This window comes from Streptosporangium sp. NPDC002607, assembly GCF_053592655.1.
Map to the genome: position 1 here is coordinate 46,264 of NZ_JBSFWD010000001.1, position 114,175 is coordinate 160,438.

Sequence of the window (114,175 nt, forward strand, 5' to 3'; positions counted from 1 at the left end):
CACAGCGACACCGTCCTCACCCCGGGCCTGTCCACCAACCACAGCGACACCGTCCTCACCCCGGGCCTGTCCACCAACCACAGCGACACCGTCCTCTAAGACGGCGAGGCACAGAGGCGTCGTTCCTCGCCGGAAACGCCCCGGCGAGGAACGGCAGGTTCAGGAAGGCCGCCAACGGCATTGAACGGTCCTTCTGAAACCACGGATCACCGCAGACGACAAGCAGGATAGGTGAAGCAGATGCCGGTGCGTGGATTAGTGCCACGTCTTCCACGACAGACCTGGCTCATTCTCAGCGGCGATGCCGTGTCCGCGCTCGGCACGGGGATGACACTGCCCTTCTTCCTCGTCTACCTACACCGCATGCGGGATATCGACCTTGCCCTGGCAGGGCCGATCTTCTCGATGATCGCGGTCGCGGGACTCATCGGAAACCCTCTCGGCGGTCTGCTCTCGGATCGCTTCGGCGCGCGGCAGACCAGCGTGGCGGGCCTTGTCACCGTCGCCGCGGGAACCACGGGCCTGGCGGTCATCCAGTCGGCCTGGCAGGGATTTCTCGCGGCCGGGGTGTACGGGCTCGGCATCGCGATCACGGCACCGGCCTTCCAGTCGCTTCTCGGCGGCTCGGTGCCCGCGGAGTTGCGGGCGCAGGCCTTCGCGGTCCGGCAGGCCACCGTCAACGTCGGCCACAGCGCCGGAGGGCTGGTGGCGGCGTTCGTGGTGAGCTTCTCGTCGTTGCGGAGCTTCGTGATCCTCTACCTGTTGGACGCGGTGACGTTCCTGATCTTCGCCATGCTGATCGCCCGGTTCACGCATAATCCTCCACAGATCCAGAAAACGCCGATCACCTCCGTCGCGGGCGGTTATCGCGAGGTGGTTTCGAACCGGACGCTGCGGAGGATCTGGGTTCTGGTGGTGGCCGTGGTCGTGTGCGGGTTCGCGGCCTACTACACCGCCTATCCGATCTACGCCACCGAGGTCGGCGGGCTCGACGCCGGAGGCCTGCGCTTCACCTTCATCGTGCAGACCTGCATGATCGTGGTCGCCCAGCTCTTCGTGCTCCGTCTCATGACCGGCCGGCGCCGAACTCGCGGGTTCGCGCTCTGCGCCGTGCTGATGGCCGCGGCGTGGGCGACGGTACTGGTCACCCCGCTACTGGGAGACGGCGGGATCGCCCTGACCGGATTCACGATCGCGCTGACGCTGTTCGCCATCGGGGATGCCTTCCTCGCCCCGACCATCCCGCCGATCATCAACGATCTCGCCGACGACTCGAACAGGGGACGGTACAACGGGGCGTACACCCTCGCATGGACCAGTGGTTACGTCATCGGCCCCGGATTGGCGGGTATGGCGCTCGGCGCCGGCTACGGTTCGGTGCTCTTCATGGTGCTGGTGGGGGTGCTCGTCCTGGTGGCCGGCCAGGCGATCCGGCTGGAGCGGTTCCTTCCCCCGTCGGTGAACGGGGTCTCCGCCGAAACGACTCCCACCGAGGCGATCGAGGTGGCACAGGGGGGCGGCTCGCATGACGGCTGAAGAGACACCCGCCATGACGGACCTCGACCTCTCCCGTGAGCACGAGCGGGCAGGCCGCTATGCGGAGGCGTACGACGGCGTCATGGTCGCCGTCCACGATCTCACCGGCGGCGCCCGCGCGGGCCACCCGGACGCCGGTGGCGATCTCGCCGACGCCCTGATGCTCGCGAGCCAGCTGTGCCTGCGCCTCGGACGCCACGATGAGGCCGAACGCCACCTCGAACGCGCGGCCGAGGTCACCCGGACGGGCGATCCGGAGATCCGGCTACGGGTGACCGTGGACCGCGCCGACCTGCTGCGGGCCAGGGGGCGCTACGGCGACGCCGACGTAATGCTCAGGAACGCGCTGGTCCTGGCGGAGGAATCCTGCGGCCCTGACTCCCTCGCCGTCGTCCGGGTCTGCAACAGCCTGGGCGTACTTCACAAGTACACCGGTCGGTTCGACGAGTCCGAGCGGTCGTACCAGCGCGCTCTGAAGATCGTCGAAGCCCTGCACGGCGCGGACCATCCCTACCTCGCCGACATCAATCACAACCTCGGCGGGCTGAACCACGCACGCGGCACCCACGCGCTCGGCGAGCCCTTCGCCCGCCGCGCGGTGGAGATCCGGCGGCTGGTACACGGTCCCGCCCATCCTGAGGTCTCCGGCGACCAGGTGGCGCTCGCCGCGATCCTGCGCGAGCTCGGCGAGGAGGAGGAGGCCGAGCGGCTGCTGCGCGAGGCCCTCGCCGTCTTCGAGGAGCACTTCGGGCCCGAGCACTACGAGGTCGCGTCGACTCTGAACAACCTCGCCGCGTTCCAGTACACCAGGGGGGATCTGGAAGCGGCTGAGGCGACCTATCGCAAGGTGCTCACGATCAAGGAAGAGCTTCTGGGCGAGAACCATCCCGAGCTGGCCGTGGCCCTGAACAACCTCGCGGCGACCCTGCGCGGGAGCGGCCGGCCAAAGGAGGCCGTGACGTTCCTGGAGCGGGCGCTGAACCTGCTGGACGGCGTGGTGGAGCGGGACCAACCCGTCCGGCTGGCCTGCCTCGGCAACCTCGACGCCTGTCGGCGGTTGATGAGCTCACCGGAAGCCCGGTAAATCAGCGGGCGCGCGTCCGGGACCGCGGCGTGTACCGTGCCCCCTCGACGAACCGCAGGGATGGAGCTGACCGGCCTGTCGACACTGTTCGGCGGGCCGACCCCGTACGGGCCGCCTCCCCGCACCGGTTCGGCGACGCCTTCGCGGCGTACGGGGTCGCCCCGCCGCGTCCCCGAGCCACGGGCCGGCCGAGGAGCCGACGGCGGATCCGGACCAGCGGCCGTTCGCCTTCTTCGGCCACAGGGGTACGGCACCAGGTCCTCAGGCGCGTGCGTCGCGCCGGCAGCGGCGCGCACAGCGCCGAAAGGGGGCCTTGACGGGAGAGTCAGGCAGGTGGTCGAGACCACTGCCAGGGTTTGCAGTGGATTCCAAGCTCTCCTCAAGGGGGATCGGTGATTGTGATTGCGTTCAAACCGCTCGGTTCCGCAGTCCAGAACCAAGCCGCCCCCATAGGAAGACGCCCATGTCACGCCAGCCCGCACGCGGCTGTTCATCCACTACGACAAGCCAACTCTCCGCGGAGCCTCTCCACGATGATGTGATGGGGCGGTCACGCGGGTTAGTGATCGATGTTTTCGGCGGATGCGTGTCCTCGTGACGACGCCGCGCCCGCAGTCGGTACTGAATCATTCCTTCTCCCCCTCACGCACCGCGCATGGGCGCCGACCCCGGCATGGTCGGCCTGGTCCTCCCGATGACCGCGGTCGTGGGATCCGTCGGAAATCCCGTTGCCGGTCCGCCCGCGAGTCGTCCTGATTCGCGGAAGACCGGCGTGGGCACGCTTGCGCGGCAGGCTGCGGCATCGCCATGTCCGAACTCCGGAAGTGGCACGTGCCAGGTCCAGGCCTGCCGACGCTCGATGCTGAGTGGGCACTAATGGTGGCATTTCGGGTTCTTGGAGCGTTCGAAGTAATCGGCGCCGGAAGGCCGGTGAACCTCGGGGCACCACGACAGCGTTCGGTTCTCGGGCGATTATTGGTCGCCCGCGGCCAAGTCGTGCCGATCACACGCATGATCGACGACCTGTGGGGCGGCCACCCGCCGGGAAGCGCCGTCACCTCGGTGCACGCCTACGTCTCCAACCTACGGCGCGTCCTGGAATCGGACCGCGCGGCGGGCACCCCGCCCCAGGTGCTGGTCACGGTCTCTCCTGGCTATGCCATACGGAGCAAGGAGGCGGACGCCTGGCGGTTCGAGGACATGGCTCGGCGGGGAGCCGCGTTCCTGGGCGCAGGAGACGCCCGCGCGGCTCTGCGCGAGCTCGACGCGGCAATCGAGATCTGGCGGGGACCGGCGTACGCCGAGTTCGCCACGGCCGACTGGGCGCTGTCCGAGATCGCCCGCCTGGACGAGCTGCACACCATGGCCGTCGAGCACCGCGCGACCGCGGCAATCGCGCTCGACTCGCCGGGCACCGTGATCGCCGACCTGCGCGCCCACCTCGCCGAGCACCCGCTACGGGAGGAGGGATGGCGGCTGCTCGCGATCGCCCTCTACCACCAGGGCAGGCAGGGGGACGCGCTCGTCGCACTCAGACAGGCCCGCCACACCATCGCCGAGGAACTCGGCGTCGACCCGAGTCCGGCACTGCAACGGCTGGAAGCCGACATTCTCTCGCAATCTCCCGAGATCGCGCGGCCGGTCGCCGCGAACAAGCCCTTGGAGCACATGACCTCCTCCACAACGTTGTCCTCGCCGGAGAGACTCCGCCGGGTAAGGGCCGAGGCGGGTCCGGAGACCCTCGACCCGATATTCGGCAGGAAGAGGGAACTGGCCCTGCTCGCCGGGATGTCCCGGGGCATCGCGCTGATCAGCGGTGAGGCGGGCATAGGAAAGTCCGCCCTGGTGAAAGCGGTTGTCGCCGGACACTCGCGCTCTGGTCGGCAGGCCGCCATCAGCCGCTGCCCGGAGACCGGCGGAGCTCCGGCCGGATGGGCGTGGGTGGAGATTCTGCGTACTCTCACGGCTCGCGTGGCCCCCGCCAAGGCGGTGGCCGCGCGGATCCGGCGGCTGCTCGCCGATCCGGATGCCCCGTACCCCGTCCACGGTGACGCGAACCTCACCGCCGAACGGTTCCGGTTCCGCCGCGACCTGGCGGCGTATTTGGCGGAGGTGGCCCGGGTCTCCCCGCTACTGCTCGTCCTCGACGACTTGCACCGGGCCGACGATGAGACGCTGGCCATCTTCGTGGACCTGGTTTCCGAGCTGAGGGACGCCGAGGTCCTCATCGTCGGCACTTTCCGCGAGGAGGAGGCGAACGGACTCGCGGAGACACTGGCCACGCTGGCCCGCCACGAGCCGCTCCGCATCGTCCTGGACGGGCTCGACCAGGACACGGCGGAGCGGCTCGTGGCCTCCGTCTCGGGCAGGGCGGTGACGCCTGGCGTGCTTGCCGCCGTAACCGACCGCACCGGCGGCAACCCCTTCTTCCTGCGCGAGACCGCCCGCCTGATCGCCACGGAGGGCGAGGACGCCGCCCTGTCGACCGTGCCCGCGGGGATACGCGACGTGCTCCGGCGCAGGTTCGCCCGCCTGCCCGCGTCCATCCGGGGCGTGCTGAGCGAGGCGGCGGTCATCGGCAGGGACTTCGACATCGACGTGCTGATCGATGTGAACGGCAACGGGGAGGAAGTCGTCGTGGAAGCGGTCGAGGCGGCCCTGACAGCCGGGTTGCTCGTCGAGCCCGAGGGTGGTGGGCTCCGCTTCACCCATGCCCTCACCCGGGACGCGCTCTACGGTGAGATGTCCCGCCTGCGGCAGATCCGCACCCACGGCAGGATCGCCGCGTCTCTCGAACGGCTCCGCCCGCGCGAGGCCGCCGCCGTGGCCCACCACTTCGCCGCGAGCGGGAAGCCCTCAGCCGCCGCTCGCCACTGCGTGCTCGCCACCGAGCGAGCCAAAGGACGCTCGGCGTACCGCGAGGCGGCTTCCCTCTGGGGACGGGCGATCGAATTCGCGGACGAGGAGGATCTGGAACTGCTCGTGCGATGGGTCACCGCTCTGGCGCTCTGCGACAAGCTGGACGACGCCAGGGAGCTGTGGAAGCGGGCGATCCAGCTGGCCCTTCCGCACGCCGACCCCGAGCTGACCGCACGGGTCGTCGGCGTACTGGACAAGCCGGCGGTATACGGCACCGGGGGTGGCGACAAGGGCTTCCAAGAGGTCGTCCAGGTCATCGAGGAGGCGCTCTCCCTGCTGCCCGCGGGCGACCGCGCGGCACGCTGCCTGCTGCTCACCTCACTCGCCTTCGAGGTCGCGGGTTTCGGAGGCGAGGAGGCGACCCGGTTCACCGAGGCGGCAGACGAGGCGCAGGCCACGACCAGGCAGCCGAAGGGCCCGGAGGCGGTGGATCGCGACCCGTGCCGTGCACCTCCGTACAGGCAGGCTCTGTTCATGAGCCGCCGGTTTCGCGGGTGACGGGGAAGGGCACCGCGGCCACCACCGACCGGCCATTCGCGCGTGCCGTGGTCAGGCCCGGTACGGCGACCTGTACCGATCGGCGGTCAACCCTCGGCTCCAGTCGACCGCGTCGAGCGGCGTGGCCGTCTCGACGGGGACTATCAGCCCCGACTTGCCCGGGACCCCGTCACGCTCATTCCCGCCGTCGGCGGACAGCAGGACGCGGACGTGCTCCCCGAACACCTGCGTCGGCACGTCGTAGAGCGAGAGGGTGCGGCCGGGATCACCGGGGTCGGCGGCTTCCGCGACGAGCTTCAGCCCCGCGGCGGCGACGTAGCGGTACCAACCGAGGGATTCGATGGCGCACCTGCGGATCTCCTCGTTCCCCTCGGCCAGGATGGCCTCGGGGGTGGGATCGGTGATGACCCACTCGGGGACCCGGATGCCGTGCCAGGCGTGGAGCGCGTACCCGTCGGGCCAGGAAAGGGCGGGGCCGGTTTCGCAGTGAAGCCGATGGTCGTCGTCCCGGAGGATGGCGATGGGACGTTCGGACAGGACCACCGCCCCGTTCAGCGGGATCCACCAGCCGAGGTGCCGGCTCGCCTCCGCCAGCGTCTCCAGACGCTCGCCGGGCTCCAGCCCGGCTATCCGGAAAGCGCAGGTGTACAGTGCGATCCAATAGGCCTCGCGCCAGATGTCGAGGATCCCCCACACGTATGTGCAGGTCTCGGACCGGAACTGCTCCCACAGCCGGCCGAGGAGCTGGCCTCCAAGCTGGGCTCTGAGCTGCCGCCAGAGCTGCTCCCAGAGCCGTTCCTTGAGCTGGCTCCGCAACCGGTCCCAGAGCTGGTTGCCCAGCCGGGCCCTCAGCCGGTCGTGCATCTGGTCCTTGAGCCGGTCTTTGAGCTCCTCCTTGACCTGGCTCCTGCTGGAAACCCGCAGGTCGTCGCCGAGCCCGCTCCGGCGGACCTCCACGGACCGCTCCCACGAGGGGTTCGCGGGGGGAAGCCGGTCGAAGGCCGTGACGGTCGACAGACATTCCATCGGGGAGTCGGCCCATATCACGAGAGAGGGGGCGTCCAGCCCGGCGGCGCCGTACGCGTGGCGCACGGCCCATTCCGCCCTGTCCTTGTCGACGGCCACGGTGGACAGTCCGTGGTCCATCCACTCGCGGAGCACGGCGTCAATGATTTCCTCGTGTTCAGAGGTGAGATCACCCCCGAAGGCGGATGGACACATGGTGCTCAAGTGTTCTCTCCATTCGCACGTCAGATACGGACAGGACTGATGGATCTCCTGTCACGTAACGAGGTCCGAGCCGGACTGTCGGGCACCAGCTTCGCCTGCCGTTCTTGGTGGATGCTTGGCGCCCAGCGCACCCCCACCTTGACTCACGGGGTCGACGTCGCGAATCGGCCGTCGCACGCTCCCGGATGCGGCCTCTGCCGACGCGGCCCGCCGAGTCGCGCTGTCTCATGGCGGGGCCGCGGGCGCGCTCCGCCCTGTGCGCGAGGCTCGAACGCATGGCAAGGCCCTCGGGGGACGGCCCTCGCCCCGGCCGAACGCGGGGCGGCCGTCATCTTGAGGTCAGCGAGGAACGAGCCGACGGGTGAGAGCGCGGGTCAGCTCCTCGATGTCACTTCCCGGCTCGGGCTGGATGTTGCCCTCCACGAACAGGTTGGCAAGACCGTGCATGAGCGCCCACGCCGCCAGGGCGACGGTCCAGTCGGCCGAACCGGGATGCCTCGCCGTGCCGCGCAGCAGCTGGTGCCCGGTTCGCTCGCGAGCGGCCACGAATTCGGGGTCCCTGGTGTCGAGCAGGTCGGTGGCGCGCATGACCGCGAAATACGCCCGGTTACCGGTGGCGAAGAGCACGTAGGCGACGCCGAGCTCGACGAGCCCGCCAACCGCCCGCGCTCGCTCCAACTCATCGGCCAGCTGATGGTAACCCTCCACGGCTATCGCGGTGAGAAGGCCCGTCTTGTTGCGGAAGTGATGGGTTGGCGCGGCGTGTGAGACGTCCACATGGCGGGCCACGTCGCGCAGGCTGAGCGCGGCGGGTCCGTCCTTCGCGATGGCCTCCATGGCGGCGTCCAGCAAAGCTCGTCGCAGGTCACCGTGATGATAAGGATATTTTTGATCACTCCTGCTCACGCGGGCCATACTAACCGGATCCGTGTCCCGGGCAGGAGGACCACCCGTCACGGCCGGGGCACGGCGGTTCCGGGCTCCTCACCGGAATGATCTGCGGCTCCGGCACCGCTCGGGGACGAGCGGCCGACACGATCCGGTACGCCCTCCATTCTTTTCAGGTCGTCCGGCGTCTCTTTCCACAGGCGCGCGTCCGCGCAGATGCGGATCTCGACGACCTCGCTGATGTGCCGTCCTCCGCACCGGTCTCCGGGCACCACCAGGTGCGGCCCGCGCGCGTCCAGGTCGTCGTCGTCCATCCGGACGCCCACCAGCACCGGGACATCGCCGAACTCCGGGTCGATCTCCCCCCACGACAGCACCGCGTGATGGCCGTCGCGCCCCAGCACCGACACCAGGAACCGCAGCCGATCCTTGCGCTCGGAGGCGTCGAAGACCGGCCCGGCCGCGCGGGCCACATCCAGGAGCAGGGGGCCGGTGAAGCGGTGGTGCCGGGTTCCCGAGGTACGGCAGGCGAAGCCGACCTCCACCGTCCGCTGCGGCAAGGCACGCAGATCGGCCATGCTCAACAGTCCGGGAAGGGACAGGTCGCCCGACAGGCGCAGCCGCCCGCCGGCGCGGACACGATCGGGGACGTCGATCGACATGGGCCTCAGCCCTCCCTCGCCCGTGATCAGGTCATGGACATGGACCTTTACCGCAATATTCCCGCCCCGCGTCTCGATCACACGCATATGCGAGGGTAAAGGCACATAACTATGGCAGGCACGAGAGCCGGTCGAGATTTCTTCTCGCATCCGCATCCTGCGGGAGAGCGAACGCATCAATTTTTCGGCGTGATCCCTCGCTCCGAGTCCTTCCCCGGCCTCTCCCGCAGAGGGGCTGCTCCCCTCCTTCAGAGGCGGGGAGCGAGGGTGATCGCGTCGAGGAGGCGGGGGGCGAGGGCGGCGGCCTGGGCGCGGATCTCCGCGATCGCGGTGCTCTCGTACAGGCTTCCGCGCAGCAGCGGGCCCAGGGCGAAGATCCGGCCGTCCGGCCGTCCGGCCGCGTCCAGGACCACGCCGCCGGGGCCGGCCTCCAGGCCGAGCCCCAGACGGTCGGGCCGGGCCGTGCCGGTGGCGAGGAGAGCGGCCAGGAAGGGGTCGCGGGCGATGTCGGCGCCGGGACCGGTGGCGTTGACCAGCCAGCCGACGTCGAGTTCCCTGACCGCGCCACCGCCGGTGTCCAGGTGGACGCGAAGCCCGCCGGGGCCGGTCACGGCCCGGACCAGTTGCCCGCGCAGCACGTGGAGGCGGCCCGCGGCCCGCAGGGCGGCGATCCGGGCGGCGGTGGCGGGCGGGATCCGATGGCGGTGGACCTCCCAGTAGCGGGCGGCCAGGTCCAGGAACCGCCGCTGGTCATCGAGGGAGAGCCGGGCCCACAGGCTCTGGGTCTGCGGCCGCAGGCCGTCGACCACGCCGCACCAGTCGCCCCCGTTGTCCCTGACCGCGACGCGCACGGCGCGCAGCAGGGTGGCGATCCCCAGCGGCCCGTCCGGGAACGGCATCGCCACCGGGGGCGGCACGGGATCGGGGTGCGGCCGCGGCAGCAGGGCGTGCCGGGACACCGCGTACACCACCGCATCCGGGTGCGCCCCGGTCACGGTGACCGCCACATCCACCATCGTCAGCCCGGTCCCCAGCACGAGCGCCGGCGCGCCGTCGCCGACGCGGGCCAGCGCCTCCGGCGCCCACGGGTCGGCGACGTATCGGGGACTCCCTGCCTCCACGACGCGCGGCCGGGCCGCCGGGGCGCGATTGCCCAGCGCCAGGACGACGGCGCCGGCCTCGACGTGCCCGCCGCCGGACAGATGCACCCGCAAGCCCGGATCGCCGGTCAAAGCCTCGGCCGTACCGGTCACCCTGCGCACCCCCCGGACGGGCCACTCCTCGGCGCCGTCCAGCAGCGCGCGCAGGTAACGCCCGTAGATCCGCCGGGGCAGGTAATCGGAGCCGCAAACCGCCAACCCCGCATCACGGGCCCAGCCCAGCAGGTGGCCGGCGTCGCCCTCCAGCCCGCTCATCTTGTCGGCGCCGGCGTTGAGAAGGTGGTGGGGATCGACGGTGGAATAGGCCTGCCCCAGCCCGTGCCGCCCGTACCGGTCGATCATCACGACCTCCAGCGGCACGGCGCGCACCCGCGCCTCGCGCAGGAGGTGGACCGCGGCCAGGGTGCCGCTCGCGCCGCCACCCACGACGGCGACCACTTGAGAACCCGACATGCCACTCACAATAACCCACTAAACATGTAGGTTATGCACCTAATTGCGTTGCGAACCGGCCCATCCCCGCTGTTCCGAGAGCTCATCAGTGGCCACAGCGGGGTGAACCGAGGATGCCGGCGATCTCAACCGACCACGTCCGCGCCCGCCGGACTCCCCAACCCCACCCGGCCGACCGGCGATGTCCACCTCGCGCGCACCTGCATTGCGCCGACCTCACCGGAGAGCGGCCGGCCGACCCCCTCGTTGCGGTTGGCAACGTGCCCGTCGAGCGACTCCCGGCCCGCCATGACGGCGGCTTCCACCCCGGCGCGTGAACGTTCTTTCTCCCCATCTGAAAATGATGTTTTCAGCTGAAACAAAAGCGAGCACCGGACTGCGGTCCCCTCGGCCGCCTCCGGACGGCGCCGGACTTCACGGGATCGACGGCCGCGATCCATCCCAGGTGTTCGGAAGGGGGGCGGGCGGCGATACCGGCCCCGCGGGGACTCTTCAAGATCGAAATCACACCGCCGACGTCGATCCCGTGAAGTCCGGAACGCGCGAGGAATCCATTGACACCAAAGCCGGGACAATGCATCTTTACATCGACAAGTTCAATGCGGCAGAGATGACGGACGTCTGGGATTTCCAGCTGTTCAGGCTCTGTTGAGGCTGACTTACCGAGAAGCCCCGCCGTCGGACAATCGCATCATGATCATCCTACGGATGACAAACCAGGGAGACTTCCTTTGAGCACGGTCATGGACGAGTACGAAGGATCACTACAGGCCAGCCGTCGGCGTTTCCTCGAAGACGCGGCCGTTTCCGAGATTTCCTCCGCCGACGCCGACGAAAGGCTGTTCGCCCGTTGGATGCTGCGTTTCAACGCACACGGCGTCCACATGACGCATGACGTGGAGCACTGGATCTCCAGTGCCGGCGTACGCTGCGGCGAGCTGGGCATGGAGAAGCTGGAGAAGGCGCTGAAAGCGCACGCCAGGGCGGAGGCCGGGCACGACCGGATGATGGTCACCGACGCGAAGGCCATCGCCGACTGGTGGCAGGAGAGGTTCGGCGAGCCGCTCGACACCGAGCTCCTGCTGGCCGCTCCCCCGCTGGCCAGCACGAACTTCTACGCCAAGCTCCACGAAAAGGTGATCTCGGGGCCGAGGCCGTTCCTCCAGCTCGCCATCGAGTACGAGATCGAAAGACTGTCGATCACGATCGGCCCCACCCTGCTCGTCAACTGCCAGCGGGTCTTCGGCTCGGACCCGGCGTGCTACAGCTTCCTGGCCGAGCACGTGGAACTCGACGCCGGCCGCACCGCCTTCAACCAGCGGCAGCTCGGAGAGCTCCTCAAGCAGTTCCCCGACGCGCTGGACCTGATGGTGGAGACAGGCAAGACCGCGCTGACGTGGTACGCGGCCTTCATGGCCGAGTGCCTCGATCTCGCGAAGGCCGACCTGGAATCGGACAAGGTCGGCGTGTGAGCGCTCAGCCGACCGAGCAGGAGCTGCGCTTCCCGATCCCCGAGACCAGGTTGTGGCGCGAGGCGGGTTCCGTGGACACCAGGGAAGGCCTGATGGTCGACCTTCGGGTTCACCGGCAGTCACCCTTCGAGCAGCCGGCGGAGTGGCTGGAGGCGGTCCGCCGGTTCCGTGCGTGGGTCCTGTACGACAACGGCAGCAGACCGAGCTTCCGGGTCGCCGACACCGACTACGTCGACGCGCAGAGTCTCGACCTGGGCTCCTACCATCTCATCGCCTATCTGGAGGGCAGTGCGGAGATCGTCGGCTGCGTCCGCCTGGCGCCCCCGAAGCTGGCGCCCCGTTTCCAGACTCGGCGCCACCTCGGCGACCGGGAGTACGCCGACATGCTCGCGAACATGCAGGTTCCCGCCTTGTCGGTGTTCGAAGCCGGTTGGCTGGCCACGGCTCCCGAACTGCAGGGCCAGGGATTGGGCAGCTGGATGGTGAACGCGGTCGTCGCGGCCGGCCACGCCCTGGGTGCCTCCCTGTTGCTCAGCACGTTCGGCACCGGCCAGGGCCAGCACCTGCTGTTCGGCCACCTCGGCTGGCAGGCGTTCCCGGACACGGACAAGTTCTCCGCCCACTACCAGGACACCGTACGCGTGATCGCACACCGGCTCAGCCTCGGACCCACCGCGGCGGAACTGCGGCGGCACATGAACAACCTCTCGGCCGAGGGCACCGCCCACATCCAGGGGGTGCGCCCCTGACCCCGCTCCGCCTTCGGTGCACGACCTCAGCCCGCGGGAACTCGGTGCTCCCCGCGGGCGAGAGGCCGCTCGATCCGGAGTTCGCCGGGCTGGGGATCCCCGCACCGGCTCCCCGCCCGCGGGCGTTCCGGAGCCGGGACGCCCGCAGGAAGGCTCACGGTCAGCCGGCCGTCTTCTCGGGGGAGCCGATCGAGCGGAGGACCGCGTCGGGGATGACGAGATCGGCGCGAGAGCGGGTGGTGGCGACGAGGTCCGCGTTGCGCTGGTCGGTGCCCAGCACCCAGGCGACCGCGTCGTCGCGATCCTTGCCGAAGTACTCGTGGCGGGAGACAAGGCGGCGCACCCGCTCGTCGGGGCCGAGGTCGCAGTACCAGACCTCGTGGAGCCGCGGCCGTACGCGTGACCAGTCGCCCTGGTCGAGCAGCAGGTAGTTCCCCTCGGTGACGACGAGCCTGGCGGCCCGGGTGACCGGGATGCTGCCGGCGACCGGCTGCTCCAGGTCGCGCTCGAAGGCGGGCGCGTAGACCACGTCATCCTCGTCCTCGCGCAGGCGGCGGAGGAGTGCCGCGTAGCCGGCGGCGTCGAAGGTGTCGGGCGCCCCCTTGCGGTCGCGACGCCCGAGCCTGTCGAGCTCGACGTCGGCGAGGTGGAAGCCGTCCATCGGCACGTACGCCACCCACTCCCGCGCCGGCAGCCCCTCGGGAGGCGCCGGGCGCAGCATCTCGACCAGGTGCTCGGCGAGGGTGGTCTTGCCGGCCCCCGGACCGCCGGTGATGCCCAGCAGCGCGCGGTGCCCCTCCCGTACGAGAGAGCGGGCCCGAGCGGCGAGTTCGTCGAGGGAGGTCATCTCCCCGAACCTAGCCGAGCCGCCCCCCGTCCTCCAGCCCGGGTCGTACGCCTGCCGGAACACGATGCACCACTTTTCCCCCTTTTCGCCGTCTAGGTCGTGACGATGAGGAGCAGTGGCTCTGGCAGGAGCTGGCCGCGATCAAGTGAGCGGCTCGGGGCGCGCGGGGGGCGGCCCCGGGACCCGGCCTCCGGCTGACCCTGCGGGGTCAGCCGGAGTCGGCGTTGAAGGAGAGTTCCGAGGTCACCCGGTAGCGGTCGCCCCGGTAGATCGAGCGGGTGAACTCGACGATCCGGCCGCCGACGTCGCGGGTGGTGCGCTCGAAGAGCAGGGCCGGGGCGTGCTGGGGGACGTGCAGCAACTTGGCCTCGGTCTCGTCGGTGACCGTGGGCTCTATCGTCTGCACCGCGGTGCGGACGTCGACATTGAAACGTTCCCGGAGGAATCGGTAGAACGACCCCGACTCCATGTCGGCCGGGACGAGGCCGTCGACCAGGGCGTGCGGCAGATGGATGCGCTCGATCGCCATGGGCTCGTCGTCGACGACGCGTAGCCGGACGACCCTCAGGACGGGGTCGGCGGGAGAGAGCTGGAGCCGGGAGGCGAGCCGCGCGCCCGCGGGGGCGGAGCCGAACTCCAGGATGCGGCTGAGCCAGTTGCCCTCGGCGGGTGGCGCGTAGAACGAGTTGCCCGTCGTCGACGCCAGCGCCTGGGTGACCCGGTGCGGCCCGGTGAAGGTGCCGCGCCCCCGCTCGCGGACGAGCAGCCCCGACCTGACCAGATCGTCGATCGCCGCGCGCACCGTGGGCCGGGAGACTCCGAGCTCCCTGCAGAGATCCCGCTCCGAGGGGATCGCCTCGCCCGGTTTCATGTCGGCGATGAAGTCGAGCAGGACATCGCGCACCCGGTCGCGCTTGAGCCCGGACCTCATGTTTAGCGTCACGCCCCCACCTTACCTAGACCTTACCTATTTGTTACCAGTCGTCCGAGAAAAAACAAGCCTTGACGACGGAACTGGTAAGAGCCACCCTATGCGGAGCAGGCCAATTACTTACCAATACATGACCTCTGGGAGTACCGATGGGGCATCGCCTCCGCGCCACCGCGGCAGTGCTGACACTCGCCGCCGGCCTCACCGCATGCGGCTCCGCCGAGCCGTCACCCTCCGCGGACTCGCCCGGCTCGGCCGGCACCGGGAAGGGCGCCACGAACCTGACCGTGTGGGTCATGCGGGACAGCTTCTCCGACGCCCTGCTCGACCGCTTCCGCACCGACTACCTGGCGGCCCATCCGGGTGTCACCCTGGACATCCAGGTCCAGGAGTGGGACGGCATCGGGCAGAAGGTGACCAGCGCCCTGGCCAGCAATGACGCCCCGGACGTCATCGAGGTCGGAAACACCCAGGTCGCCGAGTACGCCGCCAGCGGCGGGGTGAAGGACCTCACCGACAAGGTCGCCGACCTGGGCGGCGGCGACTGGCTGCCCGGCCTGGCCGAACCGGGCAGGATCGACGGGCGCCAGTACGGCATCCCGTGGTACGCCGCCAACCGGGTGGTGATCTACAACAAGGACCTGTTCGCCAAGGCGTCCATCACCGCCCCGCCGAAGACGAGGCAGGAGTGGCTGGAGATCACGGCCAACCTCAACAAGGGCGGCGACCAGGGCATCTACCTGCCCGGCCAGAACTGGTACACCCTGGCGGGATTCATCTGGGACGAGGGCGGCGACCTCGCGGTCAACGAGGGCGGCACCTGGAAGGGCGGCCTCGGCACCCCCCAGGCGCTGGCCGGCATCGAGTTCTACCGGACCCTCCAGGCGCTGGGCAAGGGCCCCAAGGACTCCGACGAGGCCAAGCCGCCGCAGGCCGACGTCTTCGCCAAGGGCGACGTCGCCCAGCTCATCTCCGCGCCCGGTGGCGCGGTGGCGATCGAGAAGGCCAATCCGGAACTGAAGGGCAAGCTCGGGTTCTTCCCGATCCCGGGCAAGACCGCCGACAGGCCGGGCGCGGTGTTCACCGGCGGCTCCGACCTGGTCATCCCCGAGGCCTCGAAGAACCACGAGGCGGCCTACCAGGTGGTCAAGGCACTGGCGGGCGAGAAGTTCCAGGTCGACATGGCCAAGGAGATGAGCTACGTGCCCAACCGCGTCTCCCTCGCGGGCGCGCTGAGCGGCAACGAGGCGACGGCCGCGATGGCGGCGGGCGCCGCAGGCGGACACGCCACCCCCAACTCCCCCAACTGGGCCGCGGTCGAGGCCAAGAACCTGATCAAGGAGTATCTGACCAGGGTGCTCACCGGGGGTAACGCCGCCACCGAGGCCGCCAAGGTGGACCAGAACATCGCCGAGATCCTCAACACCAAGTCCTGACACCCGACCGGCAGGCCGGCCACCCGGCTTCCCCGCACCATCCGCACAACCCGTGCCGGTCCGCGCAAGCCTCACACCGCCCCCCGTACCGTCCGCTCCGAGGAGTGCCATGCCCGCTGCCTCCCAGGCCCCGCCCCGGCGGCGTGCCCGTGACCGGGACGCCACCGCACCCGCGCCGCCCGCGCCGCGACCCGGCGCGCGGCCGTCCCGGCTGAACGGCCTCTGGCCCTACCTGCTGATCGCGCCCACCCTGGCGGGCACCGCCTACCTGCTGCTCTACCCGCTGGTCCGCAGCGTCGTCATCTCCTTCCAGCACTTCAGGACCGGCGAGTTGATCCGCGGCGGGGCGGCGTTCGTCGGCCTGGACAACTACACGCGGGTGCTCGGGGGGGCGGAGTTCTGGGCCGTGGTGCGCAGGACCCTGCTCTGGACCGCCGTCAACGTCGTCCTCATCATGGTCGTCTCCACCGCGGTGGCACTGATGATCGCCCGGCTGGGCCGCAGGATGCGGCTGGCCGTGATGGGCGGCCTGGTGCTCACCTGGGCGACCCCCGTCCTCGCCGCCACCACGATCTTCCAGTGGCTCTTCCAGTCACGGCTGGGGGTGGTCAACTGGCTGCTGGTCACCTTGGGGTTCGAGTCCTTCAGGGACTACACCTGGTTCGCCCACGGCACCTCCACCTTCGCCATCCTGGTCGCCCTGGTCGTCTGGCAGTCCGTGCCGTTCGCCGCGCTCACCCTGTACGCGGGCCTGACCACCATCCCCGCCGAGCTGTACGAGGCCGCGCGGATCGACGGCGCGAGCGGGCGGCAGGTCTTCACCACCGTCACCTTCCCCATCCTGCGGCCGCTCTTCGGCCTGATCACCTCGCTGGAGGTGATCTGGGTGTTCAAGTGCTTCGCCCAGATCTGGGCGATCAGCAAGGGCGGCCCGGAGGAGGCCACCACCACCCTGCCCGTCTACGCGTTCCAGGTCGCACAGTCACTGCACAGGTACGACCTCGGCTCGGCGATCTCCAGCCTGACCGTGCTGATCCTGGTCGCCCTCCTGATCACCCATCTCCGGCGGATGCTCAAGCACGAGGGAGAGCACCTGTGACCGTCCCGCTGCGTCGCGTACCGCTGAACCTCGCGGCCCTGACCGTGCTGGCCGTCTCGGTCTTCCCCGTCTACTGGATGGTGCTGACCGCGTTCAAACCCACCAGGGACATCCAGTCGCAGACCCCGACCTTCTGGCCCGCCCACCCCACCCTGGAGCACTTCGCGACCGCGGTGAGCGCCGACGGTTTCTGGACGTTCTGGGGTAACAGTCTCACCGTCACCGCGAGCGCGGTGCTGCTGGCGCTGGTGGTCGCGCTGCTCGCCGCGTTCGCGGTGGCCCGGATGCGCTGGCGCGGGCGCAGGGCGTTCGTCCTGATGGTCTTCATCGCCCAGATGGCCCCCTGGGAGGCGCTGCTGGTGTCGATGTTCATCATCGCCCGCGACACCGGGATGCTCGACAGGCTGTCGATGCTCACCCTGATCTATTTCATGACGACGCTGCCGTTCACCATCGTGACCCTGCGCGGGTTCCTCGCCTCGATCCCTCCCGAACTGGAGGAGGCGGCGCTGATGGACGGGTGCGGCAGGATGGCCGCCTTCCGCCGGGTGGTCCTGCCGCTGCTCGCCCCCGGCCTGATGTCCACCTCCCTGTTCGGCTTCATCACCGCGTGGAACGAGTTCGCCTTCGCCAACGCGCTGATCATCAAGAACCAGGACGACCGGACGCTGCCCGTCTGGCTCTCCTCCTTCAGCAACGTCTTCGGCACCGACTGGGGCGCCACCATGGCCGCCTCGACCCTCTTCATGCTGCCGGTGCTGCTGATCTTCCTCGTCCTGCAGCGCAGGGTCACCTCAGGGATGATCGCCGGCGCCGTCAAGGGATAGGTCCCACCGTCCGTCCACAGGCGCGCCCTTCCGGGGCGCCGTGAAGGGAAGACCAACGTGATCATTCCGAGGCCACGGGAAGTGGTCGTCGACGGGGGCTCCGTCGCGTTCCGGCGGGACCTGCTGCGGCTCATGCCCGACGATCCGTCCCTCGACGAGGAGGGCTACCGCCTCGACGTCTCCCCCTCGGGCGTCGAGCTCACCGCCGGCGGCCCGGCCGGCCGCTTCTACGGCTCGCGGACCCTCGCCCAGCTGGGGCCCGAGGTGCCGTACGGGACGATCGAGGACCGGCCGAGGTTCGCCTGGCGCGGGGTGATGCTGGACGTCGCCCGGCACTTCATGCCCAAGGCGTTCGTCCTGCGCCTCGTCGACCTGCTCGCCGAGCACAAGCTCAACGTGCTGCACCTGCACCTGACCGACGACCAGGGGTGGCGGCTGGAGGTCGAGCGCCATCCCAGGCTCACCGAGGTCGGCGCCCGGCGCGGGGGGTTCTACACGCGACAGGACATCCGGGAGATCGTCGCCTACGCGGCGGAGCGCTTCGTCACGGTGGTGCCCGAGATCGAGATGCCCGGCCACGCCCAGGCCGCCATCGCCGCCTACCCCCACCTGGGCAACGACCCGTCCCGCCAGGTGGAGGTCTGGTCGGAGTGGGGGATCAGCGAGCACGTCCTCAACCTGGAGGAGTCCACGGTCCGCTTCTGCCAGGACGTGCTCGACGAGGTCTGCGACCTCTTCCCCAGCACCTACGTGCACGTCGGCGGGGACGAGTGCCCCACCACCGAGTGGGAGCGCAGTCCGGCGGCGCGGCGGCGGCTGGCCGAGCTGGGGCTGGCCGGACCGCGGGACGCGTGTGCCTGGTTCATCGGCCGGATGGCCGCCCACCTGGAGAAACACTCGCGCAGGCTGGTCTGCTGGGACGAGCCCGACCGCGCGCCGACGCCCGGCACGACGGTCATGGTCTGGCGGGACGAGCAGGCCGACCGTGGTGACAACGAGATCATCCTGGCGCCGCACACCCGGACGTACTTCGACTACCGCCCCTCGGCCGCCCCCTTCGACGAGCAGCCGGCCGGGTCGGACTCACCGACGGTCCAGGAGCGCGTCCTCACCCTGGCCGACACCTACGCGTTCGCACCCGACCCGGCCGCGCGGGGCGTGCAGTGCCAGTTGTGGACCGAGTACATGCCCACACCCGAGCGGGTCGAGTTCATGGCCCTGCCCAGGATGTGCGCCTTCGCCGAGGTCGCCTGGGGTTCGCCCGGCGACTACCCCGACTTCCTCCGGCGGCTCGGCCCGCACCTCGCCCGGCTCAGCGCCCAGGGCGTCCGTGGTGGGCCGCTCATTCCCTAGCACAACCCAGGAAAGGAAAGCACGTGCGCAGAAAGCTGTTACTCGGCGGGCTCGTGTCCGCCATGCTGCTCGCCCTGGTGGGCGTCGCGGCGAACCCGGCCAGCGCCCAGCAGTCCCTCAGGCTCCAGTACAAGACGAGCGCCACCGGCGCGACCGCCGACCAGGTCGAGCCGTGGTTCAACCTGGTCAACAGCGGCACCTCGGCCGTGCCGCTGAGCGGTGTGAAGATCCGCTACTACTTCAAGGCGGACTCCGGGGCGACGCAGTACCGCTTCGCGTGCTCGTGGGCCGTGGTCTCCTGCTCCACGGTCACCGGGGCCTTCGGCACGCTCTCGCCCGGGACGGCCACCGCCGACCGCTACCTGGAGGTGGGCTTCACCTCGGGGAACCTCGCGGCCGGGGCGCAGACCGGTGACCTGCAGCTGCGCTTCTACCGGTCCGACTGGCAGCGGATCACCCAGAGCGACGACTACTCCTTCGGCCCGGCCCGCACGACCTACGGCGACTGGACCAAGGTCACCGTCTACCAGAACGGCGCCCTGGTCTGGGGCACCTCTCCCGTGGGTGGCGACCCGTCCCCGTCGCCGACCCCGTCGGTCCCGCCCACCAACCCCGGGGGCAGCGGGGTGGTGTTCGACGACTTCTCGTACGGCAACGCCGACGACCCCAACCTCACCGCGCACAACTGGACGGTGCGCACCAACAGCGGCGGCCCCGGTGTGCCCGGCGCGAGCTGGCCCAAGCAGAACGTGACCTTCCCCACGGTCTCCGGCACGAACAAGGCGCTGCAGCTCAAGGCGGTCACCGACGGCACCGGTGCGGGCACCCAGCAGTCGGAGGTACTGCACCAGCGCAAGTTCCTCGAAGGCACCTACGCGGCCCGGGTGAAGTTCTCCGACGCCCCGGTCAGCGGCCCCGACGGTGACCACGTCGTGCAGACCTTCTTCACGATCACCCCCCTGGCCTTCGACATGGACCCCGACTACAGCGAGCAGGACTTCGAGTACCTGCCCAACGGCGGCTGGGGCGAGCCCGGCAACATCATGTACACCACGTCGTGGGAGACGTACCGCAACGAGCCCTGGGAGGCGGTGAACGTCCACACCGAGGTCAGGCAGAGCTACGCGGGCTGGCACGACCTGGTCCTCCAGGTCTCCGGCGGCCAGATCAGGTACTACATCGACGGTGCCCTCTTCGCCGAGCACGGCGGCATCTACTACCCGGAGACGGTGCAGTCGGTCAACTTCAACCTCTGGTTCATCAGCGGCGGCCTGGTCGGCAGCTCCACCCCGCGCGACTACGTCCAGCAGGTCGACTGGTTCTACCACTCCAAGAACGAGGTGGTCGCCCCCGCCGAGGTCCTGAACCGGGTCAACGGCTACCGCTCCGCCGCCACCTCCTGGGTCGACACCGTCCCCAACCCCTGAGATCCCTGTCCGCACGACCAGGACGCACGGCCCGCGCCCGCCTATGGCGCGGGCCGTGCCCTTTTCTCTTTCCCAGGCGCCGACGCTTCCATGGCCCTTCGGGCCGGGCGACCGACCGCGCCCGGCGAGCGTCGAGGCGCGACGTCCGTCCGCTCAGCCGGCCCTGGTGTAGCTCAGTACCTGGTCCTCGTACTCCTTGTCGTCGGTGCTGGCGGCGAGCACCCGCTTCACCTTGCCCTTGAAGTCGACCACCAACGCCTCGTAGCCGGCGCTCTGCCTCCGCCAGGCCACGATGTGCCGGTCGTCGTACCAGCCGAGGATCCGACCGGTCGCGAACGGGATCCGAGCCTTCAGCTTCGCGTCGGCGTCGGCGGACCAAAGGCAGATCTCCGCGGTCTCCTCGCAGTACGTGACCATCAGCGTGCCGGACGGGTTGAGGTGGTCGCCCTCGACCCAGATCGGATCGCCCACGTCCAGCAGGGTCTGCAGTACGGTGCCCCGCAGGTCGTAGAAGCGGATGCGCTTGGTGTCCTTGGTGACCGCCCAGGCGCCGACCGCCCGGCTGTCATTCCGCCAGAAGTAGCTCCAGTCCCCGATGTCCTTCTCCTTCACCCGGACGACCGAGGCCTTCTTCGTGGCGATGTCGATGATCGCGTAACCGTAGACGCGCGGGTTCTCCTTGATCGTCTCGAACAGGGTGACCAGCCCCTTGGTGCCGTCCGGCGACCAACGCGGGTAGAGCGAGATGGTCGGCTTCTTGGCGATCTCTATTTCGCTCTTCGTCCCCGTCTTGTGGTCGACGATCGAGACGACCTCGTAGTTGTCCGAGCTGTAGTAGCGGTTCACGGCGAGAGCATGGGTGCCGGCGGGGTTCAGCCTGTAGTAGGCGTGCGATTCGTCCTTGACGAACGCGTTGGTACCGGCCTTGCGGATGTAGGAGTGGCGGACGTCTCCCTTCCACACGTTGTAGGAGGTGAGCTTGATCGGGTCCTTGTCGCTCTCGTGGATCGTGATGGAGGTGGCCGGCAGTTTGATTTTCTGGTCCGCGGGCGGAATCGAGGAGACGGCCTGGGTGGGAGTGGTGGTGGGAGTGATGGCCGCCCGCGAGCCGGTGCCCGTTCCGGGGATGGTTCCGTTCTGGACCACCACTGTGATCGTCACCGCGACGAGCGTGAGCGCGAGCCCGGCGCCGGACACGACCCAGACCCGGCGCACGCGCCTTTTCCGGCCGAGGGACGGCTGCGCCCCCGGCGCGGCCGAAGGCGTGGCCCGGTACGGCGGCGAGTACCCGCCCGGCCCTGCCTGGTGAGCCGCGTACCCGCCCGGTCCAGTCGGGTGGGACGAGTACCCCCCCGGACCGGTTTGGTGCGGCGGATACCCACCTGAATCAACCTGATGCGAATACCCACCCGGACTGGCCCAGTGCGGCGCGTACCCGCCCGGTCCGGCCTGGTGGGGTGGGTTGCTTTCGGGGCCTGTCCGGTACGGCGCCCCGGTCTGTGGACCGCCCGGGTAGGGGTGATGGTCGGGATCGGTCCGCTGGGTCGCGGCGGCCACGCCCTCGGCGAGCATGCCCCGGGCCGAGGCGAAAGGCGACGCGTCCAGACCGCCCAGACCGTCCTGCGCGCCCGGACCGGCGTGGCCCAGCAGGCGCATCAGCGCCTCACCCGCCGTCGGACGCAGGCTCTCGTCCTTGGCCAGACACCGCCCCACCAGGTCACGCAGCGCCGGATCGGCGATCCCCGACAGATCCGGCTCGGCGTTGAGAATCCGGTTGAAGATCGCGGGCAGGCTGTCGGCACCGAACGGCGGCTGCCCGGTGGCCGCGAAGACCATCGTGCCCGCCCAGGCGAACATGTCGGCGGCCGGACCCGCGGCCCGCCCCGCGAGCTGCTCGGGAGTCATGTAGGGGGGTGTGCCGATCGCCGTCGAGGTCAGGGACGAGGTGCGATCCAGGGCCTTGGCGATGCCGAAGTCGATCACCCGGGGGCCGTCGGCGGCCAGCAGCACGTTGGCCGGCTTGAAGTCACGATGCACGATCTCGGCCTGATGGATCGCCACCAGCGCGGTTACCGTACCGATCGCCAGCCGGTGCAAGGACGCGCCCTCACGGGGACCCTCGGCACCGACGACATGTTCGAGCGTCGGCCCCTCGATGTACTCACTGACGATGTAAGGCCGCTGCTCCTCCGTCCCGGTCTCGATCACCGCGGCGGTACAGAACGTCGCCACCCGCCGGGCCGTGTCGACCTCACGCACGAAACGCTCCAGCGCCTCCCTGTCCTGGGCCAGATCACCACGCAGCAGCTTGACCGCGACCCGAGCCCCCGCGGGGGCGACGCCCAGATACACAGTCCCTTGACCACCCTCGCCCAGGCGCGCGGTGAGCCGGTACTCCCGCACCTTCTCGGGGTCCCCGGGCCGCAGAGGCGCAAGGTCCGGCATGACGACATCCTCCTTCACGTCATGAGCACCCACGTGAGACCTCGTACGGGCTCAGCGCCAAAAGTTCAGGATCATAGGGCCCACTTGTACCTCACTTGGAAGGCGGCGGAAACACCTGGCCACGAGGGGGATGTCGGCCGGCAGGGCACAGACCGTACGGCTACCGGACCGCCTCCTCCGCCTTCTCTCTCCTAGGCGCACCCTGAATTGGTAACCGAGATTCATGTTTGTTACGGTCCTAGCGTGCGGTTGACGAAGTTCACGGATCTGGCGCTCCGGGTGACCATGCGGCTGGCGGTCGCCGAACCCGGCACGGTCCTCACCACCAGACAGGTGGCCGACGCCATGGCCATCCCCTACACGCACACGGCCAAGGCCATCGCGCGCCTGCGGCATCTGGGGGTGGTGGACGCCCGCCGGGGGCGCGGCGGCGGCCTGGAGGTGACCGGCTTCGGCCGTAAGGCCTCGCTGGGATGGCTGGTCCGCGAACTGGAGGGCGAGGAGGAGGTGGTCGCCTGCGAGGGCGACACCCCGTGTCCGCTGCGGGCCGCCTGTCGCCTGCGCGGCGCGCTGCGCGACGCCCAGCGGGCCTTCTACGCGGCGCTCGACCCGCTCACCGTGGACGATCTGGTCACCTCGCCGACCGGCCCGGTGCTGATCAATCTTTCCTGAGACCCGCCCCACCCCCTTCGTCACGCATTTTAATATGAAGATCATATACCAATTAAAGGAGAAGGCATGCTCTCTCTTGAATCGGCGGCGACGGTCCGGACCACCCTGCCCACCGTCCAGCGGGCCCTGGAGGAGATCACCGGGCGGTTCTACACGACGATGTTCGCCGACAACCCGGACCTGCTGAGGAACCTCTTCAACCGGGGCAACCAGGCCGACGGGACGCAGCGCCAGGCACTGGCCGGGTCGATCGCCGCCTTCGCCACCCTCCTGCTCGACCGGCCGGACGAGCGGCCCGACGCGCTGCTCTCCCGCATCGCGCACAAGCACGCCTCGCTCGGGGTCACCCCCGACCAGTACCAGATCGTGCACAAGTACCTCCTCGCCGCCATCTCCGACGTGCTCGGCGACGCCGTCACCCCCGAGGTCGCGGCGGCCTGGGACGAGGTCTACTGGCTGATGGCCAACGCGCTGATCGCGCTGGAGGCGCGACTGCTGCGCGAGCCCGGCGACCCCTGGCTGCGCGCCACGGTCCTGGAGCGGCGACGCCAGACACCGGACACCGTCTCCTTCACCCTCGCCCCGTCGATCCCGCTCGCCTTCACCCCCGGGCAGTACGTCAGCGTCGGGGTCACCCTGCCCGACGGGGCACGGCAGATCCGGCAGTACAGCCTGTCGTGCGCCCCCGAGCGCGGTGACTGGCGGATCACCGTCAGGTGGGCCCGCGGGTCAGGACCCGACGGCGAGGTCTCCGGGTGGCTGCACGCCAACGTCCAGGCCGGGGACGAGCTCACCATCTCGGCGCCGTACGGCGACCTGACCCTGGCCCCGGGTGACGCCCCGCTGCTGCTCGCCTCCGCCGGGATCGGGATCACCCCCATGCTGTCGATGCTCGACCACCTCGCGGCCACCGGCTCCACCCGCCAGGTGATCGTCGTCCACGCCGACCGGAGCCCCGCCGACCACGCCCACCGCGAGGAGCTCGTCCGGCTGGTCGCCGAGCTGCCCGGCGCGACCCTGCACCGCTGGTACGAGGAGGCGGGCGCGTGCTCCTGCGACCCCGCGCCCCACGTCGGGTACGCCGACCTCGGCGCGATCGACCTGCCCGACGGCCTCGTCGCCTACCTGTGCGGCCCGCTGCCGTTCATGCGCGGCGTGCGCGCGGACCTGCTCCGCCACGGGGTCCCCGCCCGCGACGTCCACTACGAGGTCTTCGGCCCCGACCTCTGGCTCGGTCAGGACTGAGCACGCTCCCGGCCGACGGGGACGCTCGGCGCCGGCGGTCGACACGGCACGCCGGCGCGGCGGCCACCGGGACACCGCGGATCGAATTCGCGGCCTTTTCTGCCGCCGCCTTTCCAGGCGTCGTCGTCTCATATATCGGCAACAGAATCGGGGCTCAAAGTTGGCATCGACTTAAGAATGTCTTGGCATCCTCCGGTCAAGCCCAGAGGGGAAGGAACCGGTGTTAACGGCCCCGCCGCGGCATAGGCCATATTCGACGTCGAGGGATTGACACAAAGGCAGCACAGGGTGAGATGATGCGTCTCGCCGCTCCGGCCGGAGCAGCGGATATTCCCTCCGGCAGCCCCGACGAACAAACTCCTCGCACCCCCCAAAGCCGACCGGCCGAAGTCCGCTCAGGACACCGTCGACCATTTCCGGTTAATCGGCACGGTTTCATATCGAGCATTCGCCTTAAAAATCCCGTACCGCACGACCGTAGAGAAAAGGCCCGGCAGGATGACCACACCCCCTGTTTTCACACCGGACTTCTTCCAGAATCCTTATCCCACCTACAGATGGCTCAGAGAGAACCATCCCGTTTTCCGGACGACCATTCCGTTCACCGATGTCGGCGTGTGGCTGATCAGCAGGTACGAGGATGTCAGGGAGGGTTTCGCGGACGCCCGCCTCAGCAGCGACTACCGAAACGCGTCCCCCGCTTTCACCGAAGCCTCGCTGGCCTTCGGCTCAGGGACGATCGCGGAACGCTCCATGGTCAATCTGGACCCGCCGGACCACACGAGGCTGCGGAAGCCGGCGACCGCGGCCTTCAGCGGCCGGAGAGTCGCCCAGTGGGAAGCGGCCATCGAGAAGATGACGGATGCCCTCCTGGGCGCCGTGCCGACGGGCGAGCCCGTGGACGTCATGAACCACCTCGCCACCCCGCTCTCGGTCGGGCTGATCTGCGACGTCGTGGGCGCCCCGCCCGGCGACCGCGCGAGGCTGCGGGAATGGGGAGACCTGATGTTCACGGCCGACCCGGCCGAGCGTCACCTGGCGCACGGCGCCATCGAGTCCATGCTCGCGTATACCGGCGACCTCATTCTTCGGAAGAAAGACGACCTGGGCGCCGACCTGCTGTCCGATCTGATACGAGCGAGCCAGACCCCCGGGGCGCTCGACGAGGACGAGCTTCTCACCACGGTGTTCGGAATCATCGTGGCCGGATACGAAACGTCCATACGCCTGGTCGGAAGCACCTTCCTGGCCCTGCTGGACCACCCGGAACAGCGTTCACTGCTACGTCGGGATCCCACGCTCATCGATTCCGCGATCGAGGAGGTGCTCAGGTACGACGGCCCCACCGCATCGCCCATGTGGCGTTTTCCCACCACGGACGTGGAAATCGCGGGAGTCACGATACCGGCGCACGAGCCGATCCTGCTGCTGGTCGGATCGGCGCACCGGGACTCCGCCCACTATCCGGCTCCCGACAGTTTCGACATATCGCGGGAAGACAAGCGCCACCTGGCGTTCGGGCATGGAATTCATCGCTGCGTGGGAGCACAGCTGGCACGCCTGGAAGCGAAGATCGTCATCGGCAGGACGCTGGGCCGGTTTTCGAGGATGTCGCTGGCCGTTCCCCGGGACGATGTCGTGTTCGCACCGTCTTTGATCATGCGTGGCCCGGCGCACCTGCCGCTGATCTTCGGGAACTGATCGCCTTCGCGGACCTCGGAGAAGCGGGCCTTCTGGAGCGCGGGCCCGCCGCGCCCCGAACCGGGAGAAGGAGGCTCAGTAGGAAGGCGGCGCGGCGGCGCGGAGGCCGTTCAGGGTGAACTCGGTGGCCTGGCGGCCGGCTTCCAGCATCTCCTCGGGGGAGGCGCCGTGCCGCATGCTGACGAAGGCGGCGAGCTTGGCCCCGCCGATCACCGCGCCCACGGCCGCCGACGCCTCGGCCAGGTTCAGCTCGTCGGGACAGGCCCGGTGCAGGGCCTCGGCGAGTTCCTGCTGGCTGTCGAAGAGGAGCAGCAGGCCGCGTGCCCTGAGCGAGGGGACGGTCATGATGAGGTGGTTGATGGGCGCTATCTCACGGGTGAGCTGGTCGTCGACGGCGAGCGCGGCGAACCCCGAGGTGATGGCGCGGCTCAGCAGGTCGACCGCCCGGTCTCCGGGACCGCGCTCGGCGATCACCCGCAGGGCGCGGTCGATGCCGTCTCGCGAGTTGTGGAAGACCACGTCCTCCTTGCTCGCGAAGTAGCTGAAGAAGGTGCGGGTCGAGACGTCGGCCGCTGCGGCGATCTCCGAGACGGTCGTCTGCTCGTAGCCCTTCTCGACGAAGAGCTCGATCGCCGCGGCGATGAGAGCGTGCCGGGTGCGCAGCTTCTTGCGCTCACGCAGTCCCAGAACCTCACTCATGCGGACATCTTAATGCATAGCACCATACTCTGCATCTATTGTAACTTTGCATTTGATGTAGTTTTCTGGATGGAGACCAGCTGCATCTCTGCATAGGAGCGACGATGACAGAGTCCCACGCGGAGGCGATCACCTTCCCCTTCGGACGCCCCGACCCCTTCACTCCACCCGAGCGCCTGGCCTCGCTGCGCGAGGAGCGGCCCGTCACCCGGATGACCTACCCCGACGGCCGGGTCGGCTGGCTCGTGACCTCCTACCCCGCGGTGCGGTCGATCCTGGCCGATCCCCGGTTCAGCTCCCGGCGCGAGCTGCTGAACGTCCCGGTGCCCTTCCCGCTGATGCAGGAGATGCGCCGCCCGGCCGACCCCGGCATGTTCATCCGGATGGACCCACCCGACCACACCCGCTACCGGAAGCTGCTCACCGCGCAGTTCACCGTGCGGCGGATGAAGCAGCTGGAGCCCAGGATCCACGAGATCACCGAGGAGCGGCTGGACGCGATGGAGAAGGCCGGGCCTCCCCAGGACCTGGTCAGGGAGTTCGCACTGCCCATCCCCTCGCTGGTGATCTGCGAGCTGCTCGGTGTCCCGTACTCCGACCGCGAGGAGTTCCAGCAGGCCACCGCGGTGCTGCTGAACCTGGAGTCCGCCGTCGAGGACATCCGCGCGGCGGTCGCCCGCGTCGCCGCGTTCTTCGCCCGGCTCATCGAGTTCAAGCGGGCCGAGCCGGCCGACGACCTGCTCAGCGGGCTCGTCACCGGCGGTGAGCTGACCGACGAGGAACTGGGCAACATCGGGTTCCTGCTGCTCGCCGCCGGGCACGAGACCACCGCCAACATGCTCGGGCTCGGCACGTTCGCCCTGCTACAGCACCCCGACCAGCTCGCCGCGCTGCGCGCCGACCCCTCGCTGATCGACAACACGGTCGAGGAGTTGCTGCGCTATCTCAGCATCATCCACATCGGCCCGATCCGCGCCGCCCTGGAGGACGTCGAGGTGGGCGGGGAGCTCATCAGGGCGGGTGAGGTGGTGACCCTCTCGATCCAGGCCGCCAACCGCGATCCCTCGCGCTTCACCGACCCCGACCGTCTGGACATCACCCACCCCGCGAGTGGGCATCTGACATTCGGGCACGGGTTGCACCAGTGTCTCGGCCAGCAGCTCGCCCGCGTGGAGATGCGCACCGCGTTTCCCATGCTGTTCGATCGGTTCCCCGATCTACGACTCGCCGTACCGGCGCAGGAGGTCCGCATGCGCGACACCATGTCCATCTACGGCGTACGGGAGCTGCCGGTCAGATGGTAGAGAACGCACTGAAGGTGACCACGGACACGTCGCGGTGCATCGGAGCGGGCATGTGCGTGCTCACCGCGCCGGAGGTGTTCGACCAGAGCGAGGATGACGGCACCGTCGTGCTCCTCGACGAGTCACCGCCGCCCGAGTCGCACGCCGACGTCCGCCGGGCCGAGCGGCTCTGCCCCTCGGGCGCCATCTCGGTGCAGGAGGATCCCGGCACCGCCTGACGTACCGGAGACGCCGGGATCCCGCACGTCAGGGAACGCGGGATTCCGGCACTTCCCGATGTACGGCGGGGGCCGAGGCTCCGGCCCCCGCCGGTCACCGGCGCGAGCGGGCGACGGCCAGCACGGCGGTGAGGATGGCCTGCGCGTTGGCGGGTACCGGGACGTTCTGGACGAGGACCGTCGGCGTGGCGCTCACTCCGCGCTCGATGGCCGTCTCCGTCACGTGGGCGGCCCAGTCGAGGTAGACGCCCTCGCGCACGCATCCGCCGAACCCCGGATCGGTGATCCCCGCGAGGCGGCCGACCTCGACCAGTTCGTCGTCGGTGAGCCCCGGGCCTCCCTCCGGGGGCTGGTCGGCGAAGAGCGCATGGACGTACTCGACGAACCTTCCCCGGTCCGAGGCGCAACCAGAGGAGGCGGACGCGCGGGAGGAGTAGTGGTCGGTGGAGAGCTCGTCCAGGAAGCCCATGGGATGGTAGACGAGGCTGACCGCCCCGTCCGCCACCAGCCTTACCAGCGCCGGTCCCGCCGCCTCCTCGAACGCCTTGCAGAACGGGCAGAGGAAGTCGATGTAGGCGTCCACGATGACCGGACCAGAGCCCACGGCGATACCGTCTCCCGCCGTGGAGGCGTCGGCGGGCACCCTGGCCGGCCGTGTGGGCCGATGCGGTCGAGCTGTCATGTGTTCCTCCCCGCGACGCGGAAGAGGGTCGCGGCCCCCCGCGGGTCCACCCCCTTTCGTGCTCTACCCCGTGGCGGACCACCAGAGCCCATGAACCACCAAAATTCGGACAAACCGCACCCGCTCAGACTCGCGGTCCCGGAGCGCGGCGGAAGGAGAAGGGCTGGCTCTCACGGCCGGGGATCACGAACCAGCACTCGCCGGTGCCCTCGCTGTCGAGCAGCCGGACGAACGTCTCGACGACCGCCGAGACCTCCAGGATCGGGAAGCCGAGTTGCTGGAGCGTCTCCCTGCCCTCGCCGAGGATCGCGGTGTCGGCGAACGAGGGGCAGAGCCCCTGCACCCTGATCCCCCGCGGCTGGAGATCCTGGCCGAGCGAGCGGACCAGCCCGACGACGGCGTGCTTGTTGGCGGCGTAGATGGGATCCGAGGGGATGCCGACGATACCCGCCATGCTGGCGGTCGCCACGATCGTGCCGCCGCCCGCCGCCAGCAGCGCCGGGATCGCGGCGTGCGCCCCGAAGACGACACCGTCGAGGTTGACTCCCATCGCCAGGCGGTAGCGGCGGATGTCGAAGTCCTCGCCCAGCCCGCAGCCCGAGGTGATGCCCGCGTTGAGGAAGGCGAGGTCGAGCCTGCCGTACCGCTCGACCGCGGTCGCCACCGCCGCCTCGTTGTCCTCCAGCCGGGACACGTCGCAGTGGACATAGGTCGCGTCCAGCTCGTCGGCGAGCTTCTCGCCCGCGGCGTCGTCGACGTCGGCGAGAACGAGGCGGGCCCCGCCCTCGGCCAGCCGCCGGGCCACGCCCGCGCCGATGCCGTTGCCGCCGCCGGTGACCAGGGCGACCCTGCCCTCCAGCCGGTCACTGCGGACCACGTTGAACGCCTCGGCCGGGCTCTCGGTCCCCAGCCCGCTGAGCAGCCCGCCCCCGCCGCCGGCGGACCAGCCGCCGGTACCCGTCTTCTCCGTGGTCAAAGTGGCAGCCCTCCGGTCGCGGCGTTGGTCGAACCCGTGCTCTGGTACGCCGCGATCGTACGCTCGGCGATGCGCATCTGGTGGATCTCGTCGGCACCGTCCGCGAAGCGGGCCCAGCGGGCGTGCTGGAGCATGTTGGCCAGCGGGGTGTCGGTCGAGTAGCCGAGCGCGCCGTGCACCTGGATCGCCCGGTCGACGATCCGGTTGAGGCTGTTGGCCACGAAGTGCTTCGCCATCGAGACCTCGGTGCGGAAGTCCTCGCCCTTGTCGATCTTCGAAGCGGCGTGCAGGACCATCAGCTTGCACTGGTAGAGCTCCATCGCCGAGTCGGCGATCAGCCACTGGATGCCCTGCTTCTCGGCCAGCAGCGATCCGTGGCTGTAGCGGTTGAGCGCGCGGTCGACCATCATGTCCAGCGCCGTCTCGGCCTGGGAGATCCAGCGCATGCAGTGCGCCAGCCGCGCCGGGCCCAGGCGGTACTGGCCGAGCCGGTGGCCGTTGCCGCGCCCGCCGAGGATCTGGCCGTCGTGCACCCGCAGGTCGGTGATGACGATCTCGCTGTGGCCGGTGGAGCCGTGCATCGTCTCGACCTCGCGGACGTCGTTCCACCCCTGCTGCGGGAGGTCGATGAGGAAGGCCGTGTTGCCGCCGCGCGAGCCCTCGGGCACGTCGAGCTCGGTCTTGGCGATGAGGATGGCGAAGCTCGAACGGCGGGCGTTGGAGATGAACCACTTGTGGCCGTTGATGACCCACTCGTCGCCGTCCCTGACGGCGTGGGTGCGGATGAGCGTGGGGTCGGAACCGGCCACCTCCGGCTCGGTCATCGCGAAGCATGACATCTTGTGGCCCTTGAGCAGTGGTTTGAGGTACTTCTCCTTCTGCTCGTCGGTCGCCCAGTGCAGCAGCGTGTGCATGTTGCCCTCGTCGGGCGCCGCGCAGTTGAGGACCCAGGGCCCGAGCCGGGTCTTGGCGGCCTCGGACTGCACCATGGCGAGTTCGACGTGGCCGAGGCCCATGCCGCCCCACTCCTTGGGCATGTGCGGCAGCCACAGCCCCTCGGCCCGCGCCTTCTCGCGCAGCTCGAAGATGACCCGGATGTACTCGTCGCGGGTGGTCACCTTCTCCTCGTCGTCGAAGCCGCTGACGGCCGGGATGATGGTCTCCTGGACGAAGGCCCGTACCCGGCGACGGATCTCCTCGTGCTCGGGGGCGAGGGTGAAATCAATGGCCATGGGGTCCTCCCCTTACCGGTGACCGGCAGGTCAGAAGGGAACGCCTTCTATCCTTGCCGTGTGTCGCCGCTTTGAGGCGACTGCTTGATGATTTCAGACAGATGCATTATTACCTTAACGATCGACAGATCCACCGGCAAGGCAGGAGCGCGCATGCCCCCTAACCCGGAAGCGACCGGCAGGCGCCTGGTGGCGGCGGCCGAGCGGCTGTTCGCCGAGCGGGGAATCGACGGCGTGTCACTCCGCGAGATCAACAATGCCGCCGGGCAACGCAACTCGACGGCGCTCCAGTACCACTTCGGGGATCGGACGGGACTGCTGAACGCGGTGCTCGCCAAGCACCATCCCGAGATCGAGGCCCGCCGCCACCAGCTGCTCGACGAGTACGAGTCCAGGGGGAGCCTTCCGGAGGCCGAGGCCCGCCGCGCCCTCGCCGCCGCGCTGGTGCGGCCGATGGCCGCCAAGCTGGCCGACCCCGACGGCGGCCGGTCATATCTACGGATCATGGAGCAGCTCGTCCAGCGCGGCGACCTCCCCGCCCTGCGGAGCATGCAGGCCGATCCTCAGCAGAGCATCAACCGGTGGCGCGAGCTGGTGGCCCCGCTGCTCTCCGAGGTCGCGCTGCGCCGGCTGCACCAGCGTTTCATGGCCATCCGGGTGACCTACGTGGAGCTCGCCCGCCGCGCCGCGGGCCCCGAGGGCAAGGACGACCGGCTCTTCACCAGCCACCTGATCGACGTCGTGTCGGCCGTGCTGGCCACCGAGGTCTCCGCAGAGACCGCTCGCCTGCTGGGAGAACGCGACAGGCTGCGGGGCGCGGAGCGCCGTGAACCGGACCCCGGCCGCCTCGAAGGCGAACGGTGACCGTCAGGCGCCCGCGTGAGCCGCCTGGAAGGCGCCTCCCGCCGAGTAGGTGACCAGCGTGGTCAGCACCTCCTTGACCGACTCGCGCCTGCGCACGTCACAGAGGATGATCGGGGCCACCCCGTCCAGCCCCAGCGCCCTCCGTATCTTGATCGGGTCGTGCCGCCGCGCGCCGTCGAAGCAGTTGACCGCCACCACGAACGGAAGCCCGCGCTGCTCGAAGTAGTCCACGGCGGGGAAGCAGTCCTGCAGACGACGGGTGTCGGCGAGCACGACCGCGCCGAGCGCGCCGACGGAGAGCTCGTCCCACATGAACCAGAACCTGTCCTGGCCCGGAGTGCCGAACAGGTAGAGCCAGAGCCCGTCACGGATGGTGATCCGGCCGAAGTCCAGCGCCACGGTCGTGGTGATCTTCGACTCGACACCCGCGACGTCGTCCACGCCGACACCGCGCTCGCTCAGCAGTTCCTCGGTGTGCAGGGGCCTGATCTCGCTGATCGTACCGACCATGGTCGTCTTGCCGACCCCGAAACCACCGGCGACAAGGATCTTGATGGCCATCGCCGGGCTGTCGACCGGGCTCATGCCCGGCTCAGAGGCCGCGTATTCCATGCAGCACTTCCCTGTAGATGCGTTCGTCGATCGTCTTCCCCATCGGCCGGGGCTTGTCGATGGTGACCAGGCCCTCGCGGCGCAGTTCGCTGAGGAGTACGCGGGTGATGTTGAGCGGCAGCTTGAGGTGCGCCGCCACGTCCGCCACGGGGGTGGGCCGGCGGCACGCCGACAGCACGTCGAGATGCTCGGGCATCAACCCGACCGGCTCGAAGGGTATGTCGACGGTCGTGACGATGGCCACCAGGTCGAAGCTCTCCCCGATCGGGCGCGCCCGACCGCCGGTCACCCCGAAGAGCCTGACCAAGGGCCCGGGATCCTCTCCCGTCACGATCTCGCACCGTTCCAGGCGGGCGCCGGGGCAGCTCCCCTCGGCTGTGAGGACAGGTGCTCGCCGACGCGCTTGACCAACAGCGCCATCTCGTAGGTCACCATGCCGAGTTCGGCATCGCCCGCGGCCAGCACGGCCAACCGGGCTCCCTGCCCCGCCGCGGTGACGAACAGGAAGCCCCCCTCCATCTCGATGATGGTCTGCCGCACACCGCCGAGGCCGAAGTGCCGCCCGGTGCCCAGCGCGAGGCTGTGACTCCCGGCGGAGATGGCGGACAGGTGCTCGGCGTCCTCCCGGGTCAGCTCCCGGGAGCCGCCCATCGCCAGGCCGTCGGCGGACAGCACGATCGCGTGCCGGATACCGGGGACCCGCTGGGTCAGGTCGTCGAGCAGCCAGCTCAGTTCAGATCTGGGGTCGGGCATCGGAGTGGCCATCCTTTCGCTTCCACACGTCCTGGTCCTGCTCGGTCTGGCTGCGACCCTGCTGCCAGCCTCGTTGCATGGACGACATGAGGTTTGAGAGCTCCTCGGGAGTACGCGCGGGAACGTCGCGCCGCGCCGGTGAGCGCGTCTGGCGGAGCTGGGGGGCCAGGCTGGCCTGCCGCACCCGCACCGGCAACCCGTCCAGGTCCTCGTCGATGTCCGGTACGGACACCGCCCGCCGCACGGGCATCGAGGGGGCCGGGGTCTCCTGCCGCTGCTGTGGCGCGGGGAACCAACCCGGCGAGGGCTCGGGAGTGCGCGCCACCGGCAGGTCCTGCGAACTGTAGAACGCCCCGGGCAGCACCTCAGGGGCCGCGGCCAGCGCCCGCACCGGCCCGCCCGGATGGGAGCCCACCCGGTGTACCCGGGGGACGTCCTCGGCGGTCAGTGCCTCGCAGGTGGCGAGGAGACTCTGCGGCAGCAGCACGATCGCGGTGGTGCCGTCGTACGGCGAGGGCCGCAGCACGACCTTGATCCCGTGCCGGGCCGCGAGCCTGGCGACGACGAACAGGCCGAGCCGGTCGCTGTCGGCCAGGTCGAACTCCGGCGGGTCGGCGAGCTTGGCGTTGAGCTCGTCGAGGGTGGCCTGGTTCAGCCCCAGACCCCGGTCCTCGACCTCCAGCGCGAAGCCGTTGGCCGCCACCATGCTCCGTACGTGGACCACCGTGTTCGGCGGCGAGAAGACCGTGGCGTTCTCCACCAGCTCGGCGATCAGGTGGATCACGTCGGTGACCGCGGCGCCCACCAGCAGCGGCGCCTGCGGCATGGGCAGGACCGTGACGCGGGTGTAGTCCTCGACCTCGAGCACGGCGCTGCGCACCACGTCGAAGATCGGCACCGGGTCGCGCCATCTGCGGGCGGGGGCCGCCTCGGACAGGATGATCAGGTTCTCCGCGTGCCGCCGCATGCGGGTGGTCAGGTGGTCGAGCTTGAAGAGATCCTCCAGGGTCTCCGGCTCCTCGACGCGGCGCTCCATCGTGTCCAGGAGCGTGAGCTGGCGGTGGAGCAGCGCCTGGTTGCGCCAGGCGAGGTTCAGGAAGACCTGGCTGACGCCCTTGCGGAGGGTGGCCTGGCCGACCGCGGCCTCCACCGCGGTGCGCTGCACCGCGGAGAACGCGTGCACGACCCGGTCGACCTCGGCGGTGTTGGCGCGATCCAATTCGGGAGCCTCGGTCGCCGGGTCCACGTCCTCGCCCCTGCGCAGCCGCTCGACCAGTCGCGGCAGCCGCTCTTCCGCCAGCTCCACGGCCGAGGCCTGCAGTCGCTTCAGCTCATCGACCAGGGAGCGGCCGAACCGGTAGGAGAACACGATCGAGACGATGATCGCGAGCAGGCCCAGGCCCAGGACCAGCCCGATGCGCAGGAACGCCGAACTCCTGAGTTCGTCGCCCTTGATCGTGGCGCGGACCAGTTCCTCCTGGGTTTGCTGGATGACCGTGTTCAGCACCGTCCCGGAGTCCCGCTTCCACTCGGCGGCGTCCAGCGGCGGCTTCCCCGTGAGGTCCCACGCGAAGATCTTGTTCTCGGCGGCCAGCAGCCGCTGGTGGACGGCGTCCCCGGCGACCTGCCGGTAGCGTGCCTGCAGTTCGGGACCCATGTCCGCCTCGGCGTTGGCCAGGAAGTTCCTTCGGCTGATCGCCGCCGAGACGAAGGCCACCTGCTCGGCGTGCGTCATCCCGCCGCGCTTCAGCACCGGGGCGAGTACGGCCTGTTCCCTGCCCAGGTACTCGGCGGTGGTGCTGTAGGCGGTCATGCCGCGGAGGACGCGGAAGGACGACACGTCGGCGAGCGCCGTCGAGTCGCCGAACTGCTTGTTGGCGGCGTTGATGAACGCGTTGTAGGCGTCGGTCACCTGGATCGGGGTCATCGAGCCGTTGTCGGCGGAGGCGCGCACCAGGACGAGGCCGTCCATGGCCGACTGCAGGATCCGCATGTCGGTCGGGGCGTTCTCCGGCTCGTAGCCCTGGGCGGACGAGATCGCCCGGCGTACCTGGTCCACCGTCACGTTGGTGGCCCGCCGTTGCTCGGCGAGCGGCTTGCTCTGTGCGGTGGCCTCGGCCGCGTCCGCGGAGAGCTGACGCTCCCGCTGGATCTCGACGATCATGTCCCGGATCGGTACCCCGGTCACCTCCCAGCGGGTCTTCGTCTGGGAGATACCGGCGATCTGTGAGACCGCCGTGTAGGCGATGACCCCCCAGAGGGCGATCAGCGAGAGCACAGGAATGACGAGAATCTTGAGGATCTTCGAGCGGATCGGAGGAGGGGAACTCATTCTTCTTGTCCAATCCGCGGTTCCTGCGCATGGCCGACAGCCGCCGGGCTCGAAAGAGCCCCGCGGTCGCACGCCGCGACTGGTGCGTGTGTGATTCGAAACACTATGCCCATGGGACATATGTAGCTTCAAGCCGCAGAGCGAAGATTGAATCTCAATGTTCGCGGCAGGTCACGAGACTGCTCAGCTGCGAGGGCCGGGGCTCCAGACGATCATGCAGCTCAGCGTGGGTGCGGGCGCGCGAAACCGCCGTCTCCGCCGCCACGGATCGAGAGCATTCCGTTACCGCCCGCCGACGCCCGAGCACCCGGTGGCAGGGCATCGCCCCCGACGCCCGGTCACCGAGCGTGACGTCGGTGAACACCCGAAAATCAGACGGCCGGATCCCGCGTGCCGAGGTGCCCGGCGCCTTGCGGGCCGTCGTGGGGAGTGGCCGGAGCCGGCTCCGGGGAATCATCCGCCCGGCTCCGCGGGGCGTCCGGCGAGAAGCCCTCACGCGCCGCCTCGGAGCGGGCGCGGCGGGCGGCCAGGTCGACCACGGTGCCCGTGGTGCCGGTGGCGGTGAGCGCCGCCGCGAAGAGGATCAGCTGGTTGAGGATCTTGAGGAAGACCAGCATCCCGACGGCTCCGGCGACCACCTGGTAGGCGGGGTTGCCCACCGTCAGCTCCAGATAGAACTGCCCCAGGGACTTGAGTGCCTCCAGGCCGGCGGTGATGAGCAGCGCGGGCCCGAGAACCCGGCTCGGCGGCAGTCTCAGCCGAGGCGGGCCGCAGAGCAGGGCGACCGCCAGCAGGGTGTTGACGGCCAGGCCGAGCACGAACGCGGCGGCCGACAGCAGCCATCGCGACAGCGTGTCGTCGACGCCCACCGTGTGCAGGAACATCCAGTTCAGCACCGTCTCCGCGACGAAGGCCACCGCGAGCGAGGCCGACAGCAGCAGCCCGAGGCCCGCCATCACTCCCAGGTCGATGATCTGGCGCACCACGAGGCGGCCCGGATACTCCTCGATCCGCCAGGTGGCCCTGATCGCCGAGCGCAGGGCGTCCATCCAGAACAGGCCGGTGATGGGCAGGCCGACGAAGGCGATCGCGCCGGCCGTGCTCCTGGCGTCCTGCAGCGCCTGCACGTCCAGCCGGGGGAAGTTCTCCGAGAGGTAGCCCTGCACCGTGTGCACCACCTCCGGGTCGTCGAGGACCTGGCCGATGATGGCGAACCCGAGCAGCCCCAGCGCGAACACGGCGAAGAACGAGTAGTAGGTGAGCGCCGCCGACAGCCGTCCGGCGTCCACCTCGTCGTAGCGCACCCCGGCGCGCACCAGGTGATCCAGCCAGCCATGGCGGTGGCGGGCACGCTTCCACGCCTCGGAGATCCGCGCGGTGAAGCCCGTGACCGTCATGCCACGGCCTCTACCCCCGGCCCGCCCGCCTAGCCCTCTCCCGATCATGTCATCTCCGGGCCCACCTCCCGGATCCTCCTTTCCGGGAACCGGTCTCGTCCTGCCGGGCCGAGGGCGGTTCTCCGGCTCGGCAGGACGCGCCCGTCTCGCCCTCAGCCGTCGCAGGCCCTGCGGGCGAGGATCGAGTGGATCTCGAAGGAGGGCGCGCTGAACCCCGGGGCCGACATGACCTCGCGGACCTCCCGGAGTTGCCGTGCGGTCATCCCCGCCTCCACCAGGCGCTCCTCCAGGTGGTGACTGTTGCTGATCAGGAGACCGAGCCCGGCGGAGCCGCGCTCCCACACCTCGGTCCAGCGCACCGGGTCGACATCGACCAGGCCCGCCCCGGCCATCTCCCGCGCGGCGGAACCACCCCAGGTCGGATCGCTGCCCGCGGCGCCCAGCACCCGGGTCATCGCGGCGATGTAGGCCCCGTACAGCTCTCCCTCCCGCCCGCCGGGGGTGGGCGGCGCCACCCAGCGGGTGATGTCGATCTCGTCGATCTGCAGCCAGCCGCCGGGCCGCAGCGCGGTGCGCAGGCGCCGCAGCACCTGGCGGCGCTGGGGCAGGTGGCTGAGCACGAGCCGGGCGTGGATCAGGTCGAACGCGTCCACCGGCAGCGGGTCGGCGACGACGTCGTGGCGGACGACGGTCAGCCCCGGCCTGGACGGGATCAGGCCGGGTTTGATGTCGGTCGCCAGCACGCGCCCGTCGGGCGCCACCCGCTCGGCCAGCCAGAGCGCCACGCTGCCCCCGCCGGCCCCGACCTCCAGGCAGTTCCAGCCGGCTCCGACGCCGGTCAGGGCGAGGCGCTCGAAGGTCAGCGGGTCAAGGAGCTGGGCGAGGTAGCGGTGCTGGTCGGACGAGTGATCCCCGTCGTTGTCGAACACGTAGTCAGACGCGGTCGCGGAGTTCTGCCCGGTCATGTAGAGCCTTCCGAGAGTGGGTGACCTCCGTCGCATGGTAAGCGGCGCACCACGGAAAGTGACAGGCTTTCGGCGGGACGTATCCCCTCTCCCTAAAGAACGTATCCCCCACGCCACATCATGTCCGAACATAAGCCTTTTGCTCGGTAAGCAAACAGCGGTCCCGCCGCCGAGCGACACACCGTGCGGCCGGTCGAACGCCTCCCCGGGGAGTGACGCGGCGAAATGCGGTGAGGTACACCGGTGACGCCATACACGAGGGGGCACCATGGCGACCGTCGCCGAGCAGTTCATCGAGGTTCTCCGCCAGGCCGGGGTGGAAAGGATCTACGGGGTGGTGGGCGACAGCCTGAACCCGGTGGTCGACGCGGTCAGGAAGTCCGGCCACATCGAGTGGGTCCACGTACGCAACGAGGAGGCGGGGGCGTTCGCCGCCGCGGCCGAGGCGCAGATCACCGGGCGCCTGGCGGCCTGCGCGGGCAGCTGCGGCCCCGGCAACACCCACCTGATCCAGGGGCTCTACGACGCCCACCGAAGCGGCGCCCCCGTGCTCGCGCTGGCCTCGCACATCCCCTCCACTCAGATCGGCACCGGCTTCTTCCAGGAGACCCATCCGGGGCGTCTCTTCGTGGAGTGCAGCCACTTCTGCGACATGGTCGGCACGCCCGAGCAGATGCCCCGGGTGCTGCGCATCGCGGTACAGCAGGCGATCGGCCTCGGCGGCGTCTCGGTGGTGGTGCTCCCCGGTGACGTGGCGAGCATGTCCACCGCCCGCGCCACCGGTGAGCACGACTTCCTGACCCGGACCGGCACCGTCGTGCCGCCCGCCGACCAGGTGGCCGAGCTGGCCGAGGCGCTGAACCGCGCCGAGAAGGTGATGCTGTTCTGCGGCGCCGGGACGCGCCACGCCCGCGAGGAGGTCATGGGGCTGGCCGGGCGCACCCTGGCACCGGTCGGGCACGCGCTGCGCGGCAAGGAATGGATCCAGTACGACAACCCCTACGACGTGGGGATGAGCGGGCTGCTCGGCTACGGCGCCTGCTACGACGCGATGCGCGAGGCGGACCTGGTGGTACTGGCGGGGACCGACTTCCCCTACGACGACTTCCTGCCGGGGGCGCGCACGGTCCAGATCGACCACGACCCGGCACGGCTGGGCCGCAGGACCCCGCTGGAGCTGGCCGTACACGGCGATGTCGGCGCGACGATCCGCGCGGTGCTGCCGCACGTCACGCAGAAGACGGACCGCCGCCAGCTCGACAGGATGCTGGCCAGGCATCTGAAGGCGCTGGAGAACGTGGTGGCGGCGTACACGCGCGACATCGAGCACCACCGCCCGATCCACCCCGAGTACGTCGCGAACCTGATGGACGAGCTCGCCGACGACGACGCGGTGTTCACGGTGGACACCGGGATGTGCAACGTCTGGGCCGCCCGCTATCTCAGTCCCAACGGCCGCCGCCGCATCATCGGCTCGTTCGCGCACGGGAGCATGGCCAACGCGCTCCCGCACGCCATCGGCGCCCAGTTCACCGACCGCCGGCGGCAGGTCGTCTCGCTGTCGGGGGACGGCGGGCTCGGCATGCTCCTCGGGGAGCTGCTCACGGTCCGGCTGCACGACCTGCCGGTGAAGACGGTGGTGTTCAACAACTCCTCGCTCGGCATGGTGAAGCTGGAGATGATGGTGGACGGGTTGCCCGACTTCGGCACCGACCACGCTCCCGTCGACTACGCGGCGATCGCCGCCGCGGCCGGCATCGAATCGTTGCGGGTGGAGAACCCCGCGGACGTACGGGAGGCCCTGGCCCGCGCCTTCGCGACCCCCGGGCCCTTCCTGCTGGACGTGGTCACCGACCCCGACGTGCTGGCCATGCCACCGCGCATCACCCCCGAGCAGGTGAAGGGGTTCGCCCTGGCCGCGGGCAAGATCGTGCTCACCGGCGGGGTCGGGCGCATGGTCGACATGGCGAAGGCGAATCTGCGGAGCATCCCGCGCCCCTGAGCCGGACGGTGCCCGCCCTGTGGACCGAGCGGCCTCTGGCACCCGAGCCGGCCCGTGTCGACTCTGCTCAGCCGGCTCTGGTCAGGGGGCGTCCCCCGGCCGGGCGGCGAGGACCCGGCCGAGAAGGTCCGTGAGGTTCTCGCGCTCATCGGCCCGCAGACAGGAGAACCACTCCTGTTCCCTGCTCGTCTGCTCGGCGAAGATCTCACGGACCGCCGCCTCGCCCGCCGGGGTGAGGCCGACCACCACGGCCCGCCTGTCCTCGGGGAGCGGGCGGCGCTCGACCAGGCCGTCCCGCTCAAGGGTGTTGACCGCGTTGGTCACCGCGGAGCGGGACGTGGCGGAGATCTCCGCGAGCCTGGCGGGCTGGGTGGGGCCGAGCAGCCAGAGTTTGAACATCAGGCGGAAGCCGGGAAGGGTCCAGCCTCGCGGGCGGTGGATGCGCGTCTCCAGGTCCGTGACGAGCAGGTAGGCCAGCTGGAGCAGGTTGTAGGCCAGCGCGAAGGCCTCGGCGTCGGCCGGGGGCGGCATGGCCGCCAGGCGCTCACGCGCGTAGGCGGCGTACCGGAGGTCTGCTCTGTCCATCGGTCAAGTCTTGCGCAACGAGAGGTCCGTCGTGAATATTGTTACGGCCATAACAATCTACGGGAGGCGCCTGTGCGGGTGGTCATCGCCGGAGGCGGCATCGGCGGGCTGGCGACAGCGCTCAGCCTGCACGCCGCCGGCTTCGAGGACGTGGTCGTGTGCGAGGCCGCCGGGGAGATCCGCCCGCTGGGCGTGGGCATCAACCTGCTGCCGCACGCCGTGCGCGAGCTCACCGAGCTCGGCCTCGCGGAGCGGCTGGCCGAGCTCGGGGTGGCCACCGGGGAGCTGGCCTACTTCAACCGGTACGGCACGCCGATCTGGTCGGAGCCCAGGGGCCTGGGCGCGGGATACGGCTGGCCGCAGTACTCGATCCACCGCGGACGTCTGCAGATGCTCCTGCTGGAGGCCGTGATCGAGCGCCTCGGCGCGCAGGCCGTGCGGACCGGCAGCCGCGTCGTCTCCACCGGCCCGCACCCCGGGTCCGGCGCGGACGGCCTGCGGATCGGGACGGGCGACCTGCGGATCGAGGCGGACGACCTGCTGGTCGGAGCGGACGGCATCCACTCGGCGGTCCGGGCGCACCTGTTCCCCGGCGAGGGACCACCGCCCTGGAACGGGCTGGTCCTGTGGCGCGGCACGACCTACGGCGAGCCGTTCCTGACCGGGCGATCCATGATCATGGCCGGGGACGGCACGCGGAAGTTCGTGGCCTATCCGATCGAGACGGGCGAACGGACACTGATCAACTGGATCGCCGAACGCCCGCTGGACGGCGAGGCCCCGGCCCGGGGCGACTGGAACCGCCCGGCGGATCCCCAGCGGATCGTCGAGCACTTCGCGGACTGGCGGTTCGACTGGCTGGACGTGCCCGGGATCATCTCCGGTGCCGAGGCGGCGTACGAGTACCCGATGGTCGACCGCGACCCGCTGCCGTACTGGACGTCGGGCAACGTGACCCTGCTGGGCGACGCCGCCCACGCCATGTACCCGATCGGCTCCAACGGCGCCTCCCAGGCGATCATCGATGCCCGGGTGCTCGCCCACTCCCTCGCGCACGGCGACCTCGCCGCCTACGAGGCGGCCCGCCGCCCGGTGACCACCGCGCTGCAGCTGTCCAACCGGCAGATGGGCCCCGAGGTGGTGATGAGGCTCGCCCACGAGCGTGCCCCGGACGGGTTCGACGACATCGAGCGGGTCGTCCCCCTCGCCGAGCGGACCGAGATCGCCGCGTCGTACAAGCGCACGGCGGGCTTCGACCCGGTGTCACTGAACGAGCGCCCGTCCTGGAGCGTGACGCGGTGAACCTCGAACCGCTCGCCGTGTTTCACGTGGAACTCGACCCGATCCTCGACCTCGGCGACTCCCAGTGGGGCAGGCGCCGGGTGATCAACATCGTGGGCGGGTCGTTCGAGGGGCCGCGCCTCTCCGGGACCGTGCTGCCCGGCGGCGCCGACTGGCAGGTCCTGCACGCCGACGGCATGGCCAGCATCGACACCCGCTACACGCTGCGCACCCACGACGGCGCGCACCTGTTCATCTCCACCAGCGGGGTGCGGCACGGCCCTCCCCCCGTCCTGGAGCGCCTGTCTCGGGGCGAGCCCGTCGACCCTGGCGAGTACTACTTCCGGCTGTTCTGCCGCTTCGAGACCGGCGACGAACGTTACCTGTGGCTCAACCGCACCCTGGCCGTGGCCTCGGCGTCCCGCACCGCCGATGCCGTCCGCTACGACGCCTACACCCTGACCTGAGGAGCCCCCATGGCGAAACTCGACCGCGCAGCGCTCCCCCTCGCCGCCGAGCACGACACCCCCGTCCCCATGCGCGACGGCACGATCCTGCGCGGCGACGTCTACCGCCCCGCCTCCGGCGGGCCGTTCCCGACCATGCTGGTCCGCTCCCCGTACGGCGAGGGCTCGTTCCGGATGACGCCGACGATCCCCGCGCTGGAGGCCGGGTTCGCGGTGGTGCTCCAGCACTGCCGGGGGCGCGGCAGCAGTGACGGCACGTTCCGGCCCTGGCTGGACGAGGGGACGGACGGCTACGACACCATCGAGTGGATCACCGCCCAGCCGTGGTCGAACGGCGAGGTCGTGGCGTCCGGGATGTCGTACCTCGCCGGATGCGCGCTCCAGGCCGCGGCGACGCGCCCGCCGGGGCTGAAGGCCGTGGTCGCGTCCATGACGCCGCACGACTTCTACGACGGGCTGAAGTACCACGGCGGGGCGTTCGCCCTGGGTTCGGCGCTGAACTGGGGATCGATGCAGTCGATGCTCGACCTGATGCACAGGATGGCGGCGGGCGAGGACGTGGGGGCCGGGTTCGGCGCGCTGCGGCCCGTCATCGGCGATCCCGCGCGGGCCGCGCGGACACTCCCGCTCCGCGACATACCGGCCATCCCGTGGTGGCAGGAGTGGACCTCGCACCCGAGGCGGGACGCCTACTGGGAGGGCCTGGCCGAGACGCTGCGGCACGACCGGATCGAGGTGCCGGTCATGCACACGGCCGGCTGGTTCGACCTGTTCCTCGCCGGCACCCTGGAGAACCACCGCCGCCTGGGTGGTCCGCTGATCATCGGGCCCTGGTCACACGGTCCCGGCACGGCGGGCACCGGTGCCCTCGACTTCGGCTTCGCCGCCTCGGCGGCGGCGGCCCGGCTGGAGAGCCGGCAGCTGGAGTTCCTGCGCGGCGTGGACCACGGTCCGGCCGTGCGAATCTTCGTGATGGGTGACAACGTGTGGCGGGACGAGGAGGCCTGGCCGCCGGCCCGCGCCGTCGACACCCGCTACCACCTGCGCTCCGACGGCAGCCTGTCGACCGACGCCCCCGCGAGGACCGCCCCCGCCACGTTCGTGTTCGATCCCCGTGATCCGGTTCCCACCGTGGGAGGCCCGCTACTGCTCGCCGACGCCACCAATGTCGGTCCGCAGGACCAGCGCGAGGTGGAGCTCCGGCACGACGTGCTCTGCTTCACCACCGACGTCCTCGAATCGGACATCGAGGTGACCGGCCCGCTCCAGGTCACGCTGCGGGCGGCGACCTCGGCGGTCAGCACCGACTGGACGGCCAAGCTGGTCGACGTCCACCCCGACGGCCGCGCGATGAGCGTGATCGACGGCATCCTCAGGGCCCGCACCGAGCCGGACAGCCCCGCCGAGTTCGTGATCAGCCTGGTGGCCACCAGCCAGGTCTTCAAAGCCGGGCACCGCATCCGCGTGGAGATCTCCAGCTCCAACTTCCCGCGGTTCGACCTCAACCCCGGCAACGGCCGCACCTCCGCGGAATCGGCGCTGGACGAGTTCGTCGTCCAGCACCAGACCGTCTTCCCCGACTCCTTCATCACCTTGCCGATCGTTCCCCGCTGAGGCCCGTCACGAAGGCGCCGGGAAACGGGAGCGCGGAAAAACGGGGCGGCACTCGGGCGGGCGGCATGGACGCCTTTTCACTCGTTCTTTCCCTGTTCGGTGGGGTGGGGGTCGGCGTGGCACCGTGTGGCGGCGAATCCCGGCTGTAAGCATCGTCACTGTCGCGCTGAGTGGTTCCATATAACGGCAGAGGCCACATTCCGACCAGCGGATCGATCGTGGATCGCGTGTGGAAGGGAGTGAGGTCTCCGTGTCCACCCCCGAACCTCAAACAAACCCGATGGTTCCACGCAACCGGCACAAGGGACGTCGGTCGATGAAAGGGACGGCCGTATTGTCCTTGGCCGGTTCCCTCTCCGTGGCCCTCGCCGTCACCGTTTCCACACCCGCGGCCGCGTCCGCGCCCAACGTCCCACCCCCCGCCCCGACCTCGCCCACCTCCCCGCCCGCCGCCTCGACCAGCACCTCGACCAGCACCTCGACCAGCACCTCGGCCGACGCTGAGCCCTCTTCGATCACCACCTCGTCCACCATCTCGTCCGCGCTCGTCGAGCCGCCGCCCAACCCGACCTCACCCATCGCCTCGGTCAGCACCGAGCCCCTCGCCACCGCCGGTTCCGGCAACTCCCGCCCTTCGCTCGCGGAACAGGCACGCAGGAAGTGCAGGCCGAGGTCCTTCTTCAGATTCCATTCCTTCAGGCCAAAGAATTTCTTCATTCCCCGTACCCGATTCATCGACGGTCCCGGCGGCACAATGGCGGCGTCGGTCACCCGGCAACACCGCGTGTACGCCGAGATGGAACTAGAAAGAGAAAAGATCAGCGAGATCGAAACAGGCAAACTGATCCGCCAGCTGCGAAACTTTGTGAGCCCGCTGCTCGCGGACGAGTACATCATCGAGACCGGACACGAATACACGCGGGAAATCAGCGACGGCATGTACGGAAACCTGTGGTACCGCGTCTTCGGATACCGGGTGAGTTTCACGGCGTGGCGCCGGGTCTACAACTGCCGCGTACGCAAGGTCACCGCCGGCATGGCCAACATCCCCGCACGGGTGGAGGGCTGGAGATACTGGGAGACCAGGCGCCCGATGTTCAGGGGACGCAAGCCGGGCAACCGCTGAGCATCCCCCCGCCGAGGGGCGGCTGCTCAGGTGACGGCGAGGCGCCCGCTGTAGCGGTCGTCGCGCCAGCTCTCCTTCTCCAGCACCTCGGCCAGGGTCACGGCCGCGTCGTGGACGTCCACGAAACGGATGTAGAGCGGCGCGAAGCCGAACCTGAGGACGTCGGGGGCGCGGAAGTCACCGTGGACGCCGCGGTCGATCAGGGCACGCATGACCGGATAGCCGTCCGGGTGGCTGAAACTGACCTGGCTGCCCCGCCGCTCCGGATCCCTGGGCGAGAGGAGCCTCAGCCCGTACGGCGCGCAGAACTCCTCGACGAGCTCGATGAAGAGCGAGGTCAGTGCCACACTCTTGGCCCGCACGGCGGCCAGGTCGACGCGCTCCCAGATGTCGAGCGAGGCGTTGAGCGGGGCGTAGGACACCACGTGCGGGGTGCTCACGGTGAAGCGCCGGATGCCGTCGGCGGGACGGAAGTCCGGCTCGAACGCGAACGGCTCCGCGTGACTGTGCCAGCCGGTCAGCATGTGCCGCCCCGCTGCCTGGTGGTCCGGGTGGACGTAGACGAAGGCCGGGGACCCCGGACCGCCGTTCAGGTACTTGTAGGTGCAGCCGACCGCGAAGTCGGCCGCCGAGACGTCCACCTGGTACGCGCCGGCGCTGTGGCACAGGTCCCAGATCATCAGCGCGCCCGCCGCCTGGACCAGCGCGGTGACCGCCGCCGTGTCGTGACGGGCACCGGTCCGGTAGTCCACCTCCGACAGCAGCACGCACGCGACGTCCTCGGAGAGAGCGCCGGAGAGGTCGTCAAGGCCGGTGACGTCGCGGATCTCGTAGCCGCCCAGCGCCTCCGCCAGCCCCTGGACCACGTAACGGTCGGTGGGGAAGTTGGCCAGGTCCGAGACGACGACCCGGCGCTCCGGCCGCAGGCCCAGAGCGGCGGACACGGCCTTGACGATGGCGATCGAGGTGCTCTCGCCCACCGCCACCTGGCCGGGGCCCGCGCCGATCAGCGGGGCGATCCTGTCACCGGTGGTCAGCGGCAGGTCGTACCAGCCGGAGACGTTCCAGGCGCCGACCAGCCGGCCGCCCCACTCCTGCTCCACGGTCCGCGTGACCGCGGCCGCGGCGGCCTTCGGCGGAGCGCCGAGCGAGTTGCCGACCAGGTAGATCGTCCCGTCGGGCAGGACGAACTCGTCCCTGATCCGCTTGAGGGGATCGGCGGCGTCGAGCGCGACGCACTCCGCACGGCTGATGGCCACGAGTCATCTCCGGGGTAGGTGCTGGCAACCCTTCCATCATGCCGTCACAGCGGATCAGGTGGCACCCCGGGCGTGGCGGGACCGAGACCGGTCCCGCCACACCCGGGCTCCCCGGCTCGCCGCCGGGTCAGCGGCCCAGGAACCGGGTGGCGTTGCCGCCGAGCAGCTTGGCGCGGGCGTCCTCGGAGAGGAACCCCGCCCCTCGGATCAGCGAGCCCACCGGCGACTCGCCCAGCGGGTAGGGGAAGTCGGAGCCGAGCATGACCCGGTCCTCTCCCATCGTGTCGACCAGCAGCCGCAGCGCCCGCTCGTCGAAGACCACCGAGTCCACGCTGAACCGGTCGAGGTAGTGCGACGGCGGGAACTCGGAGACCCCGACGAGGTCACCCCGGCGGTGCCAGGCGTTCTCGAACCGGCCGAGCCAGAAGGCGAACGAGCCGCCGCCGTGCGCGAAGCAGAGGCGCAGCGTGTCCGGCACCCGATCGAGGACACCGCCCAGGATCAGGGCGAGCACCGACAGGTGCGTCTCCGCGGGCATGCCGACCAGCCACTGCGCCATCCAGCGCTCCAGCCGGGGCCCACCCGCCATGTCCCAGGGGTGCACGAAGACGGGCGCGCCCACGGCGGCGCAGTGCTGGAGGAACTGGACGACTCCCTCGTCGTCGAGGTCACGGTCACCGACGTGGTTGCCGATCTCGACGCCCGCGTGCCCGGCGGCCATGCACCGGTCCAACTCGGCACAGGCCAGGTCGGGGTCCTGGAGCGGCACCTGGCAGAACGGCACCAGCCGTTCGGAGGCGCAGATCTCCAGCGCCAGGTCGTTGAAGATCTTCGCGACCCGTACCGCCTCCGCCGCCGGGCGCTCGTAGCAGAAGAAGACCGGCGTCGGCGAGACGACCTGGACGTCCACCCCGTCGGCGTCCATCCGCTCCAGGCGGACCGAGGGGTTCCAGCAGTCGTCGGCGATCCGGCGGAACTCCCGGTCCCCGAGCAGGATCACGGCCTCCCGCTCGGAGTCGACCCGGAGCCGTGGCGCCCCCGGCCAGCCGAGATCCGGCCAGCCCCTGGGGACGTGGTGGGTGTGCACATCAATGATCAACGGCTATCCCTTGCCGGGGTGGACGGCGCCGCAGTTCCCGCAGGTGCGCGCCTTCTCGTCGGCGTAGAACGCCTGGAAGATCGGCGGCAGGTCGGTCACGATGTCGCGGACCTGAAGCTCCACCTCGTGGACCACGGCGCTGCACTCCGGGCAGTACCAGAGGAACCTCTCCAGCACGCCCTCCGGCCTGATCCGCTCCACCACCAGGCCGACGGAACCCTCCTCGGGGCGCTGCGGCGAGTGCGGCGTGTTCGGCGGGAGCAGCCACATCTGCCCCTCGCGCACGTGCACGGTCTGCGGTCCTTCGGGGGTCATGAGGTTGACGTGCATGTTGCCGCGGATCTGGTAGAAGAGCTCCTCGTACGGGTCGATGTGGAAATCGGTCCGCGCGTTCGGCCCGCCGACGACCATGACGATGAAGTCACTGGAGCCCTCGAAGACCATCTTGTTGCCCACCGGCGGCTTGAGCAGGTGGGCGTGCTCGTCGATCCACTTGGTGAAGTCGATGGGTGGGATCACGGGCGCCCCTCCGGTCGGTAGGCCACGGCCTGAATTTCGATGAGCAGATGCGGATGCGGCAACTGGTGAACGGCCACTGTAGTGCGGGTCGGTCCGGCCTCGTCGAAGTACTCCGCGTAGACCGCGTTGTACCCGCCGAAGTCGTTGATGTTCACCAGGTAGGTGGTGACCTGCACGAGATCGCGCAGATCGGCTCCGGCCGCCCGGAGGATGTCTTTGATGTTCTCTATCACCGCCCGGGTCTGCTCGGCGATGTCGAGCGTGACCGTGCCGAACTCGTCGGCCTCGGCGCCGACGATCGTGTTGTCCGGCCTGCGCGAACTGGTCCCGGACACGTACAGGAAGTCACCCGCCCGCTTGACGTGCGGAAACCTTCCCCTGGGGGTGGCCTTCCCGGTGACGACGAGCCCGTCACTCATGCTCTCTCCTCTCCCGCGGGCGCCGACGACATCCCGGCGCCCCTTCAGGACTTCTCTTCGGGCGCGGACGCGGTGAACGACACCGATCCCAGGTGCTGGATCTCGGCCCGCACCCGCGCGCCCGGCGCGAGCGGCTCGGCGGGGGTGGCGGCACCGGCGAGCAGGATCCACCCCGGCTCCAGGACCATCCCGATCTGTCCGGCCAGGCGTGCGGCCTCCGCGAGGGCCCGGCGCGGGTCGCCCAGGATGGCGCCGGTCGACCCGACCTGGACCACGCGCCCGTCGATCTCCAGCACGACGCCCAGGTTCCACCGGGACGGGTCGTAGGGCTGCCACTGGCCGACGGCGTATCCGGCGGCCGAGGTGTTGTCGGCGATCACGTCGGGCAGCGAGAACCTGAAGTCCTCGTAGCGCGAGTCGATGACCTCGATACCGGGGGCGACGGCCGCGACGGCGTCCGGTGCGAACGCGTCGGCCGGCGACGCGATGCGCCGCCCGATGAGGTAGACGACCTCCGGCTCCGCCCTCGGGTGGATGTAGCCGGACACGTCCGCGTACGAGCCGTCACCGATGACCGACGACTCCGGCACCCGGCCGAAGATGATGTCGTGCACGCCCATCTGGCGGCGCTTGCCCTCGCTGGTGAAGCCCAGTTTCACCCCGGCCAGCCGGTCCCCCCGCGAAAGACGGAGCCGGATCAGCTCCTCCTGCACCCGGTAGGCGTCGGCCACGCCGTAGTCCTGCTCGGGCCTGGGCACCGCGCGACCGGTACGGATGGCCTCGTCCAGGACCGCGGCGAGCTTGTGGATGTCGGTCATGACTGCTCTCCCGAACGTGCGAGGTCCAGCGCGATGTCCACGATCATGTCCTCCTGACCGCCCACCATCCGGCGGCGACCCACCTCGGTCAGGATGGTCCGGGTGTCGACCCCGTACCGCGCCGAGGCCGCCTCGGCGTGCCGCAGGAAACTGGAGTAGACACCGGCGTAGCCAAGCGTCAACGTCTCCCTGTCCACCCGGACCGGCCGGTCCTGCAGCGGCCTGACCAGGTTGTCCGCCGCGTCCATCAGGGCGTTCAGGTCACAGCCGTGGTCCCAGCCCATCAGGTCGGCCACCGCGACGAACACCTCGATCGGGCAGTTGCCCGCACCCGCGCCCATCCCGGCCAGGGAGGCGTCCACCCGGTAGGTGCCGTTCTCCACCGCGACCACCGAGTTGGCCACGCCCAGCCCCAGGTTGTGGTGGGCGTGGATGCCGATCTCGGTGCCCTCGTCGAGCACCGAGCGGTAGGCCCGGATCCGCTCCCTGACCCCGTCCATGGTCAACCGGCCACCGGAGTCGGTCACGTAGACGCACTGCGCGCCGTACGACTCCATGAGCTTGGCCTGCCTGGCCAGCTCCTCGGTCTCCGCCATATGCGACATCATCAAAAATCCGGACACGTCCATGCCGAGCTCGCGCGCGGTGGCGATGTGCTGGGCGGAGATGTCGGCCTCGGTGCAGTGGGTGGCGACCCTGACCGAGGTGACGCCGAGCGCGTGGGCGCGCTTGAGGTCGTCGATGGTGCCGATGCCGGGCAGCAGCAGGGTGGTCAGCCTCGCCCGGCTCACGGCCCCGGCGACCGCCTCGATCCACTCGTCGTCGGTGTGCGCGCCCACGCCGTAGTTGAAGCTGCCCCCGGAGAGGCCGTCGCCGTGCGCGATCTCGATCGCCGCCACCCCGGCGGCGTCGAGGGCCGCGGCGATCTCGGCGGCCTGGGCGACGGTGTAACGGTGCCGGATGGCGTGCATGCCGTCCCGCAGCGTCACGTCCTGAACGTACAGTTTCACGCCTTCACCTCCGCGCGCGCGCCTTCGTCGTCGGTACGGTCCTCGGCCAGGCGCTCGGCCGTGCGCAGCGCGGCGGAGGTCATGATGTCGAGGTTGCCCGCGTAGGCGGGCAGGTAGTGGGCGGCGCCCTCCACCTCCAGAAAGACGGTCACCTTGACGCCGCCGTCACGGGTGCCGTCGGGGAGCGGCTCCCCGGCCGGGATCTTCTCGAACTGCACGTCCTGCTTGAGCCGGTAGCCGGGCACGTAGTCGCGGACCCGCTCCACCATGGCCCGCACGGCCTCCACCACCGCCGGCTCGTCACACTCGTCCACCAGGCAGTAGACCGTGTCACGCATGATCAGCGGTGGCTCCGCCGGGTTGAGGACGATGATCGCCTTGCCCTTGGCCGCCCCACCGACCTGCTCGATCGCCCGGGAGGTCGTCTCGGTGAACTCGTCGATGTTGGCCCGGGTGCCGGGTCCCGCCGACCGGGAGGCGATCGAGGCGACGATCTCCGCGTACCGGACGGGCACCTGCGAGGCGACGGCCGCGACGATCGGGATCGTGGCCTGCCCGCCGCAGGTGACCATGTTGAGGTTCGGCTCGGTGAGGTGCGCCTCCAGGTTGACCGGGGGCACCACGTAGGGGCCGAGGGCGGCGGGGGTCAGGTCGATGACCCGCTTGCCGTGCGCCCGCAGCACCTTGTCGTTGTGCCGGTGCGCGCCGGCCGAGGTCGCGTCGAGGACAACGTCCACGTCGGCGAACCCGGGCAGCGCGACCAGGCCCTCGACGCCCTCGTGGGTGGTGGCGACCCCGCGACGGCGGGCGCGGGCCAGGCCGTCGGAGTCGGGGTCGATGCCCGCCATCGCGAAGACCTCGACCTTCTTCGACAGCAGTGCCTTGAACATCAGGTCGGTGCCGATGTTCCCCGAACCGATGATCGCTATCTTCATGAGAACACCGCCCTGACCGAGCCGAGGCCCTCGATGTGTGCTTCGAAAACATCGCCGGACTCGACGCCGACCATCGGGCCGAGCGCGCCGGTGAGCACGACGTCCCCCGCGCGCAGCGGGAAGTCCGTGCGGCCCAGCGCGTCGGCCAGCCAGACCGCGGCGTTGAGCGGGTGTCCGAGGCAGGCCGCGCCCGCGCCGGTGGAGACCTCCAGGCCGTTCTTGCTCATGGTCATCCCGGCCAGGCGCAGGTCCAGGCCGCGCAGCTCGACCGGGGTGTTGCCGAGGACGAACGCGCCGCTGGAGGCGTTGTCGGCGACCGTGTCGACGAGCGTGATGTCCCACTCCGCGACTCGGCTGTCCACGATCTCGATCGCGGGCAGCACGAAGTCGACCGCCCGGATCACGTCGGCGACCGTGAAGGGGCCGCCCTCCAGGTCGGCGCCGAGGACCAGTGCCACCTCCGCCTCGGCCCTGGGCTGCAGGAAGCGGTCGGTCGGGACGGGCAGGCCGTCGAGGTAGGCCATGTCGGCGAAGAGCATCCCGAAGTCCGGCCGGTCCACGCCGAGCTGGCGCTGGACCGCGGGGGAGGTCAGTCCGATCTTCCTGCCGACCAGCCGCCGCCCCTCCGCCAGCGCCCGCCTGGTGTTGATCTCCTGTACGGCGTAGCCGGTCTCGGCGCTCCGGTCGGGCAACGTCTCACGCACCGGGGCGCACGGCTTGCCGCTCCGCGCCGCCTCCAGCAACCGGTCGGCCGCATCCCGGTGCACGTCGACGGCCTCGCTCCACTCAGTCATTTCCCGGCTCCAGCCTGATGGTGATCGTGGTGGGTTCGGAGTAGAAGTCCAGCGAGCGCGTGCCGCCCTCGCGTCCGATGCCGGACAGCTTCACTCCTCCGAAGGGGGTTCGCAGGTCACGCAGGTACCAGGTGTTGACCCAGACCAGCCCGGCCTCCAACGACTGCGCCACCCGGTGGGCCCTGCTCAGGTTGGCGGTCCAGACCGTCGCCGCCAGGCCGTACTCGCTGTCGTTGGCCAGTCCGACCGCCTCGGCCTCGGTGTCGAACGGGGCGACGTGGCAGACCGGGCCGAAGATCTCCTCCCGGTTCACCCTGGAGTCGTGCGGCAGGCCGGTCAGCACCGTCGGCTCGACGTAGTAGCCACCGTCGCGGTCGTCGCCGAAACGCGGCACGCCGCCGCCGGCGCGGATCTCGGCGCCCTCGCTCTTGGCCAGCTCGTAGTAGGAGAGCACCTTGTCCCGGTGCTCGGCGGAGATCATCGGCATCATCGTGGTGTCCTGGTCGGCAGGGCGGCCGAACCGCAGCTCCCCCGCGCGCCTGGCCAGCCGCGCGGTGAACTCCTCGAAGACGGGCCGTTCCACGTACAGCCGCTCGGTGCACAGGCAGACCTGGCCGCCGTTGGTGAAGACCGACCGCACGCTCCCCTCGACCGCCGCGTCGAGGTCCGCGTCGGCGAAGACCAGCCCCGCGTTCTTGCCGCCCAGCTCGAACGAGACGGGCTTGACCCGGTCCGCCACCGCTTTCATGATCGTCGAACCGGTGCGGCTCTCACCGGTGAAGGTGACCGCGTCCACACCCGGGTGCTCCACCAGGAACTGACCGGTGGAGCCGCCGCCGAAGCCGTGCACGACGTTGAGGACGCCGGGGGGAAGGCCGATCGAGGCGGCGATCTCCGCGAGCACCGCGACCGAGCCGGGCGTGTGCTCCGAGGGCTTGACCACCACCGTGTTGCCCGCGACGAGCGCGGGGCCGAGCTTCCAGGTCGCCAGCAGGAAGGGCAGGTTCCACGGCACGATCACCGCGACCACCCCGAGGGGCTTGCGCACCGTGTAGCTCAGCACGTCCGTCAGGTGGAACGCGTTCTCCGGGTGCTGGGCCGCGATCTCGGCGAACGACCTGAAGTTGGCGGCGCCGCGCGGGATGTCCAGGGTCCGGGTCTGGGTGACCGACTTGCCGGTGTCGGCGATCTCCGCGGCCACCAGATCCTCGAACCGCTCCTCGATCGCGTCGGCGAGGCGGCGCATCCAGGCGGCCCGCTCGGCCACCGGCAGCGCCGCCCACGCGGGCAGGGCCGAGCGGGCGGCGGCCACCGCTCTGTCGACGATGGACCGGTCCGCCTCGCGGACCTCACGCACCACAAGCCCGGTCACCGGGTCGTACGTGGCGAACGTCGCGCCCTCGGCGACCGGCACCCCACCGATGAAGTGGTTCACCTGGTCAGACAAGACTTCTCCTCGGGGATGTACTTCGCTGGGTCACTCCATACGGGTATAGGGCCCAGGTAGTTCATAAGCAAGAATGAGTTCCGTGAAACGGAACCCCGACCGGTTGTCCGTGCTGGAGAAATCCTGGCTCGTGCTTGACGCGTTCCGCCCCACGGGCGGGCCGTTGCGCCTGATCGACGTCGCCGAGCGCTGCCATCTGCCCAAGACCACGGCTTTCCGGCTGCTCACCGAGCTGACCTCGATCGGCGCGGTCACCCGCCGCCCCGACGGCTACTATCTCGGCCGCCGCCTCTTCGAGCTCGGCAGCATCGTGCCCGGAGAGCGCGACCTGAGACACGCGGCACTGCCCTTCATGCACGACCTCTACGAGGCCACCCACGAGACCGTCCACCTGGGCGTGCGCGACGGCCTCGACGTCGTCTACGTCGAGAAGATCCGTGGCCAGACGGCCTTCGCGCTGCCCTCGCACGTCGGCGGGCGCCTCCCGCTGACCTGCACCGGGATCGGCAAGGCCCTGCTGGCCTACTCAGGACCCGACCTGATCGACGAGGTCCTCGGCCGACCGCTCCGCCGGCTGACCCCGCACTCGATAGTCGACCCCCGGCGCCTGGAGGAGGTGCTCGGCCAGATCCAGGCCGCGGGGCTGGCCTACGAACGGGAGGAGGCCCAGCTGGGCGGCGCCTGCATCGCGGCCCCGGTGTTCGGCGACGGGGTGGCCGTGGCCGCGCTGTCCATCTCGGTCCCGCTGGCCCGCTTCCAGCCCACCCGGCTGGCCCCTGCCGTCAAGGCCGCCGCCCTGGGCATCTCCCGCGCCCTGACCAGAACCATCTGATCCCGGGTCGGCCGCGACCGCTCGCCTCGACTCCGGCCACTGCTCGGCCCGAGGTTCCGGTTCCCGGAATTCCCCGGCCCACGCCGGGCCTGACGCGCCGGCTCCCGCGCCGTACCGATCCACTCCGGTCCGGCGCCCCCGAACGCCCCTTGCCTGAAGGTCACCTTCTCGTAACCTCACAGGACCGCCGGCCGGGCTTCGCGCACCGGCATCATTGCCTCATGCACCAGGCATGGCAGCTATGGGGAAATATCGTTATAGCGACTTTCCTCGCGGTCCCGGTGGCCGTTGTCGCCATCCACGTGCTGGCCCGCCACCGCGCCCGCAAGGGTCACCCCTGCCCCGTCCGCACCGCCCTGGCCGACGTGGTCGCGGTGACCGGGACCGCCCCCTGGATCTGGATGATCCTCACTCCTCGGGCGGGCGACTCCGACGTCAGTCTGCTCCCCCTGGTGGACCTGTGGGCGACCCTCCGCGGGCCGGCACAGGCGGCGTTCGTGCAGGTCGGCGGGAACCTTCTGGTCTTCGCCGCGCTCGGCGCCATGCTCCCGGTGCGCTCGGCGCGCCTCGCCTCGCTCGCCCGGATCGCGGCCGTGGCGGCGGGCTCCTCACTCACCGTGGAGATCCTCCAGTACGTCCTGCGCCTGGGGCGGGTGAGCTCCGTCGACGACGTGATCGTCAACACGGCGGGTGCCGTGCTGGCCGCGACCGTGACGCGCCGGTGGTGGGCCGACCGAATAGCGGCTGGGATCGTTCCACGGTAACGGACCGGAGAAACTCCTTAAGCTCGCCACACTGGCACGATACCTCCCAAAAGAAACAGGTTACCAACCCCTGTATCTGTGCGATCGTGGACAAGACGGGGCAAGTTCTCTGGAGACGCCAAACCCGGTTGGTGACAGAGGGTGATCGAACGTGCAGCAGTCCCCGGTACCTCCCGAGCCCCCGATCTATCGGCGCATCGCCGACGGGCTTCGCGAAGCGATCCTGTCCGGCGATCTCCGAGACGGGGATCGGCTTCCGGGCGAGAACGCCCTGATGGCACGGCACGGCATAGCCCGCGCCACCGCCAGACAGGCCCTTTCCGTGTTAATCAACGAAGGACTGGCCGTCCCCAAGCGCGGCTCGGGGGTGTATGTCAGGCAGTTCCGCCCGATCAGGCGACACGGCTCCCGGCGGCTCTCTCGTGACAGATGGGGGCGCGGCGCGGCCATCTGGGACTCCGACACCGAGGGCCGCCCCTACACCGTGGACGAGGTGGACATCGACCGGGAGCGGGCCGAGGACTCCGTGGCACGAGTGCTGGACAGCCCCGAGGTGTGGGTCCGCAGGCGGCGCTACTCGGTGAACGGGCGGCCGGTGCAACTGTCGGTCTCCCACTTCCCCGCCGAACTGGTGGAGGGGACCGCGATCACAAGGGAGGACACCGGACCGGGGGGCGTCTACGCGCGCCTCGGCGAGCTCGGCCACGCCCCGGCGCACTTCACCGAGGAGATCCGCGCCCGCATGCCCCATCCCCACGAGACCGTCCAGCTCGACCTGCCCGCCGGTACCCCGGTCATCGTGATCGCCCGGGTCGCCCGCACCACCGACGGCGTCGCCGTCGAGGTCAACGAGATGGTCCTGGACGCCGCCTCTTACGTACTTCAGTACGACTTCGACTCATAGTTCAAGACCATCCGTCAACCGATAGGTTGACCTGTCCTTCACGATCATTGATTTCTCTAGAGAAGTGCCTCACCGTCAGAGGTGGAACGTCGCAAAGACGGGCCTGGGCGCGGGGAAGGTGCACGGATGTCTTTCGACCGACATCTAGCGGAAATCGCCCGGGAGTTCCCCGACTGGACGATCTGGCGGAGCGACGCGGGCAGGTGGTGGGCAACCCGCCACCACCCGCTGACCTCCGCCCAGCGTGATGTCGGCTGCGCGATGACCATCGACGCGGACGGCCCTGAGGAACTGCGTGAGCAACTACACGCCCAGCGGGAACGTTCCGGCGAGGCGGAGCCGGAAACGGGCACTTGAAGACCGCCCGGTGCCGGGGTGAGCGGATCCGATGCGGTCCCGGCGCCGGGCCCCCAATCGCGGAAGCCCTCGACCCTATCGGGGGCGGGGGCTTCCGCTTGACCTCCGGACGGCTCCGGGCTCCGACCACGCCGCGGACCCACGATCACGCGCCGGTCTCCAGAACCACGCGGGCCCGCTCATGATCTCCGCGGCACCGCTGAGATCCACGGTCACGCGCGCCGATAACCGTTCACGCGCTTCGGTGCGAGGGGACCTCATTGGTGGGGAGCGGCGTACCTCCCCCCGTTCTTTCCCGCGGCCCGGGCGAGGTCGACGTCGGTGTCGTCGTACACCTCAAGCTCCTCGGCAGAACGGTCACCGGCGTCCTCGCGGGGGGCGTCGTCTTCCACGATCACCCGTACGGACTCCAGGTCGGGTGCGGCGTCATCGGGCTCGGCGCCTCGCGCACCCTCGGATCCGGTGTGCTCCGCGTACCCCGCCGGCGCCTCGGTGCCGTCCGACGCGGCGCCCGGCGTCTCGTCGGGGGCCCCCGAGACCCCGGAGACATCGTTGGTGGCCTCGACCGGGGCGGGAGCCGTCAGCGCGGGCTGGACACGGGCCGGGGGCAGCACCGCGTCCTCGTCGACCAGCGGACCCGCACTGCTCTCCCGGTGCAGCAGGTCGCCCAGGACGGCACCCATCTCGTGCAGGCGGCGCATGACCTCGTGGTGGGTGTCGGTGAGGTAGACGACCCGGCGGCCGGTGGTCTCGTCCAGGGCGCTGGCCCGCTGCTGGGCCGACGACAGCGTGGAGTGCGCCTCGGTGTTGGCGGCGATGACCGTCGCCCGTGCCTCCGAGTGGGCCGCGTTCAGCGTGGACTCGGCCTCGGCGCGGGCGTGCTCGACGGTCTGCTCCGCCTCCCTCCTCGCCGAGGTGACCATCCGGTCGGCCTCGGCACGGGCGCTGCGCAGGGTCTCCTCGGACTCGGCACGGGCCGCGTTGACCGTCTCCTCCGCCTCGTTTCCGGCGTGGGCGAGCCTCTGCTCGGCGGTGGCGGTGGCCTCGGCCACCCGGCGCTCGGCCTCCTGCTGCGCGGCGTTCAGGATGCTCTCCGCCCGGTCCTGCGCGGAGGTGATCAGCCGCTCGGACTCGGTGGCCGCGTCGTCGCGGAGCTTGACCGCCTCCGCCTCCGCGACCTGCCTCTTGGAGGCGGCCTCCTCCTCTCCCAGCTTCAGTATCTGGCTGAGCCGCTCGCCGAGCTCGTCGTAGTCCTGCGGGGCGTCCGAGAGCCTCCTGCGTGCCTCGGACAGCTCGATCCGGCCCTGCTCGGCCTGGTCGATCGCGCGCGCGAGCCGCTCCTCCAGGTCGCGAATCTGGTGGCGGTGGCGGTCCATGTAGTCGTGAACCTGTCGGCGGCTGTAACCGCGCATGACGACCTCGAACGAGTCCTCATGCATCAGGTCGGGAAAGCTCTCGTGCTGGTTTGTCATGGCACTGCCCGTGGAGGTTGTGTGGCGGGAAAGGTGACGTCAGGAGACGACTTTCCTGCTTACTGCCCAAGTCCGCAACCTGAACACGCCACCTGCTTGCCGAAATACCGGACAGAACGCCCCCCTCTAACATCGTCTCCATGAACGCCACGCCATACATCGCCGCCCTCGACGGCGACGCGATTCCGCGGATTCATCCGGACGCCTACATCGCCCCGGGAGCCGTGGTCGTCGGAAGGGTCCGGCTGGGCCGCGCCGCGAACGTCTGGTACGGCTCGGTCCTCCGCGGGGACGACGAGGACATCGAGGTCGCCGAGGAGTGCAACATCCAGGACCTGTGCTGCCTGCACTCCGACCCGGGCGAGCCGGCCGTGCTGGAGCCCCGGGTGAGCCTCGGGCACAAGGCCATGGTGCACGGGGCCCATGTGGAGACCGGCGCGCTCATCGGCATCGGCGCGATCGTGCTGGGCGGCGCCAGGATCGGCGCGGGGTCGCTGATCGCAGCCGGCGCCCTGGTGGCACCGGGGAAGCGGATCCCGGCGGGGGTACTCGTCGCGGGTGTCCCCGGGAAGATCGTCCGAGAGCTCACGGACGACGACCGCGACTCCTTCGCCCGTACCTCGGCCGGCTACGTCGCCAGGGCCGCCCGCCATCGGGCCGCGACCGTGTCGTCGCCGGTCTGAACGGCACGCCCGCCGGCCTGAACGCCCGCCTGCCGGAGCAGCCGGGAGAGCCTTACGATCGTGCGAGGCCCGCTTGGCGATCGCGGCGCCGGACACCACCTTGACCGAAGGGAGGCAGGGGCATCCCGCCCGTGGCGAAGGCCAGGGGCCCTCGCCCCGGAATGCCGATGACCGGCATGTGGCAGTGGGATGGGTTCGACGCCATCGAGCGCGACGTGCGGACCATGGTCGCCGACCACCGGTGGACGGGTCTCCCGCCGCTCGCGCGGGCCCAGGCCATCGCCCAGCGCACACTGGCCACCCCGGACGGCGGGCGCTGGCTGTTCGGTGCCCACGCCCGGTGGTACCGCCAGGATCCCGCCGACGGCCGCTGGTACCTGACCGCACCTCCCGCCGACCGGGGTTTCCGCGCCGCGGCGCAGGTCATCCAGGTCACCTCGATGGTCCTGCCGCATCTGATCCCGACCGGCCCCGACTTCGCCGTCGACCGTGGGTCGATCCAGGGGTTCGTCGGCCCCGACGTGCCCTACGAGATCACCGAGCGGGTCCGCGAGCTGGTCATCGCCCAGCGGGGCAGGCGCAGGGAGGACTTCCCGCTCACCGGGCCGTTCACCCGGCTCTTCGCCGGGGAGGTGGCCAGCCCGGTCGCCGCGATCTGGGGCACGCTCATGTGGTGCGCCTACGCCCCCGCCTTCGACGGCAACGAGGTACTGCTGTCGATGTTCGGGGAGTTCCTCGCCCGCCCGCTGCCCGGCGACGAGTGGGTCCGCTGGCTGCCGCCCACCTCGCTGGGCGAGCTGGTCGCGCTGTACGGCGAGCGGGTCAGGGCGGGGCACCCCGAGGCGGGCCTGCGGCTGGTCGCGCTGATGGCCGACACCGCCGCCGTGGTACGCGGCGACCCGAGATTCGGGCCGCGTGCCGACGCCCTGCTGGCCATGATCGAACCGCTGCTCCGCCGGGCCTGCCAGGATCCCGTCATCGCCCACCAGGGTGACGAGGTGGTGCGCCACGCGTGGCTCTCGCGCTGCCCGGCCCACATGACGCTGCCCGACGCCTCACCCGGCGACCACTTCCAGCACATGGTCTACGACCTGGTCCAGGCACTGGGCTTCCTCGCCCCGATGGGTGCCGATCCACGGGCGGTGGCCGCCTCGCTGCTCGCCGCCGACCTGGCGGCCTTCGCGCCGAGGGTGGCCGACGGGCTCTACCCGTGGCTGGATCCCGAGCTGCGGCACATCCTCCACGTGGTGCTCACCGACGCCGCGCACCCGCTGCGGGGCTGCTGGCCGCGCTCGGGCGAGCTGCCCTCCGCGCTCCACCCGCCGGACCGGGCCTCGGCCGCGGCCCTGCTCGGCGCCGCCTACGCCACCGGGCTCGCGTGGTGCCGTCTCACCGGGACCGAGGTACCCGAGCGCGGTTTCACGACGGCCTCGGCTGTCGTGCACCGGCTGACACACGAGCGGGACGACCCCGTCCCGGGAGTATCGGGGACCTATCCACGTCACTTCTGACACACGCCAGTATGCTTAAACCACAAATAGAGTTATTTCATCCTTACTCTCCCTATATCCTTCTAGGCCCCTACGCATCAGACAATTAGCTGAATTGTGATCTCGTAATCGGGAAATGATCCTCCTTGAGGACGTGCCGGGCGGGGCGAGGAATGGTCCCGATGGGCCATGGGCACCGATGACCGCCCGCCGTAACCTCGAAGTGGGTGTGGGCTGCGGAAGGAAGGACGACGCGGTGGGGCACGACGACCTGGACTCTAGAGTCCACGACCGTGTCGCGTTGGACGAGATCGCGCTCTATGCCGAGGTGCTGTCCGCCGTCGCCATCAGCGAACGGCCCCTCACCTTGGTGGAGCTCGACAACGCGCTCGGGTTGAGTGCTTCGGCTGTCTGCTGAAGCCACCGGAAGAACCGTTTTCAAGACCCGGTCCCGGACCCTGTAACGGGGTCCGGGACGTGGTCGGAAAAAATAGTCATGTGACTAGTCACGAACGGACGAGACGGGCGATCGCGGCCGACGCCTCCTTGACCTTCTCCTGCGCCTCCGGGCCCCCGGTGTTGATGGCGTCGGCGACGCAGTGACCGATGTGATCCTCAAGCAGGCCGAGCGCCACCGCCTGGAGCGCCCGCGTGGCGGCGGACACCTGGGTCAGCACGTCGATGCAGTAGGCATCCTCTTCGACCATCCGCTGCAGACCTCTGATCTGCCCCTCGATCCGCCGTAACCGGGTCAGATAAGCCTGCTTGTCACCGCTGTACCCATGCATGTCCCAACGGTACCCGCGTCAGGCACAGCGAGATGTAGCCGCGATCAGTTTCTCCCAGCGGTCCGCCACCGCGCCCGCGCCGTAAACCGCCGCGGCCTCCAGTGCCCCCGCCGCGAGCTCCCGCCGCCGCCGCTCGTCGTCGATGAGCGCGAGCAGCGCGGACGCGTACGCCTCGATCTCGCCCTCCCCCTCGGCGACCAGGACCCCGCTCCGCCCGTCGGCCACGAACTCGCCCGCTCCCCGCGGGCTGTCGAACGCGATCACCGGCACCCCGCTGGCCATCGCCTCGATCACGGTCATCCCGAGCACCTCCGTCCTGGAGGTGGTCGCCACGATCGAGGCCTTGGCGAACTCGCCGGTCAGGTCGGAGGTGGTGCCCATGAAGTAGACGTGGTTGTGCAGGTCGAGGGCACCGACGAGGGCCCGCAGGCGCTTCTCCTCGGGCCCCCCGCCGTACAGGCGCAGCCGCCAGTCGGGACGCTTGCCCGCGACGGCGGCGAACGCGCGGATCAACCGGTCGTGGGCCTTCGCCGGCACCAGGCGCCCGCCCGCGGCGACGATGCGGTTGTCCATCCGCGAGCGTGGCCACGGCCCGGCGGGCAGCGCGTCCGGGATCGTGCCGACCGTGACGTTCCCGTCCAGCAGACGGTCCCACTCCTGCCTGCTCGACTCGGTTGCGACGGCGACCGCGTCCAGGCGCGGGTAGAACTTCCTGATCGGCCCCGGCACCGGCGGGCGGCCCCACTCACGGGCGACCCGCACGACGTCACGCGGCGCGTGCCTGGCCACCTGGACGCTCAGGCCGGGGCGGGTGCTGATGAGCACGTCGGCCTTCAGGCTGCGCAACCGCCGCCAGAGAGCGACCTCGGTGCGCATCTGGCCGCGCGGGAGCAGGTGCCGCACCCCCGGCTGGGCGTCGACCACCCAGGACAGCTTCACACCGGACGCCACGGGGAAGAACGGCCTCTCCCGCTGGCGGCGGACGCTGATGATCTCGACGTCGTGACGTTCTGCCAGCTCTCCCGCGAGGTTGACCACCGAGCGGGTATCACCACGCATGCCGTAGACGGATGGGACGAGCAGGCAGATCCTCACCCGCCGACCTCGATCCTGAGCTCGTCGTCCGCCGTGTAGCAGGGCCGGATCGGCACCCCGTCGATCTGGGCGGCGGGATAGTGCAGGCGGCGGCGCTTGCCGTCGACGTCGTCCAGCCGGGAGCCCAGCCGGAGCGGTGTGTCCACGCCGCGCACCCGCAGCGAGGGTTCCCAGGTGCCGGTCTGGTCGGGAGCCGCGGCGAGCACGTCGCAGAGTGAGAGCGCGGCGTGGAAGCGCACGCCCTGGACCGTTGCAACAGAGGTCAGCTCGGCGTCGGGCCGGCTGCGGCGCAGAGCGAGCCGCGCCTCGTGCCGGGCCTCGTCGTCGTCGAGGCCGGTGAAGGCCAGCAGCCCGGTGACCTCGAAGCGACCCTCCCTGAACCAGACGGAGCGGACCTCGGCCGCCGGCCGGGCGTCGTCGATCTTCAGGGCCAGGAAGCCGTTACGGGTCCGGTAGGCGCGGTAGGCCAGCGTGCGGCGGCTCAGCGCGTACGCGTCCAGGTGGTCGAGGGAGAACCCGGGGTCGACGCTGCGCAGCCGGGTGCGCGACGCGCCCTGCTGCAGGTAGGTGTCCCAGCGGCCGGGCCCCAGCTCCAGCGGCGCGAGCGAGACCGCCAGCGCCGCCTCGCGCGTCTGGACGCCCGGCGCCCCCAGCGGCACCCGGCTCTCGACCGCGGTGGCCCGGTTGCGCAGGACCAGTTCGGTGCCGTCGGCCAGCGGTTCGTCGACGGCCAGCCGAAGTGAGAGAACATCGGCCAGGGTAACCTCGGCATCGCTGACGACGACAGGCATCGTCAAGCCCCCTCCCCGTTGAATGAGCTACGCGACGTTGAGGTTACCGTGATTTGACCGTTATGTGAAAGGAAGGTTTTCGGACCTTACGTCCTTTTCATGGGAACTTGACCGCAGGTCAGGTGTGGCATGCGAAAAAATGCCGCACCTGACGTTTGGTCATCGGGCCTCAGGACGCCTCGACGGGCTGGCCCTTGATCGACTTGATCAGCAGCTGGGAGACGTCGACGACTTCCAGCGTCTCCCTGGCCTCGCCCGCGTTCTTCTTCTCGTTGATCGAGTCACCGAGCATGACCAGGCAGAACGGGCAGGCCGTGGAGATGGTGTCCGGGTCCGTGGTCAGCGCCTCGTCCACCCGCTCGGTGTTGATGCGCTTTCCGAGCCGCTCCTCCATCCACATCCGCGCGCCGCCCGCGCCGCAGCAGAAGCCGCGGTCCTTGTGGCGGTGCATCTCCTGGGTCTGCACACCGGGGACCTTGGCCATGATGTCGCGGGGCTGGGAGTAGACCTTGTTGTGGCGCCCGAGGAAGCACGGGTCGTGGTAGGTGATCTTCTCCTCGATCGGCGTGACCGGGATCAGCTTGCCCTCGTCCACCAGCTTGGCCAGCAGCTGGGTGTGGTGCACCACCTCGTAGGTACCGCCCAGCTGCGGGTATTCGTTGGCGAGGGTGTTGAAGCAGTGCGGGCAGGTCGCGACGATCTTCTTGACCCCGGCCTCGTTCAGCGTCTCGATGTTCTGCTTGGCCAGCATGTCGAAGAGGAACTCCATGCCCAGGCGGCGGGCCGGGTCACCGGTGCACGCCTCCATCGGGCCGAGCACCGCGAACTTCACACCCGCGACGTGCAGCAGCTCCGCGACCGCCTTGGTGGTCTTCTTGGCCCGGTCCTCCAGCGCCCCTGCGCAGCCGACCCAGAACAGGTACTCGGTGTCCTCCGGCATCTTGTCGTCGATGAGCTGGACCTCGATGGGGTCGACCTCGCGGCCGGCGAGCTCCTCGATCCAGTCGGCCCGCTTCATCTCGGACATCCCCCACGGGTTGCCCTTGTTCTCCAGGTTCTTGACCATGACGCCGGCCTCGGAGGGGAAGTTGGACTCCACCATCACCTGGTAGCGGCGCATGTCGAGGATGTGGTCGATGTGCTCGATGTCCACCGGGCACTGCTCGACGCAGGCACCACAGTTGGTGCAGGACCACAGCACGTCGGGGTGGATGACGCCGTCCTCGCCGACCAGCGGCTTCTCCAGCAGGGCCAGCACGTCCTCGTGCAGGTCGGCGCGCTGCTCCTGGGTGGCCATCAGATACGGCGCCACCTTGAAGGCGTGGTCGCGCTGGTCCAGGATCAGCATCTTCGGCGACAGCGGCTTGTCGGTGTTCCAGGCCGGGCACTGCGACTGGCAGCGGCCGCACTCGGTACAGGTGTAGAAGTCGAGGAAGCCCTTCCAGGTGGTGTCCTCGATCTTGCCCCGGCCGAGCCGGTCACCGTCGAGGTCCTCGTCCTCGAAGTCGACGATCTTGCCGTCGATCCGCATCGGCTGGGCCGCGCCGTTGCCGTCCGGGCGACGGGAGAAGGCCACGTTCATCGGCGCGGTGAAGATGTGCAGGTGCTTGGAGTTCACCACGATCACCAGGAACACCAGCATGACGCCGATGTGCAGGAGCAGGCCGACGTGCTCGAGCGCCTCGTTGGCCGCCTCGCCCAGCGGCCGCAGCAGCGCGGCCGTCGCGTCGGAGGCGAACGCCCCCGAGGCGTAGGGCAGGTTGCCGGTGTTGGCCGCGGCGCCGCGGAAGAGGAACATCGTCCAGATCACATTGAAGATCATGAAGAGGACCAGCCAGGCACCGCCGAGATGCGACCCGGAGAAGCGGGACTTGCGGCCCAGCTTCTTCGGAGCGTTCTTGATCCTGATGGTCGCGAAGGCGATGAGTCCGAGCAGGGCCGCGACCGCGATGAAGTCCTGCAGGAAACCCAGGATCGGCCACGTCCCGACAAGGGGAATGTGGAAGTCGGGGGTTCCGGTGACGGCCCCCTGGATCAGCGCGCCGTACGCCTCAAGGTAGACGGTCGCCAAGATGAAGAACGCCCACATGACAAAGAAGTGCGCGACGCCGGACGCCGTCCACTTCAGCAGCTTCCGCTGCCCGAAAACCTCGACCAGTTGGGCCTTGAGCTCCTCACCGAGGTTGTTCTTCGCGTACTCGACGCGCTCGGGCGCGCCCGGCCCGATGGTGGCAAGCTTGTACAGGAACAACACGCGGCGCGCGGCAAGCGCGAGCGCCACGATTGTCATGACCAGCCCGATAATCGCTACCCAGAGCACGGGTCCTCCCACAGACGACGTTGGCTGACAGCGTACGACTGCCTGTCATCCACGCTGACGACGGGTCTCCATAAATACTACTGATCGGTAACTTAACTTCAAAGCGAGGCCGACTGCGACCGTGGCCACCTTACGGTCAACACCGTTCCCAGAACAATGCTCTACATGCCGCCGAGATGGCCGCCGAGGCTAGGAAGGCGCGTCGAGATAGCGCTGGACCGTGGGGGCGAGCAGCTCGACCAGCTCCTCGATGTCCACCGAGGCCAGCGGCTCCAGCTTGAGCACGTAGCGCACCAGGACCACGCCGAACAGCTGTGCGAAGGCCGCCTCCATCCGGATCGGCGGGACTCCCAGTATCTCCGCGACCCGGACCAGGAGCGCCTGCGTCATGAACTCGCGGATCATGACGACCATCTGGTCGTTGGTCATCGCGGTGCGGACCAGCGCCAGCAGCGGCTGGCGGGCCCCGGCATCCGAGGTGACGGTCAGGATGAACCGGGCCAGCCGCTCGCCGACCTCCTCGCGCGGCCCCGCCAGGATCGCCGAGACGACGCTCTCGGGGGTGAACGGCAGCTCCATGGCCTCGACGAACATCCCCTCCTTGCCGGCGAAGTAGTGGTGGACCAGCGCCGGATCCACCCCCGCCTGCCGGGCGATGCCCCGGATGGTCGCCCGGTCGAACCCCTTCTCCGCGAAGGTCTCACGCGCCGCCGCGAGAATCTGCCCGCGGGTGTCAGCCGACCCCGGCCTGCGCCCCGGGCGCCTTCTGACCGCTCCGGCCCCGTCCTGGGCGGAGCCGTTCGCGGACGGCGTGCTCACGACGGGCTCGCTCATACGTTGGTGGACGCGGCGAGATGCAGCCGGGCGAAGGCCAGCGCCTCGGCGAGATCGTCGATCCGCTCGGTACGGCTGGCGGCCTTGCGCGTGTTGATCTCCAGCACGACCAGCCCCGAGTAGCCGTTGCCCGCCATCCGCTCCAGGATCGGCGCGCACGGCTGGTTGCCCCGCCCGGGAACCAGGTGCTCGTCCTTGTTCGACACCCCCACGCCATCGGCCAGGTGCAGGTGGGCCAGCCTGTCGCCGAGCTTGGTGAACATCTCCATGGCGTCGGACCCGGACACCGCCGTGTGCGACAGATCCAGCGTGACCTGCGGGAAGTCGTAGTCGACCGGATTCCAGTCGGGTGAGTAGGGGACCACCTCGTTGCCCCTGGCCTTCAGCGGGAACATGTTCTCCACCGCGAAGACCACGTCGGTCTCGTCACGCATCCTGGCAAGGCCGAGCTCGAAGTCGCGCGCGTAGTCGCGCTGCCAGCGGAACGGCGGGTGCACCACGACGGTCCTGGCACCGACCCGCTCGGCGGCGCGCTGCGCGCGCTGGAGCTTGGCCCACGGGTCCTTGCCCCACACCCGCTGCGTCACCAGCAGACACGGCGCGTGAATGGCCAGGATCGGCAGCTGGTAGTGGTCCGACAGGCGCTCCAGGACGTCGATGTCCTGGCTCACGGGGTCGGCGCCCACCATGATCTCCACACCGTCGTATCCCAGACGCGCGGCCAACTCGAAGGCGTCGGGGGTGCGTTCGGGATACACCGACGCGCTGGACAGCGCGATCTTCGCGCTGGATACACGGACGCTCATACCGCTTCCTCGTCTCCGGCTCGGAGCACACCCTGGCGAACACCGCTGGGCATACCGGCCCGCTCGCTCATGTCGCTCACCTTTGCCAGCCTAAGCGGGTCCGGCGAGCAGTGCTGTCCGCCACCACCGACGCGACCGAGATCACATCATCGGGTTCGGCGAGGAGACCGCCGGGCGTTCGAAACGATCAGGGCCCGCCTCCGCCGGTGGGGTGAGAAGCCGCTCTCCTCACCGAGACGGAGGAGTCATTACGGTAAGGGCATGCCGAGGTTCGCCAGGGGTGCCATCCCCAGCCCCAACATCTGGAACACCCCCCAGACCTACGAGTTGGAGAACCGGGCGGTGGATCCCGAGGGGCGTGCCGAGGCCGCGATGGCGGCCGTCAGGTCGTGGACCGGGGCGACGGTCCTCGACATCGGCTGCGGCACCGGCTATCACCTGCCGGCCATGGCCGCCACCGCCGCCCGCGTGATCGGCGTCGAACCCCACGAGGACCTCGTACGGCTGGCCAGGCGCCGCTGCCATGCCCTGCGGAACGTCGAGATCCACGCCGCCACCGCCCAGGCCCTCCCGATGCCCGACGCCTCCGTGGACGTGGCCGTCGCCCGCTGGGCCTACTTCTTCGGCCCCGGCTGCGAGCCCGGCCTGGCCGAACTCTCCCGGGTGATGCGGCGCGGCGGCGCGGCCTTCGTGATCGACATCGACACCACCCGCGGCGCCTTCGGCCGCTGGTTCAGCCAGTCCATCCCCGCGTACTCGGCCAGGGCCGTCGAGAGCTTCTGGAACCGCCAGGGCTGGCAGGTGGAGAAACTCGACCTGCGCATGTGCTTCGAACGCCGTGCCGATCTGGAGGCGGTGCTCCGCATCGAGTTCACCCCCGCGGTCGCCGACCTCGCCATCGCCGAGACCCCCGGCCTGGAGATCGCCTACCCCAACCTGCTGCGCTGGAGGCGGTTCTGAACCTGTCCCGCGGCTGCCCGCCGGCCTGCCGGGCGCGGCGGGGGAACAACGGGACACCGGCTTGACCTTGACGTTGATGTCAAGGTTTATCGTCGGGTCATGAGGAGGGCCGGATGCGGATCGGCGAGCTGGCACGGCGGGCGGGTGTCAGTACCCGGGCACTGCGCTACTACGAGCAGCAGGGACTGATCACGGCCCGGCGCTCGGCCAACGGCTACCGGGAGTACGGGGAGACCGATCTGCGGCTCGTCTCCGAGATCCGGTCGCTGCTCGCCGTCGGCTTCACCCTGGAGGACGCCCGCCCGTTCGTGGCCTGCCTGCGGGCCGGGCATGCCCTGGGGGGATCGTGCCCGGAGTCCGTGGCCGTCTACCAGCGCAAGCTGGCGGAGATCGACGACGAGATCCGCACGCTTCTCACCCGGAGGGCGGAGGTGGCGGCGCAGCTGACCACCGCCTGCCCAGGATGCGTACTGAGGAAAGCGGGAAAGCCATGATCACACTGACCAGTGACAACTTCGACGAGCAGGTGCTACGGAGCGACAAGCCGGTCCTGGTCGACTTCTGGGCCGAGTGGTGCGGGCCGTGCAAGATGATCGCGCCGGTCCTGGCGGAGATCGAGGCCGAGTACGGCGACCGCCTCACGATCGCCAAGCTCAACGCCGACGACTACCCCGAGATCTCCGCCAGGTACGGCGTCCTCGGCCTGCCGACGCTCAACCTCTACAAGGACGGCGAGGTGGTCCGGCAGATCAAGGGCGCCAAGCCCAAGCGCCTGCTCCTGGCCGACCTCGAAGGCCACATCTGACGCCTCTCCCGATGGCTTTCATCCGGTACGGCGCCCCCACCGGGTGAAAGTTGTCGGGTCCTACGGGTAACGTGCGGCCATGGCGAAGAAGGCTGGTGGCTACCGCTGTGCCGAGTGCGGGTGGCAGACGGCCAAGTGGGTGGGGCGCTGCGGCGAGTGCCAGGCCTGGGGCACGGTCGAGGAGGAGACGGCGCCCGCGGGTGCGCGGGTGGCCTCCGCCGGAGCGGTGTCGGCACCGGCGGTTCCGATCGGCCAGGTCAAGGCCGAGGTGGCGCACGCGCGCGGCACCGGGGTGCCCGAGCTCGACCGGGTCCTCGGCGGCGGTCTGGTGCCCGGAGCCGTCGTGCTGCTGGCCGGCGAGCCCGGCATCGGCAAGTCCACTCTCCTGCTGGAGGCGGCGGCCAAGATCGCCCGGCAGCAGACCGTCCTCTACATCACGGGCGAGGAGTCGGCCGCCCAGGTGCGGATCAGGGCCGACCGGATCGGCGCGATCCAGGACCGTCTCTACCTGGCCGCGGAGACCGAGCTGGGCGCGCTGGTCTCGCACGTCGAGAAGGTCCAGCCCGACCTGCTCATCGTCGACTCGGTGCAGACGATCGGCTCGGCCCAGGCGACCGGCGTGCCCGGTGGGGTGACCCAGGTCAGGGAGGTCGCGGGAAACCTGGTGCGGCTGGCCAAGGAGCGTGGCATGGCCACCGTGCTGGTCGGCCACGTCACCAAGGAGGGCTCGATCGCCGGCCCCCGCACGCTGGAGCACCTCGTCGACGTGGTGCTCCACTTCGAGGGCGATCGGCACTCCCGGCTCCGCCTGGTCCGCGCGATCAAAAACCGGTACGGCCCGGTCGACGAGGTCGGCTGCTTCGACCTGCACGAGAGCGGCATCGAGGGCATCACCGACGCCAGCGGCCTGTTCGTCTCGCACCGCACCGACCCGGTGCCCGGCACGTGCGTCACGGTCACCCTGGAGGGCACCCGGCCGCTGCCGGCCGAGGTCCAGGCGCTGGTCGCCAGGACCGAGGCCCAGCAGCCACGCCGCTCCTCCTCGGGGCTCGACACCTACCGGGTGACGATGGTGCTGGCCGTGCTGGAACGGCGGCTCAACGCCAAGCTGGGCGGGTGCGACGTCTTCACCGCGACCGTCGGCGGGATCAAGCTCAGCGATCCCGCGGTCGACCTGTCCGTGATGCTGGCGGTCGCCAGCGCGGCCGGCGACAAGGCGCTCCCCGCCGGCCTGGTGGTGCTCGGCGAGGTGGGCCTGGCAGGGGAGCTGCGCCCGGTGCGCGACGTGCGGCGCCGACTGTCGGAGGCCGCGCGGCTGGGTTTCACCCGGGCACTGGTCCCGGCGGGCTCCCTGGAGGTGGGCAAGAGACGCAACGGCGACAACTCCCTGGTCCGGGTGGCCGGGCGTGGCGCGTCCTTCGCGCCCGGTTTCGACGTCGTCGAGGCGGAGAACGTCTGGGACGCCCTCACCCACGTCACCTGAGGCGCCACGCCCCACGGACCTCGCGCGGCCCATGGTCATCAGATGATTCCGGACCGTGCGGGGCCTTCGCCGGTAAGCTGAGCGTTATACGCAGACCACGGGGGTCATGTGGCAGCAACGTACAAAGGGCTCGACGACCGCCGCAGGGACGTCCTCGCCGCCGTCGCACCGGGTACCGCCCTGCGCGACGGCCTGGAGCGCATCCTGCGAGGACACACCGGCGGCCTGATCGTGCTGGGATACGACAGCACCGTCGAGGAGATCTGCAGCGGCGGGTTCGAGCTGGACGTCGAGTTCTCCGCGACACGGCTGCGCGAGCTGGCCAAGATGGACGGCGCCATCGTCCTCAACTCCGGCGACCTGCGGATCGTGCGCGCGGCCGTGCACCTGATGCCTGATCCGTCCCTGCCCACCGACGAGTCGGGCACCCGGCACCGCACCGCCCAGCGGGTGGCCCTTCAGACATCCTTTCCGGTCATCTCCCTCAGCAAGTCCATGCGGATCATCGCCCTCTACCTCGACGGCATCCGCTACGTGGTGGAGGAGTCGTCGGTCATCCTGTCCAAGTCCAACCAGGCCCTGGCCACGCTGGAGCGCTACAAACTCCGCCTGGACGAGGTCTCCGGCACGCTCTCGGCGCTGGAGATCGAGGATCTGGTGACGGTCCGCGACATCGCGGTGGTCGCCCAGCGGCTGGAGATGGTCAGGCGCATCTCCGAGGAGATCGCGGGCTACGTGGTGGAGCTCGGCACTGACGGCCGCCTGCTCTCCCTGCAGCTGGATGAGCTCGTGGCCGGCACGGAGAGCGACCTCGAACTGATCGTGCGCGACTACCTGCCCGTGACGGGCCGCCGCCCGCGCAAGTTCGCCGAGGCGTTGCACGAGCTCGACCAGCTCTCCTCCGCCGACCTGCTCGACCTCTCGGTCGTCGCCCAGATCCTCGGCCATTCGGGCAACGACGCCCTGGAGACACCGGTGAGCCCCAGGGGCTACCGCCTGCTGGCCAAGGTTCCGCGCCTGCCGGGCACGGTGGTCGAGCGCCTCGTCGACCAGTTCGCCAGCCTGCAGAAGCTCCTGGCCGCCAGCATCGGCGACCTTCAGGAGGTGGGCGGGGTGGGCGAGGCCAGGGCCCGCCACATCCGCGAGGGTCTGTCCCGGCTGGCCGAGTCGTCCATCCTGGAACGCTACGTGTAAGAGATCCCCCGGCCGAGCGCGGAGGCTCACCGGGTCCTTCCGGCACGCCTCGCCCGGCGGCCTGGACGGTCGACGGCCGCCGACCCGGCGAAGGTCTTCACGGCGCCGGTGCGGTGACCGTGAACTTCGGCCGGTTTTCCGGCCGTCGTCTCGCGAAAGCGGCCCTTCGGTGCCCCGGGGCACGCGGACGGACATCGCTAGCGAAGGTGGAAGACGGCCTTGCGGCTCCTCAGACCGGGGGCGTGGACCACCGCGACATAGGTACCGGGACGCGCGGCGACGCGGTCGACGGTGCAGTCGTTCCCGGACCTGCGGCGGTCCCACACCAGCTCCCGGACATAGGGGATGCCCCGGTCGAGCTTGCGGATGTTCTCGGTCTCACCGCTGACGCAGTCGGAGGAGGACCACACGCGGTCGTCACCGGAGGTGATGCGCACCTCCATGTTGCGCGGCCCCACGTCCGTGGTGCACATCACCTTGCCGACATTGACGAGGGTGAGGATGAACCGGGGCCGGATGCCCGGCGGGTAGACCGTCCCCTGGCCCTCCATGCTCAGTACGAGCTGCGGGGAGGCGCAGGCCTCACCAGGTCGCCGGGGCCTGGGGGCCGCCTTGCTCTCCCTCGGCTCCGGGGTCGGGCTCGCGGACGGGCTCGCAGGCGGTGAGGGGATGACCGTCACGGTCGGCAGGATGGCCAGCAGCGGGTCCGGCGCGTCCTTCTTGGCGGCCGAGGTGCTTTTCTCCCGGGCGTCCTGCGGCCCGCTCGTCGACGAGCAGGCCCACGCCACGACGGCGACCACCACGAGCACACCGACGAGCGCGGCCATCCGGCGCCGCCAGTAGATGTCGGCTCCGATATCGCTACGGAACGTGTCGGGGTCCATACCAACAGTATGGTTAGTGCTCGCGGGCCACAGGGGGAGACCCGCCGCTACCGTCCCCGTTTCGGCCACCGATCATCGGCAGAAGGCGGATGAAGGCAGGTGAAGGAGGGGCAAGGGGGCCTGATCCCGCACTATCGTCAAAAGGTGCCCGAGTCGAACCGCTTACTCGAACCCGTCCTCGACTGGTACGCCGGCAATGCCCGCGACCTTCCCTGGCGGGCGCCCGGCGCCTCGCCCTGGTCGATCCTGGTCAGCGAGATCATGCTGCAGCAGACACCGGTGGTCAGGGTGCTGCCCGTCTGGACCGAGTGGATGGAGCGCTGGCCCACGCCCGCCTCCCTCGCCGCCGAGCCCCCCGGTGAGGCCGTACGCCACTGGGGCCGTCTCGGCTACCCCCGCCGGGCGCTGAACCTGCACGCGTGCGCCCGCGCGATCACCGACCGGCACGGCGGCGAGGTCCCCTCGGAGCACGACGCCCTGCTGGCGCTGCCCGGCGTCGGCGAGTACACCGCGGCCGCGGTCGCCAGCTTCGCCTTCGGGGGCCGGCACGCGGTTCTCGACACCAACGTGCGGCGGGTCCTGGCGCGGGCCGTCAGCGGCGAGGAATATCCGCCAAAGGCCACCACGCCCCCCGAGCGCAGGCTCGCCACCTCGCTGCTCCCCGACGCCGACCGCGCCCCTGTCTGGGCGGTCGCCGTCATGGAGCTCGGCGCACTGGTCTGCACCGCTCGTGCCGCCCGCTGCGCCGACTGCCCGGTCAGCGACCTGTGCGCCTGGCGCCTGGCGGGCAAGCCCGCCTACGAGGGTCCCGCGCGCAGGGGGCAGACGTACGCGGGCACGGACCGTCAGTGCCGCGGCCGCCTTCTCGCGGTTCTGCGCCAGGCCCACGGTCCGGTGCCCAAGGACGCCCTCGACGTGGTCTGGGACGATGCCCCGCAGCGAGAGCGCGCCCTCGACGGCCTGATCTCCGACGGCCTGGCCGAGGTCCTCGACGACGGCACCTACCGCCTACCCGGCTGAACGCGCCACGATCGACGCCTCAGCGCGGGAACGCGCCCTCGACGAGGGCAGCTGCCGCCTGGCTCGCGGTCACCGGGTGGAGCAGGCCGGCGCCTTTCCCGCCGGGGCCTCCGTGCACGGCGGGAAAGGCTCCACTGCCGCGCCGCGAGTCCGATGGGCGAAGGCGATCAGGCGGCGAGACGCAGGCCGAGGGCCGTGAGGCTGGTGCGGGCCCAGTCGAGTTCCTCGGCGATCACGTTGACCAGCGCGCCGGGCCCCTTGGCCCGAAGCGGCACGGCCAGGTCGTGCGTCTCCACCTCGATGTGAGCGGTGCCGTTCACCGCGCCGGAGAGCATCGCGGTGAGGGTGTCCTCCAGGACCGAGCGGGTGCTGGGCAGTTCCCGGCAGGCGGCGGCCATGTGGTTGTGCACGTGGCCGAGCTTGACGACAGGAGCTCCGGCATCCGCCAGGCCGCGCAGGGCGACTCCGGGCTCCTCAGCGCCGCCGGAGAGGTAACAGGCGTCCAGGCAGACCCCCAGGTGCTCGGAGTCGATGCCGGAGACCCTGTCGAGCGCCTGCTTGGTGGTCTCCAGGACGCAGCCGGGCCACGGCTCGAAGCCGACCCTGATCGTCTTTCCGGTGACGCTGTACAGCCCGCGCAGCTCGCGGGCGAGGCGCTCCAGCCGGCGCGAGGCTATCGCGTGCAGGTCGGCCGGCCAGTCGCGACGCCAGCCGATGGGGATGGTGGAGATGCTTCCGAAGCGGACGTCCTGCGGGAGCAGGAAGGCCAGGATCTTGGCGAGTGCCATCGTGTAGCGGTAACGCTCGGGCTTGGCCCAGTCGGGACCGGGGGACTCCTGGTTCCTGCCGCCGGTTCCGTTGAGGCTGACGACCTCCAGGCCGCGCTCCTCAAGGGAGCGGCGCAGGCGCACCAGCTCTATCCTGTCCGCGGTGAGATGGTCGGCGACGCTCGGGGAGAGCCAGAGGCCGACGCCCATCCGCTCCACTCCGAGGCGCTTGCGCACCGGCACCGCGTATCTCGTCAGGTGCGCGATGAGGTTCTCGAGGTCCTCGGCGGGGTGCACGCCCGCGTTGTAGGCCAGGTGAACGAGCGTCCCGTCCTCGTGCCGTAAACGCATGCGTGCCTCCAAAACATACTTCCGTGTAAGCGTCTCCGATCGCCCCGCGCCGGTGTTCCAGCGCCGTGAGCCGGAGGCTCTCCCTGCCGGGAGCTCGACCCGGCCGTCCGAAGCATCCCGTGCGACCACCGGGCTCCGCGTCACTCACGAAGCTGATTTCCCGGTACGCCGCCAGGCTGACCTCGACGCCGATCTCACCATGATCACTGCAACCCACGGATCACTCGGGCAAGACTTATCGAACTCGCTCTACGCAGTGTAGTACTACCTATCGTGGCGAGACACCTTCTTAGGTAACAAATAGACAGACCCCGCCGTGAGTATCCTCACGGCGGGGTCTGTCCTTCGTGCCTGATCGGGCCATGCCCGGTGTCCTGCGCCTTGGATCTTCCGCCTACCGCGGCCGGACGGACGACGCCTCGCCGGGTTGTCGTCGGTCACCGCAGCGTGCTGCGGTGACCTCCGCCAACCTTGCGAGGCACCAGCTGACCGATCCTCAACGGCCAGGGCCCGCGGGACGATGCCCGGTTCTGGGCCTAGTTCTGGATCGGCTCCGCGATGGCGGCGGCCGAGTCGGGAACCCGGTCGACCGGCGCGTCCTCACCGACGAAGGTGAACTTCGCGTTCTCGCCCTCGCCCTCGATCCCGATCTTCACGATCTGGCCGGGACGGAGCTCGCCGTACAGGATCTTCTCCGACAGGGTGTCCTCCAGCTCGCGCTGGATCGTACGACGGAGCGGGCGGGCGCCCATCACCGGGTCGTAGCCACGGTCGGCCAGCAGCTGCTTGGCCTCCTGCGTGAGCTCCATCCCCATGTCGCGGTCCTTCAGACGCAGACCCACCTGGGCCAGCATCAGGTCGACGATGCGGATGATCTCCTTCGGCGTGAGCTGGTGGAAGACCACGATGTCATCGACACGGTTGAGGAACTCCGGCCGGAAGTGCTGCTTGAGCTCCTCCTGCACCTTGGACTTCATCCGGTCGTAGTTGGACTCGGCGTCGTTGCTCTTCGCGAAGCCGACCCCCTGCCCCTTGGAGATGTCCCGGGTGCCCAGGTTCGTCGTCATGATGATGACGGTGTTCTTGAAGTCCACCACCCGGCCCTGGGCGTCGGTCAGACGACCGTCCTCCAGGATCTGCAGCAGCGAGTTGAAGATGTCGGGGTGGGCCTTCTCGATCTCGTCGAACAGGACGACCGAGAACGGCTTGCGCCGCACCTTCTCGGTGAGCTGGCCGCCCTCCTCGTATCCGACGTAGCCGGGAGGCGAGCCGAACAGCCTGGAGACGGTGTGCTTCTCCATGAACTCCGACATGTCCAGCATGATCAGCGCGTCCTCGTCCCCGAACAGGAACTCGGCCAGCGCCTTGGACAGCTCGGTCTTACCGACACCGGAAGGACCGGCGAAGATGAACGAGCCACCGGGGCGGCGCGGGTCCTTCAGACCGGCGCGCGTGCGGCGGATCGAGCGGGACAGACCCTTGATGGCGTCGTCCTGGCCGATGATCCGCTTGTGCAGCTCGTCCTCCATGCGGAGCAGTCGCTGGGACTCCTCCTCGGTGAGCTTGAAGACCGGGATGCCGGTGGCGGTCGCCAGGACCTCGGCGATGAGCTCCTCGGTGACCTCGGCGACGACGTCCATGTCGCCGGCCTTCCACTCCTTCTCGCGGCGCTCGCGCTTGAGCTGGAGCTGCTTCTCCTGGTCCCGGAGAGCGGCGGCCTTCTCGAAGTCCTGCGCGTCGATCGCGGACTCCTTGTCGCGCCGCACGTTGGCGATCTTCTCGTCGTACTCGCGGAGGTCCGGCGGCGCGGTCATGCGGCGGATGCGCATGCGCGAGCCGGCCTCGTCGATGAGGTCGATCGCCTTGTCCGGCAGGAACCGGTCGCTGATGTAGCGGTCGGCCAGCTGCGCGGCGGCCACCAGGGCACCGTCGGTGATGGAGACGCGGTGGTGGGCCTCGTAGCGGTCCCGCAGACCCTTGAGGATCTCGATCGTGTGGCTGAGGCTGGGCTCGGCCACCTGGATCGGCTGGAAACGCCGCTCAAGCGCCGCGTCCTTCTCCAGGTGCTTGCGGTACTCGTCCAGGGTGGTGGCACCGATGGTCTGCAGCTCGCCTCGGGCCAGCATCGGCTTCAGGATGCTGGCGGCGTCGATCGCTCCCTCGGCGGCGCCCGCACCGACGAGCGTGTGCAGCTCGTCGATGAACAGGATGATGTCGCCGCGGGTGCGGATCTCCTTGAGGACCTTCTTCAGGCGCTCCTCGAAGTCACCGCGGTAGCGCGAACCCGCCACCAGGGCGCCCAGGTCCAGGGTGTAGAGCTGCTTGTCCTTGAGCGTCTCGGGCACCTCGCCCTTGACGATCTTCTGGGACAGGCCCTCCACGACGGCGGTCTTGCCGACGCCGGGCTCACCCACCAGGACCGGGTTGTTCTTGGTCCTGCGGGACAGGACCTGCATGACCCGCTCGATCTCCTTCTCCCGGCCGATGACCGGATCGAGCTTGCCCTCACGAGCGGCCTGGGTCAGGTTGCGGCCGAACTGGTCAAGCACCAGAGAGGTCGAAGGAGCGGCCTCGGCCGGACCGCCGGCGGCGGTCGGTTCCTTGCCCTGGTAGCCGTGGAGCAACTGGATGACCTGCTGGCGGACCCGATTGAGATCGGCGCCCAGCTTCACCAGCACCTGGGCGGCCACGCCCTCGCCCTCACGGATGAGGCCGAGCAGGATGTGCTCGGTGCCGATGTAGTTGTGACCCAGTTGCAGCGCCTCGCGCAGGGACAGCTCAAGGACCTTCTTGGCACGCGGGGTGAACGGAATGTGCCCCGACGGCGCGGACTGGCCCTGGCCGATGATCTCCTCGACCTGCTGACGCACACCTTCAAGACTGATGCCGAGGCTCTCCAGAGCCTTGGCGGCAACGCCTTCACCTTCATGGATCAAGCCAAGAAGAATGTGCTCCGTACCGATGTAGTTGTGGTTGAGCATCCGGGCCTCTTCTTGGGCCAGGACGACAACCCGCCGTGCGCGGTCGGTGAACCTCTCGAACATCTCGTCGCTCCTCACAGAGCGGTCAGGCAGGTCCGGGATATCCGGGCCCTGTCATCCCGCATGGTAGCCCCGACCCGGCGACCGCTCTATGCAGAAGACGTTCCCCGAGAGCAGGGCGTTCACCCTCCATCCAACTACTTACGGGGGGTGGGATGTTCCCGCTACGCCGCAAGCGAACGACGTTTGTCCACCAGACAAACACATCATGCGGTCATGGCCGCCACCGGACCCCACCGTGACCGCCATAACCGCATGATTCACTCGATCCACTGAGCCGATCTAGTGAGCCGCTTCGTACTGCTCGACGATCTTGGAGGCGATTCGACCGCGCTCGCTGACATTAAGGCCGTGGGACTTCGCCCATGCCCGGATGTCGGCGCTCTTCTCTCGCGTGAGTGCCCGCGCGCCACCCGCGCGGCGGCGGCGGGGTGCCAGCGCGCCGGAACGACGGGCGCTCTGCACGAAAGGCGACAGGGAGTCGCGGAGCTTCTTCGCGTTAACGTCACTCAGGTCAATCTCATAGCTGGTGCCGTCAATCGCGAAGGCGACAGTCTCATTGGCCTCGCCCCCATCGAGGTCGTCGATGAGAATCTCCTGGATCTGCTTGGCCATCTACACAATCCTTTCGCGGAGTATTGTTTCATTCGCAAGCTAAACATATACCCGCGATCGAAGAGCGGCAATTCCAGGAGCCCGGCGATTCTCACAGCCGACCGAGACACTCTCAGTCGGCGCTCCGGTGGATCAGCTGTTCTGCGACTCGGCCGGGTCGGACTGTTTTGGCCGACGACCGGCGGCTTCACTCCGAAGTAGCTTGACGACTCCGAAGATGAAGGCTCCGCCGACGACCGCCGGAGGTATCAACGCGGACAATACGTCGTACATTCGTCCTCGCTCCGTACCGCTAGGTGGCTTTCTGGAGACCATGAAAATTTGGCGACGACTCCCGAGCCACGCGGGTGTCCGCCCGATCAGTCTGGAACCGCCCACAGATGACCATAGCGCCACCGGACGGCGACGTGCGTCAGCAGGGGCGACCATGCCCGTCACTCTCCAGCCTAATGCTTCTCTCCAGCCGCCTTACCGGTTGCAGTCGTAAAGCCGCAGGGAAAAACCGACAGGACGATCAGGTGATCATCGTCGCCTTCGGAAATACCAATGCCCGCCCGCTCTCCGGCCGCTGCGCCACCGGCCTCGGAGGGGCGAAGCTCCTGGTGGGAGAGCCTTCCCGCCGGGATGAACAACGCCTTGTCACGGAACCGGAGATCACCGCGGGCGGGTTCATCGCGAGAATGTCCACCGCCGGCAGAACACCCGGATGGAGAGCGGCTCGCTTCATCACCCGGGCGGCAGCCGATGCGACGCAAGCCTACGGAACAAGACGGATCTTCAACGCTTTCTTGCCAAGAGTACGACCCACTCTGGCGTGGAGTACATAGTCGTAGACCGTATAACCACCAAAGACGATGGGCTCACGGGACAACCCGGGCAACACCACACACCCATGATCCAGCTCCGTGAGAAGACCCCTGAACGCGCGGCGGAAGGGGAAGGAGAGAAACCCGCGGGCCGTCACCGGGGATGCGGGAGGCGGGCCGGTCCCACCATTCGATGACTGGTGTGCGAACCCTCGACGGGGGCAGATCCGGCATTGGCGTCTCATAGCGGCTTGCGGGCTCTCCTGAGCCCCTTGTCCGGCCTCAAACACGAATATTCCGCCGAGCACGCCGGGGCTCGATCATAAGTCCCCCCGCGTCGCCCATGGCATGGCAAATGATTTTTACGCTTCCGCGGCTTCCGTGGCCGAGGCGGTTACCCACCGCCAAGGTCCTCGTTTTTCTGGCCCGGGTACGAAATCGGGGCCGGCGGTTCAACCGCCGGCCCCGATTTACCCGGAACTACTTGATCTTGACGACGACCGTCCCGGCCACCTTGTCGTGCAGCGCCTGCTGCAGGGGCTTGTCCCACAGCAGCCACAGCACGTTCACGAGGCTGAAGATGTTGACGATCCAGCCGAGGAGGGGGATCCAGCTCAGGAACTGCGGGCCGAAGAACACACCGCCGCGCTTGAGCGCGACGTCGGAGCTGAGCCCGCCCGGCGGCAGGGTGCTGCCGACGGGCACGATCTTGATGCCCATGACCATCTTGCCGACGGTCTGCCCACCCCTACTGATCATGAAGAACTCGTAGGCGAAATAGATCGCCGCGCTGACCAGGGAGACGAGAAGGCTCGCGAGGAAGACGCCGCTCCCGTCGGTGCTGGCGCCCGTCGCGAGGTTGAAGCTGGGAGCCGTCACCAGGAGGCCGGTCAGCACCGCACTGATGATCACCCCCGGGATCGCCAGAATGATCGCGTCGATGATCCGCGCCACCAGGCGCTGCCACCACTCGGCGAGCGGGCCGGGAGCGCCGGGGGGGCCGCCGTAAGGCTGGCCGTACCCCTGCTGCCCATAGCCGGGCTGCTGGCCGTAACCCGGCTGCTGGCCGTAGTCGGGCTGCTGCCCGTAACCGGGCTGCTGGCCATAGTCGGGCTGCTGCTGACCGTACTGCTGCTGCCCGTAACCCGGCTGGGACGGCTGCTGCTGCCCGTAACCGGGCTGCTGGCCGTAGCCGGGCTGCTGCTGACCGTACTGCTGCTGCCCGTAACCCGGCTGGGACGGCTGCTGCTGCCCGTAACCGGGCTGCTGGCCGTAGCCCGGCTGCTCGTGGGACGCCTGCTGCCCGTAGCCGGGCTGCTGACCGTACGCGCCGGTCCCGCCCTGCTGGCCATAGCCCTGCTGCTGGCCGTACGCGTCCGTCCCGCCCTGCTGACCGTACGACTGCTGCTGCCCATACCCCTGCTGGCCGTACGACTGCTGCTGCCCGTACCCCTGCTGCTGGCCGTAGCCCTGCTGACCATAGCCGGGCTGGGCCACCCCCGGGCCGGTGTTCGGCTGCGATCCCTCCGACCGATATCCCATGATCGTCACATCGGGGTCGAGTTCGCCAGGGGCTCGACCCTGGTTGTGCTGCCCGTAATCCGGCTGTCCCGAAGGTGTGCGACTGCGCTCGGGATCATCCTGTGGATACGGCGGCTGTCCGTTGCTCACCGCGTCACCTCACTTAGACTGCGCATGTGGCAAATGTCAGACGCACATGCTTGCTGCTGCACAAGGTATCGACATAGGAATCAACAGTCACCTTTCCAGTCAGTCATCTCTAAAGTCATCAGAGTCGGGCTCGTGTGTCAGGTGCAGCAGCATCCGGGTGTTTCCCAAGGTATTGGGCTTGACGTGCTCCAGATCAAGGAACTCCGCGACGCCCTCGTCGTAGGAGGCGAGAAGTTCGGCGTAGACCTCCGGGGCGACGGGTGTGCCCTGGATCTCCTGAAATCCATGCCGGGCGAAGAAGCCGACCTCGAAGGTCAGGCAGAAGACCCTGCGCAGGCCCAGCTCCGCGGCCGTGCGGATGAGCACCGAGACGATCCGATGGCCGATTCCCATTCCCCTGCGGGTCGGATCGACGGCAACGGTCCGAATTTCGGCAAGATCCTCCCAGAGAACATGAAGCGCCCCGCAGCCGAGGATTATCCCCTCCGCGTCAGTCGCGACCCAGAACTCCTGGATGTCCTCGTACAGGGTGACGGTGGCCTTCTCCAGCAGGCGCGGGCCGGCTCCACCGTAGGTGTCGACGAGCCGCCTGATGGCACGGACGTCCGGGGTGCGGGCACGGCGGACCGTGACCGCCGGGGTGGCGCCGGGAGCGGGTGACCCCCGCCCCTCTCCCTCGGATCCGGCTCGCCGCTCCCCCTCTTTCCCGGGATTCGCGAACGGCACGGGAGAATGCTCCGCAAGCTGCTCCATGACCGATCAGCGTACGTCCTCTCCGGCCTTCAATTACGGCTCATCCTTAACTCTCGCCCCGGGGGCATCACATGACCCTTGGTAGTTGGATTACCACGCTGGGCGCACGACGCCTCTAATGTGTCGCAGCTCATCTTTGGCACGGTCCCGGACCTGGGAAGACCCACGCCACGCCCGCCGCGAGGAAGGCAAAGGCAGCGTAATGGCCATGTTGATCATATTGGCATGTGATCTTTCCGTGACATTTCAGTTGCGAAACCTCTACTGAGTTCGCAGTTCTGGTTGAGCAGGAACCACGAGTGCACTAATCTCCGTGCTCGATGTCAGAGACGTAAAAGCCTGACCCGCCGAATCTCCCGACCAGGGGAACCGGGGACCCACCACGTCCTTCGGGGTGAATCCGAGTGCCACCGGCGCACCCGGTAGGGCTGCCTCCGGCCCGAACCCGTCAGCTAACCCGGTAGGCGGCCGAGGAGAGGAGCCCGTTGGTGAAGCGCATGCGCGACCGCGCAGGAGAGCACGCGGGCGGCGACGCCCGCTGTCGAGAACGCGCGGCGCGGAGGCGGAGTCGCCGCATGGCGGTCATCGGCCTGGCGTTCGCCATCATGACCCTCGGCACCCCCCTGGTCTCGGCCACGGCGGATCCCGAGCCCAGCCTCCAGCAACTGGCCAAGCAGGCCGAGAAGCTGCACGAGGAGATCGGCACGCTCGCCGAGCAGTACAACGGCGAGCGGGTCAGGCTCAAGCAGGCCCAGCGAGCCGCGGAAAGCGCCAAGAAGACCCTCGCGACGAGCGAGTCGGAGCTCGCGACCCGGCGCACCAAGGCCACCCTCCTCGCGCAGAGCAACTACATGTCCGGCGGCCTGAACTCCGGACTCGCCTTCACCCAGGCGACCGACCCCGACACCTTCCTCGACCAGGCCACCACCAACTACGCCCTCCAGCAGCAGCAGAGCGAGGAGGTCGCCCAGGTCGGCCGGGCGATCGAGGCCGCCGAGCGGGCACAGGCCAGCGCCAAGGCGAGGACCTCAGAGGTCAAGGTGCTCCTGGAGGAGATCGAGGGCAAGCGCAGCAAGATCGAGCGACTGGTCTCGCGGGTCGAGAGCGACCTGTTCAGCGAGGTGCGCACCAGGGCCGTCAGCAACAGGGGTGCCCGGGTGAAGGTCGACGTGCCCATCGTGGGCAGCGGCAAGGCGGCGGAGGCGGCCCGCTGGGCGCTCACCCAGCAACTCAAGCCGTACGTCTGGGGCGCCGAGGGCCCCAACTCCTTCGACTGCTCCGGGCTGGTCATGTGGGCCTACCAGAAGGTCGGCATCAGCCTGCCGCACTACACCGGCAACCAGTGGACCGCGGGCACCCACATCTCCAAAAACGACCTGCGCCCAGGCGACCTGGTCTTCTTCTACAGCGACCTGCACCACGTCGGGATCTACATCGGCGCGGGCCTGATGGTCCACGCGCCCCGGACGGGTGACGTCATCCACATCGCCACGATCGACAACCGGCCCTTCGCCGGCGGGGTGCGGATCGCCGACTGAGCGGCTGAGCCGGGCCGGTCACGGATCGCGAGCCGCCCGGCCCTTGGCCGGGCGGCGAATCCTGCCGTGCCGAGGGCCGGTCAGACGGGCACCCCGCAGACTTGCGCCCCTCGGACGATGCCCGCAGGTGCGGTGACCGACGGCAACGCGGTGAGGCGCCGTCTGACCGCGGTGGGCAGGACAGCCGAGGGGCAGGGTCTAGATCAGGCGGCGGCGGGCCGCCCAGGCCACGGCCTCGATCGCCGTGGCGACACCGATGCGGTCGCAGATGCCTCTGAGCCTGCGCCTGACGGTCCGGCCGCTGATATCGAGGCGGCGGCCCACCCTGTCGACGGTGACGCCCTTGGCGAGTTCAGCCAGCAGCACGAGGTCGTCGTCGCTGAGACCGATATCACTCATGCCCAGGGGGCTGTCGCCATGGCGAGAATCCACTTCTGGATATGCCATCAAGAGTCACTCCCCCCACTCTGGAAACCGGGCGCGAGACGCCGGAAATGAATACCGTCCGCCAGGAACGGTAAACGCCTTGTTCAAAGGTCGTCAAGTTCTACTCTTCATAGCGAGCGCCCACTATTGACATACTAGGTGCTACGTGAAGTACTCATGATATGTCAGTGCCTTTGGGGTTAAGTCACGACCGTGCCCCCGCACGAGCCCGCAGGTGCCCCCCTGGCTGCGACAACAGAAGTCCTGGCAGAACAAGGTTTCGCCGGAACCGCCGCGGCGGCGCGCACCCGCGGGGCCGCATCCTCGGTGGAAGCGAGCCACCCGTTTTTCCCCGGGAAAATCGATCTCTTCCTGGCGCTCTTCGACGGCCACGCCGTCTGGCGCCTTGACGGCACCTCGCGGAAAACTCTGAAATGGGAAGCCCGCAAGAGCACCTTTGCGGCATTAGCGAAGTATCGGGTGCCGACGACGGGCGTCAGGCGATATTGGACACGCTTAAAAGGGAGTTTCTGCGCTATGCAGAAAGCCGTCCGAAATTACACGGGGGAGCGTGAGCACGGACCCCGCGGTTTGCGGCCCATGGGGATTCGACCCGTCCGCCCAGGAATCGTCCGCCTGCCGTGCTCGCGCCCACGCGCGCCGGCGCGGAGCCGCGCGGGACGGTGAAGAGGTGCTCGCGAGGTGGTGAGGGCGCTACCCGGTACCGCCGACCGGGATTCGAAGGTGCGCGCCGAGCCCGACCGGCCCGCCCCGGGGATGCCGCCCCGGGCCGTCATCCGGGCTTCGATCCCGGCGGAGACGATCGCGCCGCCGGACCGCGCGGGACGAGGTCCCACGCGGTCCGGCGGCGCTGCCCGCAGACTCAGCCGGTCGGCTTGACCAGCGGGAACAGGATGGTCTCGCGGATGTTCTTACCGGTGAAGGCCATGATGAGGCGGTCGATGCCGAGCCCCAGGCCACCGGTGGGCGGCATCGCATATTCCAGTGCGGTGAGGAAGTCCTCGTCAAGCTGCATGGCCTCGGCGTCCCCGCCCGCGGCGAGCAGGGACTGCTCGGTGAGGCGGCGGCGCTGCTCGACCGGGTCGACCAGCTCCGAGTAGGCGGTGCCGAGCTCGGTGCCGAACCCGATCAGGTCCCACTTCTCGGTGAGGAGCGGGTTGTCACGGTGCTGGCGGGTCAGCGGGGAGGTCTCCACCGGATAGTCCATGACGAACGTGGGCTGGATGAGCGTGTGCTCGACGAGCGCCTCGAAGATCTCCTGGACGAGCTTGCCCTGGCCCCACTTGGCATCCCAGTGGATCTCCCGGGCGTCCGCGAGCTTGCGTACGTACTCCAGGGGCGTCGCGGTGGTGATCTCCTCGCCCAGTGCCTCCGAGACCGACCCGTAGAGGGTGATCCGCGGCCACTTCGCCAGGCCGAGGTCGATCTCCTGCCCCTGGTGGACGACCACGGAGTGGCCGAGGGCCGCCACGACCGCCTGCTGGATCATCCGCTGGGTCAGGTCGGCCATGTCGTTGTAGTCGAGATACGTGCCGTAGGCCTCAAGCATCGTGAACTCGGGGTTGTGCGTGGAGTCCGCGCCCTCGTTACGGAAGTTGCGGTTGATCTCGAAGACCTTCTCGATGCCGCCGACCACGAGCCGCTTGAGGTAGAGCTCGATCGCGATGCGAAGGTAGAGCTCCATGTCGTAGGCGTTGATGTGGGTCTTGAAAGGCCGGGCCGTGGCTCCGCCGTGGATCGGCTGGAGCATCGGCGTCTCGACCTCCAGGTAGCCCTCCTCGTGCCAGAAGTCACGGATGGACCGCACCACGGCGCTACGGGTGTAGGCCAGCTTCCTGGCCTCGTCGTTGACGATGAGGTCGACGTAGCGCTGGCGGACCCGCGCCTCGGGGTCGGTGAGCCCGGCGTGCTTCTCCGGCAGCGGGCGCAGGCACTTCGAAGTGATCGCCCAGCGGTCGGCGAGGATGGACAGCTCCCCCCTGCGGGAGGTGATGACCTCACCCTCGATGCCCACGTGGTCGCCGAGGTCGACGTCGCGCTTCCACGAGGCCAGTGCCTCCTCGCCCACCTTGTCCAGGGAGATCATGACCTGGAGATCGCCGGAGCCGTCGCGGATGGTGGCGAAGCAGAGTTTGCCACCGGTCCTGGACAGCATCACGCGGCCGGTGACACCCACCTTGTCGCCCGTCGCGGTGTCAGCGGAGAGATCGGCGTATTTCTGGCGGATCTCGGCGTTGGTCGCGGTGCGCGGGAAGTTCACCGGGTAGGGGTCGACGCCCTCGGAGCGGAGGCGGTCGAGCTTCTCCCGGCGCACGCGCATCTGCTCGGGCAGATCCTCGGCGGGGTTGGTCACTTCATCGGTCACAGTTCCAAAGGGTACCGATGTGGCGAACCTCGTGAGGTCGCCGACCGCCGGAGGCCGGAGAGGGCTCCAGGGCGCCGCGGTGCTCTCCGGGAACACGCGGCGCCCGCCGGCCGCGCACCGCGCTCAGAGCGGTGTCACAACGCTCTCAGGTGGCGTTGCGGTGGTAGATCAGGCGCAGCCCGATCAGCGTGAGCCAGGGTTCGTGCATGTCGATCGTGCGCGCCTCACCGGCCACCAGCGGCGCCGCGCTGCCGGTGGCGACCACCGTGACATCGTCGGGGTCGGTGGCGAGCTCGGCCGCCATCCGCTCGACGATCCCGTCCACCTGACCGGCGAAGCCGTAGATGATGCCGGCCTGAAGCGCCTCGACGGTGTTCTTGGCGATCACGGAGCGGGGGCGGACCAGCTCCACCTTGTGCAGCTGCGCTCCCGCCGCGGCGAGCGCGTCCACCGAGATCTGGATGCCGGGGGCGGTCACCGCGCCGACGTACTCCCCCTTGGCGGAGACGGCGTCGAAGGAGGTCGCGGTCCCGAAGTCGACGATGACGCACGGCCCGCCGTACAGCTGGATGGCCGCCAGCGCGTTGACGATGCGGTCGCTGCCGACCTCCTTCGGGTTGTCCATCCGGACCGGCACCCCGGTGCGGACGCCCGGCTCGACGATCACCGCCGTCACGTCGCCGTAGTAGCGGCGGCACATCTCGCGCATCTCGTTGAGCACCGACGGGACGGTGGAGCAGATCACGATGCCGTTGACGTCTGTGCCCTTGAGCAGCGGCGACTGCCCGAGCAACCCCTGGAGCACGACGGCGATCTCGTCCGCCGTACGCCGGGCGTCCGTGGCGATCCGCCAGTGCTCGATGACGTCCTCGCCCTCGAAGAGGCCGAGAACGGTGTGAGTGTTGCCGACGTCAATGGCAAGCAGCATCAGTTCCCCCGAAGGTCCAAGGCGATGTCCAGCGCCGGCGCCGAGTGCGTGAGCGCGCCCACGGCAAGGTAGTCAACACCTGTTTCGGCCACATCACGAGCGAGTTGGAGGGTCAGCCCTCCGCTGGACTCCAGCCGCGCCCTGCCGTCCACCAGCCGTACGGCCCGTACCAGCTCCTCGACCGTGAAATTGTCCAACAGGATCTCCTCCGCTCCCTCAGCCAGCACCGGCTCGATCTGGTCGATCCTGTCGACCTCGACCTCGATCGGCAGGCCGGGGTAGGCGTCACGAACCGCCCGGAACGCCTCGGCGACCCCACCGGAGGCCACCACGTGATTGTCCTTGATCAGCGCGGCGTCCGAAAGTGACATGCGGTGATTGATACCACCGCCGCACCGGACCGCGTACTTCTCCAGGGCGCGCAGTCCCGGCAGCGTCTTGCGGCTGTCCCTGATCCGGGCGCCGGTCCCCTCGACGGCCTGGACCCACCTACCGGTCAGGGTCGCGATACCGGACAGGTGGGTGAGCAGGTTGAGCGCGGTGCGCTCGGCGGTCAGCAGGTCCCTGGTGGGACCGGTGACGGTCATCAGCACGTCGCCCCCGGCGACGCGCTCGCCGTCCTTGACCCTGCGCTCGGCCGTCAGACGGCCTCCGCTGAGGTAGGAGAACGCGCCCTCGGCCACGGCCAGCCCCGCGACCACGCCGTCCGCGCGGGCGACCACGTCGGCGGTGTCGCGTCGGTCCGCCGGGATGGTGGCGATGCTGGTGACGTCACCCCCCGCCACGTCCTCGGCCGCCGCGGCCTCAAGGACCGCGACCACCCCGACCGGGTCAAGACCCGCCTCGGTGAGATCGTTCTCCACCTGCGGCGGCAGCACGGTCGCTCGCCGCCCGTGCGGTACGTATGTCATGGTCGGTCCCTCCGCTGTCAGGGTCACATCGAGGTGGCCCAGCCACAAGGCGTCGTCTCTCTCGGAAAAGTCCTCGCGCCAGTGCGACCCCCTGGTCTCCTGGCGGGCGCGGGCGGCCGCCACGAGCGCGGAGGCGACCGTCAGCAGGTTGGTGGTCTCCCACGACTCGGTACACGGCTCGACCGCCACCGGGGTCCACCTGAGGTTCAGCAGGGTCCTGGCGGCCTCTCCCAGCGACTCCCGGCTGCGCAGCACGCTCGCCCCCCGGCTCATGTGCCCCTGAATCCTGCCCCGGGCCCTGGGATCGATCAGGCCGGTGGGGCGGTCGTCGGGCACCGGTTCGCCGGCTACCGTCCGCCCTTCGCGGACATCGGCGTGGATGTCGGCGTGGATGTCGGCGGCGATGCGCCCGGCGAAGACCAGGCCCTCGAGCAGGGAGTTGGAGGCCAGCCGGTTGGCGCCGTGCACGCCGGTGCACGCGACCTCGCCGCAGGCGTACAGACCGGGCACGCTGGTACGGCCGCGCAGGTCGGTGCGGACGCCGCCGCTGGCGTAGTGGGCGGCGGGGGCGACGGGGATGAGCTGGGTGACCGGATCGACGCCGTGCTCCAGGCAGACCGCGTGAATCGTCGGGAAGCGGGTGCGCCACTTCTCCTCGCCGAAGTGGCGGGCGTCGAGATACACGTGGTCGGCGCCGGTGGCGCGGATCCACCGCATGATCGCCTTGGCCACGACGTCACGGGGGGCGAGGTCGGCCAGCTCGTGGACGTCCCGCATGAACCGGGTGCCGTCCGCGTCGACCAGTACCGCGCCCTCGCCCCTGACCGCCTCGGAGATCAGCGGCTGCTGGCCGCTCGCGTCCTCGCCGAGCCAGAACACCGTCGGGTGGAACTGGACGAACTCCAGGTCCCTGACGACGGCCCCCGCCCGCAGCGCGAGCGCCACCCCGTCTCCGGTGGAGACGACGGGGTTGGTGGTGGCGGCGTAGACCTGGCCCATGCCGCCGGTGGCCAGCACCACGGCCCTGGCCGTGACCGCGCCCACCCCGTCGCGCTCGCCCACGCCCATGACGTGCAGGGTCACCCCGGCGGCGCGCCCCTCGGCGTCCTTGAGGAGGTCGAGTACGAGGGCGTGCTCGATCACCTCGATCCCCGACTCCCGGACCGCCGCCACGAGTGCCCTCTGCACCTCGGCCCCGGTGGCGTCGCCGCCCGCGTGCACGATGCGATCGCGCCGGTGGCCACCCTCCCTGGTGAGCTGGAGCTCCCCGGCCTCGTCGGTGTCGAACCTGGCGCCCATCGCGATCAGGCCGCGCAGCGCGTCGGGCCCCTCGGTCACCAGGACCCGGACGGCCTCCTCGTCGCAGAGGCCCACCCCCGCGAGGAGCGTGTCGGACAGATGCTCGGCGGGGGTGTCCCGCGGATCGAGCACCGCGGCGATGCCGCCCTGGGCCCAGCGGGTGGACCCGGACGACAGGACGTCCTTGGTGACGACCAGGACCTTCGCCTCGGAGTCCAGCTCGGCGTACCGCAGTGCCAGGGTGAGACCCGCGATGCCGGAGCCCACCACGACCACGTCCGCCTGGACCGTCCATCCCGGAGCGGGAGCGGTCAACCTCTGGGGTATGGCCGGGATGCTCATTGCCGCCTCCTCGCGGAGTCATAGAGGCCGTTCATTTCGTCAGCGTGACGATAACGCCATCCCCGGCACGGCTGTTCCCCGGGGTAGGACATTTCACTCACTCCCGGAACCACAGTGCCTCTGGGCCGTGGGCGGCCGGAACGGGAACCCGCCGGCGGGAGATTCGCACGCGGGTGAGCGGTGCACCCGCCTGCCGGGCGCACGGCGAACCCCCGCGCGAGGAACCGGGCGCCACCGCGTCGCGGGAGAGCCTCCGGAACTCAGCGAAGGGTGAGCGTGACGTTGTCGATCAGCCGGGTGGACCCCACCCGCGCGGCCACCGCGAGGATCGCCTCGCCCGTGTGGTCGTCGCCGACCTCGGCGAAGGTCGCGGGGTCGACCAGGACCAGGTAGTCGACGGCCAGCGACGGCTCGGCCGCCAGAACGGCGAGCGCGGTCCGGCGGATCTCCGCCGGCGTGCGCTGCCCGGCCCCCGCGTTCAGAGCGCGGGACAGGGCCAGACCGGCCACCCGGTCCTCCGGCGACAGGTAGCGGTTGCGGCTGGACAGCGCCAGCCCGTCCGGCTCGCGGACCGTGGGCGCCCCGACGACGGAGACCGGCAGATTCAAATCGGCGACCATCCGGCGGATCATCGCGAGCTGCTGGGCGTCCTTCTGCCCGAACACCGCCACGTCCGGCTGGACCAGGTTGAACAGCTTCAGCACCACGGTCAGCATGCCGTCGAGGTGCCCCGGCCGGAACTCTCCCTCGACGATCGAGCCCATCTCCCCCGCGGAGACGCCGACCTGCCTGTCCGGCAGGTACATGTCCTCGACCGACGGGGCGAACACCACGTCCACCCCCTCGGCCTCGCAGACCTCCAGGTCGGCATCAAAAGTACGGGGATAACGGGAAAAATCCTCGTTTGGGCCGAACTGGAGCGGGTTCACGAAGATGCTCACCGCCACGTGGGCCGCCCTCTGCCGGGCCAGCCGGATGAGCGAGCGGTGTCCCTCGTGCAGCGCGCCCATGGTCGGCACGAGCGCCAGCGCGCTCCCACCCCCGGAGGCACCCACGCCGATCCCCAGGGCCTCCCGGGCCTTGAGCAGCCCTGCGCGGTCGTCCGCCACGATCAATGGAACCTCCCGGGGGTGCTCCGGCCGACCGGCCGGAGAGGGGTGACGTTCATCGAAATTCCTGGAGAGTGGAGACCCCCGACCTCAAGCGTACGGAGGGAGAGAACAGCACCGACCGGCTCCCCCCGGCAGACCGATCCCCTCCTCAGGCCGGCGGCCGGGGAGACCCACGGCGTCGACCGGCCCCTCGCCGGACCGGCACCCTCGTCAGGCCGGTCCCCTCCGCCATGTTCGGCGAGGAGACCGCCGGGTTCACCCGGCAGGTGAATCGTTTCCCTGTCACGGTTCCGGTGTTCGAAACGGTCAGGGCCTGGCCGCCGCTCCCCTCGGGGAGCGGCGAGTCATCGGATCGGTTTCCTCCGTCAGGCCGGTGGCCGAGGGAGGTCTCAGGTCCATACGTTGCCCCCCAGCGCGTCCAGAAGGCGTTCGGCGGCCTCGGGCTTGAGCAACCCGGCCGCCAGCGCCCGGTCGGCCGTGAGCCTGGCGAGCGCCACGTAGGCGTCCGCGGCCTCCGGGGCCGCGAGGATCAGCGCGTCCACGTGCCTGCGGACGGTACCCGCGTCACCGCGCACCACCGGGCCGGTCAGCCCCGAGATGCCGAGCCTCAGCACGTTCTCCAGCGCCGCGCCGAGCAGCGGGCCGAGCATCCGTCCCGGCTGCTCCACGCCGATCTTCTCCAGCAGCTCGGAGGACTCCGCGATGAGCGTCACCATGTGGTTGGCCGCTCCCGCGAGGGCCGCGTGGTAGAGCGGCCTGTCCTTGTCGGCGATCCAGACCGGCTCGCCCTCCATCTCGATGACGAGGGCCTCGGCCACCGGGCGGAGCCCTTCGGGCGCGGTCACCCCGTAGGAGATGCCGGTGAGGCGGCGCAGGTCGTCGTCACGGCCCGTGAAGGTCATCACGGGATGCAGCGCCAGCGGCAGCGCTCCGGCCTTGATCGCCGGATTGAGCACGGCCAGGCCGTACGCGCCGCTGGTGTGCGCCACCAGCTTGCCCCGCAGGTTCGCACCGGTCTCCACCAGGCCGGAGACCAGCTCGGGCAGCACGTCGTCGGGGACCGTCAGCAAGACGAGGTCCGCTCCGGCCACCACGTCCTCGGGCCGTACGGGGACGAGCCCGAGGCGCTCGACCGCACGCTCCCTGGAGGCGTCGGAGACACCGCTCGTCGCGACGATCCGGTGTCCCGCCCTGACGAGCGCCGCGCCGAGCGCCGAACCGACCCTGCCCGCTCCAACCACTCCGACGGCCAGCCGTGCCGGGCGATCGACTGCGTCCATGACGTCACGTCCTTCGACCATGTGGGGCTTCGTGCCTGATTGACCAGCGTAACGGGCCGCGCCGCCGCAACCGCGTCAAGACGCGGGTTCCGGCGCGACGGCCCTGTTCCACCCCGGGAGCCCGGAACCGGACCCCTGAGAGCGTATGAGACCCGCCAGAGGGCCGGAGAGTCCGGCTCACCCGGCGATCCAGGTGACAGCGCGTCAACCCCGCCGAGATCCCCGAACCGGGCGACACAGACCGTACGGGGTCCGCGCAGAGCCGGAAAACCCGGCCCACACGGCGATCCAGGTGGCGACGCGCCGACCTGGCATCAACAAAGATCATGCGAGCCGGTGACAGAATGCAGTCATGTACTCAGCCGAAGCGTCAGCGCGAGTTGATCTCGTTCCTCCGCCTCGGCGGGTAGCGTCTGAGAGTGTGTGGCTCACCTGGCGCGCCGCGATGGAGCACGCGCTCTACGGCGAGAGCGGTTTCTACCTCCGCGAACGACCCTCCAGTCACTTCCGGACCTCGGTCGGCGCCTCCCCCGTCTTCGCCGAGGCCGTGCTGCACGAGTTGACCTCGGTTGACGAGGTGCTCGGCGGCCCCGAGGTGCTCGACCTGGTCGACATCGGCGCCGGTGAGGGCTTGCTGGCGGCCGGGGTGCTCGCCGCCGCACCGCCCGCGCTGCGGTCGAGGCTCCGGGTGACCGCGGTGGACCTGGCGGCCAGGCCGCCGGCGCTGCCCGAGGAGATCGTCTGGGTAAGGGCCGCGCCGGACGGGATCTGCGGCCTGGTGATCGCCAACGAGTGGCTGGACAACGTTCCCGTCGACATCGTGGAGCAGACCGCCGACGGACCCCGGCTGGTCCTGGTCAACGTCACCGACGGTGAGGAGCGGCTCGGTGGCAGACCGGCCGAGGCGGATCTCGCGTGGCTGGCCCGCTGGTGGCCGATGCGCGCCACCGGTGAGCGGGCCGAGATCGGCAGGCCACGCGACCGGGCCTGGGCGTCGGTGATCGTACGGTTGGCACGCGGCCGGGCGATCGCGATCGACTACGCCCACTCCCTGGCCGACCGGCCGCCGTACGGCACGCTGGCCGGATACCGCGACGGGGCGATGGTCGCGCCGGTGCCCGACGGCTCGTGCGACATCACCGCCCACGTGGCGCTCGACGCCTGCGCGGCCGCCGGCGAGAGCGCCGGGGCCGTCACGACGGCGCTGACCACGCAGCGGGAGGCGCTGCGCGCCCTCGGCGTCACCGGGAACCGCCCGCCGGTCGAGCAGGCCAGGATCGACCCGCGCGGCTACCTGCACGCCCTCGCGCGGGCCTCCGAGGAGGCGGAGCTGATCGCCCCCGGCGGCCTCGGCGGCTTCGGCTGGCTCTCCCAGACCCGCCCCTGAAAAGACCGCCCACCCGCGGCGAACACCTCGAACGATCGCCCCCGACCCGCCCCTGAAAAGACCGGTCGGTCCCGGTGAACACCTCGAACCGATCGCCGCCGGGGCCCGGCGGCTCCGTCCGGCTCCGAAGGGGCCAAAGGACGACCTTCGACGACCGCCGGGCCGGTGGAAGGTCGCGCCCTTCCCGGTTTCCTTCGGAAGTGGCCCGATCCACCCGCCGGGGGGGGAGACCAAGCAAAGATCCTTTCGCCTCGTAGGGTCTATGCCATGAGCACTTCCCCGACACACGCCGTTCCCGCCGAACGTATGGCCTCTCTCCAGCTGGCCGTCCAGAACTCCGCCGCCTTCTGGACGGCTCTCGCCCAGACCCGGGGAAGCGAGCTGATCCGCCGCCCCGGCTTCCTCTGCTCGGACGGACGCGAGCGCGGCGGGCTGCGGATCCTGCTGCTCTCCCCGGACCCCGGTCCGGACGATCTCGCCGAACTGACGGACCTGGCCCGGCGCCGGCTTTCCGACGGGGTCGTCGTCGAGGATCCGTTCGGCTCGGTCGACATGAGCGCTCTGGGCCTGCCCTCGGGACAGCTTCCCGTCATGATCCGCCACCCCGGTCCGCTCCCCGCGCCACCGGCCGTGGAGGTCACCCACGTGGAGACGGTGGAGCAGCTGCGGACCGCGGAAGGCATCGTGGTCCACGGATTCCCGCTGACCAACTTCCAGCCCTACCGCCCGGGTGACGCCTTCTCCAAGGACCTGCTGGGCCACCCTGGAGTCGATCTGTTCCTCGCCGCGCGGGACGGGGTGCCTGCCGGGGCCTGCATGACCGTCGTCGACGGTACGGTCGGCGGGACCTACTGGGTGACCACCCTGCCCGAACACCGCTCCCACGGAGTCGGACGGGCGCTCATGCACGCGGTCCTGGCACACCTGGGGGACCTCCCCGCCACCCTGAGCGCGGCCAAGGCCGGCAAGCCGCTCTACGACTCCCTCGGCTTCGACACCATCACCGACGCGACCTGGTGGATGTGACCGGGCCCCGGGCAACGGAACCCCGCCTGGGAGCCGAGCTGCGGGACCGGCCAAAAGTACGGCCGAGACGGTGCGAACCCTGCTTTTGACCGATGCCCGGTACCGAACCGGGTCCGCAGGATGCCCCCATGCCAAACGAAGACTCCCCTCCGGTGCTGAAGGCCGAGGAACTGGCCGGGCATCACGGCGGCGGGCCGGCGCGCCCGCGTCGGGCCGACGGCCGAAAAACCCCCGCGACGTCCTCCCCCGGCCGCCCGCGTATCGCCGCGCTCGACGTACTGCGCGGGTTCGCGCTGTGCGGGATCCTGCTGGTCAACGTCAAGCCGATAGCCAACGTCGACGTCGGCCACGTCGTCGTGGATTCGCCGGCAGGCCCGGAGGGCGCGTGGCCGGGGCTGCTCCTCGATCAGCGCTTCTTCCCGATCTTCTCCCTGCTGTTCGGCATCGGCTTCTCACTGCTGCTGAACTCCGCCGTGGACCGCGCCGCCGCCCCTCGGACACTCCTGCTCCGCCGGCTCCTGGTGCTGCTCGGGATGGGCCTGGCACACATGTTCCTGCTGTGGCGGGGCGACATCCTCACCGTCTACGCCGTCATCGGCCTGCTGGTGCTGCTGCCCTCGACCTGGCTGCCCCGGTGGGCCGTGGCCGGCCTCGCCCCCGTGCTCCTCGCGGCACCGTTGATCGCCGGCCAGAACGGGATCGTGCTGGTCCCCGGGCTGTTCCTGCTGGGCTCGGCCCTGGTCGGGTACGGGGTGATCGACCGGATGGAGCAGTCCACCCGGGTACCGGCCGTGCTGGGCCTGGTCTTCGCGGCGGGGGCGGTGCCCGCCCTGTGGTGGCAGGTCGGCCTGGCCGGCGACACGAACGACCCGGGTTTCGGCCTCTCGATGGCCGTGGCCGGATTGCTGCTCGCGGGAGTGTACGTGTGCGTGCTGCTGGTCCTGCTCAGGACTCCGCTCCGACCGGCGCTGCGGGCCGTCTTCGCACCACTGGGCCGGATGGCGCTGACCAACTACCTGACCGCCACGATCCTGGTGCTGGCGACCGGTCGCGTCCTTGGCGGCTCGCCGGAGAGCTGGTCCCCGGCGACCGTGTTCCTGATCGCCGGCGCCATCCTCTCCGCCCAGTGGCTCCTCTCCACCCTCTGGCTACGCCGATACCGCTACGGCCCCCTCGAATGGCTCTGGCGCTGGGCCACCTGGGCCCAGCGCCCGCCCTTGCGCCGCTCCCCCTGACGGCACCGCGCGCGAGCCGGTTCAGACCCGCACGTCGAGGGCGGTGAGGCCACGGATGACGTACCCAGGGCCCCAGCCGGGCTCGGTGGCGAGTTCCAGCTTCGGCGCCTTGCGGAGCAGGGCGCCGAAGGACTCGATCAGTTCGATCCTGGCCAGGGGGGCGCCCAGGCAGAAGTGGATGCCCGCGCCGAAGGAGATGTGCGGGTTGTCCACCCGGCCGACGTCGAAGCGGTCGGGGTCGGCGAAGACCTCGGGGTCCCGGTTGGCCGAGCCGAACAGCAGCGCCACCTCGGTGCCGCGCGGGATGTCCACCCCGCCGACGGTGATGTCCTCCAGGACCCAGCGCTCGAACATCTGCAGCGGGGTGTCCCAGCGCATCATCTCCTCGATCGCGGTGGGCAGCAGGCCGTGGTCGGCACGGAGCCGCTCCAGCTCGCCCGGGTTGCGGAAGAGCGACCACCATCCATTGCCCGTGACGTTGACCGTGGCCTCGTGCCCGGCGTTGAGCAGCAGCACGCAGGTGCCGACCAGCTCCTCCTCGGTGAGCTTGTCGCCCTCCTCGGCCACCAGGGCGAGCGCGCTGATCAGGTCGTCGCCGGGGTTCGCCCGGCGGGCGCGGGCCAGCTCGACGAGGTAGGCGGAGAACTCCTCGGCCGCGCGTACCGCGGTGTGCTGGGCCTCGACGGAGGGGTTCAGCTCGTACATCCCGCAGATGTCGGCGGACCAGGGGCGCAGCAGGTGCCGGTCGGCCTCGGGCACGCCGAGCATCTCCGCGATCACGGTCACCGGGAGCGGCTCGGCGACCTCGGAGATCAGGTCTCCACCGCCGCGCTCGACGAAACGGTCCACCAGTCCCCCGGCGATCTCGGCGACCTTGGGGCGGAGCGCCTCGACCATGCGCGGGGTGAACGCCTTGGAGACCAGGCGCCGGAGCCGGGTGTGCACCGGCGGCTCGACGTCGAGCATCCCGGCCCTGACCACCCGCCAGAACGGGTCCTGGAACTCGGGGTCGTCGGGCCTGCCGAACTCGGCGTGGGTCGCCACGTGCAGGTAGGAGCGGCCGAGCCGGCGGTCGCGCAGCAGCGCGTTGACGTCGGCGTGCCGGGCGACCAGCCACTGGCCGGTCGGTTCAAAGAAGCTGACCGGCCGCTGCCGCCTCAGCTCGTCGTAGACGTCGTACGGATGGGCGACGAATTCCGGATTCCAGGGATCAAAGCGCACACGGACATCGTAATGTCGCCCCATGCGTAAATTGCCTGTTCCGCCCCCTGGAGCTGGGCAGACGGATGCCCGGTGGCCCCACGACGGGTGAGAGCGCCATCGCCTGAGGCTGAGCCGTCTGCCGACGCTCGACAGCCCGCCACAGGCCGCTACACCTCGGTCGGGCTGCCCGACTTCTCGGGCTGGGCCGTCTTGGTGCGCAGCCGGATGTTCAGCAGCTCCACGATGAGCGAGAAGGCCATCGCGAAGTAGATGTAGCCCTTGGAGATGTGCTGCCCGAGGCCCTCGGCGATCAGCACGACGCCGATCAGCACCAGGAACGACAGGGCGAGCATCTTGATGCTCGGGTGCTTGTCCACGAAGCGGCTGATCGGGCCCGAGGCGAAGAGCATCACCAGGACCGAGACGATCACGGCCGCGACCATGACACCGAGCTGGTCGACCATGCCGACCGCGGTGATGACCGAGTCGAGGGAGAAGATGATGTCCAGCAGCATGATCTGGGCGATCACCGAGCCGAAGGAGGCCGCGGCCTTGGCGCTGCCGTGCCCGGTCTTGCCCTCGATGCTGTCGTGCATCTCGATGACGCTCTTGCCCAGCAGGAAGAGACCACCGGCGAGCAGGATGAGATCCCGTCCCGAGATCGGCTGACCGAGGACCTCGAAGAGCGGCGATGTGAGTTTCACCACCCACGCCAGCGCCAGCAGCAGCGCCAACCGGCTGACGAGGGCCGCGAGGAGGCCCAGCCTGCGCGCCTTGTCGCGCTGCTCGGGCGGGAGCTTTCCGGCCAGGATCGAGATGAAGATGATGTTGTCGATGCCTAGCACGATCTCCAGGGCGACGAGGGTGATGAACCCTATCCAGATCTCCGGGTTGGTCACCCAGTCCAACATCTGAGCCTCCAGCTCGTCCTACTTGATCACTGCCGGCACGACGAGATCCGTCGTTCGGCGTTATTCAGCCACTACCAGGACAAACATCACCCGCCGCCAGGCGCCACCCGGCTCACTGCCCAGACGAACGGGACTCCTCATGAGTTCCCGAACATGAGAGACAGCACTTGCGAATTCCCGCCAGACGTCGGTTATAGTTCCCCCGTAGGTCATGAGTGCCAGTGACAAGCCCCGGCTCGCTGGCCGGCAACCCTCGCGTCCGCGGCGGGGTGCCCCGGGTGAGGACCTGGTCCGGCACGAGGTGTGCCGGGCAAGCGCGGGCTCCAGGCACCTATGCCATGGGTTGGGGTCCGATGACCTCGAAGGAGCCCTGGCGTGTCCGCACTGACGATCCTCACCGCCACAGCCGCCGACGCAGCCGACGCGGCCACCCCCACGACCGCCCTCGGGACCACCCCGGTGACCGTCCCCGCGACCCGTACGTCCGGCGACCGGCCGATCCCCGCCGTGCTCGGCTCCGACCTGGAGGTTCCGGTCAGGGGCGGCAGGCTCGTCCGCTACGCCAACCTCGACTACGCCGCGAGCGCCCCCTGTCTGGAGCCGGTGAGCGCCGCCGTCGCCGCCGCGCTCCCGGCGTACTCCAGCGTCCACCGAGGCGCCGGGTACGCGTCCCAGCTGACCACGGCCCGCTACGAGCAGGCCAGGCAGACGGTACGCGCCTTCGTCGGTGCCCGTCCCGACGACTCGGTGATCTTCACCAGGAACACCACGGACGCGACCAACCTGCTGGCCCGCAGCCTGCCCGAGGGCACCACCGCCGTGGTCTTCGAGACCGAGCACCACGCCTCGCTGCTGCCCTGGGAGCGCGCCCTGCGGCTGCCGGCCCCGGCCTTCCCCGGCGAGGCGGTCCGCGCCGCAGACGAGGCCCTGGCCTCGGTCGAAGGTCCCAAGCTGCTGGTCGTGACCGCCGCCTCCAACGTCACCGGGGAGCTCTGGCCGATCGCCGCGCTGGCCCACATCGCCCACCGCCACGGCGCCCGCGTCCTCGTCGACGCCGCGCAGCTCGTCCCGCACCGCCGCCTCAACCTGACCGCGCTCGACCTGGACTACGTGGTCTTCTCCGGCCACAAGCTCTACGCCCCGTTCGGCACCGGCGCGCTGATCGGCCGTTCCGACTGGCTGGCCGACGCCGAGCCGTACCTGCGGGGCGGCGGGGCGGTGAAGGCGGTGAACGACGACGAGACCGAGTGGCACGACGACCCCGAGGCCCGCCACGAGGCCGGAACCCCGAACGTTCTGGGCGCCATCGCGCTGGCCGCGGCCTGCGACGCCCTGACCGCCACCGGCTGGACCCCGCTGGTCCGCGAGGAGGAGCGCCTCCTCGACCGGCTGCGCGCGGGCCTCGCCTCCGTCCCCGGCGTGCAGGAGCTGTCCCTGTGGGGGCCCGACCATCCGCGCGTCGGCATCGTCTCCTTCGTGGTGGACGGCCGCACCGCCCGCGAGGTCGCCGAGGCCCTGGCCGGCGACTACGGCATCGGCGTCCGGGACGGCAAGTTCTGCGCCCACCCCTTCGTACGGCACCTGCTGGACGCCAAGGACGGCGGCTGCGACGACCCCACCGCCTCCGCGGTGCGCGCCTCCATCGGCATCGGCACCACCTCCGAGCACGTCGACCGGCTGATCACCGCACTGCGGGATCTTGCCTCGCGCGGCTGACGTGACAGCATAGGCATATGAACGAGCCTCGCCGTGAGCTGAGCGTGGGGATGGGAGCGGGTGCCGCCGCCGTGCGGGAAGCGCGCGGCAAGGAGCTCGCGACCGAGGACATGATCCTCAACATCGGGCCGCAGCATCCGTCCACGCATGGCGTGCTGCGGCTGCGACTCACCCTGGACGGGGAGCGGATCAGCTCGGCCGAGCCGATCGTGGGCTACATGCACCGAGGCGCGGAGAAGCTGTTCGAGGTGCGTGACTACCGGCAGATCATCATGCTGGCCAACCGGCACGACTGGCTGTCGGCGTTCGCCAACGAGCTGGGCGTCGTCCTCGCGGTGGAGCGGATGCTCGGCATGGAGGTGCCGGTCAGGGCGGTCTGGACACGCACGCTGATGGCCGAGCTCAACCGGGTGCTCAGCCACCTGATGTTCCTCGGCTCCTACCCGCTGGAACTCGGCGCGATCACCCCGGTGTTCTACGCGTTCCGGGAGCGCGAGACCCTCCAGGCCGTGATGGAGGAGATCGCCGGCGGGCGGATGCACTACATGTTCAACCGGGTCGGCGGCCTGAAGGAGGAGCTGCCCGAGGGATGGCTGGGCCGGGTCGCGACGGCCGTGGCCGACGTGCGGCGACGGCTGCCGGACATCGAGAACCTGATCGCCGGAAACGAGATCTTCCTCGCCCGTACCCGCGGGGTGGGCGTGCTGGACCGCGAGACGGTCATGCAGTACGGCGTGAGCGGCCCGATCGCCCGCGCCTCCGGCGTCGACCTCGACCTGCGCAGGGACGAGCCCTACCTCGCCTACGGCGAGCTGCCGGTGAAGGTGGTCACCCGCTCCGCCGGAGACTGCCACGCCAGGTTCGAGGTGCTGCTGGAGCAGGTGAAGGTCTCCCTGGACCTGGCGGACGCCTGCGTGCGGCGGCTCCGCGAACTGCCCCAGGGGCCGATCAACCAGCGCCTGCCCAAGGTGCTGAAGGTCCCCGAGGGCCACACCTACGCCTGGACGGAGAACCCGCTCGGCCTCAACGGCTACTATCTGGTCTCGCGCGGGGAGAAGACACCGTGGCGGATGAAGCTCCGATCCGCCTCCTTCAACAACGTCCAGGTGCTGCGCGAGATGCTCCCCGGCAACCTGGTCTCCGACATGGTCGCCATCCTGGGCTCGATGTTCTTCGTCGTCGGCGACATCGACAAGTGAGGCACGGTCAGCAGCACATGATCGAACCCGGCAGGGACCAGGAGAAGGCGACTCCCCCGATGACACCCGCGTCCCCCACCGGTCCCGGCGGCTCTCCGACCGGCGACAGGCCACCGCGGGACCGGTACGTCGACTGGTTGCGCGCGTTCAGCCTGCTCGTCGTGGTGCTCTGGCACTGGGCCTTCACGATCCTCCAGTGGGGGCCGAACGGCCCCTCGCCGACGAGCCCGCTGGGCTTCACCTCGGGGCTGTGGATCTTTACCTGGCTGCTGCAGGTGTTGCCGCTCTTCTTCTACGTGGGCGGGTACGTCCACCTACTGTCCTGGAACCGCGCCCGCGAGCACGGGATGGGCATCGGCACCTTCGTGTGGCGGCGCATCCGCGGCCTCGCGATCCCGACGCTGGCGCTGGCCGGAACCTGGATCGTGCTGGGCGCGGTCGTGACGTGGGCGTTCGGGATCAAGTGGATGGACCGGGTGGTCCTGCTCGTCATCAGCCCGCTCTGGTTCATCGGCGTCTACCTCATGCTGATCGCCCTGCTCCCGGTCGCGCTCTGGCTGCACCGGCGCTTCGACGTGCTGATCCTGATCTGGCTGGCCGGGGCCGCGCTCGTCGTCGACGTGCTGCGACTGCGCTACGGGTACGAGGCCGTGGGCTGGCTCAACATGATCATTGTCTGGGGGCTGGCCCACCAGGCCGGGTTCTTCTACGCGAGGGTGGTGGCGCTTCCCCGCCGCTTCGACGTCGCCATCCTGTGGACCGGGCTGTTCGCGCTCTTCGGCCTGGTCTACTCGGACATCTACCCGGGCTCGATGGTCGGCGTGCCCGGCGACAAGCTGTCCAACATGGCACCGCCCACCTTCGTCATCGTGGCGTTGTTGATCTTCCAGATCGGCCTGGTGGAGGTGCTGAGGCCGGCCATGGAGCGCCTGCTCGACCGCCCCAGGTGGCAGCGCGTGAACGAGACGGTAAACCGGTTCGCGCTCCCGCTCTTCCTCTTCCACACGACCGGCATGGCCATCTGGGTGGCGCTGACCTGGTGGCTGGCGGGCAGCGGGCCGGGCAGCCGGGCCCGGCCCGACCTGCTCTGGTGGCTGGAACGCCCCCTGGCCGTCGCCGGAGCACTGGTGTGCACCCTCCCGGTCATCATGCTCTTCGGCCGGAAGTGGGCCAGGGGGCGCTGACGCGTCCGCTCAGTGGTCGTCGTCCGCGGAGTCCTTGGGCACCTTGCAGCAGTACTCCAGGTACAGGGCCGCGCAGACCAGCAGCACGCACACCAGCATCGACCCGCCGGTGATGAAGAAGTCCTGACGGGGCACCCTCTGGTCGAGCAGTTCGGCGGTGTAGAGGGTGAATCCGGCGAAGAGTCCGGCGAAGACCGCCCCGGCGTACGCGGAGGCCTTGGCCAGGGCCGCCAGCCGGGCCACCGCCAGGGGATCGACGGGCTTGGTGTCGGGCCTGCGCTCGATCCTGGCCTTCGTCATCCACCCGCTGTAGGCCTCGCCGATCGCCAGCACGAGCACCGTCGGGATCGCCGTCCACGGCACGGTCGGCAGGGACACGTAGAGCGGCTTGAGCAGCGCCCAGGTGAGGATGGTGACCACGATGAAGAGCCCGACGAGGACGCCGGGACGGCTGGGCCTCACCCGGGCCCCTGGAGGGCCAGCTCGGGGCGGGGCCGCACGTAGTCCTGGTCGAGACCGGCCAGCAGATCGGCCACCCGGCGCCCGGACAGGACGGCGTCCGGATCGGCCCGCACCCACGGGACCAGCACGAACGCCCGCTCGTGCGCCCTGGGATGCGGCAGGGTCAGGTCTGGGTCGTCCATGACGACGTCTCCCACGGTGATCAGATCGACGTCCAGGGTGCGCGCTCCCCAGCGCTCCACCCGGACCCGGCCGAAGGCGTTCTCCACACCTTGAGCACGATCGAGGAGGGCCAGAGGTTCCAGCGCGCTCTCGGCGATCACCACCGCGTTGAGGTAGGCGCCCTGCTCCGGGCCGCCGACCGGGTCGGTCTCGTAGACCGGCGACACCGCGACGAGCGTGAGCCCCGGCTCGGCGAGGAGGGCGTCCAGCCCACCCCGCAGGGTGTCGAAGCGGTCGCCCAGGTTGCTGCCGAGCGCCAGGACCACCCTCATGCCCGGCTCCGGGTGATCGTCACGATCACGTCGTCGAACGGCAGCGGGATCGGCGCGGCGGGCTTGTGCACGCTCACCTCCGCCGACCGGACGAGCTCGCGGGCCAGGCAGACATCGGCCAGGCGCTGAGCCAGGGTCTCGATCAGGTCGACCGGCTCGCCCGCCACGACCCTCGCCAGATCCTCGGCGAGCTCGCCGTAGTGAACCGTCCTGCCGAGGTCGTCGCCGGCCGCCGCGGGCGCCGTGTCGAGGAAGAGCGTGACGTCGACGACGAACTCCTGGCCGAGCTCCCGCTCCGCCGCCAGCACGCCGTGCCGCCCGCGCACCCGCAGCCCCTTCAGGCTGATCCGGTCCGCCACCCGGCCCGACGGCAGGCCGTACGCCGCACCTGCCGGATCCCCCGGTGGGTCCTGGAGTGAATCGCCGATCAGGTCGGCGACGCCGTCGTTGATCCGCAGGGGCTCCTGGTCGTGGAATCCGTCACCGGCCCGTACCCCGGCCGCCCGGGAGGTGTTCCCGCCGGGCCATTCGCCGGTGCGCTCGCTCACGCCACCTCCTCTTCCTCTTCGTCGTCGTCACCCTGCAGCACGGGCGAGCCGTGGTGCAGCCAGAGCCGCCACCCCGCGGACGTACGCACGAAGGTGTTGCTCGCCACCACCTTGCCCGCGGCGAAGCTGGAATCACCCTCGTCTCCCGCGGTGAGGATGTTCTCCTCACAGGTGAGGATGGCGACGTCGCCCAGGACCATGACCCGGACGTCGGTCAGCACGAACTGGATGTAGGGCGTGTTGGCCATGATGAGCGCCCATGAGCGCAGCACCTCCTGCCGGCCGTTCACGATCGGCCACCCGGGGTGCACGCAGCTCACCTGCTCGCCATCGATGTCCTCGGCCCAGATCTCGGTCATCTTGTCGAGGTCGGCGTCCTCGATGGCGGTGTAGAAGGCCTGGTTGACCGTCTCGACGGCGGTGGTGTCGACGCTCATGGTCTCGCTCTCTGAACTGCGGCAGCCACACGGACGGCGTCCGCGTTCGGGCGGACATCGTGCACGCGCACGCACCAGGCCCCCGCCTGGGCGACGAGGGCGGTCACGGCGAGCGTGGCGTCGTCACTGCGGCTGAAAGGACGTGGCGTGCCGTCCGGGGCGGCCAGCAGGCGACCCAGGAACCGTTTCCGCGAGGCCCCGACAAGCAGCGGATAGCCCAGCTCGGCGAGCCGGTCGAGGCCCGCGATCAGAGCCCAGTTGTGGTCGGGGTTCTTGGAGAAACCCAACCCCGGGTCGAGCACGATCTGTTCCTCCGCCACCCCCTCGGCCAGCACGGACTCGACCCGCTTGGTGAGCTCCTGGCAGACCTCGGTCACCACGTCGCCGTACACGGCCCTGTCCTGCATGGCGTGGCTGTGCCCCCGCCAGTGCATCACCACGTACGGCACGCCGGAGGCGGCCACGACCCTGGGCATCGCCGGGTCGGCCAGTCCTCCGCTGACGTCGTTGACCAGCTTCGCCCCGGCCTCCACCGCCACCTGGGCCACCTCGGCCCGCATGGTGTCGACGCTGACGGCGACCCCCGCGCGGCTCAGCTCCCTGATGACCGGCTCGACCCTGGCCACCTCCTCCTCCAGCGGCACCCTCGCGGCGCCCGGCCTGGTGGACTCGCCCCCCACATCGACGATGTCGGCCCCCTGCTCGACCAACTCCAGGCCGTGACGCACGGCCTCCGCGGGGTCGAACCATCGGCCGCCGTCGGAGAAGGAGTCGGGAGTCACGTTGACCACGCCCATCACGAGACACCGGCCCATGTCCGGCAGCCCGGGCACACTCCACGTAGTCATGCGGACAAGCCTAGGCGTTGCGTACCGTCCGTCCGTCTCGCGGGTCCGGCTTGTGCCACCACGAATTCGTACACCCGTCACGGAGCGGACGGCCTTCGGTCGGGGTGTCCGGCCTGCATGCGTCCTCCTCCGGAGGGACCCTGGGGCGTGTCCGCCGCGATCCGAAGATCACAGAGCACCCGGCCCTGCCGGGTATGGCGATATTAGCCGGATCAAGGTTGGCTTGGGGGATTTCTCTGGGCGGCAACGCGGAACCCCGTCCGTGCCGCCGAAGGGCGGTCCGGACGGGGTTCCGTGGATACTCTGCGAGATCAGCGGATGATCAGGGCCATCGCCTCGGCGCGGGTCCTGTCGCTGTCGCGGAAGCTTCCGCGCACCGCCGAGGTGATCGTCTTGGCACCGGGCTTGCGGACGCCCCGCATGGTCATGCAGAGGTGCTCACACTCGATCACGACGATGACCCCGCGCGGCTCCAGCACATCCATGAGCGCGTCGGCGATCTGGGAGGTCATCCGCTCCTGCACCTGGGGACGCCTGGCATAGACGTCGACCAGGCGGGCGAGCTTGGACAGGCCGGTGACCTGCCCCTTCTCGTTGGGGATGTAGCCGACGTGGGCCACGCCGTGGAACGGCACGAGGTGGTGCTCGCAGGTCGAGTAGACCTCGATGTCGCGAACCAGCACCATCTCGTCGTGGTCGACGTCGAAGACCGTGGTCAGGACGTCCTCGGGGGTCTGCCCCAGCCCGGCGAACTGCTCCGCGTAGGCACGGGCGACCCGGGCCGGGGTGTCCCGGAGACCGTCGCGGTCGGGATCCTCACCGATGGCGATGAGGATCTCGCGGACCGCACTCTCCAGCCGGACCGTGTCGACCGGAAGTGGCTTGACACTCACACTCAGTTCCCGTCCCTCTGCACGGAGTCGGGCTGGCCCGATCCGTTGGGAAGGACACCGTTACCCTCGGTCACCTGCTCACCAGGGGGAAGCGAGCCGTTGCCCGACTGCTCCTTGCGGGACAGGATCGGCGGGCGGTTGGAGGGCAGCCGCTTGCCGTAACCCGAGTAGGAGGGCCTCTTCTCCTTGACGACGACCGGGGCGAAGATCTGCAGGACCTGCTCGCGGGAGAGGGTCTCCTTCTCCATCAGCTCCAGCACCAGGTTGTCGAGCACGTCGCGGTATTCGACGAGGATCTCCCAGGCCTGGTCGTGGCCCGACTCGATGAGGCGGCGGACCTCCTCGTCGATCGTGGAGGCGATCTTCTCGGAGTAGTCGCGCTCGTGACCCATCTCACGTCCGAGGAAGACCTCGGCGTTGCCGCTGCCGAACTTGCGGGCGCCGAGCTGCTCGCTCATGCCGTACTCGGTGACCATGCGGCGGGCGATGGAGGTGGCCTTCTCGATGTCGTTGGAGGCACCGGTGGTGGGCTCGTGGAAGACGAGCTCCTCAGCCGTGCGGCCACCGAGCAGCATCGCGAGCTGGTCCAGCATCTCCGAGCGGGTCGCGAGGAACTTGTCCTCCATCGGCAGCGTCATCGTGTAGCCGAGGGCGCGTCCGCGGGACAGGATCGTGATCTTGTGGACCGGGTCGGAGTTGGGCAGCGCGTGCGCGACCAGGGCGTGACCGCCCTCGTGGTACGCGATGATCTTCTTTTCCTGGTCCGACATGACCCGGGACTTGCGCTCGGGACCGGCCATCACGCGGTCGATGGACTCCTCAAGGAGCTCCATCGTGATCAGCTTCTGGTCGGCCCGCGCGGTGAGCAGCGCGGCCTCGTTGATCACGTTGGCCAGGTCGGCACCGGTGAAACCGGGCGTCCTGCGGGCGATGATGTCGAGGTCGACGCCCTCGGCGAACGGCTTGCCGCGACCGTGCACCTTGAGGATGCCCTTGCGGCCCTCCAGGTCGGGGCGGTCGACGGTGACCTGGCGGTCGAAACGGCCGGGGCGCAGCAGCGCCGGGTCGAGGATGTCGGGCCGGTTGGTCGCGGCGATCAGGATCACGCCGCCCTTGACGTCGAAGCCGTCCATCTCGACGAGGAGCTGGTTCAGCGTCTGCTCGCGCTCGTCGTGACCACCACCGAGACCGGCGCCGCGGTGGCGGCCCACCGCGTCGATCTCGTCGATGAAGATGATCGCCGGGGCGTTCGCCTTGGCCTGCTCGAACAGGTCGCGGACTCGCGAGGCGCCGACGCCGACGAACATCTCCACGAAGTCGGAACCGGAGATGGAGTAGAACGGCACCCCGGCCTCACCGGCGACGGCCCTGGCGAGCAGGGTCTTACCGGTTCCCGGCGGGCCGTAGAGCAGCACACCCTTGGGGATCTTGGCGCCGATCGCCTGGAACTTGGCCGGGGCCTGCAGGAACTCCTTGATCTCCTGGAGTTCCTCGATGGCCTCGTCGGCACCCGCGACGTCGGCGAAGGTGGTCTTCGGAGTGTCCTTGGTGATGAGCTTGGCCTTCGACTTGCCGAAGTTCATCACCCGGGAGCCGCCGCCCTGCATCTGGTTCATGATGAACAGGAAGATCAGCACAATGAAGACGATCGGCAGGAAGCTCACCAGAAGGCTGAGGAGGAAGTTCTCCTTGGGCACGTCGACGTTGTAGCCCTTGTCCAGCTTCTTCGCCACGACTGCGGCCTGGAGCTGGTCGGCGAGCTGAACGCCCTGGCCGGTCACCCACGAGGAGTAGTAGCGCTTGCCGTCGGTCAGCGTGACCTCGATGCGCTGTTCCTTGTCGATGATCTTCGCGTTGGAGACCTTGCCCTCATCGATCCAGCTGATGACCTGAGAGGTGTCTCTCTTCTCGAAGTTGCCGTCGCCGCCCCACATGGTGGTGACGAGAAGCAGCAGAACGACGATGCCCAGGATCCACAGCAGTGGCCCACGTGTAAATCGCTTGAGATCCATCCGATGCGGAACCCCGGCGGGCCCGTCCCTTCCTGACCAGAGCCTGGCAACCCCGGGCGGACCCGGGGTTCGCGGTATCCCTAACCGCTCCAACTGACTGTCCGAAAGCGGCGGAGGCCACCTCTTCGGTCGTCCGAAGGTACACCGGCGTGGCGTGCGGGGTCACCGCGCGGACAGCACCGGCTTTCCCTACCAACGTACGTCAGGTAGGTCCGTGTTCCCCGCCGCTATGGGCAATGTCGCGTTTGTGAATGACACACTTCGCGCAGGGCGTACTTTTCACTCCGCTCCATACACGTGCGGCGCGAGAGTTCCGATGAAGGGGAGGTTGCGGTAGCGCTCGGCGTAGTCGAGGCCATAACCGATGACGAACTCGTTGGGAATGTCAAAACCGACGTACTTGACGTCGATCGGCACCTTGACCGCGTCCGGCTTGCGCAGCGCTGCGCAGATCTCCACCGAGGCGGGGTTGCGCGACTTCAGGTTGTGCACCAGCCACGACAGGGTCAGGCCCGAGTCGATGATGTCCTCGACGACCAGCACGTGACGGCCGGCGATGTCGGTGTCGAGATCCTTGAGCACCCGCACGACGCCCGACGACCTGGTGCCCGCTCCGTAGGACGACACCGCCATCCAGTCCATCTGCACCGGCACGTGCAGGGCCCTCGCCAGGTCCGCCATCACCATGACCGCGCCCTTGAGCACGCCCACGATCAGCAGATCCCTGCCCGCGTAGTCCTCGTCTATCCGGCTCGCGAGCTCCTTGATCTTGGCCTGGAGCTCTTCCTCGGGGATGAGGACCTTCGAGAGGTCCTTGCCCATGTCGGCTGCGTCCACCTGGGATTTTCCTTACGAAACGGGGCTGATTGACTGTCTGGCGAGTATCAGGGTGTCATACCGGCGGATCGCCGCCACCCCCCCGGGCACCTCTATCCGCCGCTGTCCCCGCCACTGTGTGACCAGACGGTCCACCTGCAGGACGTGCGAGGCCGCGAGAGTGCCGGGCGGTGCCCCCGCGTCGATCGCCGCTCTCCGCAGCACCCTGCGGCGCACGGCTGCGGGAAGGCGTTCCAGGTCCCGTACGGCCATCGTCACCACTCCAATATCGCTAAGAGCGCAATCTCGTACCGCGACGCGGGCGTAGACCTCGGCGGCCCAGGCGTCGAGCGCGTCGGCGTCGTCACGGCAGAGGTCGGCGGTCCTGGCGAGCGCCTCGGCGACGCCGGGGCCGAGCTCGTCCTCCAGGGCGGGGAGCAGCCGCTCGCGGACCCGGACCCGGGCGTAGCGGGCGTCGAGATTGTGCGGGTCCTCCCACGGGGACAGGCCGAGCGCCGCGCAGGCCGCCACCGTCGTCGCGCGGCCGAGCCCCAGCAGCGGCCGCCGGTAGACACCGGTCCGCGCGGGCATCCCGGCCAGCGACCGGGTGCCGCTCCCCCTGGCCAGCCTGAGCAGCACGGTCTCCGCCTGGTCGTCCCTGGTGTGCCCGAGCAGCACGGCCGCCGCCCCGAGCCGCTCGGCGGCCTGTGACAGAGCCGCGTACCTGGCCGCTCTGGCCGCCGCCTCAGGGCCTCCCGAGGTGCCGACGGAGACCGCGAGCGCCTCGGCGAGGTCGATCCCCAGACCGGGCGCGAGCCGTACCACGTCGGCCGCGTGCTCCCCGGAGCCCGCCTGCAGGCCGTGGTCGACGGTCAGCAGACCGGCGCGGAGCCCGGCCCTGGGCGCGGTGAAACCCAGCGCGGCGGCCAGGGCCAGGGAGTCGGCACCACCGCTGCACGCGGCCAGCACCAGCTCGCCCGGTCCCAGGTCGCCCAGCGCGTGCCGTACGGCACGGCGGACGTCGGCGACGGCGGGATGCGGACCCATGCTCGCCATTCTCCGGCCTCGGACAGGGGTGCGGCACCGCGCGAGGCGGCGCCGTCCCCCACCTGCCCCCCCTGGGCTCTCCCGGGTCCTCCCGGGGGACGGGCGCCTCAGCCGGGAGTGCCGCTGGCCTCGGAGATGGCCGGGGCGTCGATCACCCTGGCGATCCACCGCTCGGGCTTGGAGATCTCTCCCTGGGTGGGAAGGGTCTCGGGCGAGGTCCAGACCTTGTTGAAGCCGTCGATGCCCACCTGGCCCACGACGGTGCGGACGAAGGCCGACCCCTCGGCGTACTGCTTCATCTTGAGGTCGAGGCCGAGCAGCTTGCGGATCGTGCGGTCGAAGCGGGAACCACCCTCGCGGCGGTGGTGGAACTTGGCCCGGATGTCGGCGACCGAGGGGACCACCGAGGGGCCGACCGCGTCCATGACGTAGTCGCCGTGCCCCTCGACCAGGGTCATCACCGCGGTGAGCCGGTCGAGGATCACTTTCTGCTCGGGCGTCTGGATCGCGTCGATCAGATTGCCCTCGCCACCCCTGATGACGTCTGTGAACGTGCCGGCGGCCGAGCGGAGCCGCTCCAGCAGGGCGGGCAGGTCGATGTCGGAGGCCAGCAGGAAGTCCGTCGTCTGCGTCCTGACGTACTCGCGCAGCCAGTGGACCCCGGTGAACTGCACCCGGTGGGTCTCCTCGTGCAGGCAGACCCAGAGGCGGAAGTCACTCGGGTTGACGTTGAGCTCGTGCTCGGCGTGGACGATGTTGGGTGCCACCAGGGTGAGGCGCCCCGTGGCCGCCTGGCCGGTCGGGTCCGGCGGCAGGAACAGCTCGTACTGCCCGAGGACACGGGAGGCGAGGAAGGCCAGCACCGCGCCCACCTCGACCCCGGTGACGCGTGAGCCCACCGCGCCCACGATCGCCGGCGTCTGGCCACCGCGGGCGGCCATCCGCTCGGTGAGCGGCTCCAGCACCACCCGGAACCCGTCGACGTTGGCCTTGATCCAGCCGGGCCTGTCGACGACGGTCGCGGGCTGCGGCGCGGTCTCGGTGTCGATTCGGGTGAACTCGCGGACGTGCCCTTCGGCCTCGCGCGAGAGCCGCCGCAAATCAGCGACGGCCTGCCGGGCCTCCTCTCGGCTCACTTGCGGCCCGGGGCGCACCAGGCGCGTTCCGGTCGCTACGGCAAGATCCCAGTCGATCACCTGCATACCGTCCACCGTACGTGCTCCCTTCCCGGGCCGCGCACCCGGAACCCTTGATCAACTGGCGGCCACCGCCGCCGCGAGCCTGTCGAGGGCCGCCTCCGCCTTGCCCCAGCCGGGTGGGACGTCGTCCGCCATGAAGGCGAAGGTCACCAGGCGTCCGGCACGCGTGGTGGTCATACCCGCCAGCGTGTTGACCCCGTCCAGGGTGCCCGTCTTGGCGCGGACGAGCCCGTAGGCGGAGCGCGTCTTGTCGAACCTGTGCCCGAGGGTGCCGCTGAAGCCGGCGACCGGCATGCCGCTGGCGATCGGGTTCAGGCCGGGGTTGGCCGGGGAGGCCGCCACAGCGACCAGGCGGGCCAGGGCCTCGGGGGTGATGCGGTTCCTGGGGGACAGCCCGCTGCCGTCGAAGACCCGCACGCCCTTGTCTGCGCCGAGCCTGGCCAGCACCTTGCCGACCGCCCGGGCGCCGCCGTCGAAGGAGGCGGGCTCGCCCTCCTTGATCGCCACGTGCCTGGCCAGCGCCTCGGAGAGGTCGTTGTCGCTGAGCGTGAGTGCCCGCTCGGCCAGGGCGTAGACCGGCGCGGATTCGACCCTGGCGATCTCCTTGGCACCGGCCGGCGCCGTGGACCGCCTGGCGGACTTGGAGACCGTGATGCCGTACTTCGACAGCAGCGACACGAACGCGCTGTGCGCCGCGCGGGAGGGGTCGGAGGTTCTCTGGCCGCCGCTGGAGATCCTGCCCTCGTCGACCATGAGCGCGGTGACGGGGGCCACGCTGCCCTCGGGCACGTAGCCGGGCTTCCACGACGCGGCGGTGCGCGGCCCCACGTAGAGGGAGTCGTCGTAGGCCACCGTCACCTTGGACGTCCCCGCCGCCGTCAGCGCCCTGGCGGTGCGCGAGGCGAGGGTGGCGAGCGAGGCGGGCCTGGGATAGACCTGGCCGGCCGCCGTTCTCGGGCTCGCCAGGGTGGGGTCGCCGCCGCCGACGAGGATGATCGAGCCCGGCGAGGAGCCCCGCACCACCCGGGTGCTCAGCCTGGTGTCGGGCCCCAGCGAGGCCAGCGAGGCGACAGCGGTGACGACCTTGGTGGTGGAGGCGGGAGTGATGCCCTTGCTCTCGTGGCTGCCGAACAGCATGGCGCCCGTCTCCGCGTCGATGACCGCGGCCCCGACGCTTCCTCCCAGAGCGGGGTCCCCCAACGCCTCGGTCAACCGCCCTGCCAAAGTACCCTTGGCGGGGAGAGGTCCGTTCCCCCCCGCGGCCAGCACCGGACCCGAGGTGATGACCGGGACGGGGGGCGGCGCCGCCGACGCGACACGCTCGGACTCACCTTTGACCAGCACACCGCTGGTGATCAGGTGTGCCCCGGCCGCGACGACGAAAATCTGCAGCAGGACGAGAGTGACCAAAGCCACCCACCGCTCACGCCGCATTACCATTACGTCGCCGACCTCTCATCATCAGTAGCCAAAAGGCATAAAACGCCTACGAGACATTAACGCCCAACCGGGGGTGCCCGGGGGTCTGAGTGGAGGAAACGCGGTGGAGTTCGACGTTCTCGTTGAGATTCCCAAGGGGCAACGGAACAAGTACGAGGTGGACCACGAGTCAGGCCGCATCAGGCTCGACCGCATGCTCTTCACCTCCACGCAGTACCCCGCCGACTACGGCTTCATCGAAGACACGCTGGGCGAGGACGGTGATCCCCTCGACGCCCTGGTGCTGCTCCAGGAGCCGACCTTCCCCGGCTGCCTGATCAAGTGCCGCGCGGTCGGCATGTTCCGCATGACCGACGAGAAGGGCGGCGACGACAAGGTCCTCTGCGTCCCCGCCACCGACCCCCGGATGGAGCACATCCGCGACATCCACCACGTGCCGGAGTTCGACCGCCTGGAGATCCAGCACTTCTTCGAGGTCTACAAGGACCTGGAGCCCGGCAAGTCGGTCGAGGGCGCCAACTGGGTCGGCAGGGTGGAGGCCGAGGAGGAGATCGTCCGTTCCATCAAGCGCGCCCAGGACGAGGTCTCCGGCAAGCACTGAGCCGCCACGGGTGACGGCTCAGTGCCGCTGAACCACTGCTGAGCCGTCACACCGGACAGGTCTCACGCGGGGCGGGTCGCGCCGATGAGGTCGCTGCGCCACATCGGCGCGACCCGGACCACGTCCCCCGTCTGCGGGGCGTGCACCATCAGCCCCCGGCCGACGTAGATCCCCACATGGTGGATGTCTCCGGGATTCCCCGTGACCTGCCCGTAGAAGAGCAGGTCGCCCCGGCGGAGCTCGCTGAGCCGCACGTGCGGGCCCGAGGTCCACTGGGTGCCGGTCCAGTGGTCCATGTCGATCCCGACCCGCTCCCAGGCCCGCATGGTCAGCCCCGAGCAGTCGTAGGCGGCCGGCCCGTCGGCCGCCCACACGTACGGCTTGTCGAGCTGGGTGAGCGCCCAGTCGGCGGCGATGTCGCCCCTGGCCGACTCGGCGGTCACGTTGAGCGCCCAGCGCGACACGGGCTCCCCCGAGGCCACTCCCATCCGAGCCTCCTCGCGGCGCATCGCGGCCGCCTGGTATCGGGCACGCTCGGCGTTCTCCCTGGCGATCCTGGCCTGCTCCAGGGCCACCTCGCGTTCCCTGGCGAGCTTCTCGGCCGTACTCCGCGCCTCGTCGGCCAACTTCTCCAGCCGCGCCTGCTCCTCCTCGATCCGCCGGGTCTCGTCGACCTGTCTGGCGACGGCCTCCTCCGCGGCCTGCTTCGCCTCCTCGGCCTCCGCCTGCGCCTCCCGCTGCTCGGCGTACGCGTCCTCCGCCTGGGCCTGGAGGATGGCGAAGACCTCCTGGGACTCCCGCAGCTGCTTGAGCGTCTCGGCCTGCCCCCCACCCATATGGGCCAGAATGCTGGCCCTGCGCAGGTAGCCGTCGTCCGTGGGTCCGCCGTTGCCGGTCATCATGGCCATCATCGGCTGGGCGATGTCCAGCCCGCCGTAGCTCTGGGTGGTGATCGCGGCCACCGCCTCGCGGGCCTTGGCGACCTGGGAGCCGGCGGTCTTCGCCCGCTCGGCCGCCTGGGCGGAGAGCTCCTTGGCGCGAGCCGTCTTGACGAGCTCCCCGTTGTACGACTCGACGAGCCTCTCCGCGTCGGCGACGAGCTCCTCCAGCCTGGCCCGTGCCTCGGCGACCAGGACCGTGGTCTCGCCGAGCCTCTCACCACGCTCGCGGGCCATGGCCCGTGCCTCGGCGACCTCGTCGGCCGACGGGCCCGTCACGCCGCCGGGCGCGGCGTCGTCGGCCGGTCCCGACCGGCCGGGCACGGCGCCGGCGGGGAGCCCCTGCCCGGCGATCAGGCAGCAGGCCAGGCCCGCCACCGCGGCGGCATGGCGGCGCCGTCTGACTGAATGCATGCGTCTCCCCCCGGAGTCCCCTGAAACACCGCTTGCCGCGGTCTCACCGCAGAACGCGGCGCGTCGCCGCGTGCCAGGCGGCCTACCTCAACATTCCCATTCGTCACTCTACGCACACATGACACTCACGCCACGTAGTCACCGCCCGCCACAATACCGCCGCTCGTGAGGGGCTCGGCCCGTACCGCCGAAGGGATGCCGAAAGCGTCTCGACGCTCAGACGGCCGGTGTCCTGCCGCCCGGAGGCCGCTCGGCGAGGGGCGTGACCGGCCCTTCCGGTGAGGTGGAAGGGCCGGAGAACGCGGGAGAGCCGGGCGGCGGGGGTGGAGCGGGATTCGATCCGGTGAATGCCGGCCGGGAGGCGTCCGGGGACCGCCGCTGAGCGGCCCGCGGCTGGCCGAGGTCTCCCCGCGG

105 protein-coding genes and 2 riboswitches (1 of these 107 cut by a window edge) are annotated in these 114,175 nt (G+C 69.8%); of the genes, 43 read left to right on the forward strand and 62 right to left on the reverse strand.

Translation table 11 applies throughout. The features are described from left to right. Positions 1–240: 240 nt before the first annotated feature. The 3 genes from ACWD3H_RS00225 (at position 241) to ACWD3H_RS00235 (ending at position 6,037) form a co-directional block, all read left to right on the forward strand. Positions 241–1,536: an MFS transporter gene (locus ACWD3H_RS00225; RefSeq protein ID WP_451953759.1), complete on the forward strand. Its 1,296-nt coding sequence runs from the start codon at positions 241–243 to the stop codon at positions 1,534–1,536. Further along, on the forward strand, positions 1,526–2,620 hold the full coding sequence (locus ACWD3H_RS00230; RefSeq protein ID WP_451953483.1) for a tetratricopeptide repeat protein: 1,095 nt from the start codon (positions 1,526–1,528) through the stop codon (positions 2,618–2,620). Before ACWD3H_RS00225 ends, ACWD3H_RS00230 begins: the two co-directional genes overlap by 11 nt. A gap of 876 nt (positions 2,621–3,496) precedes the next feature. After that, positions 3,497–6,037, forward strand: a complete 2,541-nt coding sequence (locus tag ACWD3H_RS00235) for a BTAD domain-containing putative transcriptional regulator (protein ID WP_451953484.1) — start codon at positions 3,497–3,499, stop codon at positions 6,035–6,037. 51 nt (positions 6,038–6,088) lie between these two features. Here the strand turns inward: ACWD3H_RS00235 and ACWD3H_RS00240 are convergent, their stop codons facing one another. From ACWD3H_RS00240 to ACWD3H_RS00255, 4 genes are all read right to left on the reverse strand, one after another. Further along, positions 6,089–7,198: a DUF6745 domain-containing protein gene (locus ACWD3H_RS00240; protein WP_451953485.1), complete on the reverse strand. Its 1,110-nt coding sequence runs from the start codon at positions 7,196–7,198 to the stop codon at positions 6,089–6,091. Positions 7,199–7,606: 408 nt separating this feature from the next. Further along, entirely contained in the window at positions 7,607–8,182 is a 576-nt protein-coding gene (locus tag ACWD3H_RS00245) for a TetR/AcrR family transcriptional regulator (RefSeq protein ID WP_451953486.1), read from the reverse strand. Positions 8,183–8,220: 38 nt separating this feature from the next. Further along, on the reverse strand, positions 8,221–8,817 hold the full coding sequence (locus ACWD3H_RS00250) for a molybdopterin-binding protein (protein WP_355550283.1): 597 nt from the start codon (positions 8,815–8,817) through the stop codon (positions 8,221–8,223). Positions 8,818–9,065: 248 nt separating this feature from the next. Further along, positions 9,066–10,430 (reverse strand): FAD/NAD(P)-binding protein, encoded by a 1,365-nt coding sequence (locus tag ACWD3H_RS00255; protein ID WP_451953487.1) that lies wholly within the window; start codon positions 10,428–10,430, stop codon positions 9,066–9,068. Between the two features lie 313 nt (positions 10,431–10,743). On the opposite strand from ACWD3H_RS00255, the gene ACWD3H_RS00260 reads away from it, so the two are divergent. The 3 genes from ACWD3H_RS00260 to ACWD3H_RS00270 all read left to right on the forward strand — a co-directional run bounded on the left by ACWD3H_RS00260 (position 10,744) and on the right by ACWD3H_RS00270 (position 12,651). After that, the gene (locus ACWD3H_RS00260) at positions 10,744–11,082 is read left to right on the forward strand and encodes a hypothetical protein (RefSeq protein WP_451953488.1); all 339 of its coding nucleotides are present in this window, start codon (positions 10,744–10,746) and stop codon (positions 11,080–11,082) included. A gap of 79 nt (positions 11,083–11,161) precedes the next feature. Next, entirely contained in the window at positions 11,162–11,902 is a 741-nt protein-coding gene (locus ACWD3H_RS00265; protein WP_451953489.1) for a hypothetical protein, read from the forward strand. Further along, on the forward strand, positions 11,899–12,651 hold the full coding sequence (locus ACWD3H_RS00270) for a GNAT family N-acetyltransferase (RefSeq protein ID WP_451953490.1): 753 nt from the start codon (positions 11,899–11,901) through the stop codon (positions 12,649–12,651). Before ACWD3H_RS00265 ends, ACWD3H_RS00270 begins: the two co-directional genes overlap by 4 nt. Before the next feature lie 160 nt (positions 12,652–12,811). Here ACWD3H_RS00270 and ACWD3H_RS00275 read toward each other — a convergent pair whose 3' ends face one another. Both ACWD3H_RS00275 and ACWD3H_RS00280 read right to left on the reverse strand, forming a co-directional pair. Then, positions 12,812–13,498, reverse strand: a complete 687-nt coding sequence (locus ACWD3H_RS00275) for a nucleoside/nucleotide kinase family protein (protein ID WP_355550273.1) — start codon at positions 13,496–13,498, stop codon at positions 12,812–12,814. Positions 13,499–13,706: 208 nt separating this feature from the next. After that, the gene (locus ACWD3H_RS00280) at positions 13,707–14,441 is read right to left on the reverse strand and encodes a GntR family transcriptional regulator (RefSeq protein WP_350929266.1); all 735 of its coding nucleotides are present in this window, start codon (positions 14,439–14,441) and stop codon (positions 13,707–13,709) included. 137 nt (positions 14,442–14,578) lie between these two features. Here ACWD3H_RS00280 and ACWD3H_RS00285 point away from each other — a divergent pair, with 137 nt between their 5' ends. The 5 genes from ACWD3H_RS00285 to ACWD3H_RS00305 all read left to right on the forward strand — a co-directional run bounded on the left by ACWD3H_RS00285 (position 14,579) and on the right by ACWD3H_RS00305 (position 20,571). Beyond that, on the forward strand, positions 14,579–15,865 hold the full coding sequence (locus ACWD3H_RS00285; RefSeq protein WP_451953491.1) for an extracellular solute-binding protein: 1,287 nt from the start codon (positions 14,579–14,581) through the stop codon (positions 15,863–15,865). A gap of 109 nt (positions 15,866–15,974) precedes the next feature. Further along, a complete protein-coding gene (locus ACWD3H_RS00290; RefSeq protein WP_451953492.1) occupies positions 15,975–16,964 on the forward strand; it encodes a carbohydrate ABC transporter permease in 990 nt (329 codons plus the stop codon). Beyond that, entirely contained in the window at positions 16,961–17,791 is an 831-nt protein-coding gene (locus tag ACWD3H_RS00295) for a carbohydrate ABC transporter permease (protein ID WP_350929273.1), read from the forward strand. The genes ACWD3H_RS00290 and ACWD3H_RS00295 overlap by 4 nt, the downstream gene beginning before the upstream one ends. Before the next feature lie 57 nt (positions 17,792–17,848). Continuing rightward, the gene (locus tag ACWD3H_RS00300) at positions 17,849–19,144 is read left to right on the forward strand and encodes a beta-N-acetylhexosaminidase (RefSeq protein ID WP_451953493.1); all 1,296 of its coding nucleotides are present in this window, start codon (positions 17,849–17,851) and stop codon (positions 19,142–19,144) included. 23 nt (positions 19,145–19,167) lie between these two features. Beyond that, entirely contained in the window at positions 19,168–20,571 is a 1,404-nt protein-coding gene (locus ACWD3H_RS00305) for a cellulose binding domain-containing protein (protein WP_451953494.1), read from the forward strand. A 153-nt stretch (positions 20,572–20,724) separates the two neighbouring features. On the opposite strand, the gene ACWD3H_RS00310 is transcribed toward ACWD3H_RS00305, so the two are convergent. Further along, complete coding sequence (locus ACWD3H_RS00310; protein ID WP_451953495.1) at positions 20,725–23,016, reverse strand: protein kinase domain-containing protein; 2,292 nt, start codon at positions 23,014–23,016, stop codon at positions 20,725–20,727. A 243-nt stretch (positions 23,017–23,259) separates the two neighbouring features. On the opposite strand from ACWD3H_RS00310, the gene ACWD3H_RS00315 reads away from it, so the two are divergent. The 3 genes from ACWD3H_RS00315 to ACWD3H_RS00325 all read left to right on the forward strand — a co-directional run bounded on the left by ACWD3H_RS00315 (position 23,260) and on the right by ACWD3H_RS00325 (position 26,634). After that, entirely contained in the window at positions 23,260–23,688 is a 429-nt protein-coding gene (locus ACWD3H_RS00315; RefSeq protein ID WP_451953496.1) for an RrF2 family transcriptional regulator, read from the forward strand. Positions 23,689–23,754: 66 nt separating this feature from the next. Then, on the forward strand, positions 23,755–24,933 hold the full coding sequence (locus tag ACWD3H_RS00320; RefSeq protein ID WP_451953497.1) for a globin domain-containing protein: 1,179 nt from the start codon (positions 23,755–23,757) through the stop codon (positions 24,931–24,933). Positions 24,934–25,548: 615 nt separating this feature from the next. Further along, on the forward strand, positions 25,549–26,634 hold the full coding sequence (locus tag ACWD3H_RS00325; protein WP_451953498.1) for a cytochrome P450 family protein: 1,086 nt from the start codon (positions 25,549–25,551) through the stop codon (positions 26,632–26,634). A gap of 75 nt (positions 26,635–26,709) precedes the next feature. Here ACWD3H_RS00325 and ACWD3H_RS00330 read toward each other — a convergent pair whose 3' ends face one another. Continuing rightward, positions 26,710–27,333: a TetR/AcrR family transcriptional regulator gene (locus tag ACWD3H_RS00330; protein WP_451953499.1), complete on the reverse strand. Its 624-nt coding sequence runs from the start codon at positions 27,331–27,333 to the stop codon at positions 26,710–26,712. 104 nt (positions 27,334–27,437) lie between these two features. Here ACWD3H_RS00330 and ACWD3H_RS00335 point away from each other — a divergent pair, with 104 nt between their 5' ends. Together ACWD3H_RS00335 and ACWD3H_RS00340 are read left to right on the forward strand one after the other, a co-directional pair. Continuing rightward, on the forward strand, positions 27,438–28,637 hold the full coding sequence (locus ACWD3H_RS00335) for a cytochrome P450 (RefSeq protein WP_451953500.1): 1,200 nt from the start codon (positions 27,438–27,440) through the stop codon (positions 28,635–28,637). After that, positions 28,631–28,855, forward strand: a complete 225-nt coding sequence (locus tag ACWD3H_RS00340; RefSeq protein WP_451953501.1) for a ferredoxin — start codon at positions 28,631–28,633, stop codon at positions 28,853–28,855. The genes ACWD3H_RS00335 and ACWD3H_RS00340 overlap by 7 nt, the downstream gene beginning before the upstream one ends. Before the next feature lie 94 nt (positions 28,856–28,949). On the opposite strand, the gene ACWD3H_RS00345 is transcribed toward ACWD3H_RS00340, so the two are convergent. The 3 genes from ACWD3H_RS00345 to ACWD3H_RS00355 all read right to left on the reverse strand — a co-directional run bounded on the left by ACWD3H_RS00345 (position 28,950) and on the right by ACWD3H_RS00355 (position 31,745). Next, the gene (locus tag ACWD3H_RS00345) at positions 28,950–29,537 is read right to left on the reverse strand and encodes a DsbA family protein (protein ID WP_355550247.1); all 588 of its coding nucleotides are present in this window, start codon (positions 29,535–29,537) and stop codon (positions 28,950–28,952) included. Between the two features lie 124 nt (positions 29,538–29,661). Then, entirely contained in the window at positions 29,662–30,513 is an 852-nt protein-coding gene (locus ACWD3H_RS00350) for an SDR family NAD(P)-dependent oxidoreductase (protein ID WP_451953502.1), read from the reverse strand. Then, on the reverse strand, positions 30,510–31,745 hold the full coding sequence (locus ACWD3H_RS00355) for an acyl-CoA dehydrogenase family protein (RefSeq protein WP_355550242.1): 1,236 nt from the start codon (positions 31,743–31,745) through the stop codon (positions 30,510–30,512). Before ACWD3H_RS00355 ends, ACWD3H_RS00350 begins: the two co-directional genes overlap by 4 nt. Before the next feature lie 153 nt (positions 31,746–31,898). Here ACWD3H_RS00355 and ACWD3H_RS00360 point away from each other — a divergent pair, with 153 nt between their 5' ends. Further along, positions 31,899–32,609 carry a TetR/AcrR family transcriptional regulator gene (locus tag ACWD3H_RS00360; RefSeq protein ID WP_451953503.1) on the forward strand — a complete coding sequence of 237 codons (711 nt, stop codon included), beginning with the start codon at positions 31,899–31,901 and terminating at the stop codon, positions 32,607–32,609. A gap of 3 nt (positions 32,610–32,612) precedes the next feature. Here the strand turns inward: ACWD3H_RS00360 and ACWD3H_RS00365 are convergent, their stop codons facing one another. From ACWD3H_RS00365 to ACWD3H_RS00390, 6 genes are all read right to left on the reverse strand, one after another. Further along, complete coding sequence (locus tag ACWD3H_RS00365; protein ID WP_350959506.1) at positions 32,613–33,221, reverse strand: GTP-binding protein; 609 nt, start codon at positions 33,219–33,221, stop codon at positions 32,613–32,615. Next, complete coding sequence (locus ACWD3H_RS00370) at positions 33,202–33,528, reverse strand: DUF742 domain-containing protein (RefSeq protein WP_355550238.1); 327 nt, start codon at positions 33,526–33,528, stop codon at positions 33,202–33,204. Before ACWD3H_RS00370 ends, ACWD3H_RS00365 begins: the two co-directional genes overlap by 20 nt. Before the next feature lie 20 nt (positions 33,529–33,548). Beyond that, entirely contained in the window at positions 33,549–33,974 is a 426-nt protein-coding gene (locus ACWD3H_RS00375; protein ID WP_030905472.1) for a roadblock/LC7 domain-containing protein, read from the reverse strand. Further along, the gene (locus ACWD3H_RS00380; protein WP_451953504.1) at positions 33,955–36,306 is read right to left on the reverse strand and encodes a sensor histidine kinase; all 2,352 of its coding nucleotides are present in this window, start codon (positions 36,304–36,306) and stop codon (positions 33,955–33,957) included. The genes ACWD3H_RS00375 and ACWD3H_RS00380 overlap by 20 nt, the downstream gene beginning before the upstream one ends. Before the next feature lie 371 nt (positions 36,307–36,677). Further along, positions 36,678–37,703: a YihY/virulence factor BrkB family protein gene (locus ACWD3H_RS00385; RefSeq protein ID WP_355550232.1), complete on the reverse strand. Its 1,026-nt coding sequence runs from the start codon at positions 37,701–37,703 to the stop codon at positions 36,678–36,680. A gap of 152 nt (positions 37,704–37,855) precedes the next feature. Further along, positions 37,856–38,668: a class I SAM-dependent methyltransferase gene (locus ACWD3H_RS00390; protein WP_451953505.1), complete on the reverse strand. Its 813-nt coding sequence runs from the start codon at positions 38,666–38,668 to the stop codon at positions 37,856–37,858. Positions 38,669–38,936: 268 nt separating this feature from the next. On the opposite strand from ACWD3H_RS00390, the gene ACWD3H_RS00395 reads away from it, so the two are divergent. Beyond that, positions 38,937–40,670: a pyruvate dehydrogenase gene (locus tag ACWD3H_RS00395; protein ID WP_355550228.1), complete on the forward strand. Its 1,734-nt coding sequence runs from the start codon at positions 38,937–38,939 to the stop codon at positions 40,668–40,670. Between the two features lie 81 nt (positions 40,671–40,751). Here ACWD3H_RS00395 and ACWD3H_RS00400 read toward each other — a convergent pair whose 3' ends face one another. Beyond that, entirely contained in the window at positions 40,752–41,255 is a 504-nt protein-coding gene (locus ACWD3H_RS00400; protein WP_355615576.1) for a MarR family winged helix-turn-helix transcriptional regulator, read from the reverse strand. A 72-nt stretch (positions 41,256–41,327) separates the two neighbouring features. Here ACWD3H_RS00400 and ACWD3H_RS00405 point away from each other — a divergent pair, with 72 nt between their 5' ends. From ACWD3H_RS00405 to ACWD3H_RS00415, 3 genes are read left to right on the forward strand one after another with little or no spacing between them, the layout of a single operon-like run. After that, positions 41,328–42,557: a flavin-dependent oxidoreductase gene (locus tag ACWD3H_RS00405; protein WP_451953506.1), complete on the forward strand. Its 1,230-nt coding sequence runs from the start codon at positions 41,328–41,330 to the stop codon at positions 42,555–42,557. After that, positions 42,554–43,003, forward strand: a complete 450-nt coding sequence (locus ACWD3H_RS00410; protein ID WP_355550222.1) for a DUF3237 domain-containing protein — start codon at positions 42,554–42,556, stop codon at positions 43,001–43,003. The genes ACWD3H_RS00405 and ACWD3H_RS00410 overlap by 4 nt, the downstream gene beginning before the upstream one ends. Before the next feature lie 9 nt (positions 43,004–43,012). Further along, positions 43,013–44,617: a CocE/NonD family hydrolase gene (locus tag ACWD3H_RS00415; RefSeq protein WP_451953507.1), complete on the forward strand. Its 1,605-nt coding sequence runs from the start codon at positions 43,013–43,015 to the stop codon at positions 44,615–44,617. A gap of 267 nt (positions 44,618–44,884) precedes the next feature. Here ACWD3H_RS00415 and ACWD3H_RS00420 read toward each other — a convergent pair whose 3' ends face one another. Next, positions 44,885–45,556 (reverse strand): hypothetical protein, encoded by a 672-nt coding sequence (locus tag ACWD3H_RS00420; RefSeq protein ID WP_451953508.1) that lies wholly within the window; start codon positions 45,554–45,556, stop codon positions 44,885–44,887. Here ACWD3H_RS00420 and ACWD3H_RS00425 point away from each other — a divergent pair. Further along, a complete protein-coding gene (locus ACWD3H_RS00425) occupies positions 45,555–45,743 on the forward strand; it encodes a hypothetical protein (protein ID WP_451953509.1) in 189 nt (62 codons plus the stop codon). The two genes, ACWD3H_RS00420 and ACWD3H_RS00425, sit on opposite strands and share 2 nt — an antisense overlap. 26 nt (positions 45,744–45,769) lie before the next feature. Here the strand turns inward: ACWD3H_RS00425 and kynU are convergent, their stop codons facing one another. The 9 genes from kynU to ACWD3H_RS00470 form a co-directional block, all read right to left on the reverse strand. Beyond that, complete coding sequence (gene kynU, locus ACWD3H_RS00430; RefSeq protein WP_451953510.1) at positions 45,770–47,002, reverse strand: kynureninase; 1,233 nt, start codon at positions 47,000–47,002, stop codon at positions 45,770–45,772. Between the two features lie 127 nt (positions 47,003–47,129). Beyond that, positions 47,130–48,101 carry an amidohydrolase family protein gene (locus tag ACWD3H_RS00435; protein ID WP_355617211.1) on the reverse strand — a complete coding sequence of 324 codons (972 nt, stop codon included), beginning with the start codon at positions 48,099–48,101 and terminating at the stop codon, positions 47,130–47,132. A gap of 3 nt (positions 48,102–48,104) precedes the next feature. Then, positions 48,105–48,620: a 3-hydroxyanthranilate 3,4-dioxygenase gene (locus ACWD3H_RS00440; protein WP_350925681.1), complete on the reverse strand. Its 516-nt coding sequence runs from the start codon at positions 48,618–48,620 to the stop codon at positions 48,105–48,107. Next, the gene (locus ACWD3H_RS00445) at positions 48,617–49,039 is read right to left on the reverse strand and encodes a RidA family protein (protein ID WP_350925679.1); all 423 of its coding nucleotides are present in this window, start codon (positions 49,037–49,039) and stop codon (positions 48,617–48,619) included. The genes ACWD3H_RS00440 and ACWD3H_RS00445 overlap by 4 nt, the downstream gene beginning before the upstream one ends. Before the next feature lie 44 nt (positions 49,040–49,083). Further along, positions 49,084–49,857: a 2-keto-4-pentenoate hydratase gene (locus tag ACWD3H_RS00450; protein ID WP_355617215.1), complete on the reverse strand. Its 774-nt coding sequence runs from the start codon at positions 49,855–49,857 to the stop codon at positions 49,084–49,086. After that, positions 49,854–50,867 (reverse strand): 4-hydroxy-2-oxovalerate aldolase, encoded by a 1,014-nt coding sequence (dmpG, locus tag ACWD3H_RS00455; RefSeq protein WP_350925675.1) that lies wholly within the window; start codon positions 50,865–50,867, stop codon positions 49,854–49,856. The genes ACWD3H_RS00450 and dmpG overlap by 4 nt, the downstream gene beginning before the upstream one ends. Continuing rightward, positions 50,864–51,802, reverse strand: coding sequence for an acetaldehyde dehydrogenase (acetylating) (locus tag ACWD3H_RS00460; protein WP_355550204.1), 939 nt, complete (start codon positions 51,800–51,802; stop codon positions 50,864–50,866). The genes dmpG and ACWD3H_RS00460 overlap by 4 nt, the downstream gene beginning before the upstream one ends. Next, positions 51,799–52,596: a 2-keto-4-pentenoate hydratase gene (locus ACWD3H_RS00465; protein WP_355550202.1), complete on the reverse strand. Its 798-nt coding sequence runs from the start codon at positions 52,594–52,596 to the stop codon at positions 51,799–51,801. The genes ACWD3H_RS00460 and ACWD3H_RS00465 overlap by 4 nt, the downstream gene beginning before the upstream one ends. Further along, a complete protein-coding gene (locus tag ACWD3H_RS00470; protein ID WP_451953511.1) occupies positions 52,589–54,043 on the reverse strand; it encodes a 2-hydroxymuconic semialdehyde dehydrogenase in 1,455 nt (484 codons plus the stop codon). The genes ACWD3H_RS00465 and ACWD3H_RS00470 overlap by 8 nt, the downstream gene beginning before the upstream one ends. A gap of 73 nt (positions 54,044–54,116) precedes the next feature. Between ACWD3H_RS00470 and ACWD3H_RS00475 the strand changes: the two genes are divergently transcribed. The 4 genes from ACWD3H_RS00475 (at position 54,117) to ACWD3H_RS00490 (ending at position 56,900) form a co-directional block, all read left to right on the forward strand. Next, positions 54,117–54,875, forward strand: a complete 759-nt coding sequence (locus tag ACWD3H_RS00475; RefSeq protein WP_355550197.1) for an IclR family transcriptional regulator — start codon at positions 54,117–54,119, stop codon at positions 54,873–54,875. Between the two features lie 281 nt (positions 54,876–55,156). Beyond that, the gene (locus ACWD3H_RS00480; protein WP_451953512.1) at positions 55,157–55,639 is read left to right on the forward strand and encodes a VanZ family protein; all 483 of its coding nucleotides are present in this window, start codon (positions 55,157–55,159) and stop codon (positions 55,637–55,639) included. Positions 55,640–55,790: 151 nt separating this feature from the next. Then, on the forward strand, positions 55,791–56,543 hold the full coding sequence (locus tag ACWD3H_RS00485; RefSeq protein WP_355550193.1) for a GntR family transcriptional regulator: 753 nt from the start codon (positions 55,791–55,793) through the stop codon (positions 56,541–56,543). Positions 56,544–56,669: 126 nt separating this feature from the next. Further along, the gene (locus ACWD3H_RS00490; RefSeq protein WP_355550191.1) at positions 56,670–56,900 is read left to right on the forward strand and encodes a hypothetical protein; all 231 of its coding nucleotides are present in this window, start codon (positions 56,670–56,672) and stop codon (positions 56,898–56,900) included. A gap of 257 nt (positions 56,901–57,157) precedes the next feature. On the opposite strand, the gene ACWD3H_RS00495 is transcribed toward ACWD3H_RS00490, so the two are convergent. Then, positions 57,158–58,372, reverse strand: coding sequence for a hypothetical protein (locus ACWD3H_RS00495; RefSeq protein ID WP_451953513.1), 1,215 nt, complete (start codon positions 58,370–58,372; stop codon positions 57,158–57,160). 140 nt (positions 58,373–58,512) lie between these two features. Between ACWD3H_RS00495 and ACWD3H_RS00500 the strand changes: the two genes are divergently transcribed. From ACWD3H_RS00500 to ACWD3H_RS00510, 3 genes are all read left to right on the forward strand, one after another. Continuing rightward, complete coding sequence (locus tag ACWD3H_RS00500; RefSeq protein ID WP_355550187.1) at positions 58,513–59,055, forward strand: gamma carbonic anhydrase family protein; 543 nt, start codon at positions 58,513–58,515, stop codon at positions 59,053–59,055. Positions 59,056–59,222: 167 nt separating this feature from the next. Beyond that, positions 59,223–60,566 (forward strand): hypothetical protein, encoded by a 1,344-nt coding sequence (locus ACWD3H_RS00505; RefSeq protein ID WP_451953514.1) that lies wholly within the window; start codon positions 59,223–59,225, stop codon positions 60,564–60,566. 115 nt (positions 60,567–60,681) lie between these two features. After that, on the forward strand, positions 60,682–60,963 hold the full coding sequence (locus ACWD3H_RS00510) for a hypothetical protein (protein WP_350925654.1): 282 nt from the start codon (positions 60,682–60,684) through the stop codon (positions 60,961–60,963). A gap of 88 nt (positions 60,964–61,051) precedes the next feature. Here ACWD3H_RS00510 and ACWD3H_RS00515 read toward each other — a convergent pair whose 3' ends face one another. From ACWD3H_RS00515 to ACWD3H_RS00540, 6 genes are all read right to left on the reverse strand, one after another. Next, entirely contained in the window at positions 61,052–61,333 is a 282-nt protein-coding gene (locus ACWD3H_RS00515; protein ID WP_344966736.1) for a metal-sensitive transcriptional regulator, read from the reverse strand. 18 nt (positions 61,334–61,351) lie between these two features. Continuing rightward, positions 61,352–62,392 (reverse strand): glycosyltransferase, encoded by a 1,041-nt coding sequence (locus ACWD3H_RS00520; RefSeq protein WP_451953515.1) that lies wholly within the window; start codon positions 62,390–62,392, stop codon positions 61,352–61,354. 32 nt (positions 62,393–62,424) lie between these two features. Beyond that, complete coding sequence (locus tag ACWD3H_RS00525) at positions 62,425–63,219, reverse strand: hypothetical protein (protein ID WP_350925733.1); 795 nt, start codon at positions 63,217–63,219, stop codon at positions 62,425–62,427. A gap of 169 nt (positions 63,220–63,388) precedes the next feature. After that, complete coding sequence (locus ACWD3H_RS00530) at positions 63,389–65,509, reverse strand: heterodisulfide reductase-related iron-sulfur binding cluster (RefSeq protein ID WP_451935078.1); 2,121 nt, start codon at positions 65,507–65,509, stop codon at positions 63,389–63,391. Between the two features lie 219 nt (positions 65,510–65,728). Continuing rightward, entirely contained in the window at positions 65,729–66,373 is a 645-nt protein-coding gene (locus tag ACWD3H_RS00535; protein WP_355617253.1) for a TetR/AcrR family transcriptional regulator, read from the reverse strand. Next, complete coding sequence (locus ACWD3H_RS00540) at positions 66,370–67,179, reverse strand: sugar phosphate isomerase/epimerase family protein (protein WP_355550175.1); 810 nt, start codon at positions 67,177–67,179, stop codon at positions 66,370–66,372. Before ACWD3H_RS00540 ends, ACWD3H_RS00535 begins: the two co-directional genes overlap by 4 nt. A gap of 261 nt (positions 67,180–67,440) precedes the next feature. On the opposite strand from ACWD3H_RS00540, the gene ACWD3H_RS00545 reads away from it, so the two are divergent. The 5 genes from ACWD3H_RS00545 (at position 67,441) to disA (ending at position 71,621) form a co-directional block, all read left to right on the forward strand. Then, complete coding sequence (locus tag ACWD3H_RS00545) at positions 67,441–68,139, forward strand: class I SAM-dependent methyltransferase (protein WP_350925644.1); 699 nt, start codon at positions 67,441–67,443, stop codon at positions 68,137–68,139. 113 nt (positions 68,140–68,252) lie between these two features. Continuing rightward, positions 68,253–68,633 carry a MerR family transcriptional regulator gene (locus tag ACWD3H_RS00550; RefSeq protein WP_355550173.1) on the forward strand — a complete coding sequence of 127 codons (381 nt, stop codon included), beginning with the start codon at positions 68,253–68,255 and terminating at the stop codon, positions 68,631–68,633. Next, the gene (gene trxA, locus ACWD3H_RS00555; protein WP_350925640.1) at positions 68,630–68,944 is read left to right on the forward strand and encodes a thioredoxin; all 315 of its coding nucleotides are present in this window, start codon (positions 68,630–68,632) and stop codon (positions 68,942–68,944) included. Before ACWD3H_RS00550 ends, trxA begins: the two co-directional genes overlap by 4 nt. 79 nt (positions 68,945–69,023) lie before the next feature. Further along, complete coding sequence (gene radA / locus ACWD3H_RS00560) at positions 69,024–70,427, forward strand: DNA repair protein RadA (protein WP_350925638.1); 1,404 nt, start codon at positions 69,024–69,026, stop codon at positions 70,425–70,427. Positions 70,428–70,535: 108 nt separating this feature from the next. Next, on the forward strand, positions 70,536–71,621 hold the full coding sequence (disA, locus tag ACWD3H_RS00565; RefSeq protein WP_350925636.1) for a DNA integrity scanning diadenylate cyclase DisA: 1,086 nt from the start codon (positions 70,536–70,538) through the stop codon (positions 71,619–71,621). 197 nt (positions 71,622–71,818) lie between these two features. Here the strand turns inward: disA and ACWD3H_RS00570 are convergent, their stop codons facing one another. Further along, on the reverse strand, positions 71,819–72,505 hold the full coding sequence (locus tag ACWD3H_RS00570) for a hypothetical protein (RefSeq protein ID WP_451953516.1): 687 nt from the start codon (positions 72,503–72,505) through the stop codon (positions 71,819–71,821). Between the two features lie 144 nt (positions 72,506–72,649). On the opposite strand from ACWD3H_RS00570, the gene ACWD3H_RS00575 reads away from it, so the two are divergent. Further along, positions 72,650–73,525, forward strand: coding sequence for an A/G-specific adenine glycosylase (locus tag ACWD3H_RS00575; protein WP_451953517.1), 876 nt, complete (start codon positions 72,650–72,652; stop codon positions 73,523–73,525). Positions 73,526–73,692: 167 nt separating this feature from the next. On the opposite strand, the gene ACWD3H_RS00580 is transcribed toward ACWD3H_RS00575, so the two are convergent. The 5 genes from ACWD3H_RS00580 to ACWD3H_RS00600 form a co-directional block, all read right to left on the reverse strand. Beyond that, positions 73,693–74,643, reverse strand: coding sequence for a TIM barrel protein (locus ACWD3H_RS00580; RefSeq protein ID WP_355617271.1), 951 nt, complete (start codon positions 74,641–74,643; stop codon positions 73,693–73,695). Between the two features lie 536 nt (positions 74,644–75,179). Next, positions 75,180–77,687 (reverse strand): ATP-dependent Clp protease ATP-binding subunit, encoded by a 2,508-nt coding sequence (locus ACWD3H_RS00585; RefSeq protein WP_030905625.1) that lies wholly within the window; start codon positions 77,685–77,687, stop codon positions 75,180–75,182. Positions 77,688–77,966: 279 nt separating this feature from the next. Further along, entirely contained in the window at positions 77,967–78,299 is a 333-nt protein-coding gene (locus tag ACWD3H_RS00590) for a histone-like nucleoid-structuring protein Lsr2 (protein WP_012895497.1), read from the reverse strand. A 1,286-nt stretch (positions 78,300–79,585) separates the two neighbouring features. Then, positions 79,586–80,647: an RDD family protein gene (locus ACWD3H_RS00595; protein WP_451953518.1), complete on the reverse strand. Its 1,062-nt coding sequence runs from the start codon at positions 80,645–80,647 to the stop codon at positions 79,586–79,588. A gap of 228 nt (positions 80,648–80,875) precedes the next feature. Continuing rightward, positions 80,876–81,529, reverse strand: a complete 654-nt coding sequence (locus tag ACWD3H_RS00600; RefSeq protein WP_451953519.1) for an amino-acid N-acetyltransferase — start codon at positions 81,527–81,529, stop codon at positions 80,876–80,878. Positions 81,530–81,864: 335 nt separating this feature from the next. Continuing rightward, a riboswitch (cyclic di-AMP (ydaO/yuaA leader) is annotated at positions 81,865–82,012 on the forward strand. 92 nt (positions 82,013–82,104) lie between these two features. Between ACWD3H_RS00600 and ACWD3H_RS00605 the strand changes: the two genes are divergently transcribed. Continuing rightward, on the forward strand, positions 82,105–83,067 hold the full coding sequence (locus tag ACWD3H_RS00605) for an NlpC/P60 family protein (RefSeq protein ID WP_451953520.1): 963 nt from the start codon (positions 82,105–82,107) through the stop codon (positions 83,065–83,067). A 198-nt stretch (positions 83,068–83,265) separates the two neighbouring features. Here the strand turns inward: ACWD3H_RS00605 and ACWD3H_RS00610 are convergent, their stop codons facing one another. From ACWD3H_RS00610 to ACWD3H_RS00635, 6 genes are all read right to left on the reverse strand, one after another. Continuing rightward, the gene (locus ACWD3H_RS00610; protein WP_030905642.1) at positions 83,266–83,466 is read right to left on the reverse strand and encodes a helix-turn-helix domain-containing protein; all 201 of its coding nucleotides are present in this window, start codon (positions 83,464–83,466) and stop codon (positions 83,266–83,268) included. Positions 83,467–84,376: 910 nt separating this feature from the next. Then, on the reverse strand, positions 84,377–85,879 hold the full coding sequence (gene lysX / locus ACWD3H_RS00615; protein WP_451953521.1) for a bifunctional lysylphosphatidylglycerol synthetase/lysine--tRNA ligase LysX: 1,503 nt from the start codon (positions 85,877–85,879) through the stop codon (positions 84,377–84,379). Between the two features lie 145 nt (positions 85,880–86,024). After that, a complete protein-coding gene (locus ACWD3H_RS00620; RefSeq protein WP_355567723.1) occupies positions 86,025–86,807 on the reverse strand; it encodes a type III pantothenate kinase in 783 nt (260 codons plus the stop codon). Then, positions 86,807–89,359 (reverse strand): L-aspartate oxidase, encoded by a 2,553-nt coding sequence (locus ACWD3H_RS00625; protein WP_451953522.1) that lies wholly within the window; start codon positions 89,357–89,359, stop codon positions 86,807–86,809. The genes ACWD3H_RS00620 and ACWD3H_RS00625 overlap by 1 nt, the downstream gene beginning before the upstream one ends. A gap of 260 nt (positions 89,360–89,619) precedes the next feature. Beyond that, positions 89,620–90,447 carry a pantoate--beta-alanine ligase gene (gene panC, locus ACWD3H_RS00630; RefSeq protein WP_355567729.1) on the reverse strand — a complete coding sequence of 276 codons (828 nt, stop codon included), beginning with the start codon at positions 90,445–90,447 and terminating at the stop codon, positions 89,620–89,622. Positions 90,448–90,860: 413 nt separating this feature from the next. Continuing rightward, entirely contained in the window at positions 90,861–91,751 is an 891-nt protein-coding gene (locus ACWD3H_RS00635) for a Rossmann-like and DUF2520 domain-containing protein (RefSeq protein WP_355567717.1), read from the reverse strand. 421 nt (positions 91,752–92,172) lie between these two features. Here ACWD3H_RS00635 and ACWD3H_RS00640 point away from each other — a divergent pair, with 421 nt between their 5' ends. The 3 genes from ACWD3H_RS00640 to ACWD3H_RS00650 all read left to right on the forward strand — a co-directional run bounded on the left by ACWD3H_RS00640 (position 92,173) and on the right by ACWD3H_RS00650 (position 95,399). Then, the gene (locus ACWD3H_RS00640; RefSeq protein WP_355567714.1) at positions 92,173–93,138 is read left to right on the forward strand and encodes an SAM-dependent methyltransferase; all 966 of its coding nucleotides are present in this window, start codon (positions 92,173–92,175) and stop codon (positions 93,136–93,138) included. 267 nt (positions 93,139–93,405) lie between these two features. Next, positions 93,406–94,164 (forward strand): GNAT family N-acetyltransferase, encoded by a 759-nt coding sequence (locus ACWD3H_RS00645; protein WP_451953523.1) that lies wholly within the window; start codon positions 93,406–93,408, stop codon positions 94,162–94,164. A gap of 128 nt (positions 94,165–94,292) precedes the next feature. Then, a complete protein-coding gene (locus ACWD3H_RS00650; RefSeq protein WP_355567708.1) occupies positions 94,293–95,399 on the forward strand; it encodes a DUF418 domain-containing protein in 1,107 nt (368 codons plus the stop codon). A 21-nt stretch (positions 95,400–95,420) separates the two neighbouring features. On the opposite strand, the gene ACWD3H_RS00655 is transcribed toward ACWD3H_RS00650, so the two are convergent. Both ACWD3H_RS00655 and ACWD3H_RS00660 read right to left on the reverse strand, forming a co-directional pair. Then, positions 95,421–96,620 carry a cytochrome P450 gene (locus ACWD3H_RS00655; protein ID WP_350925607.1) on the reverse strand — a complete coding sequence of 400 codons (1,200 nt, stop codon included), beginning with the start codon at positions 96,618–96,620 and terminating at the stop codon, positions 95,421–95,423. A 149-nt stretch (positions 96,621–96,769) separates the two neighbouring features. After that, on the reverse strand, positions 96,770–97,513 hold the full coding sequence (locus ACWD3H_RS00660; protein ID WP_451953524.1) for a TerC family protein: 744 nt from the start codon (positions 97,511–97,513) through the stop codon (positions 96,770–96,772). A gap of 207 nt (positions 97,514–97,720) precedes the next feature. Then, positions 97,721–97,836, forward strand: a riboswitch (SAM riboswitch). A 52-nt stretch (positions 97,837–97,888) separates the two neighbouring features. Here ACWD3H_RS00660 and ACWD3H_RS00665 point away from each other — a divergent pair. From ACWD3H_RS00665 to ACWD3H_RS00675, 3 genes are read left to right on the forward strand one after another with little or no spacing between them, the layout of a single operon-like run. After that, positions 97,889–99,229 (forward strand): aminotransferase class V-fold PLP-dependent enzyme, encoded by a 1,341-nt coding sequence (locus tag ACWD3H_RS00665; protein ID WP_451953525.1) that lies wholly within the window; start codon positions 97,889–97,891, stop codon positions 99,227–99,229. Between the two features lie 17 nt (positions 99,230–99,246). Continuing rightward, entirely contained in the window at positions 99,247–100,428 is a 1,182-nt protein-coding gene (locus ACWD3H_RS00670) for an NADH-quinone oxidoreductase subunit D (RefSeq protein WP_355563598.1), read from the forward strand. After that, entirely contained in the window at positions 100,425–101,612 is a 1,188-nt protein-coding gene (locus ACWD3H_RS00675; protein WP_451953526.1) for an acyltransferase family protein, read from the forward strand. The genes ACWD3H_RS00670 and ACWD3H_RS00675 overlap by 4 nt, the downstream gene beginning before the upstream one ends. Positions 101,613–101,621: 9 nt before the next feature. On the opposite strand, the gene ACWD3H_RS00680 is transcribed toward ACWD3H_RS00675, so the two are convergent. The 11 genes from ACWD3H_RS00680 to dacB form a co-directional block, all read right to left on the reverse strand. Further along, on the reverse strand, positions 101,622–102,074 hold the full coding sequence (locus tag ACWD3H_RS00680; protein ID WP_355563604.1) for a DUF3180 domain-containing protein: 453 nt from the start codon (positions 102,072–102,074) through the stop codon (positions 101,622–101,624). Next, a complete protein-coding gene (gene folK / locus ACWD3H_RS00685; RefSeq protein ID WP_451953527.1) occupies positions 102,071–102,568 on the reverse strand; it encodes a 2-amino-4-hydroxy-6-hydroxymethyldihydropteridine diphosphokinase in 498 nt (165 codons plus the stop codon). The genes ACWD3H_RS00680 and folK overlap by 4 nt, the downstream gene beginning before the upstream one ends. Next, the gene (folB, locus tag ACWD3H_RS00690; RefSeq protein ID WP_350925727.1) at positions 102,565–102,927 is read right to left on the reverse strand and encodes a dihydroneopterin aldolase; all 363 of its coding nucleotides are present in this window, start codon (positions 102,925–102,927) and stop codon (positions 102,565–102,567) included. Before folB ends, folK begins: the two co-directional genes overlap by 4 nt. A gap of 185 nt (positions 102,928–103,112) precedes the next feature. Next, entirely contained in the window at positions 103,113–103,553 is a 441-nt protein-coding gene (locus ACWD3H_RS00695; RefSeq protein ID WP_030905684.1) for a nuclear transport factor 2 family protein, read from the reverse strand. Continuing rightward, positions 103,550–104,401, reverse strand: coding sequence for a dihydropteroate synthase (gene folP, locus ACWD3H_RS00700; protein ID WP_451953528.1), 852 nt, complete (start codon positions 104,399–104,401; stop codon positions 103,550–103,552). The genes ACWD3H_RS00695 and folP overlap by 4 nt, the downstream gene beginning before the upstream one ends. A 311-nt stretch (positions 104,402–104,712) precedes the next feature. Continuing rightward, positions 104,713–105,294, reverse strand: a complete 582-nt coding sequence (gene folE, locus ACWD3H_RS00705) for a GTP cyclohydrolase I FolE (protein WP_350925592.1) — start codon at positions 105,292–105,294, stop codon at positions 104,713–104,715. Between the two features lie 2 nt (positions 105,295–105,296). Further along, positions 105,297–107,306 (reverse strand): ATP-dependent zinc metalloprotease FtsH, encoded by a 2,010-nt coding sequence (gene ftsH, locus ACWD3H_RS00710; RefSeq protein WP_451953529.1) that lies wholly within the window; start codon positions 107,304–107,306, stop codon positions 105,297–105,299. Between the two features lie 279 nt (positions 107,307–107,585). Continuing rightward, positions 107,586–108,143 (reverse strand): hypoxanthine phosphoribosyltransferase, encoded by a 558-nt coding sequence (gene hpt, locus ACWD3H_RS00715; RefSeq protein WP_350925588.1) that lies wholly within the window; start codon positions 108,141–108,143, stop codon positions 107,586–107,588. A gap of 12 nt (positions 108,144–108,155) precedes the next feature. Further along, positions 108,156–109,169 (reverse strand): tRNA lysidine(34) synthetase TilS, encoded by a 1,014-nt coding sequence (gene tilS / locus ACWD3H_RS00720; protein ID WP_451953530.1) that lies wholly within the window; start codon positions 109,167–109,169, stop codon positions 108,156–108,158. A gap of 107 nt (positions 109,170–109,276) precedes the next feature. After that, complete coding sequence (locus ACWD3H_RS00725) at positions 109,277–110,371, reverse strand: zinc-dependent metalloprotease (RefSeq protein ID WP_350957403.1); 1,095 nt, start codon at positions 110,369–110,371, stop codon at positions 109,277–109,279. A gap of 51 nt (positions 110,372–110,422) precedes the next feature. Next, positions 110,423–111,784: a D-alanyl-D-alanine carboxypeptidase/D-alanyl-D-alanine endopeptidase gene (dacB, locus tag ACWD3H_RS00730; RefSeq protein ID WP_451953531.1), complete on the reverse strand. Its 1,362-nt coding sequence runs from the start codon at positions 111,782–111,784 to the stop codon at positions 110,423–110,425. A gap of 127 nt (positions 111,785–111,911) precedes the next feature. Between dacB and ACWD3H_RS00735 the strand changes: the two genes are divergently transcribed. Then, a complete protein-coding gene (locus tag ACWD3H_RS00735; RefSeq protein ID WP_451953532.1) occupies positions 111,912–112,409 on the forward strand; it encodes an inorganic diphosphatase in 498 nt (165 codons plus the stop codon). 62 nt (positions 112,410–112,471) lie between these two features. Here ACWD3H_RS00735 and ACWD3H_RS00740 read toward each other — a convergent pair whose 3' ends face one another. Continuing rightward, the gene (locus ACWD3H_RS00740; protein WP_451953533.1) at positions 112,472–113,761 is read right to left on the reverse strand and encodes an NlpC/P60 family protein; all 1,290 of its coding nucleotides are present in this window, start codon (positions 113,759–113,761) and stop codon (positions 112,472–112,474) included. A gap of 216 nt (positions 113,762–113,977) precedes the next feature. After that, positions 113,978–114,175, reverse strand: the 3' end of a protein-coding gene (locus ACWD3H_RS00745; RefSeq protein WP_451953534.1) for a sigma factor. It continues 1,629 nt past the right edge of the window; only the last 198 of its 1,827 coding nucleotides appear in the window; the start codon falls outside the window, past its right edge; it ends in the stop codon at positions 113,978–113,980.

Coding starts and splice junctions, on each gene's coding strand:
- ftsH (WP_451953529.1), bottom strand. CDS start 107,306: ATGGATCTCAAGCGATTTACACGTGGGCCACTGCTGTGGATCCTGGGC.
- ACWD3H_RS00590 (WP_012895497.1), bottom strand. CDS start 78,299: ATGGCCAAGCAGATCCAGGAGATTCTCATCGACGACCTCGATGGGGGC.
- ACWD3H_RS00510 (WP_350925654.1), top strand. CDS start 60,682: ATGATCCTCCTTGAGGACGTGCCGGGCGGGGCGAGGAATGGTCCCGAT.
- ACWD3H_RS00450 (WP_355617215.1), bottom strand. CDS start 49,857: ATGACCGACATCCACAAGCTCGCCGCGGTCCTGGACGAGGCCATCCGT.
- ACWD3H_RS00415 (WP_451953507.1), top strand. CDS start 43,013: ATGGCGAAACTCGACCGCGCAGCGCTCCCCCTCGCCGCCGAGCACGAC.
- ACWD3H_RS00595 (WP_451953518.1), bottom strand. CDS start 80,647: ATGGGATATCGGTCGGAGGGATCGCAGCCGAACACCGGCCCGGGGGTG.
- ACWD3H_RS00515 (WP_344966736.1), bottom strand. CDS start 61,333: ATGCATGGGTACAGCGGTGACAAGCAGGCTTATCTGACCCGGTTACGG.
- ACWD3H_RS00400 (WP_355615576.1), bottom strand. CDS start 41,255: ATGGACAGAGCAGACCTCCGGTACGCCGCCTACGCGCGTGAGCGCCTG.
- tilS (WP_451953530.1), bottom strand. CDS start 109,169: ATGGGTCCGCATCCCGCCGTCGCCGACGTCCGCCGTGCCGTACGGCAC.
- ACWD3H_RS00460 (WP_355550204.1), bottom strand. CDS start 51,802: ATGAAGATAGCGATCATCGGTTCGGGGAACATCGGCACCGACCTGATG.
- ACWD3H_RS00275 (WP_355550273.1), bottom strand. CDS start 13,498: ATGACCTCCCTCGACGAACTCGCCGCTCGGGCCCGCTCTCTCGTACGG.
- ACWD3H_RS00465 (WP_355550202.1), bottom strand. CDS start 52,596: ATGACTGAGTGGAGCGAGGCCGTCGACGTGCACCGGGATGCGGCCGAC.
- ACWD3H_RS00650 (WP_355567708.1), top strand. CDS start 94,293: ATGCCAAACGAAGACTCCCCTCCGGTGCTGAAGGCCGAGGAACTGGCC.
- ACWD3H_RS00360 (WP_451953503.1), top strand. CDS start 31,899: ATGCCCCCTAACCCGGAAGCGACCGGCAGGCGCCTGGTGGCGGCGGCC.
- ACWD3H_RS00505 (WP_451953514.1), top strand. CDS start 59,223: ATGACCGGCATGTGGCAGTGGGATGGGTTCGACGCCATCGAGCGCGAC.
- trxA (WP_350925640.1), top strand. CDS start 68,630: ATGATCACACTGACCAGTGACAACTTCGACGAGCAGGTGCTACGGAGC.
- ACWD3H_RS00550 (WP_355550173.1), top strand. CDS start 68,253: ATGCGGATCGGCGAGCTGGCACGGCGGGCGGGTGTCAGTACCCGGGCA.
- ACWD3H_RS00290 (WP_451953492.1), top strand. CDS start 15,975: ATGCCCGCTGCCTCCCAGGCCCCGCCCCGGCGGCGTGCCCGTGACCGG.
- ACWD3H_RS00250 (WP_355550283.1), bottom strand. CDS start 8,817: ATGTCGATCGACGTCCCCGATCGTGTCCGCGCCGGCGGGCGGCTGCGC.
- ACWD3H_RS00530 (WP_451935078.1), bottom strand. CDS start 65,509: ATGACAATCGTGGCGCTCGCGCTTGCCGCGCGCCGCGTGTTGTTCCTG.
- ACWD3H_RS00570 (WP_451953516.1), bottom strand. CDS start 72,505: ATGGACCCCGACACGTTCCGTAGCGATATCGGAGCCGACATCTACTGG.
- radA (WP_350925638.1), top strand. CDS start 69,024: ATGGCGAAGAAGGCTGGTGGCTACCGCTGTGCCGAGTGCGGGTGGCAG.
- ACWD3H_RS00620 (WP_355567723.1), bottom strand. CDS start 86,807: ATGCTGCTTGCCATTGACGTCGGCAACACTCACACCGTTCTCGGCCTC.
- ACWD3H_RS00490 (WP_355550191.1), top strand. CDS start 56,670: ATGTCTTTCGACCGACATCTAGCGGAAATCGCCCGGGAGTTCCCCGAC.
- ACWD3H_RS00545 (WP_350925644.1), top strand. CDS start 67,441: ATGCCGAGGTTCGCCAGGGGTGCCATCCCCAGCCCCAACATCTGGAAC.
- ACWD3H_RS00420 (WP_451953508.1), bottom strand. CDS start 45,556: ATGCCGTCGCTGATTTCCCGCGTGTATTCGTGTCCGGTCTCGATGATG.
- ACWD3H_RS00285 (WP_451953491.1), top strand. CDS start 14,579: ATGGGGCATCGCCTCCGCGCCACCGCGGCAGTGCTGACACTCGCCGCC.
- ACWD3H_RS00475 (WP_355550197.1), top strand. CDS start 54,117: ATGAGTTCCGTGAAACGGAACCCCGACCGGTTGTCCGTGCTGGAGAAA.
- ACWD3H_RS00495 (WP_451953513.1), bottom strand. CDS start 58,372: ATGACAAACCAGCACGAGAGCTTTCCCGACCTGATGCATGAGGACTCG.
- ACWD3H_RS00235 (WP_451953484.1), top strand. CDS start 3,497: ATGGTGGCATTTCGGGTTCTTGGAGCGTTCGAAGTAATCGGCGCCGGA.
- folP (WP_451953528.1), bottom strand. CDS start 104,401: ATGACTACGTGGAGTGTGCCCGGGCTGCCGGACATGGGCCGGTGTCTC.
- ACWD3H_RS00330 (WP_451953499.1), bottom strand. CDS start 27,333: ATGAGTGAGGTTCTGGGACTGCGTGAGCGCAAGAAGCTGCGCACCCGG.
- ACWD3H_RS00580 (WP_355617271.1), bottom strand. CDS start 74,643: ATGCGTTTACGGCACGAGGACGGGACGCTCGTTCACCTGGCCTACAAC.
- ACWD3H_RS00345 (WP_355550247.1), bottom strand. CDS start 29,537: ATGACAGCTCGACCGCATCGGCCCACACGGCCGGCCAGGGTGCCCGCC.
- ACWD3H_RS00725 (WP_350957403.1), bottom strand. CDS start 110,371: ATGCAGGTGATCGACTGGGATCTTGCCGTAGCGACCGGAACGCGCCTG.
- ACWD3H_RS00355 (WP_355550242.1), bottom strand. CDS start 31,745: ATGGCCATTGATTTCACCCTCGCCCCCGAGCACGAGGAGATCCGTCGC.
- ACWD3H_RS00610 (WP_030905642.1), bottom strand. CDS start 83,466: ATGAGTGATATCGGTCTCAGCGACGACGACCTCGTGCTGCTGGCTGAA.
- ACWD3H_RS00740 (WP_451953533.1), bottom strand. CDS start 113,761: ATGCATTCAGTCAGACGGCGCCGCCATGCCGCCGCGGTGGCGGGCCTG.
- ACWD3H_RS00320 (WP_451953497.1), top strand. CDS start 23,755: ATGCTCTCTCTTGAATCGGCGGCGACGGTCCGGACCACCCTGCCCACC.
- ACWD3H_RS00660 (WP_451953524.1), bottom strand. CDS start 97,513: ATGTTGGACTGGGTGACCAACCCGGAGATCTGGATAGGGTTCATCACC.
- ACWD3H_RS00245 (WP_451953486.1), bottom strand. CDS start 8,182: ATGGCCCGCGTGAGCAGGAGTGATCAAAAATATCCTTATCATCACGGT.
- ACWD3H_RS00375 (WP_030905472.1), bottom strand. CDS start 33,974: ATGCCCGACCCCAGATCTGAACTGAGCTGGCTGCTCGACGACCTGACC.
- ACWD3H_RS00445 (WP_350925679.1), bottom strand. CDS start 49,039: ATGAGTGACGGGCTCGTCGTCACCGGGAAGGCCACCCCCAGGGGAAGG.
- ACWD3H_RS00605 (WP_451953520.1), top strand. CDS start 82,105: ATGGCGGTCATCGGCCTGGCGTTCGCCATCATGACCCTCGGCACCCCC.
- ACWD3H_RS00600 (WP_451953519.1), bottom strand. CDS start 81,529: ATGGAGCAGCTTGCGGAGCATTCTCCCGTGCCGTTCGCGAATCCCGGG.
- ACWD3H_RS00645 (WP_451953523.1), top strand. CDS start 93,406: ATGAGCACTTCCCCGACACACGCCGTTCCCGCCGAACGTATGGCCTCT.
- ACWD3H_RS00340 (WP_451953501.1), top strand. CDS start 28,631: ATGGTAGAGAACGCACTGAAGGTGACCACGGACACGTCGCGGTGCATC.
- ACWD3H_RS00385 (WP_355550232.1), bottom strand. CDS start 37,703: ATGACGGTCACGGGCTTCACCGCGCGGATCTCCGAGGCGTGGAAGCGT.
- ACWD3H_RS00670 (WP_355563598.1), top strand. CDS start 99,247: ATGAACGAGCCTCGCCGTGAGCTGAGCGTGGGGATGGGAGCGGGTGCC.
- ACWD3H_RS00390 (WP_451953505.1), bottom strand. CDS start 38,668: ATGACCGGGCAGAACTCCGCGACCGCGTCTGACTACGTGTTCGACAAC.
- ACWD3H_RS00225 (WP_451953759.1), top strand. CDS start 241: ATGCCGGTGCGTGGATTAGTGCCACGTCTTCCACGACAGACCTGGCTC.
- ACWD3H_RS00365 (WP_350959506.1), bottom strand. CDS start 33,221: ATGGAATACGCGGCCTCTGAGCCGGGCATGAGCCCGGTCGACAGCCCG.
- ACWD3H_RS00535 (WP_355617253.1), bottom strand. CDS start 66,373: ATGAGCGAGCCCGTCGTGAGCACGCCGTCCGCGAACGGCTCCGCCCAG.
- ACWD3H_RS00230 (WP_451953483.1), top strand. CDS start 1,526: ATGACGGCTGAAGAGACACCCGCCATGACGGACCTCGACCTCTCCCGT.
- ACWD3H_RS00525 (WP_350925733.1), bottom strand. CDS start 63,219: ATGCCTGTCGTCGTCAGCGATGCCGAGGTTACCCTGGCCGATGTTCTC.
- ACWD3H_RS00425 (WP_451953509.1), top strand. CDS start 45,555: ATGTACGGAAACCTGTGGTACCGCGTCTTCGGATACCGGGTGAGTTTC.
- ACWD3H_RS00255 (WP_451953487.1), bottom strand. CDS start 10,430: ATGTCGGGTTCTCAAGTGGTCGCCGTCGTGGGTGGCGGCGCGAGCGGC.
- ACWD3H_RS00635 (WP_355567717.1), bottom strand. CDS start 91,751: ATGGACGCAGTCGATCGCCCGGCACGGCTGGCCGTCGGAGTGGTTGGA.
- ACWD3H_RS00695 (WP_030905684.1), bottom strand. CDS start 103,553: ATGAGCGTCGACACCACCGCCGTCGAGACGGTCAACCAGGCCTTCTAC.
- ACWD3H_RS00540 (WP_355550175.1), bottom strand. CDS start 67,179: ATGAGCGTCCGTGTATCCAGCGCGAAGATCGCGCTGTCCAGCGCGTCG.
- ACWD3H_RS00625 (WP_451953522.1), bottom strand. CDS start 89,359: ATGAGCATCCCGGCCATACCCCAGAGGTTGACCGCTCCCGCTCCGGGA.
- ACWD3H_RS00395 (WP_355550228.1), top strand. CDS start 38,937: ATGGCGACCGTCGCCGAGCAGTTCATCGAGGTTCTCCGCCAGGCCGGG.
- ACWD3H_RS00380 (WP_451953504.1), bottom strand. CDS start 36,306: ATGAGTTCCCCTCCTCCGATCCGCTCGAAGATCCTCAAGATTCTCGTC.
- ACWD3H_RS00335 (WP_451953500.1), top strand. CDS start 27,438: ATGACAGAGTCCCACGCGGAGGCGATCACCTTCCCCTTCGGACGCCCC.
- ACWD3H_RS00585 (WP_030905625.1), bottom strand. CDS start 77,687: ATGTTCGAGAGGTTCACCGACCGCGCACGGCGGGTTGTCGTCCTGGCC.
- ACWD3H_RS00520 (WP_451953515.1), bottom strand. CDS start 62,392: ATGCGTGGTGATACCCGCTCGGTGGTCAACCTCGCGGGAGAGCTGGCA.
- ACWD3H_RS00500 (WP_355550187.1), top strand. CDS start 58,513: ATGAACGCCACGCCATACATCGCCGCCCTCGACGGCGACGCGATTCCG.
- ACWD3H_RS00310 (WP_451953495.1), bottom strand. CDS start 23,016: ATGCCGGACCTTGCGCCTCTGCGGCCCGGGGACCCCGAGAAGGTGCGG.
- folK (WP_451953527.1), bottom strand. CDS start 102,568: ATGAGGGTGGTCCTGGCGCTCGGCAGCAACCTGGGCGACCGCTTCGAC.